Annotated in this window: 103 protein-coding genes and 4 tRNA genes (2 of these 107 running past the window's edge); 49 read left to right on the top strand and 58 right to left on the bottom strand. The window is 44.4% G+C overall.

What is annotated here, in order from left to right; genetic code table 11:
• Positions 1–980, bottom strand: partial view of a cation:proton antiporter gene (locus ACTXGL_RS04415; RefSeq protein WP_443525153.1) — the 5' end (the start) only. The gene continues 1,354 nt to the left of window position 1, outside the view; only the first 980 of its 2,334 coding nucleotides appear in the window; its start codon is at positions 978–980; its stop codon lies off the left edge, out of view.
• 879 nt (positions 981–1,859) lie between these two features.
• Here ACTXGL_RS04415 and ACTXGL_RS04420 point away from each other — a divergent pair.
• The 4 genes from ACTXGL_RS04420 (at position 1,860) to purC (ending at position 5,973) form a co-directional block, all read left to right on the top strand.
• Positions 1,860–3,224 (top strand): Do family serine endopeptidase, encoded by a 1,365-nt coding sequence (locus tag ACTXGL_RS04420; RefSeq protein ID WP_443525541.1) that lies wholly within the window; start codon positions 1,860–1,862, stop codon positions 3,222–3,224.
• A gap of 532 nt (positions 3,225–3,756) precedes the next feature.
• Positions 3,757–4,662 carry a 4-hydroxy-tetrahydrodipicolinate synthase gene (gene dapA, locus ACTXGL_RS04425; RefSeq protein ID WP_443525155.1) on the top strand — a complete coding sequence of 302 codons (906 nt, stop codon included), beginning with the start codon at positions 3,757–3,759 and terminating at the stop codon, positions 4,660–4,662.
• Positions 4,663–4,806: 144 nt separating this feature from the next.
• On the top strand, positions 4,807–5,130 hold the full coding sequence (locus ACTXGL_RS04430) for a hypothetical protein (protein WP_443525157.1): 324 nt from the start codon (positions 4,807–4,809) through the stop codon (positions 5,128–5,130).
• 129 nt (positions 5,131–5,259) lie between these two features.
• A complete protein-coding gene (gene purC, locus ACTXGL_RS04435; RefSeq protein WP_443525159.1) occupies positions 5,260–5,973 on the top strand; it encodes a phosphoribosylaminoimidazolesuccinocarboxamide synthase in 714 nt (237 codons plus the stop codon).
• A 190-nt stretch (positions 5,974–6,163) separates the two neighbouring features.
• On the opposite strand, the gene ACTXGL_RS04440 is transcribed toward purC, so the two are convergent.
• Entirely contained in the window at positions 6,164–6,697 is a 534-nt protein-coding gene (locus ACTXGL_RS04440; protein ID WP_443525160.1) for an SMI1/KNR4 family protein, read from the bottom strand.
• Positions 6,698–7,084: 387 nt separating this feature from the next.
• A complete protein-coding gene (locus ACTXGL_RS04445; RefSeq protein ID WP_443525162.1) occupies positions 7,085–7,402 on the bottom strand; it encodes a barstar family protein in 318 nt (105 codons plus the stop codon).
• A 292-nt stretch (positions 7,403–7,694) separates the two neighbouring features.
• Between ACTXGL_RS04445 and ACTXGL_RS04450 the strand changes: the two genes are divergently transcribed.
• Together ACTXGL_RS04450 and ACTXGL_RS04455 are read left to right on the top strand one after the other, a co-directional pair.
• The gene (locus tag ACTXGL_RS04450; RefSeq protein WP_443525164.1) at positions 7,695–8,327 is read left to right on the top strand and encodes a DNA-3-methyladenine glycosylase; all 633 of its coding nucleotides are present in this window, start codon (positions 7,695–7,697) and stop codon (positions 8,325–8,327) included.
• Positions 8,328–8,368: 41 nt separating this feature from the next.
• Positions 8,369–8,680, top strand: a complete 312-nt coding sequence (locus tag ACTXGL_RS04455) for a YqfO family protein (RefSeq protein WP_443525166.1) — start codon at positions 8,369–8,371, stop codon at positions 8,678–8,680.
• A 142-nt stretch (positions 8,681–8,822) separates the two neighbouring features.
• Here ACTXGL_RS04455 and ACTXGL_RS04460 read toward each other — a convergent pair whose 3' ends face one another.
• The 4 genes from ACTXGL_RS04460 to ACTXGL_RS04475 all read right to left on the bottom strand — a co-directional run bounded on the left by ACTXGL_RS04460 (position 8,823) and on the right by ACTXGL_RS04475 (position 12,765).
• Positions 8,823–9,197 (bottom strand): hypothetical protein, encoded by a 375-nt coding sequence (locus ACTXGL_RS04460; protein WP_443525168.1) that lies wholly within the window; start codon positions 9,195–9,197, stop codon positions 8,823–8,825.
• Positions 9,198–9,351: 154 nt separating this feature from the next.
• Positions 9,352–10,020: a hypothetical protein gene (locus ACTXGL_RS04465; RefSeq protein ID WP_443525170.1), complete on the bottom strand. Its 669-nt coding sequence runs from the start codon at positions 10,018–10,020 to the stop codon at positions 9,352–9,354.
• Between the two features lie 801 nt (positions 10,021–10,821).
• Positions 10,822–11,025: a CsbD family protein gene (locus tag ACTXGL_RS04470; protein WP_319052385.1), complete on the bottom strand. Its 204-nt coding sequence runs from the start codon at positions 11,023–11,025 to the stop codon at positions 10,822–10,824.
• Positions 11,026–11,532: 507 nt separating this feature from the next.
• On the bottom strand, positions 11,533–12,765 hold the full coding sequence (locus tag ACTXGL_RS04475) for an NADH:flavin oxidoreductase/NADH oxidase family protein (RefSeq protein ID WP_443525172.1): 1,233 nt from the start codon (positions 12,763–12,765) through the stop codon (positions 11,533–11,535).
• A gap of 333 nt (positions 12,766–13,098) precedes the next feature.
• Here ACTXGL_RS04475 and ACTXGL_RS04480 point away from each other — a divergent pair, with 333 nt between their 5' ends.
• Together ACTXGL_RS04480 and ACTXGL_RS04485 are read left to right on the top strand one after the other, a co-directional pair.
• Entirely contained in the window at positions 13,099–13,791 is a 693-nt protein-coding gene (locus ACTXGL_RS04480) for a TetR/AcrR family transcriptional regulator (protein WP_443525173.1), read from the top strand.
• Positions 13,792–13,840: 49 nt separating this feature from the next.
• The gene (locus ACTXGL_RS04485; RefSeq protein WP_443525175.1) at positions 13,841–16,039 is read left to right on the top strand and encodes a molybdopterin oxidoreductase family protein; all 2,199 of its coding nucleotides are present in this window, start codon (positions 13,841–13,843) and stop codon (positions 16,037–16,039) included.
• 105 nt (positions 16,040–16,144) lie between these two features.
• Here ACTXGL_RS04485 and ACTXGL_RS04490 read toward each other — a convergent pair whose 3' ends face one another.
• Together ACTXGL_RS04490 and ygfZ are read right to left on the bottom strand one after the other, a co-directional pair.
• Positions 16,145–17,470 carry a D-amino acid dehydrogenase gene (locus ACTXGL_RS04490; protein WP_443525177.1) on the bottom strand — a complete coding sequence of 442 codons (1,326 nt, stop codon included), beginning with the start codon at positions 17,468–17,470 and terminating at the stop codon, positions 16,145–16,147.
• Between the two features lie 84 nt (positions 17,471–17,554).
• Entirely contained in the window at positions 17,555–18,307 is a 753-nt protein-coding gene (gene ygfZ / locus ACTXGL_RS04495; protein ID WP_443525178.1) for a CAF17-like 4Fe-4S cluster assembly/insertion protein YgfZ, read from the bottom strand.
• Positions 18,308–18,678: 371 nt separating this feature from the next.
• Here ygfZ and ACTXGL_RS04500 point away from each other — a divergent pair, with 371 nt between their 5' ends.
• The 3 genes from ACTXGL_RS04500 (at position 18,679) to ACTXGL_RS04510 (ending at position 22,482) form a co-directional block, all read left to right on the top strand.
• Complete coding sequence (locus tag ACTXGL_RS04500; protein ID WP_319052121.1) at positions 18,679–19,032, top strand: zinc ribbon domain-containing protein YjdM; 354 nt, start codon at positions 18,679–18,681, stop codon at positions 19,030–19,032.
• 122 nt (positions 19,033–19,154) lie between these two features.
• The gene (gene hemL, locus ACTXGL_RS04505) at positions 19,155–20,456 is read left to right on the top strand and encodes a glutamate-1-semialdehyde 2,1-aminomutase (RefSeq protein WP_443525180.1); all 1,302 of its coding nucleotides are present in this window, start codon (positions 19,155–19,157) and stop codon (positions 20,454–20,456) included.
• 280 nt (positions 20,457–20,736) lie between these two features.
• A complete protein-coding gene (locus ACTXGL_RS04510; RefSeq protein ID WP_443525182.1) occupies positions 20,737–22,482 on the top strand; it encodes an AMP-binding protein in 1,746 nt (581 codons plus the stop codon).
• 123 nt (positions 22,483–22,605) lie between these two features.
• Here the strand turns inward: ACTXGL_RS04510 and ACTXGL_RS04515 are convergent, their stop codons facing one another.
• Complete coding sequence (locus ACTXGL_RS04515) at positions 22,606–22,941, bottom strand: Mpo1-like protein (protein ID WP_443525543.1); 336 nt, start codon at positions 22,939–22,941, stop codon at positions 22,606–22,608.
• Between the two features lie 695 nt (positions 22,942–23,636).
• Between ACTXGL_RS04515 and ppx the strand changes: the two genes are divergently transcribed.
• The 5 genes from ppx to ACTXGL_RS04540 all read left to right on the top strand — a co-directional run bounded on the left by ppx (position 23,637) and on the right by ACTXGL_RS04540 (position 29,643).
• A complete protein-coding gene (gene ppx / locus ACTXGL_RS04520; RefSeq protein WP_443525184.1) occupies positions 23,637–25,199 on the top strand; it encodes an exopolyphosphatase in 1,563 nt (520 codons plus the stop codon).
• Between the two features lie 181 nt (positions 25,200–25,380).
• Positions 25,381–26,184: an acetyl-CoA carboxylase carboxyltransferase subunit alpha gene (locus ACTXGL_RS04525; protein ID WP_443525186.1), complete on the top strand. Its 804-nt coding sequence runs from the start codon at positions 25,381–25,383 to the stop codon at positions 26,182–26,184.
• A 219-nt stretch (positions 26,185–26,403) separates the two neighbouring features.
• Positions 26,404–27,963, top strand: coding sequence for a tRNA lysidine(34) synthetase TilS (gene tilS / locus ACTXGL_RS04530; RefSeq protein ID WP_443525188.1), 1,560 nt, complete (start codon positions 26,404–26,406; stop codon positions 27,961–27,963).
• A 167-nt stretch (positions 27,964–28,130) separates the two neighbouring features.
• Complete coding sequence (proC, locus tag ACTXGL_RS04535; protein ID WP_443525189.1) at positions 28,131–28,964, top strand: pyrroline-5-carboxylate reductase; 834 nt, start codon at positions 28,131–28,133, stop codon at positions 28,962–28,964.
• A 118-nt stretch (positions 28,965–29,082) separates the two neighbouring features.
• Entirely contained in the window at positions 29,083–29,643 is a 561-nt protein-coding gene (locus tag ACTXGL_RS04540; RefSeq protein WP_319052129.1) for a YggT family protein, read from the top strand.
• A 111-nt stretch (positions 29,644–29,754) separates the two neighbouring features.
• Here the strand turns inward: ACTXGL_RS04540 and ACTXGL_RS04545 are convergent, their stop codons facing one another.
• Positions 29,755–30,549, bottom strand: coding sequence for a hydroxymethylpyrimidine/phosphomethylpyrimidine kinase (locus tag ACTXGL_RS04545; protein WP_443525190.1), 795 nt, complete (start codon positions 30,547–30,549; stop codon positions 29,755–29,757).
• Between the two features lie 337 nt (positions 30,550–30,886).
• Between ACTXGL_RS04545 and ACTXGL_RS04550 the strand changes: the two genes are divergently transcribed.
• From ACTXGL_RS04550 to ACTXGL_RS04560, 3 genes are all read left to right on the top strand, one after another.
• A tRNA-Ser gene (locus ACTXGL_RS04550) sits at positions 30,887–30,976 on the top strand.
• A 183-nt stretch (positions 30,977–31,159) separates the two neighbouring features.
• A tRNA-Arg gene (locus ACTXGL_RS04555) sits at positions 31,160–31,236 on the top strand.
• A gap of 265 nt (positions 31,237–31,501) precedes the next feature.
• On the top strand, positions 31,502–32,164 hold the full coding sequence (locus tag ACTXGL_RS04560; protein WP_443525192.1) for an RDD family protein: 663 nt from the start codon (positions 31,502–31,504) through the stop codon (positions 32,162–32,164).
• A 99-nt stretch (positions 32,165–32,263) separates the two neighbouring features.
• Here the strand turns inward: ACTXGL_RS04560 and ACTXGL_RS04565 are convergent, their stop codons facing one another.
• The 11 genes from ACTXGL_RS04565 to ACTXGL_RS04615 form a co-directional block, all read right to left on the bottom strand.
• The gene (locus tag ACTXGL_RS04565) at positions 32,264–33,244 is read right to left on the bottom strand and encodes a calcium/sodium antiporter (protein WP_443525193.1); all 981 of its coding nucleotides are present in this window, start codon (positions 33,242–33,244) and stop codon (positions 32,264–32,266) included.
• Positions 33,245–33,432: 188 nt separating this feature from the next.
• Entirely contained in the window at positions 33,433–33,813 is a 381-nt protein-coding gene (gene panD / locus ACTXGL_RS04570; RefSeq protein ID WP_201548990.1) for an aspartate 1-decarboxylase, read from the bottom strand.
• 100 nt (positions 33,814–33,913) lie between these two features.
• A complete protein-coding gene (gene pth, locus ACTXGL_RS04575; protein WP_443525195.1) occupies positions 33,914–34,495 on the bottom strand; it encodes an aminoacyl-tRNA hydrolase in 582 nt (193 codons plus the stop codon).
• A gap of 177 nt (positions 34,496–34,672) precedes the next feature.
• Entirely contained in the window at positions 34,673–35,362 is a 690-nt protein-coding gene (locus ACTXGL_RS04580; protein ID WP_443525197.1) for a 50S ribosomal protein L25/general stress protein Ctc, read from the bottom strand.
• A gap of 436 nt (positions 35,363–35,798) precedes the next feature.
• Positions 35,799–36,746 (bottom strand): ribose-phosphate pyrophosphokinase, encoded by a 948-nt coding sequence (locus ACTXGL_RS04585; protein ID WP_057758042.1) that lies wholly within the window; start codon positions 36,744–36,746, stop codon positions 35,799–35,801.
• A gap of 108 nt (positions 36,747–36,854) precedes the next feature.
• Positions 36,855–36,930 (bottom strand) — tRNA-Gln (locus ACTXGL_RS04590).
• Positions 36,931–37,170: 240 nt separating this feature from the next.
• A tRNA-Gln gene (locus ACTXGL_RS04595) sits at positions 37,171–37,246 on the bottom strand.
• Between the two features lie 214 nt (positions 37,247–37,460).
• Positions 37,461–37,940, bottom strand: coding sequence for a hypothetical protein (locus ACTXGL_RS04600; protein ID WP_443525198.1), 480 nt, complete (start codon positions 37,938–37,940; stop codon positions 37,461–37,463).
• Positions 37,941–38,017: 77 nt separating this feature from the next.
• A complete protein-coding gene (ispE, locus tag ACTXGL_RS04605; protein WP_443525200.1) occupies positions 38,018–38,980 on the bottom strand; it encodes a 4-(cytidine 5'-diphospho)-2-C-methyl-D-erythritol kinase in 963 nt (320 codons plus the stop codon).
• Positions 38,981–39,055: 75 nt separating this feature from the next.
• Positions 39,056–39,685, bottom strand: a complete 630-nt coding sequence (gene lolB, locus ACTXGL_RS04610; RefSeq protein ID WP_443525201.1) for a lipoprotein insertase outer membrane protein LolB — start codon at positions 39,683–39,685, stop codon at positions 39,056–39,058.
• Between the two features lie 162 nt (positions 39,686–39,847).
• Positions 39,848–41,785 (bottom strand): tetratricopeptide repeat protein, encoded by a 1,938-nt coding sequence (locus tag ACTXGL_RS04615; protein WP_443525202.1) that lies wholly within the window; start codon positions 41,783–41,785, stop codon positions 39,848–39,850.
• Positions 41,786–42,335: 550 nt separating this feature from the next.
• Between ACTXGL_RS04615 and hemA the strand changes: the two genes are divergently transcribed.
• The 4 genes from hemA (at position 42,336) to ACTXGL_RS04635 (ending at position 46,512) form a co-directional block, all read left to right on the top strand.
• Positions 42,336–43,736 (top strand): glutamyl-tRNA reductase, encoded by a 1,401-nt coding sequence (gene hemA / locus ACTXGL_RS04620; protein ID WP_443525203.1) that lies wholly within the window; start codon positions 42,336–42,338, stop codon positions 43,734–43,736.
• A gap of 462 nt (positions 43,737–44,198) precedes the next feature.
• On the top strand, positions 44,199–45,335 hold the full coding sequence (locus ACTXGL_RS04625; RefSeq protein ID WP_443525205.1) for an aminotransferase class V-fold PLP-dependent enzyme: 1,137 nt from the start codon (positions 44,199–44,201) through the stop codon (positions 45,333–45,335).
• 221 nt (positions 45,336–45,556) lie between these two features.
• Entirely contained in the window at positions 45,557–45,994 is a 438-nt protein-coding gene (locus tag ACTXGL_RS04630) for a YeeE/YedE family protein (RefSeq protein ID WP_443525206.1), read from the top strand.
• A gap of 98 nt (positions 45,995–46,092) precedes the next feature.
• Complete coding sequence (locus ACTXGL_RS04635) at positions 46,093–46,512, top strand: DUF6691 family protein (RefSeq protein ID WP_443525208.1); 420 nt, start codon at positions 46,093–46,095, stop codon at positions 46,510–46,512.
• Positions 46,513–46,715: 203 nt separating this feature from the next.
• On the opposite strand, the gene ACTXGL_RS04640 is transcribed toward ACTXGL_RS04635, so the two are convergent.
• Complete coding sequence (locus ACTXGL_RS04640) at positions 46,716–48,380, bottom strand: AMP-binding protein (protein WP_443525210.1); 1,665 nt, start codon at positions 48,378–48,380, stop codon at positions 46,716–46,718.
• A 487-nt stretch (positions 48,381–48,867) separates the two neighbouring features.
• Here ACTXGL_RS04640 and ACTXGL_RS04645 point away from each other — a divergent pair, with 487 nt between their 5' ends.
• Positions 48,868–51,003 (top strand): 2,4-dienoyl-CoA reductase FMN-binding domain-containing protein, encoded by a 2,136-nt coding sequence (locus ACTXGL_RS04645; protein ID WP_443525212.1) that lies wholly within the window; start codon positions 48,868–48,870, stop codon positions 51,001–51,003.
• 172 nt (positions 51,004–51,175) lie between these two features.
• On the opposite strand, the gene ACTXGL_RS04650 is transcribed toward ACTXGL_RS04645, so the two are convergent.
• From ACTXGL_RS04650 to ACTXGL_RS04660, 3 genes are all read right to left on the bottom strand, one after another.
• A complete protein-coding gene (locus ACTXGL_RS04650; RefSeq protein WP_443525213.1) occupies positions 51,176–51,739 on the bottom strand; it encodes a hypothetical protein in 564 nt (187 codons plus the stop codon).
• A gap of 103 nt (positions 51,740–51,842) precedes the next feature.
• The gene (locus ACTXGL_RS04655; RefSeq protein WP_443525214.1) at positions 51,843–52,847 is read right to left on the bottom strand and encodes a lipoate--protein ligase; all 1,005 of its coding nucleotides are present in this window, start codon (positions 52,845–52,847) and stop codon (positions 51,843–51,845) included.
• A 253-nt stretch (positions 52,848–53,100) separates the two neighbouring features.
• Positions 53,101–53,514, bottom strand: a complete 414-nt coding sequence (locus ACTXGL_RS04660) for a hypothetical protein (protein WP_443525215.1) — start codon at positions 53,512–53,514, stop codon at positions 53,101–53,103.
• Positions 53,515–54,119: 605 nt separating this feature from the next.
• Between ACTXGL_RS04660 and ACTXGL_RS04665 the strand changes: the two genes are divergently transcribed.
• Both ACTXGL_RS04665 and ACTXGL_RS04670 read left to right on the top strand, forming a co-directional pair.
• The gene (locus ACTXGL_RS04665) at positions 54,120–55,049 is read left to right on the top strand and encodes a DMT family transporter (RefSeq protein ID WP_443525216.1); all 930 of its coding nucleotides are present in this window, start codon (positions 54,120–54,122) and stop codon (positions 55,047–55,049) included.
• Between the two features lie 223 nt (positions 55,050–55,272).
• Positions 55,273–56,376 (top strand): alkene reductase, encoded by a 1,104-nt coding sequence (locus tag ACTXGL_RS04670; protein WP_443525218.1) that lies wholly within the window; start codon positions 55,273–55,275, stop codon positions 56,374–56,376.
• A 101-nt stretch (positions 56,377–56,477) separates the two neighbouring features.
• On the opposite strand, the gene ACTXGL_RS04675 is transcribed toward ACTXGL_RS04670, so the two are convergent.
• Together ACTXGL_RS04675 and ACTXGL_RS04680 are read right to left on the bottom strand one after the other, a co-directional pair.
• The gene (locus ACTXGL_RS04675; RefSeq protein ID WP_443525219.1) at positions 56,478–57,473 is read right to left on the bottom strand and encodes a pirin family protein; all 996 of its coding nucleotides are present in this window, start codon (positions 57,471–57,473) and stop codon (positions 56,478–56,480) included.
• 115 nt (positions 57,474–57,588) lie between these two features.
• Positions 57,589–58,929, bottom strand: coding sequence for a BaiN/RdsA family NAD(P)/FAD-dependent oxidoreductase (locus ACTXGL_RS04680; RefSeq protein ID WP_443525220.1), 1,341 nt, complete (start codon positions 58,927–58,929; stop codon positions 57,589–57,591).
• Between the two features lie 347 nt (positions 58,930–59,276).
• Between ACTXGL_RS04680 and ACTXGL_RS04685 the strand changes: the two genes are divergently transcribed.
• The 9 genes from ACTXGL_RS04685 (at position 59,277) to pgsA (ending at position 71,496) form a co-directional block, all read left to right on the top strand.
• Positions 59,277–60,155 (top strand): branched-chain amino acid ABC transporter permease, encoded by an 879-nt coding sequence (locus tag ACTXGL_RS04685; RefSeq protein ID WP_319051226.1) that lies wholly within the window; start codon positions 59,277–59,279, stop codon positions 60,153–60,155.
• Positions 60,156–60,231: 76 nt separating this feature from the next.
• Positions 60,232–61,329 (top strand): branched-chain amino acid ABC transporter permease, encoded by a 1,098-nt coding sequence (locus tag ACTXGL_RS04690; protein ID WP_443525222.1) that lies wholly within the window; start codon positions 60,232–60,234, stop codon positions 61,327–61,329.
• Positions 61,326–62,093, top strand: coding sequence for an ABC transporter ATP-binding protein (locus tag ACTXGL_RS04695; protein ID WP_443525223.1), 768 nt, complete (start codon positions 61,326–61,328; stop codon positions 62,091–62,093). The genes ACTXGL_RS04690 and ACTXGL_RS04695 overlap by 4 nt, the downstream gene beginning before the upstream one ends.
• Positions 62,093–62,935: an ABC transporter ATP-binding protein gene (locus ACTXGL_RS04700; RefSeq protein ID WP_443525225.1), complete on the top strand. Its 843-nt coding sequence runs from the start codon at positions 62,093–62,095 to the stop codon at positions 62,933–62,935. Before ACTXGL_RS04695 ends, ACTXGL_RS04700 begins: the two co-directional genes overlap by 1 nt.
• 5 nt (positions 62,936–62,940) lie before the next feature.
• Entirely contained in the window at positions 62,941–64,926 is a 1,986-nt protein-coding gene (locus ACTXGL_RS04705; protein WP_443525227.1) for an AMP-dependent synthetase/ligase, read from the top strand.
• Positions 64,927–65,013: 87 nt separating this feature from the next.
• Positions 65,014–66,246: an ABC transporter substrate-binding protein gene (locus ACTXGL_RS04710; RefSeq protein ID WP_443525228.1), complete on the top strand. Its 1,233-nt coding sequence runs from the start codon at positions 65,014–65,016 to the stop codon at positions 66,244–66,246.
• 425 nt (positions 66,247–66,671) lie between these two features.
• A complete protein-coding gene (acs, locus tag ACTXGL_RS04715) occupies positions 66,672–68,633 on the top strand; it encodes an acetate--CoA ligase (protein WP_443525229.1) in 1,962 nt (653 codons plus the stop codon).
• Positions 68,634–68,899: 266 nt separating this feature from the next.
• A complete protein-coding gene (locus ACTXGL_RS04720; RefSeq protein WP_443525231.1) occupies positions 68,900–70,117 on the top strand; it encodes an NAD(P)/FAD-dependent oxidoreductase in 1,218 nt (405 codons plus the stop codon).
• 698 nt (positions 70,118–70,815) lie between these two features.
• A complete protein-coding gene (gene pgsA / locus ACTXGL_RS04725) occupies positions 70,816–71,496 on the top strand; it encodes a CDP-diacylglycerol--glycerol-3-phosphate 3-phosphatidyltransferase (RefSeq protein ID WP_443525233.1) in 681 nt (226 codons plus the stop codon).
• 84 nt (positions 71,497–71,580) lie between these two features.
• On the opposite strand, the gene ACTXGL_RS04730 is transcribed toward pgsA, so the two are convergent.
• Both ACTXGL_RS04730 and ACTXGL_RS04735 read right to left on the bottom strand, forming a co-directional pair.
• Positions 71,581–72,075, bottom strand: a complete 495-nt coding sequence (locus ACTXGL_RS04730; protein WP_443525235.1) for a pyridoxamine 5'-phosphate oxidase family protein — start codon at positions 72,073–72,075, stop codon at positions 71,581–71,583.
• A gap of 404 nt (positions 72,076–72,479) precedes the next feature.
• Positions 72,480–72,974 (bottom strand): pyridoxamine 5'-phosphate oxidase family protein, encoded by a 495-nt coding sequence (locus tag ACTXGL_RS04735; protein ID WP_319051217.1) that lies wholly within the window; start codon positions 72,972–72,974, stop codon positions 72,480–72,482.
• A 386-nt stretch (positions 72,975–73,360) separates the two neighbouring features.
• Between ACTXGL_RS04735 and purL the strand changes: the two genes are divergently transcribed.
• On the top strand, positions 73,361–77,359 hold the full coding sequence (gene purL, locus ACTXGL_RS04740; RefSeq protein WP_443525237.1) for a phosphoribosylformylglycinamidine synthase: 3,999 nt from the start codon (positions 73,361–73,363) through the stop codon (positions 77,357–77,359).
• Between the two features lie 204 nt (positions 77,360–77,563).
• On the opposite strand, the gene ACTXGL_RS04745 is transcribed toward purL, so the two are convergent.
• From ACTXGL_RS04745 to ACTXGL_RS04805, 13 genes are all read right to left on the bottom strand, one after another.
• Positions 77,564–78,475, bottom strand: a complete 912-nt coding sequence (locus ACTXGL_RS04745; protein WP_443525238.1) for a hypothetical protein — start codon at positions 78,473–78,475, stop codon at positions 77,564–77,566.
• The gene (locus ACTXGL_RS04750; protein WP_372887599.1) at positions 78,468–79,037 is read right to left on the bottom strand and encodes a DUF6932 family protein; all 570 of its coding nucleotides are present in this window, start codon (positions 79,035–79,037) and stop codon (positions 78,468–78,470) included. Before ACTXGL_RS04750 ends, ACTXGL_RS04745 begins: the two co-directional genes overlap by 8 nt.
• A 428-nt stretch (positions 79,038–79,465) precedes the next feature.
• Positions 79,466–80,491: an L-threonine 3-dehydrogenase gene (tdh, locus tag ACTXGL_RS04755; RefSeq protein ID WP_443525240.1), complete on the bottom strand. Its 1,026-nt coding sequence runs from the start codon at positions 80,489–80,491 to the stop codon at positions 79,466–79,468.
• 53 nt (positions 80,492–80,544) lie between these two features.
• Positions 80,545–81,735 carry a glycine C-acetyltransferase gene (gene kbl / locus ACTXGL_RS04760; protein WP_443525242.1) on the bottom strand — a complete coding sequence of 397 codons (1,191 nt, stop codon included), beginning with the start codon at positions 81,733–81,735 and terminating at the stop codon, positions 80,545–80,547.
• A 102-nt stretch (positions 81,736–81,837) separates the two neighbouring features.
• Complete coding sequence (locus ACTXGL_RS04765) at positions 81,838–82,584, bottom strand: pyridoxine 5'-phosphate synthase (protein WP_443525244.1); 747 nt, start codon at positions 82,582–82,584, stop codon at positions 81,838–81,840.
• A gap of 63 nt (positions 82,585–82,647) precedes the next feature.
• Positions 82,648–83,523, bottom strand: a complete 876-nt coding sequence (locus tag ACTXGL_RS04770; protein ID WP_443525246.1) for an N-acetylmuramoyl-L-alanine amidase — start codon at positions 83,521–83,523, stop codon at positions 82,648–82,650.
• A gap of 65 nt (positions 83,524–83,588) precedes the next feature.
• Positions 83,589–83,729: a hypothetical protein gene (locus ACTXGL_RS04775; protein WP_443525247.1), complete on the bottom strand. Its 141-nt coding sequence runs from the start codon at positions 83,727–83,729 to the stop codon at positions 83,589–83,591.
• Between the two features lie 42 nt (positions 83,730–83,771).
• Positions 83,772–84,848 (bottom strand): hypothetical protein, encoded by a 1,077-nt coding sequence (locus tag ACTXGL_RS04780; protein ID WP_443525248.1) that lies wholly within the window; start codon positions 84,846–84,848, stop codon positions 83,772–83,774.
• 60 nt (positions 84,849–84,908) lie between these two features.
• Positions 84,909–85,664, bottom strand: coding sequence for an MOSC domain-containing protein (locus ACTXGL_RS04785; RefSeq protein WP_443525249.1), 756 nt, complete (start codon positions 85,662–85,664; stop codon positions 84,909–84,911).
• A gap of 213 nt (positions 85,665–85,877) precedes the next feature.
• Positions 85,878–86,291 (bottom strand): ribosome silencing factor, encoded by a 414-nt coding sequence (gene rsfS / locus ACTXGL_RS04790; RefSeq protein ID WP_443525250.1) that lies wholly within the window; start codon positions 86,289–86,291, stop codon positions 85,878–85,880.
• A gap of 131 nt (positions 86,292–86,422) precedes the next feature.
• On the bottom strand, positions 86,423–87,367 hold the full coding sequence (locus ACTXGL_RS04795) for a nicotinate-nicotinamide nucleotide adenylyltransferase (protein WP_443525251.1): 945 nt from the start codon (positions 87,365–87,367) through the stop codon (positions 86,423–86,425).
• A gap of 225 nt (positions 87,368–87,592) precedes the next feature.
• Entirely contained in the window at positions 87,593–89,740 is a 2,148-nt protein-coding gene (pta, locus tag ACTXGL_RS04800; protein ID WP_443525252.1) for a phosphate acetyltransferase, read from the bottom strand.
• A gap of 80 nt (positions 89,741–89,820) precedes the next feature.
• Positions 89,821–91,053 (bottom strand): acetate/propionate family kinase, encoded by a 1,233-nt coding sequence (locus ACTXGL_RS04805; RefSeq protein WP_319051202.1) that lies wholly within the window; start codon positions 91,051–91,053, stop codon positions 89,821–89,823.
• Positions 91,054–91,733: 680 nt separating this feature from the next.
• On the opposite strand from ACTXGL_RS04805, the gene lptM reads away from it, so the two are divergent.
• From lptM to ACTXGL_RS04825, 4 genes are all read left to right on the top strand, one after another.
• Positions 91,734–92,045 (top strand): LPS translocon maturation chaperone LptM, encoded by a 312-nt coding sequence (gene lptM / locus ACTXGL_RS04810; protein ID WP_443525253.1) that lies wholly within the window; start codon positions 91,734–91,736, stop codon positions 92,043–92,045.
• Positions 92,046–92,300: 255 nt separating this feature from the next.
• On the top strand, positions 92,301–93,530 hold the full coding sequence (gene lysA / locus ACTXGL_RS04815; RefSeq protein WP_443525545.1) for a diaminopimelate decarboxylase: 1,230 nt from the start codon (positions 92,301–92,303) through the stop codon (positions 93,528–93,530).
• Between the two features lie 218 nt (positions 93,531–93,748).
• Positions 93,749–94,636, top strand: coding sequence for a diaminopimelate epimerase (dapF, locus tag ACTXGL_RS04820; protein ID WP_319051200.1), 888 nt, complete (start codon positions 93,749–93,751; stop codon positions 94,634–94,636).
• 83 nt (positions 94,637–94,719) lie between these two features.
• Positions 94,720–95,760, top strand: a complete 1,041-nt coding sequence (locus tag ACTXGL_RS04825; RefSeq protein ID WP_443525254.1) for a tyrosine recombinase XerC — start codon at positions 94,720–94,722, stop codon at positions 95,758–95,760.
• A 51-nt stretch (positions 95,761–95,811) separates the two neighbouring features.
• Here ACTXGL_RS04825 and ACTXGL_RS04830 read toward each other — a convergent pair whose 3' ends face one another.
• Positions 95,812–96,711 carry a nitrilase-related carbon-nitrogen hydrolase gene (locus ACTXGL_RS04830; RefSeq protein ID WP_443525256.1) on the bottom strand — a complete coding sequence of 300 codons (900 nt, stop codon included), beginning with the start codon at positions 96,709–96,711 and terminating at the stop codon, positions 95,812–95,814.
• Positions 96,712–96,998: 287 nt separating this feature from the next.
• On the opposite strand from ACTXGL_RS04830, the gene ACTXGL_RS04835 reads away from it, so the two are divergent.
• A complete protein-coding gene (locus ACTXGL_RS04835) occupies positions 96,999–98,612 on the top strand; it encodes an RNA polymerase factor sigma-54 (protein ID WP_443525258.1) in 1,614 nt (537 codons plus the stop codon).
• A gap of 71 nt (positions 98,613–98,683) precedes the next feature.
• Here ACTXGL_RS04835 and ACTXGL_RS04840 read toward each other — a convergent pair whose 3' ends face one another.
• Positions 98,684–99,370 carry a LemA family protein gene (locus ACTXGL_RS04840; protein ID WP_443525259.1) on the bottom strand — a complete coding sequence of 229 codons (687 nt, stop codon included), beginning with the start codon at positions 99,368–99,370 and terminating at the stop codon, positions 98,684–98,686.
• Positions 99,371–99,376: 6 nt separating this feature from the next.
• A complete protein-coding gene (locus tag ACTXGL_RS04845) occupies positions 99,377–99,559 on the bottom strand; it encodes a hypothetical protein (RefSeq protein ID WP_443525261.1) in 183 nt (60 codons plus the stop codon).
• Positions 99,560–99,959: 400 nt separating this feature from the next.
• On the opposite strand from ACTXGL_RS04845, the gene hpf reads away from it, so the two are divergent.
• A complete protein-coding gene (hpf, locus tag ACTXGL_RS04850) occupies positions 99,960–100,340 on the top strand; it encodes a ribosome hibernation-promoting factor, HPF/YfiA family (RefSeq protein ID WP_319051195.1) in 381 nt (126 codons plus the stop codon).
• A 287-nt stretch (positions 100,341–100,627) separates the two neighbouring features.
• Here hpf and thiS read toward each other — a convergent pair whose 3' ends face one another.
• The 4 genes from thiS to ACTXGL_RS04870 form a co-directional block, all read right to left on the bottom strand.
• Complete coding sequence (gene thiS / locus ACTXGL_RS04855; RefSeq protein ID WP_319051194.1) at positions 100,628–100,828, bottom strand: sulfur carrier protein ThiS; 201 nt, start codon at positions 100,826–100,828, stop codon at positions 100,628–100,630.
• 136 nt (positions 100,829–100,964) lie between these two features.
• Positions 100,965–101,339, bottom strand: coding sequence for a DUF423 domain-containing protein (locus ACTXGL_RS04860; protein ID WP_443525262.1), 375 nt, complete (start codon positions 101,337–101,339; stop codon positions 100,965–100,967).
• A 24-nt stretch (positions 101,340–101,363) separates the two neighbouring features.
• Positions 101,364–102,254: an RNA polymerase sigma factor RpoH gene (rpoH, locus tag ACTXGL_RS04865; RefSeq protein ID WP_319051242.1), complete on the bottom strand. Its 891-nt coding sequence runs from the start codon at positions 102,252–102,254 to the stop codon at positions 101,364–101,366.
• 214 nt (positions 102,255–102,468) lie between these two features.
• A complete protein-coding gene (locus tag ACTXGL_RS04870; RefSeq protein ID WP_443525263.1) occupies positions 102,469–102,933 on the bottom strand; it encodes a sulfurtransferase TusA family protein in 465 nt (154 codons plus the stop codon).
• 324 nt (positions 102,934–103,257) lie between these two features.
• Here ACTXGL_RS04870 and ACTXGL_RS04875 point away from each other — a divergent pair, with 324 nt between their 5' ends.
• Complete coding sequence (locus ACTXGL_RS04875) at positions 103,258–104,877, top strand: M48 family metalloprotease (protein WP_443525264.1); 1,620 nt, start codon at positions 103,258–103,260, stop codon at positions 104,875–104,877.
• A gap of 81 nt (positions 104,878–104,958) precedes the next feature.
• On the opposite strand, the gene ACTXGL_RS04880 is transcribed toward ACTXGL_RS04875, so the two are convergent.
• Positions 104,959–105,408: a GatB/YqeY domain-containing protein gene (locus ACTXGL_RS04880; protein ID WP_443525265.1), complete on the bottom strand. Its 450-nt coding sequence runs from the start codon at positions 105,406–105,408 to the stop codon at positions 104,959–104,961.
• Between the two features lie 202 nt (positions 105,409–105,610).
• Positions 105,611–105,826 carry a 30S ribosomal protein S21 gene (rpsU, locus tag ACTXGL_RS04885; protein WP_110921885.1) on the bottom strand — a complete coding sequence of 72 codons (216 nt, stop codon included), beginning with the start codon at positions 105,824–105,826 and terminating at the stop codon, positions 105,611–105,613.
• 392 nt (positions 105,827–106,218) lie between these two features.
• Here rpsU and ACTXGL_RS04890 point away from each other — a divergent pair, with 392 nt between their 5' ends.
• The 4 genes from ACTXGL_RS04890 to crcB all read left to right on the top strand — a co-directional run bounded on the left by ACTXGL_RS04890 (position 106,219) and on the right by crcB (position 108,792).
• The gene (locus ACTXGL_RS04890; protein ID WP_443525266.1) at positions 106,219–106,578 is read left to right on the top strand and encodes a hypothetical protein; all 360 of its coding nucleotides are present in this window, start codon (positions 106,219–106,221) and stop codon (positions 106,576–106,578) included.
• A 20-nt stretch (positions 106,579–106,598) separates the two neighbouring features.
• Positions 106,599–107,081 (top strand): c-type cytochrome, encoded by a 483-nt coding sequence (locus ACTXGL_RS04895; RefSeq protein ID WP_443525268.1) that lies wholly within the window; start codon positions 106,599–106,601, stop codon positions 107,079–107,081.
• 236 nt (positions 107,082–107,317) lie between these two features.
• The gene (gene tsaD, locus ACTXGL_RS04900; RefSeq protein ID WP_443525269.1) at positions 107,318–108,376 is read left to right on the top strand and encodes a tRNA (adenosine(37)-N6)-threonylcarbamoyltransferase complex transferase subunit TsaD; all 1,059 of its coding nucleotides are present in this window, start codon (positions 107,318–107,320) and stop codon (positions 108,374–108,376) included.
• A 44-nt stretch (positions 108,377–108,420) separates the two neighbouring features.
• Complete coding sequence (gene crcB / locus ACTXGL_RS04905) at positions 108,421–108,792, top strand: fluoride efflux transporter CrcB (RefSeq protein WP_443525270.1); 372 nt, start codon at positions 108,421–108,423, stop codon at positions 108,790–108,792.
• A 213-nt stretch (positions 108,793–109,005) separates the two neighbouring features.
• Here crcB and ACTXGL_RS04910 read toward each other — a convergent pair whose 3' ends face one another.
• From ACTXGL_RS04910 to potA, 6 genes are all read right to left on the bottom strand, one after another.
• Positions 109,006–109,455, bottom strand: coding sequence for a hypothetical protein (locus ACTXGL_RS04910; RefSeq protein WP_443525271.1), 450 nt, complete (start codon positions 109,453–109,455; stop codon positions 109,006–109,008).
• Positions 109,456–109,576: 121 nt separating this feature from the next.
• Positions 109,577–109,969 (bottom strand): CDI toxin immunity protein, encoded by a 393-nt coding sequence (locus ACTXGL_RS04915; protein ID WP_397476623.1) that lies wholly within the window; start codon positions 109,967–109,969, stop codon positions 109,577–109,579.
• A 242-nt stretch (positions 109,970–110,211) separates the two neighbouring features.
• Entirely contained in the window at positions 110,212–111,102 is an 891-nt protein-coding gene (locus tag ACTXGL_RS04920; protein WP_443525272.1) for a LysR family transcriptional regulator, read from the bottom strand.
• A 104-nt stretch (positions 111,103–111,206) separates the two neighbouring features.
• On the bottom strand, positions 111,207–112,013 hold the full coding sequence (gene potC, locus ACTXGL_RS04925; protein WP_443525274.1) for a spermidine/putrescine ABC transporter permease PotC: 807 nt from the start codon (positions 112,011–112,013) through the stop codon (positions 111,207–111,209).
• Positions 112,013–112,891, bottom strand: coding sequence for a spermidine/putrescine ABC transporter permease PotB (gene potB, locus ACTXGL_RS04930; protein ID WP_443525275.1), 879 nt, complete (start codon positions 112,889–112,891; stop codon positions 112,013–112,015). The genes potC and potB overlap by 1 nt, the downstream gene beginning before the upstream one ends.
• Positions 112,891–114,132: a spermidine/putrescine ABC transporter ATP-binding protein PotA gene (gene potA / locus ACTXGL_RS04935; RefSeq protein ID WP_443525276.1), complete on the bottom strand. Its 1,242-nt coding sequence runs from the start codon at positions 114,130–114,132 to the stop codon at positions 112,891–112,893. Before potA ends, potB begins: the two co-directional genes overlap by 1 nt.
• A gap of 413 nt (positions 114,133–114,545) precedes the next feature.
• Here potA and ACTXGL_RS04940 point away from each other — a divergent pair, with 413 nt between their 5' ends.
• Both ACTXGL_RS04940 and gloA read left to right on the top strand, forming a co-directional pair.
• A complete protein-coding gene (locus ACTXGL_RS04940) occupies positions 114,546–115,184 on the top strand; it encodes a carbonic anhydrase (RefSeq protein WP_319051178.1) in 639 nt (212 codons plus the stop codon).
• A gap of 154 nt (positions 115,185–115,338) precedes the next feature.
• Positions 115,339–115,343 carry the beginning of a lactoylglutathione lyase gene (gene gloA, locus ACTXGL_RS04945; RefSeq protein WP_443525277.1) on the top strand. It continues 559 nt past the right edge of the window, so only the first 5 of its 564 coding nucleotides appear in the window; it begins with the start codon at positions 115,339–115,341; its stop codon lies beyond the right edge, outside the window.

Below are 115,343 nucleotides of genomic sequence, written 5' to 3' on the forward strand. Positions count from 1 at the left end.
ATTAGCTTTTCGTTGGTTCTTAGGTTTGAGCCAATAGCCGATGCCCAGACCGATAGAGGACGTGCCACAAACATGACGATAGCAAGTAGTACCAGCCCTGCAAAACCCACGCTCAATAAGCTTGCCAACTCGACACGAGCCGCCAGAATAATGAACAGGACAGAGATAAGCAGAACGGTCAACGACTCGTTGAACTCCAAAATCGTCTCGCGAGGGAACTTTGGCCAGTTTGCCAATGCCACACCCAGTACGGTGACCGTCAAGAGACCGGACTCATGCTCTAGGTGGTTAGAAATCGAAAACAATACCAGCACAAACGCGAGGGTAAACACATTGCGTAGAAACTCAGGAACCATATGTCGACGCATGAGGAACGCTAGTAACCAAGCACCTGCCATGCCAAGTGCTGTAGCCAATACAACGATTTTGGCAAATAGCAAAATACTACTGGCTTCGCCGCCTGAGATAATATATTCATAGACCAATACAACGGCAATCGCGCCGATTGGGTCAATGATGATACCTTCCCATTTGAGGATATTAGATATCGTCTTGTTGGGACGTACACTACGCAGGAGTGGCATAATGACCGTCGGACCAGTCACACAGACTAGCGCCCCGAACAGCAGAGCTATCAATGGGTCGACATCGAATAGTAAGTAAGTCGATAGCGCTACGATGGCGATGGTGATAAGCACACCCACCGAGACTAGCATTTGTACGACAGTACCGTGCTGCTTGATCTCATCGAACTCTAGGGTCAGCGAACCTTCAAATAAGATAATCGCGACGCCCAGAGAGATAAAGGGGAACATCAGCTCACCCAATACCAAATCGGGGTCAAATATCCCTAATACGGGACCGACGATAATACCAATCAATAATAAAAATAAAATGGACGGTTGCTTTAAATACCAAGCCAACCATTGGGCGGCGATGCCGATCCCAACCACGCCGGATAGCAATAGGGCGGTATCCATAAATTAATCCTTTTATAATCTTGTCATATTTTATATCTATCCATAGCTACTATAAAATAGTGTCATCGTTCATTCTAATAATCGGTTGTCACCAGTACTTACCGTGTCTGGGTCACAACATTGACAGCCATCATGAATCACAACATGAGCCAGATATGATATATATACTATAAAGTAGTAAAGACAAAAGCATCTGTAGACAAATAATATTGTCCTAAAAATGCAAAAGATGGAAAACAAGGGTGATGATGGTCAGCCTGATAAAACTGCTCATCGATAATATTTTTCAAAGTAACTTTTGTTTATTAAGTAATATGTTTTGCTTGCTATCATAGCATGGTTTTATTTCATGCCCATGTAGATAGCGCCGGTCACAATATCATCATAGCGCCATAAAATTGTACAAAGTAAGTATGAAATAGCGATACCTTGGGTTATTCTGCACTATAGAGGCGATGACAACACAGCGTTTTACTCATCATACAGTAGCGACGGTGGTCTTGCACGCTGCGAATACGACAATAATATGAGGTCAACTAGGCACTATATAAGGGTGACGATCGGACGTATTTGCCACGTTCTGTAGTCCTATAATGTATAGAGCAGTAATGAGAGAGTAAGCAGATATAATGATGGATATAGTAGCTTGGTTGTAAGATAGTTATAAGCAACATGGATAAGATACTATTGAAAACAACCATCAACAGTAATCATCAAAAATAACCGTCGTACAATGATCAATGATAACGATCGATAACAATAATAATGACCACTCATATGGAGGACAATATGCCTATCAATATGTTTAGAGCACGAACCACTGTCGATATGCGACTTTGGTTACAGCGTAGCGCACTAGCATTTGCTGTGAGTACCGCTATGGTGGCTGGTATCAGCGTCACAACCATGAATAATGCCCAGGCTGCCGTGACGACGGCTGATTTTTCTGATCTGGTTCAACAAGTCACACCAGCGGTAGCACGTGTCAACGTCACCAAAACCATCAGTGAAGCTGAGCTTGCTAAAGCCCAAACGGCTGAAGTGTTAAGACAGTTCTTTGGTGACCGTGTGCGTATCCCTGATCGTGCAGCCACGCCAGCGATTGAGAATGCTTATGGTACGGGCTTTTTTATCTCGTCTAACGGCTATATGCTGACCAACCATCATGTCATCGAAGGCGCTGACAAGATTACTGTCACACTGAATGATAGAACAGAGCTGGATGCGACCTTAGTCGGTAGTGACGAGCGCTCAGATGTGGCTGTGTTAAAAGTAGAAGGCAGTCAGTTTCCTGCGCTGCCGATTGGCGATTCAAACAGCCTAAAAGTAGGGGAGCCGGTACTGGCCATTGGTTCACCATTTGGCTTTGATTATTCTGCTTCTGCTGGTATCGTCAGTGCAAAATCACGCAGCTTCTCACGTGAGACCAGTGTGCCATTTATCCAGACAGACGTAGCGTTGAACCCGGGTAACTCGGGTGGGCCGCTGTTCAATCAGCGCGGCGAAGTCATCGGTATTAACTCGCGTATTTTCAGTGGTACTGGTGGCTATATGGGACTGTCGTTCTCTATCCCAATTGATGCTGCGATGGATATCTATGAGCAATTAAAAACCAATGGTGAAGTAGCCCGTGCATATTTGGGTATCTATCCGCAAGATATCGACCGTAATCTAGCCGAAGCGTACAAACTGGATCGACCTCAAGGTGCCCTGCTAACTCGTGTGTCTCCAGATTCACCAGCACAAAAATCAGGTCTAAAACCTGGTGACATCATCTTGCAATATAACAATGTACAAATCATGCGCGCCTCTGACTTGTTAAATTTACTCAATCGAGCAAAGCCAAGCGATCCATTCCGCGCACAGATTCAGCGTAATGGTAAGCAAATGATTGTGAGCGGTAAGCTTGCCTATGCACCCGATGATGTGAGAGCTCAGGGCGGCGATCAGCAGAGTGATGATATACAGCTGGGCTTGCGCTTGCGTGATTTGACTGAGGATGAGCAAGCAGAAATCGCTAAGGATAGAAAAACGGGTATCTTAGTGACGACTGTTGACCCTACTGGGCTTGCGGCACGTTCGGGGATTTTGGCCGGTGATGTCATCACCAATTTCCACCAAAAGCCGATCAAAAAGGTAACGGATTTCTCTAATGCTATCTCATCCCTTCCTAAAAAAGGCGTGGTAACGATAGAAGTCATCCGCCAAGGCATTCCTGCTATTATTGGCTTGCGTATTGAGTAGATACTACTGAAGGTGAGTTTTCGGGAAATCAAGATAAGAGGTGTGGCTATATCGCCCGACTATTGACGTGTTGACGATTCGTTAAGATTATCTCAGTGGGTAATCATTACGCTAAACTGACTATTAAGTGATAGTCTTATCTATTGATGCGCTTTTGCGCTGATAGTTACGGTTTTTAGTAATAAAAAAGACTCTTTTTTAGTCTGTAATTTGTGTTTCAATCATCAATTGATTGATAGCGGTCAAAAAAAAATATGCTACACTAGCAGGCGTTTTTATTATTATATTTGATGACTGAGCAAGTATTTATCATCATTAGCGTAGCTGATGTCAATACTGGTCTAAATACCTGGTCTAAATACACAGTCATTTTCGATGTAAGTATTATTATAATAAACAAACATTCGGCATCAACATCAAGCAAGACATGGTCATTAGCGTTTATCGACGCATATAAATATTTGACCACTTGCAAACGACCTATCATGTGACAGCTTTGATAAAAGCTAGGATAATACAGTAAGGCACGGTTATGAGCACAGCATACGACGAGATTAAAACCCGACTACAAGGCTCAATGGTAGCTTTGGTAACGCCCATGCATCCTGACGGCACGGTCGATTATAAACGTCTGGCAGACCTCATAGACTGGCAGATTGAGCAGGGCACTCATTGCCTCGTCGCTGTCGGCACTACTGGCGAGTCGGCAACCTTATCTATGCAAGAGCATAGTGATGTTATTCGCTACTTTGTAAAGCATGTCAAAGGTCGCGTGCCTGTTATCGCGGGTACTGGTGCCAACAATACCATGGAAGCTATCAAGCTGACTCAAGATGCAGCAGATGCTGGTGCAGACTGTGCGTTATTGGTTGCCCCTTATTACAACAAGCCGCCGCAAGAAGGCTTGTATCAACATTACCAAGCCATCGCCAAAGCCGTAAACATACCGCAAATGCTGTATAACGTGCCAGGACGTACAGTGGTTGATATTGCGCAAGATACGGTCGAGCGTTTGTGTGATATTGATAATATCGTTGCTATTAAAGATGCGACAGGCTCTGTCGGTCGCGGCGAGCAACTGATAAAAGTAGTTGGCGATAGAATGGTTGTCCTATCAGGTGATGATGGCACGGCGCTTGATTTGCTGAGAGTAGGCGGTAAAGGCAATATCTCAGTGACTGCAAACGTAGCACCAAAAGCCATGAGCGAGACATTTACAGCAGGATTGCGCGGTGACTTTGAAGCGGCTGACAAAATTCACGACGTGGTCAAGCACTTACATCGTGATTTGTTTATCGAATCAAGCCCTATCCCAGCAAAATACGCACTACACAAAATGGGCATTATCGATAAAGGTATACGCTTACCGCTCGTTTGGTTGGCAGAGCAGCATCATGCGACTATCGATGAAGCATTGGTTCGAGCAAACATACGATAAATTGATAACCAGTACATTGATATTCGGCGATTTAAGACTTGCTGCACATTAGATGAGTGTTATTCGATCTAGCAGCAAGTCACCTTATCACGGTAAGTCAATTGCCCACATGAGCAACAACTGCTAACTCAGAGAGACAATACGATGACAGTAACATCAAAAACAGTATCATCAACGAAAAAATTATTTCCTGCGATGCTGACCTTAGTTTTGGGTAGCACGCTAGTATTGAGTGGCTGTCAGGCAACCAAGAACCTACTTGGTAAGCGTGACAACGGTAGCTTAGATTATCAACAAAGCAAAAAGCTTGCGCCAATCGAGCTACCTGCTGCCCAAGAAACAGCCCCTTTTGTACCTTTATACCCAACACCTAACGTTGGCGCAAACACGCTCAAACTGCAGAACGAATCAGGCAATCAGTATCAGCTGCCAAAACCTCAGCGTGCTGTTAGTAACGCTTCGAACTAATTTCATTTTCCTTATTTATACCGCTGGCTTTTATCGTTATTGATTACAATGACATCGATATTACACAATAAGAGTGAGCGGTCGCTGCGCGTTTTTACCACATAAGCTTGAACGAACAGGAACCCCATAATGCAAAAGCAACAACTGCTGTATAAAGGTAAAGCCAAGTCTGTCTATGAAACAGAAGACAATGATCTTCTGATTTTGCACTTCCGTGATGATACTTCAGCGCTTGATGGTAAGCGTATCGAACAATTGGCACGCAAAGGTGTGGTCAATAACCGCTTTAACGCTTTTATCATGCAAAAATTGTCTGATGCTGGCATCGAAACGCATTTCGAAAAGCAACTGTCTGATGATGAAGTCTTGGTCAAGCGCTTGGATATGATTCCTGTTGAGTGCGTGGTGCGTAACTTTGCCGCAGGTAGCCTAGTGCGCCGTTTAGGCTTAGAAGAAGGACAGGCATTGACGCCACCAACGTATGAGCTGTTTTATAAAGATGATGCGTTAGGTGACCCGATGGTCAACGAATCACTTTCTGTATCTCTTGGCTGGGCTACCAAAGAGCAATTGGCTAAGATGAAAGAGCTAACCTATCAAGTCAACGATGTATTGAAAGCATTGTTTGATGCGGGTGATTTAATCCTAGTTGATTTCAAACTAGAGTTTGGCGTATTCCATGACCGTATTGTTTTAGGTGATGAGTTCTCACCAGATGGCTGCCGTATCTGGGACAAGAACACCAAGAAGAAACTTGATAAAGACCGTTTCCGCCAGTCATTAGGCGATGTGATCGAAGCTTATGAAGAAGTGGCTGACCGTATTGGTGTGCCATTAAACTAAGCTATCAATAGTCACAATATAAAATAAAAAACTGAGCCATGTGCTCAGTTTTTTTATGGCATTATACAATGGTGGTACCCTAGTGAGGACTTGAACGCTAAGCTGTAGGCTAATGATAGTAATGGTATTAATTATTTAGGTGGCCACAGTGTACACGGTGGTGTACTTACTGAGAGGGAATGCACCTAAGCTAAATTGATTCCCAATATTTGTATCCTTCAGCTTTCACAAAATCTGATAAAAATTTTGAGAAACCATCCTCTATGTAGAACCAATCTTTACGTTCATCAAATGGATGAGAAATAATAATAGCGCCATAATCATCAGCTTTCTTATCGCATCTCAAAACTACAAAATCACTATCTCCAACAAATTCACCAATAATTAAATCGCCTTTAATTAGACTATTTGCCCTATAGCTCGATAACCAAAAGCCTATTTTGGCTTCAAAATCTTTTAAACTATAGAGATCTAATCCAGCCTGGTTATACTTTTTATCCAAAAATAAGAAAGCGCCATTACTGGCTAATAGAAACTGCTTATATTCGAAAGGTAATTCTTCAATACCTATTAAATTAAAAGTACTGACAATTTCAGACTCTAAAGAACCTTCGTTAAATATACAAATTAGCTCAAATGAGTAGCTTTCGTTGTCGTAGCTAGCCTTCTTCGGCTGACTCCAAGTCTCTTTGAGAAACTGTATTTTTTCTATAATATCTATCATTTTATTTCTGCCCAAATAAGCCTCTAGAAAACCAAAGATCTAGCTTTGAGAAACAGTATGTGATTGCATTATGGCTGGTATCAAAGAGTAATTAAGAAAAGGAGAGTGTCTTGTGATAACGTCCGTTAAAGTGGCTATAACAAAGGGATGTTGGAAACTGAATAGACACGGTATGTACGTCAAAGGGTACATTGTGATTATCTCAATGTACCAATTCAATAATTCTTATTAAACTGGTTCGGTTCCCTATACAGGCATCGAACTGCTAGTGCTAGACAGGAAATTAATTAATATAAAACTCATAGCACAGTATTATCGAGCTGTATGATTAAAATCTCCCAAGTTAATTCCTACGAGATTAACGGCAGGGGCCACTTATCAGTTGACCTAAACTAGTATCAAATGTATCGAAGGACTTTCTTCATTTCGAATAGACTTAGCGTTAACATATTTAATAGCAAGAAAAAAAATATTTATAATTATGTCGTTCTCGTAAGGAAAGTTTTTAATCGTTAGGTTTAACACTTCATTTTCTCCTATAGTAACCTCCGACATGCCGTATTCTGGATGGCGTATGTCACCTAAGCAATCAATTAAGGCATGAATATTAGCACCATAAAAATCTGGAAAGCCAAAAGCTTGCTTCAATTCTTTATGCATTTTATCAACTGTATCAACATCTTTAAAATCTATAACCATTTCCATATATTATCACCATTTTTTAAGTATACCCCAGCGGAACTAGTCATTTCACTCCAAAAATCTATTAACAGACCTCTTAAAATAGACCATCATAATGGAACCACTTATAGCAGACTGCAATTCCTATCTATTTATCAACCAGTATTACTCTTTAGACACAGGCTGGTAGTTTAGCTCGTATAAAAAATCAAACATAGCGCCAACACTGTCCTCGATACCTTATCTTATTTTTATGCTAATTTGATAGTACTTACTCATATCAATTAGACCATAAAAATAAGAAAAGGTTTTGCTAATGTCTACTGCTTCACCAACTGTTTTAGAGCCTGACTGGTTTACTCGTCCGACCTGTGTGGTCGCGGCCGACTTGGTGGGTAAAGTCTTATGTCGAGAGCTAACAGATAGTGATGGACAGCAAAAAACGCTACGTATGCGTATCTCAGAGACCGAAGCCTATATTGGTCAAGATGATCCCGCTTGCCACTCACATGCAGGCACTCGAACAGCGCGCACAGAGATTATGTATGAGCAAGGCGGTGTGTTCTATGTCTATTTGACTTACGGCGTGCATCATATGCTCAATCTGGTCAGTGGTGCAGCCGAATCCCCTGAGTCGGTACTGATTCGCGCTGGGTTTTTGACCGAGGATAGTGACCGCCTGATTAATGAGCAACAACTGAGTCCAGATAAGCAATTTACTCATCCTAAGCAATTCGCAGGGCCGGGTAAATTGACCAAACGCTTGCAGATCGACCGTGAGCTATATGGCAAACCAATCTCGCCAGACTCAAGCGTTTGGGTCGAGGATGATAGTTGCCAGCCACCCGTGTCAGTACGTCCACGTATTGGTATTGACTATGCAGGTGATGCCAAAGATTGGCTACTACGCTATATTTGGACCGACCATCCGTCTCTGTCCAAAAATTAGTTCGACTGACTGCCTGTTGACGACATCTATGAGGTAAACCTATGTATAAGTTAACCGTATTCATTCCTAATGATGCGTTAGACCAAGTAAAATCTGCGATGTTTGCTGCTGGTGCTGGGAGTATTGGTAACTACGAGCAGTGCTGTTGGCAGGTACGAGGAACCGGTCAGTTTATGCCATTATCAGGTAGTACGCCGCATATCGGTCGTCACGATAGTTTAGAAACGGTCGATGAGTGGCGAGTAGAGATGGTCGTCGATGACGCATTTATAACGGCTACTATCGCCGCGTTAAAAGAGACGCACCCGTACGAGACACCAGCGTATGATGTAATAAAAGTCTTGGATTTTTAGTGTTATGTAGAGAAATATCAGCTTATTGAGCGTAAGACTTGTCATAAAAAAACCAAATAAACCACTCAATGACTTATTTGGTTATAAAATTTTTGATGTTCCAACTAGGTATTAATAGTGAATGCCAGTATTTAACAACTGATCAATCTTTTTTAAGCTTAATCACATTGTAGCTCGGATAACCCAGCTCGATTTTATAATCATCGCGTCCACGTTCAGCCTTCACTTTAATTTTACGATCGCCCTTTTTATATTTAACGTCTTTGACACGGTAGCCCATACTGCTGACTTTACTAGCCGCTCGGCGCTCGACAGTAGATGATGAGACGTTTTTGTCAGCTTTTTTGTTCTTATACTTTTTGTGATCTTTACTGTCCTTATAGACATCTCCGTAGATGTCATCGTAGACATTGTAGCCATTAGGGGTAGTCACACAGCCAGTTGTTGCTGCTAGTAGTGTGGCAACAATACTACCGGATACTACATTTTTTATTGCCAAAGGTAATATGGTTCTCATAAAAATTTTCTCATAACAGGACATTGTTTAATACAGATTGCTTTGCAATGCTTCAAGATATCTAGCCAACACTCAGGTCAGTAAGATTGACGATTTACACTTGCTTTGATGGACAGACATATAGAGCTGCGCTAATAAAAGCGACTCAGCACAATCAATCTTTTTTGACTCTAATAACCTCTAGATTTGGGTAGCTCAGCAATATCTCATATTTCTGTGAACCGCGTTTTGCTTCAATTTCAAAGACACCGCGCTTGTTCTTTTCTTCAAGATCTATATCCTCGACACGGTAGCCCATCGCTCTTACTTTGTTGATCGCACGGCGCTTAAGAGCGGGGTAACGTGATTCTCTCTTGATACTGTCTTCGACGTTTCCTTTTTTGTAGCGCTTATTCCCTTTGTATTTGTCATCATCCTTGTACTTGTCTTTCTTATATCGGTCATTGTCTCGTTGGTACTTATTATCTTTCCCGTTATTTGACCATGCTATCTTATTTGAGTTGATGAGTCTTAGAGAAGGATAAGTATATTTGACTTCATAAGCTTGGTTGTTCTTTTTAACGAACGCTGTAATTGCACGCTCGCCGCGATAACTGTCGGGTCTAATATCCATCACCTGGTAGCCTTTGCGGCGCAAGTCTTGACGTAACTGCTGGCTGACACGGTTAAAACTATCATTTTGACGGTTGTTATCGACACGATATATACGCTGATTGTCATACCCTGAACCAGCTATCGTACAACCGACAGTTGTACCTAATAACGCGATGGCAAGACCAGTAGATACAGCAGTCTTAAATGAGAACGGCTTTATAGTTTTCATAATTTGATGTCCTATAAGGTTTCAGAAGGCTATAAGGTAAAGTGCGGGTATTGGCTAAAACAATAAGTTGCAGAGTAGGGTAACTTTTGCTGAAAAGTTCACAACTATTACTATTAGGAAGTACGTTTAGAAATATTTTCTTACATTATCTATAGTAAGATGCAAAACTTTATATTAAGTGTCATTTGCGTTAGTAAGTTGTAATCATTGCTATAATTTAATCGATGTAAGCATATGCTTACACACAATGACGTTTACGCGACTTAACATGAGAGTGAGAGTTAGGCATTATAGTCACACGGCATTAGGGAATGTGACTCAAGGATTGAGTTGACCGCATTAAGGATAATGATTCAGTTATCACCATCAGGATGATAATGATAGCTGAAGTAAGGACACATACCCTGTGCTGATAGCAGCAGTTAATATCAAACGCTGCATGTAGTAATAAGGGCAGGATGCCCAGTATCGCAATATACTAACTATTTGTGCAAGGATGCATGAAACTAGTCCGCGATAGGTAACATGGATGGTTAACAATAAAACCGCATAACAATTAATTGCTATGCGGTTTTATCGTGTCTGGATGACGCTCATTATTGTTACTGTTTAATTATCGCAATGCATATGTTCTTTTAGATAGTAATAGTTCATAACAAGTATTTATTTGATAACTAGCCTTTATTTGATGGCTAATATTTATTCAATTATTAATATTCATCCGACGCAAAAAAACCGCATATATCAATATACGGTTTTTTATTTGTGTTAAAAAATTATTATTTTTCTAAGTATAATTAATTAGTATTTGTTTTCGCGGCGCCAGTCATCTACTTCACGCTCTGCATCTTCTTTAGCATGACCATAGCGCTCTTGGACACGACCGACTAGCTTATCTCGGCTACCTTCGACATGGGTGAGATCATCATCAGTCAACTCTGCCCACTTTTGCTTAGCCGAACCTTTCATCTGGTTCCATTCGCCTTTTAGAGTATGTTCGTTCATTGTATTATTCCTTTTGTTGAACTTATTGTCTTTGGTTGGTTTTAACGCTTCTTTTCTGGTACTTCTTCTTTGTTATTAGATAATATTTATTATTATATTATTTTTATTTTAAAATCTTAATTTTATTTATTGTTATTCTAGATATTATTATTTTATTTATGATTCACAAGTATAGTTGGTTGTTTTCAAAAATCTTGTGAAATCAAATATAGGACTTTTCAATTGGACTGTCTGTATGTGCTATGTTTATAGTGTTACTTAATTATAGTGAACGTTCGCTAAGTGTTATCCATACGGATGCTGTGATAGTGCAGCGTAAATTGCGTCTATCGTGCGTAATAGTATTAAACTGAATATGGAAATATAAGCGTAATTAAATAGCGCGTCTACAAGGTAGAAGGAACGTCTAGGCAAAATAAATAGCGAAAAAAAAGCAGAGTTCTAAATTTAGAATTCTGCTTTTTACTGTTTTATACTCAATAGAGATTAATGAAGGGCGCCAGATTATTAGCGGTTAGCCAAGTAACGCTTATAACGCGTGGTCAGTTTCTTTATGCGAATACGGTCACTAACCAGTGAAAATAATGGCGATACATTAGACTTAGGCGGCTTGCCATTGCCCATGCGCTGTAGCTGACGTTTGACTACTGCCATGGTCGCAAGCGCACTTAAGGTTTTGTCTTTCCAGCGTACCATAGGATCGTGAGCACTCAATGTGGTATCTTTTTTCCAATCATTGGGAAGGGCTGGATTCAGCGCCAACGCTGTGCCCATGCCGACAATATCGATGCCCTGAGCCAGTACCTCTTCTGCAACAGCCAACCGTCTAACGCCACCTGTCGTCATAATAGGCATGGTAGCGGCTTGAGCAATCTCTTTTGCAAAATCCAAAAAGTAAGCCTCTCTCTGTAGAGTGCGTCCATCTGCTGTACTGCCTTGCATGGCTGGGCTTTCGTAACTACCACCAGAGAGCTCGACCAAATCTACTGCCAGCTCGTTCATGGCTAACACCACCACTTTAGCATCATCAGCATCAAAACCACCTCGCTGAAAGTCAGCTGAGTTTATTTTTACAGCCACTATAAAAGTGGCAGAAACCTGCTCACGAATGGCTTTGATCACTTCGATCAACAGCCGCATACGGCTTTCGATAGAACCACCGTACTCATCTTTTCGCTGATTGGTGAGCGGGGATAAAAACTGAGAGATAAGATAGCCGTGGGCGGCATGAATTTGTACCCCGTCAAAACCTGCCTGCTCTGCTTTGACAGCGCTATCAGCGAACCGCTGTATCAGCTGCTCTATATCCTGCTGTGTCATAGCACGAGGTTTACTAAATAAATGAGAGTGCTTGCCCAAATCAAGCGCCACATCAGAAGGAGAGAGAACATCACCGCCCATCGCAGCGTATACCTGACGACCAGGGTGGTTGAGCTGCATCACAACGCGGGTGTTGTTTTGTTTGGCAACACGTGCCCACGCCTCAAAAGGCGCTATATCACTATGCTTGTCTAGTACGACACCGCCAGGGCCAGTCATGGCGCGACCATCGACCATGACATTCCCTGTAATGAGTAAGCCTGTACCGCCTGCTGCCCAGCGCTTATACAGACGAAGGAGGACAGCGCCTGGAATCTGACCTGCATCAGCCATGTTTTCTTCCATAGCAGCTTTTGCTAAGCGATTGGGTAAGGTGATGCCACAAGGCAATACGAACGATGAAAAAACAGGTGATGTCATGATAGCGGCCTAAGATTATGTTTTTGTGAAGCACGAGTTCTACTATGCGTTTGGCTATAGACTTATAGTTTAAATGACTATAACCTTATAGTCGAAACATGATTGGTAGTAATTGTGGCGGGTTTAGGAGTAGTGACTCTAAAGACGACTGGTCGAAAGATAGCACACCCGAAAACCGTTATCTCTATCTATCATCACATTTTTCAGCACAATAGCACTTCAGGTAAATTACTGACGTGTTGACCACACTATTGACTGAGTTGTTGATCGAATTCTTAATCAAGTTATTAACCAAATCAGGATACCTTTGTATTGAATGTATTAGCACAAGATATGACAGTACCTATGGGTTCAAAACTAGAGTCAAAACGCGAGCAGGCAAAAGCTAAAACGCGGCGCGCATTGCTCAAAAGCGCCTTGCGGTTATATAGCTTGCAAGGTGCTCAAGGTATGAGCATGAATAAAATTGCTAAGGGTGCTGGTATAGCGCAGCCCAGTTTTTATAATCATTTTGAGAGCTTAGATGCGCTGCAAAACGAGCTAAGTGCTCAGTTAAAAGATAACTACCTATCTCCTATGCGACTGGCGTGGGTCAATATGCTCAAAGACTACGACGTATTGAGTGAGGAGCAGTTTAATGAGCAGTGTCAGCAATGTCTGACCATGATTTTTGATTCAGCGTTTCAGAATATCGAACTGTTTCAGCACCTGCTCGAAGACCGTCCGCGATTTAGTGCCACTATAGAAAACCAGTCTTCACTAAGTAATGGGCTAGGAAATCTGGTCAGCGAAATACAAGAAGAGTGGACAGAGATATTTATTCAGGGGTTACAGCTATCCAATCGTTCTGCTGAGAGGAGTGCTGTCAATCTTTGTGTCGATATGGCTGCTGCACAAGTACACGAGTTGATATTAGGCTGTCATCAGCAGCGCTATTCAAGGGCGCAGGCGATTAACACATTGAGCATTAGCTTTGATGCGCTGTTCGCTAATTTTTTGCACGGAAGCAACCATAGCAAGTCATGATGTATGTCGTGACAGCTAGGATTCACAACACATAAAAGGGAGCATGACTATGGCCACAACAGCGGCTACACCAACGGACAATGAACAGATACACTTTAGAACCTGTACCTTATGCGAGGCCATGTGCGGCGTCGAAATAAAGCACGACGGCGAAAAAGTCTTATCGATTAAAGGGGATAAAAATGATCCTTTTTCGCAAGGCTACATTTGCCCAAAAGCAACTGCTTTGCAGGACTTGTACGAAGACCCTGATCGTTTGAGAGGGCCTGTTGAGAGAACGGCGGATGGCTGGAAATCGATCAGTTGGCCAGAGGCTTTAGACAAAGTCGCTGCAGGTATTCAGTCCGTTCAGCAAAAACACGGACAAAATGCGTTTGGGGTCTATTTAGGTAACCCGAATGTCCATAATATGGGCGGTATGTTGACCATCAAACAGCTACTGACCAGCCTAAAGACACGCAGTCGTTTTTCTGCGACATCTATTGACCAGCTACCACACCATATTGTTAGTATGCACCTGTTCGGTCATATGCTGCGTATTCCGGTCCCGGATGTGAACCATACCCAGTATATGCTCATCATCGGCGGTAACCCGCTGGCGTCTAATGGCAGTATCATGACTGCGCCCAACATGCGCCAAAAACTAAAAGACATCAAAGCCCGCGACGGTAAAGTGGTGGTGATCGATCCAAGACGTACCGAAACCGCAGATATCGCTAGCGAGCATCACTTTATTCGCCCAGCGACAGACGTACTGCTGTTACTTGCCATGCTCAATGAAATCTATGCACAAGGCTATGCCAAAGTAGATAGCCGAGTGGCAGGCTTGGCACCAGAGATTGATCGTATTGAGTCATTTGCAGAAGGGTTCACACCTGAATCGGTAGCGGGCATCACGGGTATCACAGCTGATGAAATCAAACGTATAGTCAAAGAGTTCTGTGAGGCCGAAAGCTCAGTCTGCTATGGCCGTATGGGTATCTCAGTGCAAGAGTTTGGGCTGCTGAGCCAGTATCTCTCTATGGTCATCAATATCGTGACAGGACGCTTGGATGAAGTGGGCGGACTCATGTTCCCGAACCCAGCTGTCGATGTGGTCAATAGCTCGGGTCCTGGCTATTTGGGCAAACGCCACAGCCGCGTGAGTAACCTACCTGATTTTAATGGTGAGTATCCCGTCGTTGCGATGGCCGATGAGATGCTAGTAGAAGGAGAAGGACAGTTAAAAGGCTTTATGACAGTTGCGGGTAACCCCGTCCTCACGACACCAAACGGCGAAAAACTAGACGAGGCGCTATCAGGGCTGGAGTTTATGGTGTCGCTCGATTATTTTGTGACTGAGACCAGTCGCCATGCCAATATTATCCTGCCGCCTGTATCGCCATTAGAGCGTGACCATTACGACATCACGTTTAACGGTTTTGCGGTACATAATGTTGCCAAATACTCGCCTGCCTTGTTTAGTAAAACAGACAATGAAAAGCATGACTGGGAGATTTATTTGGGGCTTGCTGATCGTTTGGATAAAGATGCCCCTGAAGCGGTACAAAAAGAGCGTGCGGCGACAAAAGCATTTGGACCAAAGTTCTTACTTGAACAGGGTCTCAAATATGGACCTTATAAAGACGTGACATTGGATGCGCTGATAGATAACCCACATGGTATTGATTTGGGACCATTGCATCGTATGTTGCCAGAGGCTATCAAGCATGCGGATAAACAAATCAATCTCAATGTTGATTTTTATCAAGCAGATTTGGCACGGGTTAAAGAGATGATGCAGCAGTACGACAATCAAGAGATTTTACTCATTGGTCGTCGCCATGTACGTAGCAACAACTCATGGCTGCATAACAGTTATCGATTGGTCAAAGGCAAATCTCGTTGTACGCTGATGCTGCATCCACAAACGGCAGAGCAGTATGGTATTGAAGATGGTCAAGACGTAAAAGTAACGTCTCGAGTCGGTAGTGTAGTCATCGCAGCAGAAGTAACCGATGAGCTGATGCCAGGCGTGGTGAGTATTCCACATGGCTTTGGGCATGGACGTAAAGGCGTTAAGCAAAAGATTGCTCAAGAGCATGCTGGTGTGAGTGTCAATGACTTAACAGACGATACCCTAATCGATCAGTTGAGCGGTAATGCCGCTGTCAATGGTGTGCCAGTACAGTTGGAAGCGTTGGGTACTAGCATAGAAAGTATATCTACCGAGGCATCAGAGACGTTAGTAGACAGTGCAATCGCATAAGCTTAGGTTTCATTGCAAGTTTGTCACAAAGCAAAAAGAAGGCGCTTACACGATGTAAGCGCCGTTTTTTTGGGTACCATTCTCATATATTCTTTCGATACTAGGTCAGCTACTTACGCCTACAAAATCAAAATCAACATTGGGCGTATCCCCTTGGATTAACAAGCTGATCGCTTTTGCAGAACCGCAAGCATGTGTCCACCCTAGTGTGCCATGCCCTGTATTGAGCCATAAATTGTCAAAAGTCGCTGAAGCATTATGACTGCCATGTTTGACTTGACCACAGTGCGCACGACCAATCAATGGCACGTTCGATGGGGTCATCGGTCGTAGTCCTGTCCAATACTGAACAGAATTTGCGATGATGCCTTTGGGAAACAATTGCTGTACGCGGCGAGTAATCGCCTCACAGCGCGTGGCATTTAGGTCGAGATTATAGCCGTTAAATTCTGCTGTCCCCGCAACTCGCAGTTTGTCACCCAGCCGCGAGGTTACCAGCTTAAACTCATCATCTATTAGGCTAACAAAAGGTGCTAAATGCGGCGCTCGCGGATTCACCGTATATGTGGCTGAATAGCCCTTTGCAGGAAAGATGGGTACATGAATACCCAGTGGTTTTAAGAGAGGAACGCTATAACTGCCAAGTGCGACCACATGACTATCAGCCGTGAAAGTCTGCGCGTTTTCACCTTTCGGGCGAATAGTAATACTGTGCACATGGGGCCTAGTAGAGTGAGCGTCAGTATTGAGGGCTAATATCTCAGTATCATACAAAAACTGCACACCCGCACCGATGCAGCGCTGTGCTAAGCGCTGAGTAAACAGATGCGCGTTGCCAGACTCGTCGCGGCTGGTATAGGTAGCCCCTGTGAGATTGTGTGCAATAGGGTAGAGTGCTGGCTCTAAGCTGACGGCATTATTGATATCAATCACATGACGCTCACAGCCTAGCGCTTGCATGCGCTCTGTAGGTTCGATAGCGGCATCGAACTCCGCTTGGCTGGTATAAAAATGCATGATACCGCGTGTTTGCTGCTCATAGTTGATACTGATATCTGCGCGTAGCTGTTGTAGGGCGTCTCTTGAGTAAAGCCCCAAGCGTACCATTTGCACCAGATTGGCATCGGCACGATCGGCGCGGCACTCTTGCAAAAACTGCATGGCCCATTTGAGCTGATTCTTATCTGCACGTAGACGAAACAGCAGTGGCGCATCTTCTTTAAACAACCACTTGAGCGCTTTCATTGGCGTTGCAGGGTTGGCCCATGGCGTGGCATGCGAGACCGATATTTGACCGCCATTGGCAAAGGAGGTCTGCATGCCTGCTGCGGACTCACGCTCAATCACGGTCACATCATAGCCTGCCTGACGTAGATACCATGCGGTGGTCACGCCCACCACGCCTGCTCCGAGTATCGCAATATGTGTCATAGGATTCTCTATGCTCATGTTAATCATGATGGCAGTTCTGTATCAAACCACTATCACCTTTGCCAAGTAGCTATATTGCTTGAGTTACTTTGGGCGCGCTACGTCCACTTGTAGTGCTGCTGGCAAGTCCAGTATGCTCAGTGTGCTTTCTGCCAATTGTTCAGGACGCGCCACGACAAGAGCGATAAAGCCATCGTCGGTCTTCATGGTGTTGACCACTTGGATTTTGTCCAGTTTGTCGCCTGCTACTGGTGCTGCGCCAATGCCTTGTACATAATGCAAAAATGCTTTGGGTGCTGACTTAAAATAAATACGGGCGATAACTTCTTGACCCAAATAGCAGCCTTTATCATAGTCCATACCGCCGCGCTGATGTAGACGCAGTTCTTGCGGTTGAAACTCAGCTTGAGTCGCCGCAACGATCCAATAGTTGCCTGTGGCTATGCTGCACGTCATCCACGCCTCAGTATCGGCGGCTGTATTATGATCTTCTTTGTGACTAAAGGTGGGTGCATCTGCCAGCACGCAAGGATAGATGGTAGTCGGCGCACTGGTCTCAAATTTTGAAAACGCGCCATACTTGTTCAGATGCGCTTGCAAAGATGCCGCACAATCGCTGCTTATGACCACATCATAATGCTTTTCTGCTTGTTTCTTAATCCAAATGCCAAATTCAATACGACCTTTTAGGTTGCCGATAGCGGCTGCCTGATAGCTGAGCCCAAGTTTGGTCACATCACAAGTCAATTGACCTTGCAAGAATTTTTCGGCGTCCTCACCTTGAATGGTCAGCTGTGAAAACTGCGGTAATACTGAGGTATCTGAAGACTGAGTCATTGTTATTATCCTTCTGCTAAGCGCTTAATTATTAGGGCATGCCCCTAATTCAAATGTTTATAAATAAATGGGCTAAAAGACAACATCGAAGTGATAAAAAATTATACGCGCACTTTTTATATAGATGCCATTGTTACTGACCATGTTACTAACTAAAAGCGCGCGTATAAATCGTTATAAGGTTAAGAAGAGTACCACAAAAATACAGTCACAAAAACGTCATCGCTAAGGGGTGCATTAAAGTGAGGGGTTACGTATTAAATTGGGTACAGTGTCCAATTTTCAACCGTACAAATTGGTTAAAGATGGTGAGTTACGGTACAATGTTGACTCTATATTGAACCCAATATTTGATGACTACCGAGGATATAATGAGCTTACCAAATTGCCCGAAATGTGATGCTGAATATACGTACGAAGATGGTGCGTTACTGGTATGTCCTATGTGTGCTCATGAATGGACGGCGGCTGAGACTGATGAGGCACAAGCAGAAGAACAAGATGCATTGATTCGTGATGCGGTCGGCAACGAGTTGCAGGATGGTGATGCTGTTACGGTCATCAAAGACCTCAAGGTTAAAGGCTCGTCACTGGTCATCAAAGTCGGGACAAAAGCAAAAAGTATTCGCTTGTTGCCAGACGCAACCGATGGTCATGATATCGATTGCAAGCTCGACGGCTATGGTCCAATGAAGCTAAAATCTTCTGTCGTCAAAAAAGCGTAAATTGTAAAAACGTCTTGAAAGATTGGATAATAAACAAATATAAAACTAACGTTAATCAAAAAATACAGACCCTATAAAATATAAACCCTATAAAATACAACATCTACAAATAGAGACTAGCTATGAGTACTAAAAACGAACAGCTCTTTGCCCAAGCGCGCAAACATATCCCAGGTGGCGTCAATTCACCCGTACGTGCCTTTGCCGGAGTTGGTGGTACGCCGATATTTATGCACCGTGCCAACGGTAGCAAGATTTATGACACCGAAGACAATGCCTACATCGATTATGTGGGTTCTTGGGGTCCGATGATTTTGGGTCATGCGCATCCAAAAGTCATCGATGCAGTAAAAAAAGCGGCCGATGATGGTTTGAGCTTTGGTACACCAACGCCGTTTGAAACCACCGTTGCTGATAAGATTTGCGATATCGTACCAAGCGTTGAGATGGTTCGTATGACCAGCTCGGGTACCGAAGCGACCATGAGCGCAATCCGTCTGGCACGTGGCTATACCCAGCGTGACAAAATCGTTAAGTTTGAAGGCTGCTATCATGGCCATTCAGACAGTCTGCTCGTCAAAGCGGGCTCTGGTATGCTCGATATCGGCGAGCCAACCTCGAAAGGTGTGCCAGCGGATTTTGCGAAGCATACCATTACGATTCCTTATAATGATCCACAAGCGATCAAAGACTGTTTTGAAAAATGGGGTGAAGAGATTGCTTGCGTTATCTTAGAGCCTATCGCTGGCAACATGAATATGATCATTCCAGAGCAGGATTTTCACGATACGCTGCGTGCCCAGTGTACTGAGCATGGCGCAGTATTGATTTTTGATGAAGTCATGACAGGGTTCCGCGTGGGTCTTGGCGGTGCGCAGGCACATTTTGGTATCACGCCTGATTTAACTTGTTTTGGCAAAATCATCGGTGCAGGTCTACCTGTTGGCGCGTTCGGTGGTAAAGAAGACATCATGTCTTGCATCGCACCCCTCGGCGGCGTGTATCAAGCAGGCACGTTGTCTGGTAATCCGCTGGCCATGCGCGCTGGTATCGCGATGTTTGAAGACTTAACGGAAGCAGGTTTCTACGACGACTTATCTACCAGAGTCGATCATTTGGTCGATGGTTTTCAAGCGGCAGCGGACAAACACGGCATCAATCTGCGTACCAATAAATTAGGCGGTATGTTTGGTATGTTCTTTGTCAAAGATGCTGACACTCAGACGCCAATGAACTTCGATGATGTGACAGAGTGCGACATGACGGTATTCAATACCTTCTTTCACGGTATGCTAGATCGCGGTATCTATCTTGCACCTTCTGCGTATGAAGCAGGCTTTATGTCGATTAAGCACAGTAATGAAGATATCGATGCATCGATTGCTGCTGCTGATGAGATATTTGCAGAGATGGCGAAAGCTTAGTCTATCTTTAGCGTAGTTTAACCATATAGTTATCAAGCTTTATAAACATTCAAAAGTTCAAAAAACCAGCAAAATCAAACAGTGATTTTTGCTGGTTTTTTTCGTTTAGCGGTACTTGTCTTATAGCTATTGCAGAAATAAAGGTGTATTTCTAAGGCGCGTTTATATGGGTCATAGCGTGACTGATGCTTATACATTCAATCCCTGTGTGTCTAAAAAATAGACAATAAACTATGATACTCTGAGATAAATTCGGACAATAACGCAAGGATGCAAAAGAATGAGCAATAGTACTTCTAGTAGCGTAGCGCCTCTATGGCAGACCACGTATGAGCAGTATGGTTTGGACAACAACTTGGACGTATTGGCAGGTAAGCAAAACCTGATTGACTTATTGCAACCAAAGATAGATCAGCACAGTAATCGTCCCGCTTTTAGTATGGGCGCTGCGACCCTTACTTTTGGTCAATTAGACAGTGCCAGCCGCCGTTTTTCGGCGTTCTTACAGGCACAAGGTATAGAAAAAGGCGACCGTATTGCCGTACAGCTACCAAACATACTGCAATATGCCGTAGTACTGTTAGGTTGCTTACGAGCGGGTGTGGTACTGGTCAACGTCAACCCCATGTATACGCAGTATGAGTTGGCACATCAGTTGACGGATGCCCAAGCTTGCGGTCTCATTGTGCTAGATGGTATGAGCACGGCTTATGAGCAACTAGATGAAACGGTAAAAGCACAACTAAAATGGGTGGTCAGGTGCTCTATAGATCCTAGTATTTCTGATAACGATATTGCCTTGCTCAGTCAAATTGACTCAGCACAATCTGCAAGCACACATAAGCCAGCACATACCTCGACCCAGTCAACAACTGAGGCAGTAACCAAGTCATCAACTGACTCAGCAAAGCACAACATAACGTTTGCCCATGTTATGCAGGCGTATAGTGAGTCAGCGTTCAAAGACGTTACGATAGAACGTGAAGATTTGGCATTGTTGCAGTATACAGGTGGTACGACTGGCAAGCCAAAAGGCGCTATGCTGACCCATTACAATGTCATGGCCAATGTCTGTCAGTGCTACGCGATGTTTGGCAAGACAATTGAAGCCAATCGTAGTGAGCAAATCAAAATCCTCAATCCTTTACCGCTCTATCATATCTTTTCATTTACAGTTTGCGGATTACTGGGTCTTTATGGCGGCTGGGAAGATGTCTTAGTTACCAATCCTCGTGATATCGATGGTTTGGTCAAAACGATTGAACAGCATCGACCTCATGTCATTCCTTCGGTAAATACCTTGTTCATTGGTATGTTGCACCATCCAAAATTTGCTAGCCTTGATTTTAGCCGCTTGGCATTATCTATCGGTGGCGGCACAGCGATTATCAAAGCAGTCTCCGATCAGTGGCAGCAAGTGACGGGTATGATTATTAGCGAAGGCTATGGTATGTCTGAGACAGCGCCGGTTATTTCTTTCAATCCTTCTGGTGTTACAGCATTCAATGGTAGCGTTGGACTGCCGCTGGCTTTGACGGATATTAATATCATAGATGAGAATGGCAAAACATGTCCGATAGGTACGCGTGGAGAGGTTTGTATCAAAGGCCCACAGGTCATGCGCGGCTACTGGCAACGAGACAATGTAGATACCTTTACCGACAATGGCTACTTTAGATCAGGTGATATTGGTGTCATAAATGACGAGGGTTTTTTGACGCTCGTAGACCGCAAAAAAGACATGATATTGGTCTCAGGATTTAATGTGTATCCCAATGAAGTAGAGGCTGCCCTGACCGAGCACCCTAAAGTATTGGAGGTGGCTGTGGTAGGCGTTGCAGATGATCATAGCGGTGAAGTGCCAAAAGCATTTGTGGTGAAAAAAGACCCAGACCTCACAGTAGAGGAGCTACAGGATTTTGCAAGCAAACGACTCACTGGCTATAAGCGTCCGCAATCCTATGAGTTTATCGATGAGCTACCTAAGACTGCTGTTGGCAAGATATTACGTAAATCCTTAAGATAAAAAATGTGTCGTGTCGTTTATAAAAATGAGCTGACAGCAATAAAGCGATCAATAATAAAAAACTGGGCTACTAAAAATAGTACCCCAGTTTTTTTGTCATTTGTCTCGTACGATAGGTGGTTTTTATCGTGCTTTATCGTACTTACGATTTCTTAGGCTCAGATTGCCCCTTAGGACGTCGCTATACATACGGAAGTCGCTAGCAAAGCTTTTTAGTGGAAATTTAAAGGAAGCTGGCTTGTTTTTTTCAAAGAAAAAGTGCCCAACCCAAGCACAAGCATACCCAGCGGCGATACCTTTTACCAAAGGTTTTGCTGATCTGGTTTTGACAGACTTTGCCAGTCCCAACAAGCCAAAACTACTGCCTGCAAAATGCAGACGGCGACAAGCCATGTTTTGATGCTCGTCCAAATAAAAATCATAGAATGCTTGTTCAGATGGCATCTCAGTTTTTACCATATCTGTCTTGGTGCTATTGGCCTGAGTGCTTGCGATTTTGGTAGTATTTGTGGTGGTGGTTTGATTCATGCGACTAGCTTCCTTGCTGGCGGGTTTATCGGTGGTCAATCGAAGACGATTTATAAGAGAAATTTGAGCAAATAATTCATAATTTTGATGTCAGTTATAAGGGTATATAACCATTAAATAACGGTTTTCTATCATGTTATTGATAACTTTCAATGTAGCAAACCGCTATCACTAACACAAGCACTAGATGTCCAGTACTTAGAGGATAAGTGTCAAGATAATAAGTGCCTAGACGATAAATGCCAATATGTTCTCTTAGTCTAAAGAGTAGGTTTTAGAGGGAGTGAGCCTGTAACAAACTGTGCCAAATGTTGTTCATGTCCCAATATTATCTATACTGGATTTTTGATGATACTGCTTATTTGGCTGCCATTTATCTTATGCATATCGTCATTTATACCCTCAGTAGATACACCAATGATAACGCTGCTGCTTTATAGAATGGTTGGTTGTGTGCTCGCCATGATTTTACGTTGCTTGCGAGTGTTTGAGATAAATGCTTTAATGACAAAATTGCCCTGATTTTTGTAGATGCTGCTCTTTTCTACACATGTGGTTTCTATATCTATGTAGCACATGATTTTGATAAACTACACATTCTCTCTAACACGGTGACGACTTGTCTTATGCCTATTGACTATCTTGCAAATCCGCCTCTCAGCGATGATCAAATGATGGCCGCTATTGATATTGGTTCCAATAGTTTTCACTTAGCCATCGCTCGTCTGGATCACGGGGAAGTGCGTAAAGTAGTCTCCATGTCTGAAAAAGTGCAGCTCGCTGCAGGATTGGATGAGAATAATATATTGAGCGACGCCGCTGAGCAACGCGGTCTGGACTGCTTGAGCCGATTTGTCGCGCGTTTGGATTCTGTACCGCCAGAGCGTATTCGTGTGGTTGCTACCAATGCCTTGCGCCAAGCCAAAAACGCTAATGACTTTATTTCCCGTGCCAACAAAATCTTGCCAAAGCCCATTGAGACTATCGCTGGACGTGAAGAGGCGAGACTGATCTATTTGGGTGTCTCGCATACCAATGAGAGTAGTGATAAACGCTTGGTTATTGATATCGGTGGCGGCTCAACAGAGTTTATCATCGGTCAAGAGTTCGATCCGCTACTGACCGAAAGCCTGCAAATGGGCTGCGTTGCCTTTACACAAAAATTCTTTGCTGATGGTCTTGTTACCAAAGAAGCGTTCAATGACGCGATTTCAGGTGCGCGCAAAGAAGTATTAGCGATAAATGGTCGTTACCAAAAGACAGGCTGGAGCAGTGTGGTTGGCTCAAGTGGTACGATCAAAGCCGTGCGCAACGTTCTGGTATCCAAAGGATGGGCTGATGAGCAAGAACGCATCACCTATAAAGGAGTCAAAAAGTTAGAGAGACTGCTGGTTAAGATTGGCAATATTGACGATATCGAACTAGAAGGCGTCAAAGATCACCGTAAAGCCGTGTTCCCTGCGGGCGTAGCAGTACTGCGTGCCGTTATGAAAGTATTGGGTGTTGAGACTATTACCTACTCAGATGGGGCATTACGTGAAGGGGTGATGTATGACATGCTGGGACGTTTTGCAAGCGAAGACGTGCGTGACCGTAGTGTGCTTGCATTGATAAAACGTTATTCAGGCGACAAAAAGCAAGCCAAGCAAGTGGTAAAAACCAGCCGTAATCTGTTCGAACAAGTAAAAGAGTCGCTTGATCTTACTAATGATGATTGTGACTTACTTAGACGCGCCGCGTTCTTGCATGAAATAGGTCTTGCGATCAGTCATAGCAGCTATCATAAGCACAGTGCCTATTTGCTTGAGCATTCTGATATTCCAGGGTTTTCGCAAGTGGATCAAAAGCGCATGGCGCAGCTGATGCTCAATCATCGTCGCAAGCTTAAAAGCGATATGCTAGATCAGACCTGCCAGGTTGGCGGCGATCAGTTGGTCTATCTGTGCTTGCTGTTACGTCTTGCTGTCTTGGCACACCATAGCCGTAGTGATCATAAGCTACCAGATCTAGCACTCAAGGTCACAAGCGATAGTGAGTGGCAGATTACGGTTTCTGATAGCAGTGAACATTATGCATTTTTGCTGGCTGATTTGCGTACGGAGATTGACCAGTTTGCCAAATGGGGCATACAGCTGAGTGTGATTGAGGCCGAGGAATCCGAGCCGTTACCATTGTCAGTATCGAGTTAAAGAGTAACGTAACAAAAGCGGTGTCGCCGATAATGTCATGCTATATAAGATGTGCTACTATAGCTTCTATTGAGTTTACAACTGTACTTTCATTATCAAAAGATCGATAACGATATTATTTTTTAAACATAATTATTTTAAACATATATACACTAAGTATAATGAGTAAAAGGAAGCGTTTATGAGCACTGTCTGGGATAGTGTGCAGCTTGCACGACATGCCAAGCGTCCATTGTTTATGGACTATGTTAATCAGCTTTTTACCGAATTTGATGAGTTGCACGGTGACCGTGCTTATGCCGATGACAAAGCCATCTTGGGTGGTTTGGCGCGTTTTGATGGTCAGCCTGTGATGGTAATCGGTCAACACCGTGGTCGCAGCACTCGTGAGCGTATCGCCCATAACTTTGGTATGGCCAATCCTGAAGGCTACCGCAAGGTGATACGTTTGGTCAAAATGGCTGAGCGCTTTAATATTCCTGTGATGACCTTTGTCGATACTCAAGGGGCTTATCCTGGTATTGGTGCAGAAGAACGCGGACAAGCGCAAGCGATTGCAGAGAGCATCGCTGTATTCTCCAGTCTTCAGGTACCTGTAATCGTAACCATTATCGGTGAAGGTGGTTCAGGCGGCGCGCTTGCTATTGGCGTTGGTGACAAAGTAAACATGCTACAGAACAGTATTTACTCAGTTATCTCTCCTGAGGGCTGTGCCTCTATCCTATGGAAAACCGCTGAAAAAGCACAAGACGCCAGTGAGGCACTGAAGCTAAACGCCATTAACCTTTATCAAATGGGTTTGATTGATGCTGTTATTGATGAAGGCGAGGGCGCACATGTACAGCCGCAACCTGTAATGGCTGCATTAAAAACCCTGATCACTGAACAACTTGATGAGATTAAAGACTTAGACCCTCAAGAACGTTGTGAGTTACGTTACGAAAAGCTCAAGTCTTTTAATTCAGAAGTGATGTTGCCTTGCTAGTTCATGACATGCGCTAAGCTTTTCATATTAGAGGCTGAGTCTTAATGCTAAAATAAAAACGTGTCATTGAATGGCGCGTTTTTTTGTGGCTATTGTTATACGAAGCTCTCGATACAAAGCCCTTAATACAACGCATTCAGTGTGATGTCGTCATTGACACAGATGCTCATTCATCGGCGCATTAATAAATATATAACTCCCTAATGACTAAGGCTGATTATGACCAGCAATGCCATCCTCCCATATCCTGTTAGATCCGTTGCCAATTTGCCGATTGATGACGTATTGGCAGACGCATTGTTGAGCAGTATGCAGACGTATAGCGAGCAGTTACATGGTCGCCGCCTTTGGTTGGCATGTAGTGGTGGACGTGACTCGTTGGCACTTGCGGCGTTATGTGCGCAGCTCTACCAGCAAGGCAAACTACCATGTCTACCGCAGCTCTTACATGTCGATCATGGTATGCAAGCGGACAGTCAGCACTGGTCCAAGCATGTTGCCAATTGGGCGCAAGCGCAGCAGATACCTTGTCGCATTTTACAGGCACAAGTGAATGGACATGATGAGCAAGCAGCGCGACAAGCACGTTATAACGTCATGCGCGCACATATGAACCAAGATGACGTACTGCTATTGGCACATCATGCTGATGATCAAGCGGAAACCGTACTGATGCGCTTGATTCAAGGCGCTGGAGTCAACGGTCTCTCAGGTATGCAGCCATGGCGAGTGCAAATGCAGGGCGTACAGCGTCATGTACTATGGCGACCTTGGCTCACGGTGAGACGCGCCGCGATTAGTGCTTATGCCCAGCGCCTAGAGTTGCCTTATATAGATGATCCAACCAACGAGAATGGCGATAATGTACGTAGTGGGCTACGCCGCGACATCATGCCCATACTGGCGACTTATAACCCCAACGTCATTGATAATATAGCCCGTAGTGCGCAGCTATTGAGTGAGGCACAAGCCACTGTCAATGCGCAAGCTGAGCAAGATATGCAGCAGACAGTCAATGAAAGCCTACAACTACCAACTGCACAGCGCGTGCTCAATATTGATGCGCTACGATCACTACCGATCTATCGCCAGCGCCAACTACTGCATCATTGGCTGGGTCAAGATGAGCCGTTGCCACCTGCTAAGCAGCTCGTCGATGACGTACTAAATGTAAGCCAACGTGATGACCAAGATCATCAAACAGAGTTGTTTTGGCAGGGTCGTAAGCAGTCCTATACTGTTCGCCGCTATCGTCAGCAGATCTACCGTCTGAGTAGCACATGGCTGTCTTGGCTAAATATACCAATCACAGAGCAAGTGCTGCCATTATCTGGTCTGCTCTCTATTGAGAGCGATTCAGCTGATGACGGTTCAATCATGTTGCGCCGCAGTATTGAATATGTGTGGCAGTTACAAGTATGTACAGATAAACTGGCAAAGCTGCTAAGCGATCACGCAGATAAGGGAGTATCGACAGCTACACTCAAAATAACCCCATTGAATAGCAAAACGCGCCTCAAGACTGCACTGGCGACGCGTCCACAAGCGGGCAAAAGACTGTATCAAACCCTCGGTATTCCGTCGTGGCTGCGAAAAAACCTACTGGTAATCAGTATCGCTTTTATCAATAAAGACGGTACCGAAAATGATGCGCCTATATTGCTCATATCACCATTTGAGAGTTGGGATTTGAGCTCTGAAAGCGTAATGAGTGATACTACACATCAGAAGTTAACTGAATATATCAAAAGCAACCTAAGCCTACGTACCATAAACTAAAGATCGAAGCGCTTTATGCCAGCGCATTGGTTGTCATTAGCCTGAGGTCGGCACTCACAGTTTGAATTTATCAAACGATACTAGTGGCAGTATGATAAACTGAGTGTCGTTTTATATATCAAGATGTTAAGTTGAATACCTTTGAATGTTGTGACTAGGAGACAAGTATGTCGGTATTAGATAATAAGAAAATCAGTTTTATTGGTGGCGGAAATATGGCGCAAGCGCTTATTAGCGGGCTTGTAGGCTGCGGCATCAAACCTGATCTCATCACGGTCGCCGATCCTAGCAGCGATGCACGTGAGCAACTGGCGGCTAAAGGCTTAAATACCGTTGACCCAATGGCTGATGCAACAGCCGCTGTAGTCGATGCTGATATCGTAGTACTCGCTGTAAAACCACAGATGATGAAAGTGGTTGTTAGTAGCTTTGCTGATGTATTAGACACGCAATTGGTCATTTCAGTCGCAGCAGGTCTGTCGACCGACCTGTTATCTAGTATGCTGGGCGACTATAGCAATATTGTGCGCGCCATGCCAAACACGCCCTCTATGATTCAGATGGGTGCGACGGGTCTCTACGGTACAGATAATATCTCAGCAGAACAAAAACAGCTGGCAACTGCGGTAATGGAAGCATCAGGACTGGTCATGTGGGTTGATGACGAAGAGCATATGCATGCGGTCACAGCCGTGTCAGGTTCAGCGCCAGCATATATGTTTTACTTTATCGAATCGATGGTCGATGGGGCCGTGGCGTTAGGTCTAGACAAAGAACAAGCCTCAGCGCTTGCAATGCAAACCATGCTTGGTGCTGCAAAAATGGCGATGAACAGCGATGATGCACCAGCTGAACTGCGCCGCAAAGTGACGTCTCCGAACGGTACGACTCAGGCAGCGGTCGAGTCCATGCAAGCCAACGAAATTGGTCGTCAGATCAGCGAAGCCATGCAGGCTTGCTACGATCGTAGCCAAGCGTTAAGTGAAGAGATGAGTAAGTAATTACTGACACGCGGTATTGTAAGTTACGATAGCGCTTATGCAACCACCAGCTGATAATGACCTTTGTCATCCTAGCATCTGTTAATAATGTCCCATTGAGTAGCACTTCATGAACAACATGTTATTTCAAATTTTTGATTTGGTCACCACATTCGCTATGATGCTGGTGTTTATTCGTTTTATGTTGCAGTTTGCAGGGATGGATGCGAGCAATCCGATGATTGCGCCTGCCTACAAAGCGACTCATGTCGTCGACGTATTTGGGCGTATTTTTCCAACGGTAGCACAGGGTCGTATCAGCATTGCTGCTATTGTCCTTATGTTTTTGATTCGTCTGATCGACATCTCTGGAAAAGCAGCATTGACGCATCAAGGTATAGCCCCTGTACCGTTATTCTTTACGGGTACGACCAGCTTAATATTAGATTTTTTGCGCATGTGTCGCTACTTAGTGATTGGTTCTATCATCGTTAGCTGGATCGTGGTGTTTACCCAGTCTCAGCATCCTATCATCGGCATTATTATGAACTTAGCAGAGCCGATACTCGCGCCGTTTCGTCGTATTACGCCAAATCTAGGTATGCTTGACTTGTCACCAATGGTTGCTTTTTTTGCTTTTTACTTACTTGAGATATTTATTGGCGGGTTAACTGCCAGTGTGATGCCAATGTTAGGGTAGGGTAAACGTCCTATCGTTCAATCCAAAAATATATAGTACAAAAAAGCGCTCTATGGCATATAGAGCGCTTTTTTATTTGCTGCATGTGTGAGACAGGCTTCTATAATAGTATTAAAAACTAACAAAGCGGTTGGGTATTAATTGAGCCTGAGCATCATTAGGGTGCGGTGCGTCAGCTGCACGTAATGTCTGAATAATCCAGCTGTCTGCAGCTTTTATAGCATCAATCAACGCACCGCCCATCGCCAAACGCCCAGCGATAAAGCTAGCAAGAGAGCATCCTGAGCCATGGAACTCACCATCTAGGCGCGGCAACGTGCTTTTGTGTACCATCTCGCCCTCTATGTATAGATACTGCTCGATATCACCATCTTCAAAATCGTGTGAAGTTTTTACCAGTACGGCATGAGCGCCTTGCGCGCACAGCTGCTTTGCCCCACTGTGCAAGTCCTGTTCGCCGCTTAATGCTCGAAGCTCGTGCGTATTTGGGGTGATTAAGGTGGCATAGGGTAGGAGCTGTCTAAAGGCACTCACCAATGTCTTTTCGTCACCCAAGCTACCACCGCTATTGGCAACCAATACAGGGTCCAACACAAAAGGTATGTCTTTGGAGATCTTTTCTTCTGCAAATAAGCGTGTGAGCATTGCAATATTGTCAGTGGTGCCAAGCATGCCTGACTTGATAGCGCTCACTGGCAGATCATCGAGCACGGCAATGGCTTGAGCCTGTACCAAATCTGCGGCGCAAGCGTCAAAACCAAATACCTGCTGTGAGCTCTGAATCGTGACTGCTGTGCAAGCGATGGCAGCATGTGCTCCTGTCTGTCCGATGGCCTCAATATCTGCTTGTAACCCAGCACCACCTGAAGGATCCAATCCTGAAAAACACAGTACGACAGGTCGCATAACCGCTCCTTTTAGATATTTTGAAATAAGTAATAAATACTATAGCCACCTACTGCCAAAAAATCTATCGTAGTCTAGCGTTTATAGAGCAAGTAGCAAAAATATCATCAACGATGATCAAGTAAGTGGTGATGCTTCGCTACGAGATGGTACAATTTTTAGCAATAGTACGTGAGATAGGTGCTTATATCCTTAATTATGATAAAAGCTGCATTAAATTAGCAGACAAGGCTTGCAATTCATTTTGGCTTTGTTATAATACTCGCCCACGACATGAGACGTATTGTTAGCATCAATACTATGTTTATAGCGGTTTTATAAATGTCTTGATTCGTTAGGTGAAGTGGGTGAGTGGCTGAAACCAGTTCCCTGCTAAGGAACCATACGTGTAAGCGTATCGAGGGTTCGAATCCCTCCTTCACCGCCATTTATTCAGTTGTTATTAGAGTAGTAGCGCAGTATACTGGCGTTAAACATTTTAATCGTTAAATCAAAAAGTATTTTGTTTTTAATTAAAAAAGATGTTGACACAAGCTATATTATCTATATAATAGCCAACCTAATTTACTGAGATTGTTTTTAACAAGTCAGTAAATGATTTGCAAAATACGCGCCTGTAGCTCAGTTGGATAGAGCACTTGGCTACGAACTAAGGGGTCGGGAGTTCGAATCTCTCCAGGCGCACCATTTGCATAATCAAATAAATCAATCGCCTGTCTTATGACAATTGGCGGTTTTTTTATGTCCAAATTTTGTGTGGTTTAAAACCTTAAGTCGTTGTCTAGAGTTATCAGTGACTCCTTTATAATTTGTCATCATTATCTTATGACTAATGTAGATGCATGGTGTCGGTCGCTAGCGTGATTGGACAGTCATTTAGGATAATGTACGACAGTCCAATAATTTACGGTACAATAGCGCTATTATTCACTGCTTGCTATGAGCTTGTACCATGTCAAAACGTCCATCTAAACGCCCATCAAAATCTACTCGCAACGCGAAGCCTCAGTCGAGCGCTTCTGTGCAGCAAGATCCCAATGAAGAGCCTACCATCGCTAAACCCACGACTCGAGTTGTGGCGATTCTTTATGATGGCATGCTGATTTTGGCATTGTTGTTTTTGGTGGGTACGATACTGACGGTAGTGGGAACGATTCTAACGATGGAGACGGGGACTGAGTCATCGCAGGCCCAGTCGCTGCCGCTATGGTACCAAAACGCTATTATGACGCCGTCGTTTGTGCTGACGTTGGTCGCATTCTATGGCATATTTTGGCGCCGCGGCGGGCAGACATTGGGAATGCAGACATGGCGATTGAAGACTATCAATGATGCTGGTCAATGGCTAACATGGGGGCAGTCGTTCAAACGTATCTTGTCAGCTTGTTTGATGCCATTACTTTTTGGCATTATCGGTAGTTTAGTCGATGGGTCACGCGCCGCCTTACTTGCCAGCGCGTTCCTTGGATTGGTATTTAATTATGTATTCTGTCTGTTCAACCCTCGCGGTTTGGCAGTACAAGACATGCTATCGAATACCATTACGCTAAAAATGCCAAAAGTGGCACATGAAGGGTTATGGCGCGGTTTTAGAAACCGTAACAAAAAACCGTAACATCATCCAATAGATAGCTTTTTGCTGAACCCTAAACAGACCGTTTGAAACGATACCATCCAAATTATTGAAAATTGAATGGTATAAGAAAAATGCTGGTTACATACTGACGCTTTGGATCAGCCATGCGGTATAACCCACAAAGAAAAGTACCAAGGTCGCGCCTGACGTACGACCAAATTGACGATTTTTCATAAAAGCAAACACGCATAGGACAACAAGCAACACGGTCAGTAATCCCATCGCCATCACGTCGCGTGAAAAAATAATTGGATCAGCGGTAATAGGGGCAATCACGGTCGCCAAACCGACAACGGCCAACGTGTTAAAGATGTTTGAGCCAATGATATTACCTAGCGCCATATCATGCTCGCCTTTACGCGCCGCTGACAAGCTCGATACCAGCTCGGGCAATGAGGTGCCAACAGCGACAATCGTCAATCCAATGATAAGCTCACTGAGCCCCCACAGCGTTGCCAGCTCGACCGCACCCCAGACGATGGCACGTGAACTGATGACCAGCATCAGCATACCGATAAGTAAGCTGACAAGACCACGCGCCATACTTGGCTCTATGTGATCTGGATCAGTGCTCTCAACAATTACATCATCCTCATGCTCATGATACCCTTCACGGATACTCAGTACGATCTGTATCGCCAAGACGACAACCAAGAGTATCAGTAGCACAATACCATCAGCTTGGCTCAACACGCCATCACGCAGCTGCCACGCCGCTGTAGCAGTGATTAGGAGTAATAGAGGTAGATCGCGCTTTACGATGCCCTTACGAATGATAATAGGGCTAATCAGTACGGTTGCACCGAGTACCAAGGCAATATTGATGATGTTTGAGCCGTAAGCATTACCCAAAGCCAGCTCAGGGCTGCCTTCAATTGCGGCCAATACTGACACCACCATTTCAGGGGCTGATGTGCCGATACCCAGTATCAATACGCCGATCAAGAAGCTTGGCACGCTAAACTTCTTTGCTAGTGCTGTCGCCCCATCAATAAAGACATCGGCACTCCAAACCAAAATTGCTAACCCAATCAGTATTGCAATCACTGCCAACCACATCAGTATGTTTCCTTATAGATAATAAAAGTGATGAACTTGATAAATAAAACTGGCACAAAAAAAGCTGAATCGACACAAAGATTCAGCTTTCATTTTAGCATCGAGGTTTTTGGCAATAACCAGAGTTAAACCAACGCTCTAGTTTGATATTTATCTTGATCTAACCAAAACCTCGTCATCCTGTCATATTAAGCAACTTGTACAGGGATGATATTTGCTGTGTCTTTAACCGTGTTGTCTTCATTACAGTAGACAAGTTTTGGTTGGTAGGTAGATGCTTCAACTTCATCAAACTGGGCATAAGCACAGATAATGACGATGTCACCTAAATCTGCCATATGAGCTGCAGCACCATTTAATGAGATAATACCAGAGCCTGCTTCAGCACGGATAGCATAGGTGCGAAAGCGCTTGCCATTGGTCACATTATAGATATCGATAGATTCGTTTTCACGTAGACCAGCAAGGTCAAGTAGATCACCATCGATACCGCATGAGCCTTCATAATGAAGCTCAGCATGGGTAACGCGAGCACGATGTAATTTGCATTTAAGCATATTAAGTAGCATAGGTTGCTTCCTTAGCGTAACTGATATTAAATAACTAAATCAAAAGGTTAATGGGGACAAAACTACCAAAATAAAAGGTCGTTGTTATAATGAAGCTATATTATTCAGGTAATTTAAAGCCATTAATTTGTGAGCGGGCTTTTTCAGTATCGCCACTCATCAACAGGGGTAGTGCTTCAAAAGCTGCTGTCAGTGCGCTATCGATAGCGATTTGCTCATCGGGTGACGCTTTTGAGAGGACATGCCCACTAACTTTGGACTTGTGTCCTGGGTGGCCAATACCTACGCGTAGACGATGAAAGTCATTGCCGATGTGCGGTGTAATATCACGCAGACCATTATGACCGCCATGACCGCCATCGGTTTTGAGCTTGATGCTGCCAGCTGGGATGTCGAGCTCATCATGAGCAATCAATAGCTCGTCGTTTTTGATGCTATAAAAATTTACCATAGGCACGACTGACTGACCAGATTTATTCATAAACGTCAGCGGCATCAGTAGACGCACATCAGACCCATGAATTTGCCCGCGTCCTGTCACCCCGTGAAACTTCTTGTCAGGGGCGAGCGTGATATTGAACTGCTGTGCCAAATGATGAACGAACCAAAACCCAGCATTATGACGCGTGAACATATACTGCTGACCAGGATTACCAAGACCGACAATAAGCTTTATGGCCATAAAAACACCCTGCTTGAATACGATAAATAGAGATAAGGCTTTAAATTTGAGAAAACCATGTATTTTCAAACCTTACTTACAAAAACAGCAGGAGATTTTAAATCACCTGCTGTTTTCTTAACTAAACGAGTCTGTTACTAAGTAGCACAAAATAAAGTGCTACCTAGACATAGTATATTACTCGTCGTCTTTGCTTTCTTCAGCATCAGCGTCGTCGTTTTGCTCAGTTGCTGGTACTTCATCAGCATCAACGTCTTCAGCATCTTCGTCAACTTCTTCAACAGTAGGTGGCTGCATGTTAACGATAGTACGGTCATGGCCGTCTTCTAGCTCAAGCTCATGAATCACAACACCTTCAGGAAGTTCGATGTCTGATAGACGGAACAAATCACCGATTTCCATACCAGAAACGTCTACATCTAGGTATTCAGGAAGTTTAGATGGTAGGCAGATGATTTCGATGTCAGATACTAGAGTAGACAATACGCCACCAGCAGCAGTACCAGGAGCATCTTCACGGCCAGAGAAATGCACAGGAACGTTCATGTGGATTTTTTGACCTTTCACAATGCGCTGAAAATCAGCATGCATTGGGAAACCTTTAGCAGGATGACGCTGCAAGTCTTTGATGACTGCTTGATGCTCTTCACCATCAACATTGATAGTCAAGATGTGTGAGAAGAACGCTTCGAATTCTAGTGATTTTACTAGTTCGTTAAGCTTGATAGAGATAGCTGTTGGTTCTTCATTACCACCATAGATGATAGCAGGAACTAGGTTCTGCTTACGTAGGCGGCGGCTCGCACCTTTACCTTGTAGTTCAGCAGAACGATCAACGGCTTTTAGTTCAAAATGATTAATGCTCATGGATATAATCCTATAAAAAGAATGATGAAGTGTCTGGTCATAAAAAAGTGGATTTGCGACCAATCCACTAATACGTGATGAGAGCTAAGGTTTATCATCGTATGTAAATAACACGATTAACAACATTAGCCATTTGCCTATAACAATGATTTTTATAGTAATAATTACTACAATAGCCATTATTATTCAGCTTGATCAGCACTTTTAATAATGCCACCCTTGCGTAATAAAACAAAAGGCTAGCACAGGCGCGCATTATACGTGATTTTGTAGCAATAATAAAGACCTACGAAAATCACGGACATAAAAATAGCGCCAAGTACTCATACTTGGCGCTATTTCTTTGGCTTATTCAATATCTATTAACACAGGCGTTGCTGTTTTGATTATAACAACTACTATCTAGCGTTCAGTATTAAACACTGATCACTAAACATTAGGCATCAAACATTGCACTAATAGATTCTTCGTTGTTGATACGGCGTAAGCTCTCAGCAAGCATCGGCGCGATACTGACCTGACGGATTTTGCTGCAGGCTTTTGCTTCAGCTGATAATGGAATCGTATCGGTCACAACGACTTCGTCTAGCGCCGATTCGCTGATGTTTTTGAGTGCGTTACCTGACAGGACAGGATGCGTGATATAAGCCAATACGCGACGTGCACCATTTTCTTTCAATGCTTCGGCAGCTTTACACAATGTACCTGCAGTATCGACCATATCATCAACGATAACGCAATCACGGTCACGGACATCACCAATGATGTGCATCACTTGTGACTCATTCGCACGCGCACGGCGCTTATCGATAATCGCCATGTCAGTATCGCCTAACTGCTTGGCCATCGCACGGGCACGAACCACACCGCCAACATCAGGAGAAACCACCATGATATTGTCATAATCTTGTTTTTGTAGGTCGTTTAGGAGTACTGGCGTACCATAGATGTTGTCTACAGGGATATCGAAGAAACCCTGAATCTGATCTGAGTGCAAATCAACCGTCATGACGCGATCGATACTAACGATATTTAGCATATCAGCGACGACTTTGGCTGAGATAGGTACACGAGCTGAACGCGGGCGACGATCCTGACGAGCATAACCAAAATATGGCATGACAGCTGTGATACGGCCAGCACTAGAGCGACGCAAGGCGTCTGCCATCATCATGATTTCCATCAAGTTGTCGTTGGTCGGTGCACAAGTAGGCTGCATGATAAACACATCTTTACCACGTACGTGTTCTTTGATTTCCACGGCAATTTCGCCATCAGAAAAACGCGTGATGTCAGCTTTACCAAGAGGTATATGAAGATGATCGGCTACGGTTTTTGCTAATTCTGGGTGGGCATTACCCGTAAAAATCGCCAAATAAGGCATGACAGAAGTCCTATTGATTGACTCAAGCAGCGACCGCTAAGCAGTGACAAACTGCTCAAATTAAGAAAAGAGTGGTGAAGGTGTTGATGACTACTATTACAGTAAAAATGGCAGGGGTAGCTGGACTCGAACCAACGGATGTCAGGATCAAAACCTGATGCCTTACCAACTTGGCTATACCCCTGTAATGTCTAGGCTATATACGTCCGATAGCTAATATTGATTGTTTAATCATTATTAGAATGGCGTCATGACCTATCAGTTATATTATAAACGATTGAGCCGTCTAAAGTATAACTTTTCCCTAGCGGTGTCCATTGCGAACTATACCGAAACTGGGATAACGTTGTCAATGACAATAAGATAAGAGGTTGTCTATAAACCTCTTATACTCACTATATCTCTAACGCTTCGTACTAAAAAATGGCAGGGGTAGCTGGACTCGAACCAACGGATGTCAGGATCAAAACCTGATGCCTTACCAACTTGGCTATACCCCTATTGTGGCGACCTATTATAAGTAAATTTTCAGATTTTGCAAGTCATTTGCGACTTTTTCTGGGATTTATTCTTAATTTATCAAGGACGGTATGATTTCGATAGGTATATGGTGAAAGTTGGTGATAAGGATTGATATCTTACTTATATTCTCTTTTAGGGCTATATGAGTAAGCTTGAGACTAGTGTGTCTGGCACGAGGTTTCCAAAATAGTCTTATATGTTTCGAGGAGCAGCGTAAGGCTCAACTGTATGCAACAGCTTGAGCAATGTAGCTAAGAACTCACTTTTTCTTATTTTTGAGGTGATAATATTATTACCATCAAAAAATTTCCCAAAAAATATCAGACATCCATCTTCTTGGTAAACGTAAAATAGAGATTTGTTAGTAGATAAGTCGTAGAACAAAAAGTTACCTCTCTCATTACTGCTATCGTAAACTCCAGTTTCAGTTTCATAAAAAATATCATGTAGCTTGCTTAGTGGTGTATTGATCAAACTTTTATTTAGGTGAAATTCGCCATTAGTAATCAGTTCTATTTCTTTCTTAATATTGTTAACAAGTGGAAACGCATAATAATTATTATCTTGATAACTGATGTTTACTGAGTTCACAATAATATCCATCACTATGAATGGCTTTTCCATTTCATGTATTTTAAAAGCAATAGTTTTTATATTTCCGAGAGTGATCATATTTTGCTCTTAAATGCTTTAGGCTTGGTAGTATTTGCGGCGCTTACCTTTTCACCTATCTATAAAAATTTGCGCAGTTACAAACTCCCCACCACATATCCTGAAAAAGGCGCACCTTCAACCCACTTCGCCAACAGTTTTTTATCGGTGGCAATACTCGTATCTAAAGGCAAAAACACCGCGCTACCAGAGCCAGTCATGCGTGCTATGCCAAGCGCTTGCGTCTCTAACCCTTGCAAATAATTTAAAGCCTCTGCAACAGCAGGAGCGAGGCTCGTCACTACTGGCGTAAAGACATTATGATAGGGCGCGGTGAGCGTTTGCACGTAGTCAGTATATTGGCTTTGAATAGTATCAACCGAAAGAGGAGTGATATCTCGCTGCAATTTGGAGTGAGCGAATAGGGTGGCAGTATTGACATGCGCATCAGGCGTTAGGATTACATACTGCTGGTCAGGTAAATCAATGGCAGTCAATTCTTCACCAATACCCATCGCAATGGCGTCTTGCCCAAAGATAAATATGGGCACATCTGCGCCTACCTTTGCACCGATTTTTATAAGTTCGTCGCAAGTAATGTTAAGTTGCCAAATTTCATTAAGCGCCAGCATAGTAGTTGCGGCATTGGACGAGCCACCGCCCAATCCTGCACCCATTGGCAAATGCTTGTCTAAAGTGATAGTAACTTGTACCAATTGCTCAGGTAAAGTGTCTGACTCTATGGCAAACGCTAGCAATGCGCGCGCCGCTTTAAATATTAAGTTGTCTTCTATATTGGCCGTGATCGTCTCTGCACCGGCTAATACCAACAGCTGATGACAGAGGGTAGTAGCGTCTAATTCACTATTTTTAGTAGAAGTCATAGCATCATCGCCGACCGAGAAGTGCAAGTAATCGCCCCAGTCGAGCAGGCGAAATACTGTTTGCAAATTATGATAGCCGTCAGCTCGTTTGCCCGTAATGTGCAAGAAAAGATTGATTTTTGCAGGGGACAAACGAGTGAAGGTAGAAGTCGGCGCTATAGCAGTATCTTTAGTCATAGTCTCGGTCAAAAACAGCTATCTTAATAAGCAGTGATAGCTTGTGGAGTGGTTTTATTAGCGAGTCGTGATGCGTTAGTGGTTGATCGTCATCACAACTTTATTTCCTTGTGACCGTACGGCACTGATCTTACTAGGTAGCTTATCATTACCCTTGTAAGTGAAGCTCGCATTCCATTCGCCATTGACTGAGCTTACTAAGCGGTTTTGAGCATCAAGCTGCGGCGCGCTGTCTGAAGGTGCCGGACGTCCAGATATCCAATAAGGCATCTGTGAGATAGGCGCTTGCCAGCCAGTGGCTTTTTTGAGCAAGGTTTCAGGATCATTAGCGGTCAATGTGCCTGTTTTTTCACTAACTAGCGTGGCCGTTTGACCATTGTACTCAATGTTGGTTTTGCCGATACCGAGTGCGCCGATGAGCTCAATCGCAAAACGATCGTCTTGTTGACCCCATGCATAAAACGCACTACCGCCTTGGGTACCTGAGGTATCATTGGCAGGCATTGTCACCCCAATTTTACCAGTGATGTCAAAGCTTTCTAGCTTTTTGGGTTGTTCGACATTTTGGCCTTGCATGGTGGTTGGTTGATTGGTTGCGCTGGCTGTTTTTAGCGACTGACAGCCAGAGGTGATGACCATTGCGGTCGCCATGGCAGTCAATAGCGTCAATTTATTTGGTTTATAAGACGAGAGTGATACAGACATAATAGGTTCTCAGAATAGGAAGTTAAACAAAGATATTAGCTTAAGCGTTATTTGTTGCTCGGTTATGCACGGCTGTTAGCTTCTTATAACTGCCTTGTAATGTATAAGTGCTGTGTCATATATAGAGCTAAAAGACCAAACAGGAAGCTTGAACCGTCAATATCAATACAACTGTATGCGGTCATTGATATTGTGTTGTCCAAATGAGAAGCGCTGTTGTAAGTCTGCGAGTAGGGCTTCAACCTTTTCGTTATTGCCTAGCCCTTGGTAAGCGCGCAATAGCAAAGTACCTGAGCGCAGGGTTGGCAGAACATCATAAGGTGTCTGTAGATAGTTAATCACTTGTTTATAGTTTTCTTTTGCAAGTGCATTGCCCGCCAGTACATTTAGGGCTTGCAGATGGAGCTCGTTGTCATAGCGGGGATCATCGTAGCGAATCTGAATAATAGCGGTGGCTAATGCTAGGCCCTGCTCTGAACTGCGCTCGTTGGCCAGCAGTAACTGCGCATAACTGAGCTGGTAAGATAGGTTACTAGGATCTAACGCCTGCAAATGATTGAGCAAAGTGCGTTTGACGACATAATCATCTTTGTCATCTAAGAGCTGAGCCCGAGCAAACAGTAGCATTTCATTATCAGGATATTTGCGGGCGGCACGTGTTAGTAGCAGCAATGCTTCTGCTGACTGGTTCTGTTGCCACAAAATATCGGCCTGCATGACAAACGTGTCAGGCGCAAATACTGTAAAGTCTTTGCGTAGCTTTTCTAACGTAGCGATTGCGGCGTCAACATCATTATCAAGTAATTCAAACGCCACTACCTTTCTACGAGCTTCTAATACCAAGTCCTCTTGCATCACGTCATTGAGATAATATTTGGCTTGCTCAAAGAGCTGCTGACGCTCAGCACTGATACCGAGATAGTAATACGCTTGGTCGAGATAGGTGGGGCTTTTGGCAAGTATGTTGAGTAGATCATCTGCGCTCGCATACTCTTCGATATCCAGACTCACCAATGCCGCTAGCAAAGTAATTTCGGCATCATCGCTAAAGCGATTATGGGCTTCGAGCAGTAATCTCCAAGCTTGCTCGCTTTGTTTGAGATCCAATAAATAGCGAATTTCGTATAAGTACAAGCTCTTACTATCAGGGTTACGAAGGCGCGCTTGGCTGACATAATTGACCACGGTCTCGGCAGTAACGATTTTGCGCAGTATGTCAGCTTTTAAGGTAATAAAAGGCACATAGTCAGGCTGACGTTCTAACGCGCGGTTGATGTGTACAATAGCGACTTCAGGCTCGTTAAACTGGTAGAGTAGACCTGCTTTTAGTACAGATAATGAAGCATTTTGCTCGCTATCTAGAGGCTGCAAAGCAGCAAGTAGCTCGCGTTTATCCTCATCGTTATTTGGATAAATACCAATGAGGATTTCGCTTAGATCTGCACGCGGATCATAACGTAAGATACGGTTTAGTGTCTCACCAGCTAGGATATAATCGTGCGCGCGCAGGGCTAAATGCGCCACATAAAACCAAGCAGGTACATGGTCAGGGTTTTGGTCTTGCCATGATTTGGCAAATGCTAACGAGTCTTCGACCCGTTCATTACGTAAGGATAAAGTCAGCGCTCTCTCAAAAACTGCGGTGGCGTCTTCTTTAAAAGACTGCTGCTTATAGATTGCAATCGCTCGCTGTCGATTGTCGCGATCCGCGGCAAACTCTGCATCTAGTAGAGCATATAAACTTGGTTCATTAAGCTCAGGTTTCCACAAGCCAGTAGGTGCTAGACCATCAATATTTGCAATGTTATCTGCCGGCTGGCTGACTCTACGAACGGTCGTGTTAATAGTAGTGTTGGTGCTAGTACTGGTATTATTCGCATTATTATTGATAATAGCTGGTGCTTGCGGAAAGGTTACCTGTGATGAAGTATCAGGTTGGCTGGCATGAACTGGTGTGGTCAAGCACAAACAAACGGCCAATGATAAGGCAAGCTTATACCGTTGGCACAGACGCTCCATAACGACCTGCAACAGAGCACGAAGGCTAGATTGCTCATTAAGTGGAGGATGCGCGTGAAATAATGATCCAAAAAACATCATAGATAGCCGTATTCGTCCATGGTTTACCTACATCACTGAGGTATTTTATTTTAATCATTGTAAGTTAAATAGTGGTAACGAGTACCTATGACAGACATTATAAGAGCAGAGGTACAGTATAAACAATAGGAGCCGTGTTACTCCGATGAGAGTCATAGTTCTTATATGAATACGCGACATGTGAGGCCTGTTTTAAGCGCAAACACGGTCGACTATGTTTTTATTTTTAAGTGCGTATCGATCAGAATACTGTGGAAATATAACAAGTTAAGTCATACTAAGCGAGCGATTTATGTTTGTTTTATTGAGCACTTGCCAAAATCTGGCTATTGATTTTATAAATCGTATGGGTAGTTGATTTGTTACCGCCGTGACCAGATACAGAGATATAGCTATCATAGATAGGTGAGTGTTAATTAACGCCAGCAATAATGATATAATAAGCGGTTTTTAGGGTCTTCCTTTCAGCGCTGTCATCAAAAACTGTCTTTTGAAAATAATAAGATAGCGTAAGTAGGCAACTGAGCGTCATGTTTATGGTCTATCAATAATGAGATTAGTGGTCATTGGGGTCAATCACAAAACCGCACCAGTCGCTCTACGAGAGCGCTTGGCACTTGTGGGTGACGATGTGAATGTCGCGCTCGACCAGATAGAGAGTTTCACTGATGGTAGTGTGATTGTCTCAACGTGCAACCGTACTGAGATCTATGCCCTCGTGCCGCACAACTCAGCATCGCAACCTTCAGTGCCGCAAAGCACAGTCTCACAGCCATCTAGCTTGCAAACGACCGTTACTACCGAGCAAAACAACTTTAGTGGTAGCAGCAATGTTTCGGCTACCGCCATTAGCGCTCACATTATCAAAATCAAGACGTGGCTTGCTGAATTCAAACAGCTCCCACTCTCAGACATCGACCCTTATCTTTATGTACATCGGGATACTCATGCATTGACCCATTGGTTAAGAGTAGCTGCAGGGCTCGACTCTATGATACTGGGCGAGCCACAAATCCTTGGTCAAATAAAGCGCTCTGTGCACTTAGCGCAAGAGCAAAAAGTACTCAGTAATCAGCTTGGCTGGATTGTAGATCAAGTATTTGCCGCGGCCAAACGAGTGCGTAATGAGACGCAAGTCGGCGCGCAAGCGGTATCGCTTAGCTTTGCTGCAGCGAAACTGGTCACGCAAATATTTGATGATCTGCCCAGTCGTACACTATTGGTCGTTGCTGCAGGCGAGATGAACCGCTTGGTCGCGACCCATATCGCAGGGCTTGGGGTAGGACGAGTCATTATCTGTAATCGCAATCCTGAGCGTGCCGAAGCATTGGCCGCGGAACTGCGTAGTCCCAATCGCCGTGTCGATGTCAAACCATTGCAGGAGTTGCCACAAGTACTGGCAGAAGCAGATATTGTCAGTAGCTGTAGCGGCAGTATGGACTTGTTGATTGATAAGACAATGACGATGCAAGCACTCAAGCGTCGTCGTTATCAGCCAATGCTGATGATAGACTTGGCAGTACCGCGCGATATCGACTCCAATATCAGCCGCATTGATGATGTGTATCTATACTCTGTCGATGATTTACAGCATGTGATTGCTGGCAATATCGAGCAGCGTCGGCAAGCAGCGGTTGACGCTGAGTTACTGGTGAGTCAATTGGTTGTTGAGATAGACCGCCGCTTTCAAGTTCGTCAAGTCGGCAAAGACATTCAACAGTACCGCGCCTGTACCCAAGGTCAAGTGGATAAACTGCTACACGAGTCTATCGCTAAGCTGCAACAGGACGATGTCAGTCCAGAAGATATCCTCACCGAACTGTCACGACGCTTGACCCAAACATTGACGCATGCACCATCAAAACTCATGCGCAAAGCGGCGCGCGAAGGCGATAGTGATCTGCTCGACTTTGTGGTTTCAGGGCTACAGGATGCTCATCGCGGGCATTGATAGTTACACACGACTTATCAACAAATCATCGACAGTGCAAGTCATAACACTGCCCCAGCATGTCGTTGTCAACCTCTAGTATCAGTGCTAATATCAATCTCTTATGAATGGTTTGGTTCAAAATAATGTGCCGATGTCTACTCGTGATATGACTACAGATATATTGATGCAACGTTAGTAGACCTCATCAGTGTTCCTTGTTTTTTTATGCGTTCAAAAGCGAGGAACCTCTAAACAGCTCAAGACATTATTATTCAAGACAATATCGCTATATTAAAGTGCTATCTGGTCAATACTCCGTTCTATCCTTTGTTTTTGTTCTAGCTCAGTACTTAATTACTACTTATTAGCTAGTTATTAATTCTGCTACTTGATCAGTATCTATATTATTTCATACCCAGATATTACGGAAAAAAGAGCCAAAAAATAGTCAACCATCTAATCACACACTAGGAGTGTTCAATGCCTGCATTACGTCAAGATATCGATCCAAATGGTTTGTTAGAGTATTCAGTGGTATATACCGATCGCGCGCTGAACCACATGTCAAAAGCTTTTCAACAAGTAATGAACGATCTATCTAGTGACCTAAAATCTGTTTATAACGCTGATGCCGTGGTGATTGTACCTGGCTCTGGTACCTATGGCATGGAAGCCGTCGCTCGCCAACTGGCAAACGACGAAGATTGCCTGATCATCCGTAATGGTTGGTTCAGTTATCGTTGGACGCAAATTTTAGAGAAAGGCAAAATTGCCAAATCTTCTACTGTACTTACGGCCAATCGTGCGGATGATAGCGAGTCACCTAAACCATTTGCACCAGTCGATATCGACACCGCCGTAGCCAAGATCAAAGAAGAAAAACCAGCCGTTGTATTTGCACCGCACGTTGAGACATCGTCTGGTATGATTTTGTCAGATGACTATATAAAAGCACTGGGCGACGCTGTGCATAGCGTTGGTGGTTTATTGGTCATTGACTGTATCGCATCAGGCTGCGTATGGTTAGATATGAAAGCATTAGGTATCGATGTGCTGATTAGCGCGCCGCAAAAAGGCTGGAGCAGTACGCCTAGCGCTGGTCTGGTCATGCTAAGCGACGCTGCTGTCAAAAAAGTAGACAGCACTGAGTCTGACAGTTTCAGTGTCGATCTTAAGCAATGGTTAAACATCATGCGTGCTTATGAAAACGGTGGTCATGCCTATCACGCGACGATGCCGACAGACAGCTTACGCCAGTTCCGTGATGCTGTGAATGAAGCCAAAGCAATCGGTTTTGATACGCTATGTGATGCACAGTGGACACTTGGCAAACGTATCCGTGAAGTATTAGAAGCCAAAGGTGTTGAGAGTGTAGCGGCTGAAGGTTTCAAAGCGCCTGGCGTTGTCGTCTCTTATACCGATCGTGATGACATGCATAAAGGTAGCGCTTTCGCTGAAATCGGAGTGCAAATCGCCGCGGGCGTACCACTAAAAGTAGGTGAGCCTGATAATTTCAAAACTTTCCGTCTAGGTCTGTTTGGTTTGGATAAACTAACCGATATCGATGGAACTGTGGCACGTTTTGAAGCGGCACTGGATAAAGTGTTGAGCAAGTAAAACTATTTAGGGAACGTTTATAAACTGATGCTGTCGTGTTTATAGACGTTTTTTAGATGCTGCTATCGTCATCGAAATACTGAGCCGTAAATATTCTTATACGTGCTCAGTATTTTTTTACTCTTTTATTATATTTTATAATATAATGTATTTTTATAATATAACGTATTTTTATAAATAATGGTCAGAAATATCTAACACATCTATATAGGCAGCTCATTATGAGTATACAAATAGACTGGCAAGCATTTACACCGATCTCTTTGGTAGGTGGTTTGATGCTCGGCGTGGCAACGGTTATCTTGCTACTTGGCATCGGGCGTATTGCGGGTATCAGTGGCATTTTTTCAAACTTGCTAAGACCTAAGCGTGTAGAGATGTGGCAGGTGCTATTTATAGTAGGTTTGGTCATATCACCAGTGCTATACGGCCTAGCAAGACCATTACCTGATGTAGACATTAGCAGCTCGTTGCCACTGTTGATTATTGCAGGGTTATTGGTTGGTTTTGGTACTCGTCTTGGTTCAGGATGTACGAGTGGTCATGGCATTTGCGGTAATGCACGTCTGTCTCCGCGCTCGCTGGCCGCGACCGTGACCTTTATGCTGTTTGGGATTGTGACTGTCTATATCGGTCGGCATGTCCTAGGGCTACTATAGATGCTGGATGGTAGATTACCAGACAGTAGCGATCAGTCGTGTTAGAGCGTAAATGATAGAAGATGATTAATAGAAAACAATAATAGCGAGAGACAATAATGCTAAAGAATATAATCGGATTGCTAGCCGGATTGCTATTTGGATTTGGTCTGCTGGTATCAGGTATGACTGATCCTGTGAAGGTACAAGGATTCTTGGACGTGTTTGGCGCCTGGGATATCTCCCTTGCACTGGTGATGGGTGGCGGTTTGGTTGTAGCGTTCTTTGGTGTGCTGCTGGCCAAGCGTCAACAAAGCAGCTGGATTGGCACGCCGATCGATATGCCAAGCAAAACGGTGATTAATAAAAAACTGCTTATCGGTGCGATGTTGTTCGGTATTGGTTGGGGTTTAGTTGGTATTTGTCCAGGGCCTGGTATTGTGTTGCTTGGTACAGGACAATGGCAAGCGTATGTGTTCATCCCAGCGATGATCATAGGAATGCTGATTTATCAGTGGCTTGAGCCCAAACTTGGCTGATATAGTTAGTTCTCTATAAATTGGATATGGTGTCAGCCTCGCTTAATCTACTATTTGTAGTACTTTTGCTTGGCTTCCTTGTCTCCAAACTATATTGAACCAGCTATAGTATAAATAGTCTAGCACTCAAAAAAAGGTCAGCTATGTGTAGGTGACCTTTTTTATGAAGTTTAATCAATGATACGATCTAATATATTATCAGTTTATTTAGCACTGGCAGTGACTTTTGGCGTCTCATGCGCCAATGATTTGGCCGCTTGGCGTAGCTCAAACTTTTGTACTTTACCCGTACTGGTCTTAGGTATTTCGGCAAACACAATATATTTTGGCACTTTAAAACCTGCCAAGTGCTGACTACAGTGCGCCATCACAGTATCGCGTTGTAGCGTGCTACCAGTATGAATCTCGATAAAGGCGACGGGTACTTCTCCCCATTTATCATGGGGCGCGGCGACGACCGCACAGCTCTCGATTGCTGGGAGTTTGTACAAGACGTTTTCTACCTCGATACTAGAGATGTTCTCACCGCCTGAGATGATGATATCTTTGAGTCTATCCATGATTTTAATATAGCCATCAGGATATTTGACACCCAAATCACCTGTGCGGAACCAGCCATCGGCGAATGCTGCTTCGGTGGTTTTGCAGCTTTTGAGATAGCCTTTCATCACCATATTGCCACGTAATGCCAGCTCGCCCATCTCTTCGCCATCAGCGGCAACGGGCTCAGTGGTACCTTGTCTAAATACCTCAAACCCTGCCATAAGATGGGAAGTCATACCTTGACGAGATTTCTTTTGGGCGCGTGTGGCGACATCAAGCTCATCCCATTCTTCTTGCTCAGCGCAAACTGTCACTGGTCCATATACTTCAGTAAGTCCATAAACGTGTGAGATATGAAAGCCCATTGCTTCCATCGCTGCTAGCATGGTCTCGGATGGCGGTGCACCAGCGACCCAACCTTTGACTGTATGCGTGATGGCATCCTTATACTCTGGTTTACCGCCAGCAATCATATTGTGGACGACGGGCGCGGAGCAATAATGGGTGACCTGATGCTTGGCAATCAGCTGTAATATCAAATCTGCATCAATGTGACGCAAACAAACATTGACTCCAGCACGCTCAGCGATACTCCAAGGAAAACACCAACCATTGCAATGAAAAAGCGGCAATGTCCATAAGTAAATTGGGTGTTTTGGCATGTCCCAATCTAATATATTGGAGATGGCATTGAGCGTAGCCCCGCGGTGGTGATAGACCACACCTTTTGGTTTGCCTGTCGTGCCAGAGGTGTAGTTTAGAGCGATAGCATCCCACTCGTCTGCTGGCATCTCCCAATTGTCCAGACTGTCTGAACTGGCAACCAGCGCCTCATAACTCATGTGTCCAAACGGCTCAACATCGATAGCCGCATCCGCTGCGTGAATGACGATCAAGTTGGGGAAAGTCTCAGTGATGATCTCGGCGTGCTCAGCAAACTCGCTATCTAAAATTAAAACCTTTGCTTCTGAATGCTGTAAACAAAAGGTAAGGGCATTGATATCGAGGCGCGTGTTCAGTGTGCAGAGTACGCCACCTGACATCGGCACACCAAACGCGCATTCGACCATCGCGGGTGTGTTTGGCAACATGACGGCGACCGTATCATTTTTATCTATACCCAGTTTACGTAATCCATCTGCCAGTTGACGACAGCGGGTATAGGTCTGTTGCCACGTCTGAATCAGGTTGTTGTGCTCTAGATCATCATAGATTATGGCGGTTTTATCAGGATAAACTTGCGCGCTACGGATGATAAAGTCAATAGGGGTGAGCGGTTGATGGTTGGCGGCGTTTTTGCCAAGGCCAGTATGAAAGTCTGTCATGGTGATAGTCCTTTATCGTATTGCTATAATGCGGTAACTCAGCATATTACCTTTCTATAATGCAGTAACCTAGCACAGTAATTTAACACAAAAAGGTTTTATATTAGTCGATTTTTATCGATTATCCTATTATGCTACGCGAGATACTGTAACTATGAGAGACACTGTAACTATGAGAGATACTGGCAAAAGCATCTGCCCCACTGTAGGCAAGCTGCCTGGCAATTTGGGTTGGTTTTTATAACAGCTAGTGCAATTACTCGTTGCATACTTGGTGTCCTATTATTATTTAGCCATCCTCTAACTGTCGCCCAATTGCCATCTAGCCGTTATCTTGCTGTCGTCATGTATATAGTGCTCACTCATCAGTCGTTTGTCTGCATAGCTGACAATAATAGCGGTGTGTTACGATACTGATAACGCTACATCTTATCGCATGTCTGTTCTGCAAAAATAGTCCAAAAAAACCATTCATAAGGAAAATGATATGACCGCCAGCCGTTCTGCTAATACGATCGATACTGCCAGCACCAATGAATACTATCCACATTTATTTGAGCCATTGGATTTAGGGTTTACTACCCTAAAAAACCGTATGGTCATGGGCTCTATGCATACGGGGCTTGAAGACCGTTTTTATAACTACGGTAAGCTCGCAGCTTATTTTGAAGAGCGTGCCAAAGGCGGCGTGGCCATGATGATCACAGGCGGTATCTCGCCCAACCGCGAAGGTTGGCTACTGCCTGCTGGCGGCACCATGAATAACAAAGCAGATGTCATCAATCACCAGCGCGTCACTCGTGCTGTCCATAAGCACGACAGCAAAATCATTATGCAGATATTGCACAGTGGTCGTTACGGTTATCATCCTTTTGCGGTGTCATCTAGCCCAATCAAATCCCCAATTTCACCGTTCAAACCACGCAAGATGAGCATCAAAAACATCGAGCAGACGGTAAAAGACTATGCACGCAGTGCCAAACTTGCCAAACAAGCAGGCTATGACGGCGTCGAAATCATGGGTTCTGAAGGCTACTTGCTCAATCAGTTTTTATCCAGTCATGTCAACAAACGTAAAGACATCTATGGCGGTGATATTCAAGGTCGTATGAAATTCGCGGTCGACGTGGTCACAGCCGTTCGCGAGGCCGTGGGTGAAGATTTTATTATCTTGTTCCGTCTGTCGGTGATTGACTTGGTCAAAGACGGTAATGTCATGGATGAAGTCATCACCGTAGCAAAAGCGCTAGAAGAGGCGGGCGTGACGATCATGAACACGGGTATCGGCTGGCATGAAGCGCGTGTCCCGACTATTGTGACGAGTGTTCCACGTGCCGCTTTCGTTGACTTCACTGCTGAGATCAAAAAACACATCAATATTCCAATGATGGCGGCCAACCGCATCAACATGCCAGATACGGCAGAAGAAATTATCGCTGACGGTCAGGCAGATATGATTCAAATGGCACGTCCATTCTTGGCGGATGCGCATTGGGTCAACAAAGCCAAAAACGGTCAGACAGATCGAATTAACACCTGTATCGCCTGTAACCAAGCGTGCCTCGATCATACGTTTGAAAACAAACGCTCGACTTGTCTGGTCAATCCGCAAGCGTGCTATGAGACAGAGCTGGTCTACAAAAAAGCGAAAAAAGCGAAAAAAGTCGCCGTCATCGGTGGCGGTGTCGCTGGTATGTCAGCTGCTCACGTCGCTGCCTTACGTGGTCACGATGTGACGTTGTTTGAAGCAAAAGACGTATTAGGCGGGCAGTTCAACTATGCCAAAGTCATCCCTGGTAAAGAAGAGTTCTTTGAGACCGTTCGCTACTATATTAATGAGCTTGAGCACTTGGGCGTCGAGGTCAAACTCAACACCTTTGTAGATAAAGACATGCTAGAAAAAGCCAAGTTCCACCATGTCATCGTGGCCACGGGCGTTGTACCCAGAAGCCTAGCAGGTAAGCTGGAAGGAGCGGATCTGCCACAAGTCATCAGCTACGCAGAATTGCTCTCTGGTGAAAAAGCCGTGGGTGACACGGTAGCGGTCATCGGTGCTGGCGGTATTGGTTTCGATGTCAGTGAGTATCTGACCGCCAACCATGGTCAGTCGCTGGATGAGATCGGTCCTGAGGGTCTCAAAGACCCAAGCTATCGTCCTGAGCCGCAGTCCATCAGCGAGTGGCGCGAAGAGTGGGGCGTGACCAATGATACTGACTATCAAAGTGATGGCGGTCTGGTCAGACCTAAAGCGATTAAGCCCATTCGCCAAGTCTATCTGATGCAGCGTAGCAAAGGTCGTCTGGGTAGTGGTCTGAACAAAACCTCAGGCTGGGTGCATCGCGCTCATATCAAATCGCATGGCGTCATTCAAGTGGCTGGCGTGCAGTATGATAAGATCACTAACGAGGGTATCTGGGTTACTGACCCACAAGGTCAAAGCCAGCTACTCCGTGTCGATAGCGTCGTCGTCTGCGCAGGTCAAGAGTCGGTCGTTGAGCTGATGCCAAACGTTGGCGATGCGCCAGACGCGCAATACCATCTCATCGGTGGTGCTAAGCTCGCAGCTGAGCTAGATGCAAAACGTGCAATCCGTGATGGTGCTGAGGTTGCAGCAGAAATCTAAAAGTTAGATAGTTTGAGTTAAATGTAAAAGCAGCAAGATAGATTATCTTGCTGCTTTTTTTGCTTTGGAAAAAGTGGTAGTTAGTACCTTATTTATCTGGCTTTATTTTGGTCCGATATCGTAATTATTTTAATGGCAAAGACTTCAACTATAGAGAGGCGTTAGTGAGAGGCTATTGTATTAAAGCATCGTCTTCAGCCAGTATTTGCGTTAATGGTTGTTTAAGGTTCTGGTATACCTGAGGTAGCGCTTTGAACGGCTCAAGGGTAAAGCTAAAAGGCTTGTCTGCATTAAATACCCAATAATTTCCTATTAATTTACCATCTGTCGTTTGCAGATCATCTCGTGGTACATGGTTGATAGAAAAATGATTTTTATCAGCCTCATACCAGATACCCATCGCACGCAAATCTTTCTCATCGTTATAACTTAGTGTTAGCTGTGGCTGAATTTGGTTATTTACCGTTGCTAGCGTTATTGTCTTACTAGGAAAAGGCGCTAATGCTTTTGCCCAACCAGTACCCTGTTGTGAGTTAGCTAATATGTGAGACCATTGTTTTCTGACGTGGGTTGCATCTGCATTCGAGTGGACAATAGCAAATAGATCTTGTTGAGTGATTTCTACTATTTGGCGTCGAGGGTATACCGTCACAATCGTTTTATCGGCTGCAATAGTATTGTCTTCCATCCCCAAAAAAGAAGTCAGCACAAAGAAAATAATAGCTATTTGTTCCATAAGTCATTCTACCTTTTTTAACGGATTCAACTTTAAATAGCCACCTCTAAAATGCCAAAGCTGAAATGTAAATATCAGCACAAGATATCAGCAGACTAAAAGTTTAAGCATTCATCTCCGCAACCAGCCATTTCTCAAAATCACCCACCTGAGCCGCCAACTCAGGTTGCGAGTTTGCCAGTTCAGCAAGCGTATCTTTAATCTCGCTCTTATTATATTTCACACCAGTCAATGTCTCCTTGAGCAAGTCAATAAGCTCAACATTTAACGCATCAGAAAAGATAACAACTTCTGCAATCACCGCTTGCCTCACATCCATATGTACATCCATGATACCCCAATCAAAGCGCGTCTCGATATGATGGCTAAACTCAGGCGTCTTGCCAAAGCGCCAATCCCAATCTGCCATTTGCTGGTAGTAAGCGTTTAGCGTTGGCTGTTTGGCAAGGCTGGCTTCATCCAACTGCTCAACTGGCGCAGTATCTTCGTAATACTCACAAAACGCCTCGATAATCGCATTAGACAAGATTTCATGATTGATAGCGTCATTGAGCTCTACCAAGTTTGCTACGCGCGCACGTACCGATTTGATGCCTTTTGCTTTGAGCTTTAAGGGATGCGGATTGAGATAGTCGCCAAGCTTTTGCATATTGGCATTGACCAGTAGTGTCCCATGATGAAAGCTGCGATCGGCGGCATGTTTAAAGGCGCTGCCTGATATTTTTCTATCGCCCACTTGCATGTCATTACGACCAGATAGCGTGGCGTCTATGCCCAGCTTTTTTAGCGCATTGATGATAATGGTAAAGTTAGCCGTTTGGTCATACGCGTGCTTGGGGGACAAAAAAGTAAAATTGGTGTTGCCCAAGTCATGGAAAACTGCACCGCCACCACTCTGACGCCGCGCCAAAAACACATCATCTGCCGCCATCTTATCCATCTTGCACTCGACCCATGGGTTTTGCGAGCGACCAATGACTACGGTTTCAGAGTTGCGCCACAAAAATAGCGTGTGCGAGTCGGCATTGAGTGTGTTAAATATCCAATCCTCGGTGGCAAGATTGAACCAAGGATTGGTCACCGCAGACTTTAAGATGCGCAGTTTCATGATGGATCCTTTTTTTAATCGCTTTTATAGGGTGAGGGTTATAAATAGATACTGATATTCTTACTGATAAGAAATTTAGGTTCAATGGGAGAGTGGTAGGAAAGGTAGTTCAGATTTTAGTATCGTAGAGTGTTCAGGTGGAATATATGAGTAATGCTGTGACATAAAAAATATTAAGTCTCGCTGTTAGTAGTGAAAAAGCCGAGCAATAGGCTCAGCTTTATGATGTATTAAGTCTCATTAATATCTCACCCTATTTAGCACAAATCTCCCACTGCGATTTGGTACTGAGATAACACTGCATCACCGTTTTGCCAGACTGCGCATAGGCATCACTGACGATACGCTGATTGGTTGGCAGACGATATCTGATGATCGCGGGCTCGTCATTGACGGTCGTCGTCCATCCAGTCACCTCATTACGGTCATTATAGTTTGCACTGGTAGAGGTTGCCATTTTGCCAAATCCCGGCAGATTATAAGCGACCTGCCTAAAACTATAACTCATCGCTGCACCCTCAGCGCCCTCATACTGACAGTTTAGCTTTTTTTGTAATTTGTCTTGTTTATAAACGTAGCAAGTGGTCTCATCTGAGAACTGACCAACCCCGCAAAACCCTGCCGTTGCAACTGACATCATACCGATGCATAACGCTATCCGTTTCATAATCATTCCTCAATAATTTATAAATCCTACTAATCATATTTGTCATCTATTTTTGTATCGCTAGATACGAGCCAATACCTTTTAGATAGTAAAAAATTAGTAAACAAATATCAACTATTATATTTTTAAGGAAAACTCCTACTGATTAGATAGTATTGGTTATACTTTGATATTATTAAGATTATCTATCGCGCAGTCTTATTGTTAAAAAGCTTCGATATCCAGATAGGTTCTACTCTTATAGGTACTGATGAGAGTAATGTCTCAAGAGTGACTTCGGAGTTTGCCAGTATATGAATAGTGAGGTGCTGAAATAGGCTAAAGTACATAAGTTATAGGTCAGCAGCAACTACTGGTCTATCACTAAATAATGTGTTTTACCCGGCTATTTAAGATAAAAAAAGACGAATATATGGATATGGCTTTAAATGAAATGGGTCAACCAATTAGAATGGCGCTATAAAATTTATAAAAAATGACATATCAAACGACTAAAGTTCTACCATCATAGTGCTTTATTAGCACGATAATTTTCACCACATAGCAGACAGTTATGACCGACACGAGTTGGCAAATGCAGTCTAAGCACTTAATAGGATTACCCAATGACCAACCGTGACCTCATCATCTTCGTGACGCTCTCTTTTATGTGGTCGCTCTCCTTTGTGTTTTATCGGGTTGGCGTGCCTGAGTTTGGCTCATTGGCTTTTGCCAGCCTGCGTGTGATATTTGCCGGACTGGTCATGCTTGTCTTTGTACTACTAAAGAAAAAAAACAGAGTAGGTATCAAAGAGCATTGGAAAATGCTATCGCTCGTCGGCATATTTTCGGCAGCGCTTCCTTTTGTACTGTTTTCTTTCTCTGCTCAGTCAGTGAACGCTGGTGTATTGGCAGTATTGAATGCCTCTGTACCGATGATGAGTGGTTTTATCGCTCGCGTATTCTTTAAAGATAGGCTATCAAAAAAACAAGCACTCGGTCTGGTCATTGGCGTGGTGGGGGTCATTATATTGATGAGCGAAAGCCTGTTTGGCGGCGGGGAGCAGGGCAAAGGCTTGGTCGAAGGACTACTACCGATGGGCTACGCGTTACTGGCCTGTGTCGGCTATGCTGTCGGCGCTAACATCACCAAAAACTATCTGTTCAATGTCTCCCCTGTTGCGATCACGGCAGGCTCACTGATTATTGGTAGCATCATTATGCTGCCTGTTGCCTTTAATGAGTTCCCTTATGGTCAGGCAATCAGTCTAAAAGCATGGGTATCTGTGATATGTATCGGCGTATTTTCGACCGCCATTGCTCTGATATTCATGAACCAGTTAATCAAAAATATTGGTCCAACGCGTGCCACGAGCATCACATTGGTTATTCCTATTTTCGCGATTATTTTGGGATATGTATTGCTTGGTGAAGCGCTAAATATACAAGCTATTATTGGCTCAATCGTAATCTTGATCGGTACCTATCTGTCATTAGAGCTATCTGTTAAGAGTATGCTGCAGTCAAAGAATACCACTCAGACAAATAAAGCTTAAGACTTGGTAAACAGTCTTAGTAGCAATGGCTTACAAAGATTCAAATAAGTGAATATTGGTGTATCTGTTTGTAAATATTGCTTGGAATAATTGCAGCTGCCCCCTATAAAGAACTCGGCTAACGAATAAAGCGCTTGGCAAATCAAATCAATAAAACCGAGCGCTATATACCAACAAATACAAAACCTATGATTTAGGTTTAATACAACGAACAAGGCTTTTTATGGCACACGATAACTTATTTGAAACCGTCGAAATGGGCACTCAGACCCTAAAGAACCGCATCATTATGGCACCGCTTACGCGTTTGCGTTCAGTTGAGCCAAGCGACGTACCGACAGCGCTTGCTGGCGAGTATTATTCTCAGCGTGCAAGCTCTGGTCTGGTCATCACTGAGGCGACGCAAGTCTCATTCCAAGCAAAAGGCTATGCAGGCGCACCAGGCGTCCACACCAAAGACCAGATCACGGCATGGAAAGCCATCGTAGATAATGTCCATGCAAAAGGCGGCAAGATCGTCGTGCAGCTATGGCATACAGGTCTGGTCTCTCATGAGAGCGTACAGCCAGATGGCAAAGCGCCAATCTCTGCCTCTAATGTTGATGTTGGTGTGCGCACCTCGCTACGTGATAGCGATAACCAAGCCATTCGCGTCGATGCAACGCCGCCGCGTCCAGCCACGCTAGACGAAATCAAACAAGTCATTGCTGATTTTGCTCAAGCAACCAAAAACGCTCAAGAAGCTGGCTTTGATGGCGTAGAGGTTCATGGTGCCCATGGTTATTTGCTACATCAGTTCTGGGTTGAGCAAACCAACCAGCGTGATGACGAATATGGCGGTAGCCGCGAAAACCGTGCGCGTCTGACGCTAGATGTCGTCGACGCATGCGTAGATGCTTGGGATGCTGACCATGTGGGTATTCGTATCTCGCCACTAGGTACGTTTAACAATGTAGAAGCGGGCTACGATGAAGACGAAAACGTCTGGATGGTTGAGCAAATCAACAAGCGTGGTCTGATGTATTTACATCTATCAGAGCCTGACTGGGCAGGTGGTACGCCTTATAATGACGGATTCCGTCAGCGCGTCCGTGATGCTTTTGACAATATGATTATTGCTGCGGGCGGCTATACAGCCGAAAAAGCAGAGAGAAACGTAAAAGCAGGTTATATTGACGCGGTTGCTTTCGGCCGTGACTATATTGCAAACCCTGATCTGCCTGAACGTATCCAAAAAGGCGCTGCGCTCAACGAGCAGCATCCAGAGTCTTTCTATGGCGGCGGTGCAGAAGGTTACACCGACTATCCATCTTTAGATCAAGCGTAATAGCCATTGGGTCAATATTTTTGACTCAGTAGCTGGATTGCGTATCAAAAAGCCCTCTGACTACCGTTAGTCAGAGGGCTTTTTTTGTGCGTCAATTTTGTTTATTTACCAAAATTACCAGTTTGATAGTCGCGAAAGGTCTGCCTTAGCTCTTCTTGTGTATTCATGACAAAGGGGCCATAACCTGCAACTGGCTCACCGATTGGTTGTCCACTCAGCAGGAGTAACTTGATAGGGGCGTTCTCATCGGTAGTTGCAAGGCAGGTCAACTCAATGGTATCGGTAGCATCGTCAGATAGTGGCATAGGCTGATTATATACAGAGGTTGGCGCTGCAAACTGAATCAGTCTACCTGCACTGACGGATACGCCGTTAACCAACAGAGTACCTTCTTGTACGAGCAGCAACGTGTTGTGTGTACTTGGTATTTGTAGGGTCGTTGTGCCCATTGTGTGCAGCTCGATATCCCATAGATTAATAGGGGTAAAGGTCGTTGCCGCACCAGTGACACCATGCCAGTCACCTGCGATAATAGCGACTTGTCCTATGGCAGTTTGCTTGTCAGCACCTTTAGCAACAGTATCTTGAGAGCCAGCGCCACTATCGTCCATCAGCTCGATGATAGGCATATCAACACGCTTGATAGACTGATACTTGGGATCGGTCAACTTATTGGCACTTGGTAAGTTTACCCATAGCTGCACCATACTAAACACACCACCGCGCTGCCCAAAGGCTTCAGAATGAAACTCTTCATGCAAGATACCGCGACCAGCAGTCATCCACTGTACCCCACCTTCTAAAATATCGCCGCGCCCTCCTGTCGAGTCAGCATGACTGATCTCACCTGAGTAAGCGATAGTAACGGTTTCAAAACCCTTATGGGGGTGTTGACCGACACCATGAGGCTGTGTCTGGTAGTCAGGATTAGGTGAAAAGGTCGTGGGCTCACCATAGTCAAACAATAAAAACGGATCGGTGTGACTGTAGTTAAAGTCTGGATGGTCATCAAGATGATTGATTAATGTCTTTACAAAAAATCCATCACCGACCCAATGTGGTGCTTTATCACCATGAATCTGCTTAATTGGGCGCATTGATTACCTCGCAATTCCATTAACATAAATAATGGTAAGTAAATATTATATATGAATGATGCAATAAAATGAACTTATGTTGTGTTTAACTTAATAATGCTGATGCTAAGTAGCGCTAAACGACTTCGCCACTGACAAACCCACTGGCCCATGCCCATTGGAAGTTATAGCCACCAAGCCAGCCTGTCACATCGAGCACTTCACCGATGAAGTACAAGCCCTCTTGCAAGTTGCTTTGCATAGTCTTCGAAGAGACTTCATCCGTTTTTACTCCGCCACGTGTGACCTCAGCGGTACGATAGCCCTCGGTACCAGAGGGTTTGAGTTGCCAACCATTAAGAGTAGCGCCAAGATCATCAAGCCGCTCATCTTTGATATTAGCAAGCTCCGTGTCTTTGATGTCATCCCACAGATGAGTTTGCAGTGCTGCCAGTAGTTTTTTGGGTAGGGCGTTGTTTGTGGTCTCTGCCAGCACAGTACGGATCAGCTGGCGTGGATGCGACTGCTTGCGGGCAAGCAAAATATCAGTAACATTCACATCAGGTAATAGGTTGATACTGATGGTCTCTCCAGTCTGCCAATAGTTCGACAGCTGTAGCATCGCCGGGCCAGAGAGTCCGCGATGGGTGAACAGTACAGGCAATTTAAAGGAGATACGCTCATTACTAGCAATGACAGGTAGGCTGATACCTGCCAATGCACGGATCAGCTCGCCAGTCTTGTCCGTAAAGGTAAACGGTACAAGGCTAGCATCGGTGGCTATCAGTGTATGACCGAACTGCTGCGCCAACTCATAACCAAGGCCAGTTGCGCCCATCGTTGGGATAGATAGACCACCAGTTGCCACGACTAGGGACTCACAGCTATAGCGCGTCTGCACAGGCTGACCCTCAGTTGGTGTGTCTTTTTTGCCTAGCTTTTTGCTAGTGGTCAGTGTAAAACGTTTACCTTTATCATGGTCGGTCTTTTGCACGTGGTCAATCTGAGTATTGAGCTTGACTTGGACGCCGACCGCCGTGCATTCGTCCAAGAGCATGGTCAGAATATCTTGGGCAGAGTCATCACAGAACAGCTGACCATGCTCACGCTCATGATAAGGAATCTGATGCGCCTCTACCATACCGATAAACTCCCAACTTGGATAACGACTCAGCGCTGATTTACAAAAATGCGGGTTGGTACCGATGAAGTGCTCAGGCTCAACGAAATAGTTGGTAAAGTTGCAGCGACCACCACCTGACATCAAGATTTTTTTGCCCGCTTTGTTGGCGTGATCTATGACTAACACGCGGCGACCACGGCGACCAGCTGTCAGTGCACAATACAATCCTGAAGCGCCAGCACCAACGATGATGACGTCGTAATGTTTGTCATTAGACTTTTTAGATACTGACGGATTGTCTATTGACTGGTTATGTGACTTGGCTGACCTGGCTTGTTTTTGCATTTGACTCATGATGATGACTTATAAAATAGATTTAGATAAACGATATAAAGTATCCAAATTATATCATGGCAATAATAGAAGTGTTTTAAGTGATTGATGCATATCACTTCAGCCTATTTGCTATAAATCATTGAATGACCTTATTTTTTTATAGACAACAAACAGTAGTTGGTATAATGTAAAAGCACAAATATTGTTCGTTAGTACTGCTATTACGTTTATTATTTGTTGAGAATGTAGGCATTTTTATTGGAAGGGCATGATGTTCTCCAAAAGTAGTTGAGTTAAAACCCAGCCGATTGACCGGCTTATTTAAACATTGTCATGGATGATAATGTTAAGACAAAAGGGACTTTATGGATATCCTACAACTGCTCATTAGCGGGATTGCTAATGGCTGTATATATGGGCTGTTAGCGCTGGGTTTTGTACTGATTTACAAAGCCTCTGAGGCCGTAAACTTTGCTCAGGGCGATATGCTCATGCTCGGCGCTTTTTTAGGCATCGCTTTCATCAATGCTGATGAAGCAAACCTTCCTTTTCTATTGGGTATCACGCTTGCCTCCATTATTATGGGGGTGTTTGGTTATCTGCTTGATCGATTCGTATTGCGCGGAATCTTTGGTCAACCGCAATTCGCCATGGTTATTCTTACCATCTCGCTAGGCTTTTTGATACGCTTTGTCGCGGGTGTCATCTGGGGACATAGCCCAGTCTCATTACAGACACCGTTCTCAGGTCAGATGCTAGCGTTAGGGTCACTGAGTATTGCTTATGTTGATCTGATAATTATCGTATCTACCATCGCACTCACTTCTATTCTGTACTTCTTCTTTGCCCATACGCGGCTCGGTATCGCGATGCAAGCGAGTAGCCAAAACCAAATGGCAGCTTACTATATGGGCATCCCCGTCAAACGAGTCAACGGTATTGTGTGGGCGCTGTCCGGTGTTGTCGCTGCGCTTGCGGGCATATTGTTTGCAGCCAAAGGCGCGATCGAACCCTCCATCGGGCTGTTATTCGGCATCAAAGCATTTGCTGCTGCGGTAATCGGCGGTCTAGGCTCTCTCCCAGGTGCTCTTGTCGGCGGGCTGTTAGTTGGCGTAATAGAACCATTCGCCAGTCGTTATCTGCCGTTAGGTCTCAGTCAGATTGCGCCTTATGTGGTGATGTTGATTGTGCTGATCGTACGTCCAGGTGGTATCTTTTCGCAGGTCAAACAGAAAAAAGTATAGAAGCTTTGATTCATAGACGCTTTGATTCAAGGATGACAAAGCTTTCTCTAAACAATTTCAAGGAAGAGTACTGTCAATGAAAGCCCAGTTTAAACACAGCTACGATCAAGACATCAATGTCTTCGATGATAAACGCCAGCTTATAAAATACGGCGTGCTTCTCTTACTACTCCTAATGGCACCTTGGTTGCTCAGCAACTATTATATTAGTGAGCTTAGTGCCATATTAATTTGGTCCATATCAGGACTCGGTCTCATGCTTTTGACGGGTCATACCGGTCAAGTCAGCCTGGGTCATGCCGCCTTTATGGCGATAGGCGCCTTTAGCCATCTGGCACTGATGAGTCGAGGCTGGAACTTTTTCCCAGCTTTGATCGCCTGTGCAGTTATCACAGGTGTTATTGGCGCAATGATTGCTCGGCCGATCTTGAGAACCAGTGGTATTTACTTAGCCATTGCCACCTTGGCGCTTAGTATTATCATCGAAGATATTGCTATCGTTGCTGAGCCCATCACTGGCGGTATCTCTGGTACCTTCGCTTCTCCTATCAATATTTTTGGCTACACAATCGATCGCTACATCACGCCAAAAGCCTTTTATTACTTATGCTTGGCACTAGTGGTACTGATTACCTTTGGTTATATCAATCTACTTAGAAGTAATACTGGACGCTCGTTTTTGGCTATTAGAGACAGTGAGGTCTCTGCCCGTGCGCTTGGTGTCAATGTGCCACAAGCCAAAACGTTAGCTTTCAGCTTATCTTGTGCGATTACAGCGGTCGGCGGCGCGATGTACGGGCATTTCGTGCAAGCGGTTAACTATGAGAGTTTTACTGTTGTTATCTCTATCACCATATTGCTGCAGATTGTCATCGGTGGTTTAGGGTCTATACACGGTGCATTTTTTGGTGCAGTGGTTGTCGTCTTATTACCGCAAGTTATTGCAATTTTAGGTGACGTCATCGGTCAAAGTACAGGCGCTAGTATCACCAATATTCCTGGTATTGATACCGCATTATTTGCTTTGGTTATCGTCATTATGATCATTTATGAGCCGCGCGGTATATACGGTATGTGGATTAAGATACGCACTTGGTTCAATATGTTTCCGCTGTATCGAAAAGGTCTATTCCGCCGTTCCAAAACCTATCTAAAAACGGAGCGTATGCGATGAGCCTATTACAAGTAGAGTCGTTATCTATCGCGTTTGGTGGTGTGAAAGCCGTTGATAACATTAGTTTTGAGGTGAACGAAGGTGAAGTGTTTACGATCGTAGGACCCAACGGTGCGGGTAAGTCGACTATTTTTAACTTAATCAGTCGCTTGTATGAGCCGCTCAGTGGTCGTATTACTTTTGATGGTACGGACATCACCGATCTGCCAGCTCATGACATTGCCAAACTAGGTATTGCGCGCACGTTTCAGAATATCGAGCTGTTTGATCACTCTAGTGTGCTACAGAATCTACTCATCGGTCGTCACTCTCAGCGTAGCACCTCATGGATACAGGACTTGCTGTTTTCACCAAAGGTGCGCCGCAGTGAGCGCGAGCATCGTATGCACGTTGAGAAGATCATAGACTTCTTGGAGCTAGCGCCTTATCGAGATCAACTGATTGCAGGCTTACCTTATGGTATTAGAAAAGTCGTCGAAATCGCGCGCGCGCTTGCGGCCAACCCCAAGCTTATTTTGCTCGATGAGCCCGCATCAGGTCTTAGTGTAGAGGAGACGTCCGAGATGGCATGGTGGATTGAAGATATGCAAAAAGACTTGGGTTTGACGATATTGATGGTCGAGCATGACATGAGCCTAGTCAACCGCGTATCAGATCGTGTCTTGGCTGTAGCTGAAGGTAAGTTTTTGGCTCAGGGCACGGCAGCTGAAGTTCAAGCCAATCCACAAGTCATCGAGGCCTATCTTGGGCAGGAGAGCGTGTGATGAAACCAATTAAAAAATCACTGTCATCTGCAGCGCCAGCAACTGAGATGAATTTAGTGGATTCTGAAGTAAAGAACAACATGTTAGAGGTACGTAACCTAGAATCTGCCTATGGCCCTGTCATGGCATTAAGGGGCGTAAGCCTTGAGGTGCCAGAAGGCAAAGTGGTCACGATTTTAGGCGCTAATGGTGCGGGTAAAACCACGCTCATGAAAACTATCTCTGGGGTCATTAATCCACGTAAAGGCGCGGTATGGTTCCACGGTGAGCGTATCGATGGCACTGAACCTGATCGGTTAGTAAAGAAAGGTCTATCACATGTCCCAGAAGGCCGAGAAGTTTTCCCGTTTTTGAATGTTGCCGAAAACCTCGCAATGGGCGCTTATACTCGCCGTGATAAGTCTGAGATAGAGCGTGATGTTGAGATGATATACGAGTATTTTCCAATACTCAAAGACCGCCGCACTCAGGCTGCTGGTACGATGTCTGGAGGTCAGCAGCAGATGCTGGCGATCGGTCGCGGACTGATGTCACGCCCTTCATTGATGCTACTTGACGAGCCGTCGCTTGGTCTGTCACCACTTCTGGTACAAGAGATATTTGCCATCATTCGCAGATTGAACAAAGAGCAGGGCGTGACAATCTTACTGGTTGAGCAAAACGCAAGAGTCGCGCTCGCTGCAGCGGATTATGGTTATGTGTTAGAAACGGGACGTATCGTCATGGCAGGCTCAGCAGACAAGCTGATGCACTCTGATGATATTAAAGAGTTCTACCTTGGACAAACCAAAGACAATACAGCGGAAGCCACTCGGTGGAAACGCAAAAAGACTTGGCGATAATACTCATGACTAATTCTACTGATAATTCGACTGATGTGACCCATCCCGCTACTGCTGATATGGCAGTCACTGAGAGCGTCTCTGTGGCACAAGCATCGGCTCATATGGAGTCTTCTACTCGCAATAACAGCCATAGTAACGACCACAATAACAGCCGCAAGATACGTAATGCGCCTTATGACCATGAGCTGCAGGTCCTAGAAGGCTGCGATACCTTAAGTAAGCTCTGGCGACAGATGTGCCTGAGCCGAGGAGAAAAAATCGCCCATCGTGAAAAAGCTTTTGGTATTTGGCAAAGTTATAGCTGGCTTGATTATTATCATCGCGGCTGTGATATCGGCATGGCACTTATTGAGCTGGGTCTGACCAAAGGGGACACGGTTTCTATCTTGAGTGAAGACAATAAAGAATGGCTCTATTGCGATATGGGTATCTGCGCTGTAGGCGGTATACCCAATGGCGTCTATACCACAGACAGTCCAGATCAGCTCGCCTATATACTCAATGACAGTCAGTCTAAATTTTTGATCGTTGAAAACGATGAGCAGCTCCATAAGTTTTTAGAGATACGTGAGCAGACACCGATGCTCAAAAAAGTCATCGTCTTTGAGCGTAAAGGTCTACGTAGCCTAGAAGATGAGCAGGTTATCTTTTTGGATGAGCTGTACGCGCTTGGTCAAAGTGTTGACAATGCGCTAGAGCGTTTTGGCAGTTATATTGATCAAAGCACCGCGAATGACATACGCACACTGATCTACACGTCAGGCACGACTGGCGACCCAAAAGGCGCTATTTTAACGCATGCCAATGTCATGTTTGGTCTAAAGACAACCACCGAAGTCATCGAGGTTTTACCTACTGATGAGCAGTTATGTTTCCTGCCTTTATGCCATGTACTAGAGCGTGTGGTGTCGGTAGATGTCCCCATTCATAGAGGCTGTATCGTCAACTTTGCGGAGAGTACCGAGACCGTATTTGAAAACATGAAAGAAGTATCGCCCAATACCTTTACGGCTGTTCCAAGGCTATGGGAAAAAATGTATGCCTCTATCAGTAATATGCGTAGCGATGCCAGTGCGTTTAATGGCTGGGCATTTGATCAAGCCATAAAAGCGGGTCATGACCATGCTGACACGATTATGGCAGGGAAGACGCCTACGGCTGGTCAACGGCTTCGTTACGAGTTTTGGGACAAGCTGGTATTGCGTAAGATTCGCGATCTTATCGGAATGACCAATGTTCGCCGTGCTACTACTGGTGCTGCCCCAATATCATTGGATATTATTCGTTGGTTTCATGCGATAGGTGTGCCTATCTATGAAGGCTACGGCATGACTGAAAGTACAGGCGTGATATCCATGAATACCCAAGACGCCCAAATGGTCGGTAGCGTCGGTAAACCCTTACCGCATTCTCAAGTTCGCATCGCTGATAATGGCGAGATATTACTAAAAGGCGGCAATGTGTTTGCAGGGTACTGGAACAAGCCCGACAAAACCGCTGATGACCTACGTGACGGCTGGCTACATACAGGTGATGTGGGCGAGATAAGAGATGGTTATATATTTATCACAGGCCGTATCAAAGACATCATCATCACAGCAGGTGGTAAGAACGTTACCCCAGCTGCCATAGAAAGTAAGCTCAAATTTTCACCTTATATCTCAGACGCGGTCGTCATTGGCGATAAGCGTAAGTACCTCACTTGTCTTATCATGATAGATCAGGAAAACGTAGAAAAATATGCCCAAGACAATCAAGTGATGTTCTCCGACTTTCGCTCATTGTGTCACGCGCCTGAAGTGATCGCCTTGATAGATGATGTGGTCCAGTCTGCCAATGCGACCCTAGCACAGGTCGAAACCATAAAAAGGTTCCGACTAATAGACGTGTTACTCAGTCCTGAAGATGATGAGCTGACAGCAACTATGAAATTAAAAAGGAATCTGGTTGAGAAAAAACATCATGCGTTAATCGAGTCTATGTACTGATTACACACGGACAGTTGGTATAGATCAGTGCTATCAAATTTACCGTAACATCAAACTGACAGCGACTCAGTCGCAAGGAGATAGGCAATGAGATGGACATTCAAAACGACGCTACTGGCATTGACAGTTGGGACGATAGGTTTGGTTGGGTGTAATAATCCAGAAACCACGTCAGCAACTGGCACTGATGCTGAAGCGACAGCTTCTACGAGTGATATACCAGTACAAGGCGTCACCGATACCGAAATTGTCTTGGGCGGTGCAAATGATTTATCAGGTCCGTTTGCAGGTTTTGGTAATCCTGCGGTCACTGCGGCCAATATGTATTTTGACGAAGTAAATGCTGCAGGCGGTGTCAATGGTCGAAAGATTCGCTACATTGTCGAAGACCATTCTTATCAAGTGCCAAAAGCAGTACAGGCCGCCAACAAATTAGTGAGCCGCGATAAAGTCTTTGCGATGTTGATGTCGTTAGGTACACCGCATAACTTAGCCAGCTTCCCTATCATGGATCGTGCCAATGTCCCTAGCGTTATGCCGATCACGTTTGCAACCCCTATGCAAGAAGAGGGCGCGCTAAATCGTCGTTATACGATCGGCAGTACTTATTACGATTCAATGAAACTTGGGATGGAGTATCTGATCGCTGAAAACGATGTGAAAAACCTATGTGTCATGTATATTCCATCAGATTATGGAGAGGAGACCAATGCAGCGGCAAAGGACATCAGTGATAATAATCCTAATGTTACTTTGGTTGCTTCTAGCTCACATCGCCCAGATGAGACAGACTTCTCAGGGGCGATTGCCAAACTAAAAGAATCCAATTGTGATTTGATTGCGTTATCTCTCACTATCCGAGGCGCTATCACGGCTGTCGGTACGGCAAACGCCATGGGCTGGAGCGATGTGAAGTTTATCGCACCTGCAACAGGATTCCATCCGGCAGTTGCTGCAGCGCCAGGCGGTGCAAGTGAAGGGCTGTATGCGGTCTCTTACTATAATGACTTGGCATTAAGAGCCAATGAGCCTGAAACCAAAGCGTTCGTTGATAAGTTCAAAAAAGCCACTGGTGAAGACGTATCAGCAGGCGCGATTATTGGTCATGTTGCTGCAAGAATCACCGTTGACGGACTAAAAGCTGCAGGTCCTGACTTGAATGCCGATACATTCAATGCCGGTCTAGAGACGGTTAGTTTTGTTGATGGCGTGACAGGATCTACGGTCGCCATCACACCTGAGAGCCATGTTGCGATTAATGATGTTTACCTATCACAAGTGAACAGTGGCGCATGGAAAACCGTTACTCAGCTCAAATAAGTACGTACGCTACATAGTTGAATATCGATAACAGCAAGCCATACTTATGTATGGCTTGTGTCGTTTACAACTTTAGATTTTACCCTTTGTCTTAATGGTTTCTTATAGTCTTATAAGTCCAAAGGTTTTGCTCAATATCAGCTCAATATCAAAATAGATCATCACTTATAGGCAATCAAAAGCAATTAAAGGAACAAGAGGAGGGAACAAGGTAAGCATTTACAAAGACGAGACTATCGGTCTGAAAGTACACAGTTGTACAGCGAAATTGTTATGATTGGCGGTTGAAGCCTTGCAACCGTCACGCTTATTTGTCAAACTATCGCTGAGTGTCACACATTATGGAAGATGGCTCTTATCACCTGTATAGACAGTCGTCATAGACGATTATCTGTGTAGGTCATAACAATTAAAAGGACAAAACTATGACCCAGAAATCATTCCCTATCACAGCCGAGTTCATGGCTGCAGCCAATACCACACCTGAGCAGTACAACAAAGATTATGCACAATCCATCGAATCAACCGAAACCAGTGATGCTTTTTGGGCACAGCGTGCTGAGCTGATTGACTGGATAAAGAAACCAACAAAAATCAGCAACGTCAACTATGACCTAGACGATTTCAATATCAAATGGTTCGAAGATGGTGAGCTGAATATCTCAGTAAACTGCCTCGATCGCCATCTTGAAAACAATCCCTATAAGCCTGCTATTATTTGGGAAGGGGATCACCCTTCATTGCACAAGATTATTTCTTTTAAAGAATTACATGAGGCAGTCTGTCGTCTAGGAAACTCGCTACGTAAGCTTGGCGTTGGGAAAGGTGATCGTGTCACGTTATATATGCCAATGATACCAGAAGCTATGGTTTCGATGCTGGCATGTGCACGTATTGGTGCGGTACATTCAGTGGTGTTTGGTGGTTTTTCTGCCGAGAGTCTAGGCAATCGTTTGATAGACAGCCGCTCAAAAGTCGTTATCACCGCTGATGAAGGCTTGCGCGGTGGCAAACATACACTGCTCAAAGCCAATGTCGATCAGGCGTTAGAAATGGATGGGACTGACAGTGTCGAAAAAGTCATCGTCGTCCACCGTACAGGTAATTCTATCCCAATGAGTGGTCGCCGCGATGTCTGGTATCACAATCTCGTTGATGGGCAGTCAGAGATCTGTGAGCCTGAAGTGATGAATGCCGAAGATCCATTATTCTTATTGTATACCTCTGGCTCAACGGGTAAACCCAAAGGTGTGGTGCATACAACAGGGGGTTATATTACTTATGCGTTGTCTACCTTCCGTGATGTCTTCGATGTCAAAGAAGATGACGTGTATTGGTGTACCGCAGATGTCGGCTGGATTACTGGTCACACGTACTCCACGTATGCACCGCTCGCTAATGGCACAACCACGGTTATGTTTGAAGGGGTACCAGAGCATCCAACCTGGGCACGTATCGGACACATCATCGACAAGCATGACATTACTATTTTATATACTGCGCCAACTGCTATCCGAGCGATGATGAAAGAAGGCGACGCCTTTGTACGTGAGTCAGATCGTTCAAGCTTACGCCTGCTAGGTTCGGTCGGTGAGCCGATTAACCCAGAAGCATGGGACTGGTACTATAATGTTGTTGGTGATAGTAAATGTCCAATCGTCGATACATGGTGGCAGACCGAGACAGGCGGTATCCTAATGGCGCCAATACCAGGCACAGTTGATTTAAAGCCAGGTGCTGCAATGACGCCGCTATATGGTGTTAAGCCACAAGTCGTCAATGCTGACGGCGCAATAATGGAAGGCGCGGCAGAAGGCAATTTGGTTATCAGCAGTGGTTGGCCAGGACAGATGCGTACGATCTACAATGACCATCCGCGCTTCTTAAAGACATACTTTAGTGATTATCCGGGTCATTACTTTACAGGTGATGGTGCCCAGCGTGATGAAGATGGGCATTATTGGATTACGGGCCGTGTCGATGACGTCCTCAACGTTGCTGGGCATCGCTTGGGTACAGCAGAGATTGAGAGCGCGTTGGTTGCTCATCCGGCTACTGCCGAAGCCGCAATTGTCGGTATGCCGCATGAGATACGCGGAACAGGTATCTGTGCCTTCATTATTTTAAAATCAGGTGAAGAAGCAACAGATGATCTAAAAGCGGAGCTCAAACGTCATGTACGTGCTGAGATCGGGCCTATTGCGACTTTAGATGCCATCTATATGGTTGAGGCACTACCAAAAACCCGCTCAGGAAAGATCATGCGCCGTATCTTGCGTAAACTGGCAGAAGGGCAGTATGTTGGACTGGGTGACTTATCTACGCTGGCAGACAGCTCAGTGATCAATGATCTGGTCGAACAGGTCAAAGCTGGTCGCGGAGAGTAGAGTCGTTGATGGGTTAGTTTTTGCCAGAGAAAGACGTGCAAAACTAACCTGTAGTGCTCGCTTATACATCTTAAAAAAAATCCAAAAAAGCCATGCTATCGCAAATAGCGTGGCTTTTTTACGTAGACGATATTGATATTGAGGTGTTTTGAAGGTTCAATACGTCTAAGCGACAATATCATGACTACACATATGCATACGACAATGTGATTCACAGAGTGGCTATGATGGCGACTCATAAAGACTCTATAAGGTTTACGGCCATTATGACGGAATATGCTTCGATCTCAACGGATACCCTATCATCAAAAATAGCGATCATTGGCGGTGGTCTGACAGGGCTGCTCACCGCGACACTACTAGAACGCGCATCAAGCCAGAACGATAATCAAGCAATCACACCTCACATCACTATCTTTGAAAAGTCACGTAGTGTGGGACGCCTAGCAACGCGTTATCGTACTGACAGTGATACAGGCAAAAACTGGCAGTGGGCATTTGGTGCGCAGTTCTTTACAGCAAAGACCAAGAGCTTCCAAGCGTTTGTCGCTCCTTGGTTAGATACGCGGCTGTTACAGCCATGGTGTGCCAAAGTGGCTGAGCTAACGCCAGCATCTGAATCACAGCACAACAACGCTCAATCGCCTGATATCAAAAGCAAAGAACAATGGGATACCGTCCATGCACGCTATATCAGCACACCAAAGATGACCAGCTGGGGACGTGAATTAGCGGCTGCGCTCAAACACACAGACATAGTATTCAAAACTCGTGTGGCACCACTTGTTCAGTTTACCCAAAGCCCGACTCAGCATCAAAACGAAAAGCATCAAAACGAAAAGCATCAAAACGAAAAGCAAACTGAGCTCTTTGATGAGACTGGGGCTAGTCTTGGCTGGTTTGATTGGGTGATCTGTACTGCACCGAATGGTCAGGCAGTAGAGCTTATGGCGGAGAGTGGGTTTAGTCAGCAAGACAACATCACTCAGCCACAGATGCAGGCGTGCTACACGCTGATGCTCGGTTGGGATGACTCCCAGCCGTTGCCTGGAACACTAAACAACCAGATGGCACCACAATGGGATGTTGCTTATGTAAATAGCACTGTACTCGATAGAATATTTATCGAACATCATAAGCCTGGACATGATGGACTGCTACCAAGTATCACGATTCATGCACGCAATGACTGGTCGCAGATACATGTCGATGATGATATCGAGGCGGTCAAAGAGCAATTATTACAGGCAGCCAAGCAGGCATTGGGCTGGGATGAGAATAGCGCCCCTAGCCAGACAGATTGTCATCGCTGGCGCTATGCAGCAACTATAGTAGATACGGATACGAAAGCATTAGGCATCCTAGTAGATGAGTCCAAACAATGGATAGTCAGCGGTGACTGGTGTACAAAAGGGAACATCGAGAGCTGCTACCAAGCAGCACTACAAACCGCTCAGACCATTGGGCAAGCGCAACAAGCGTAGTAGATATTAATTTTTTTGAATTATAGACATATCAAACCAAGCAGTAACCAGATCAGTCACTCATTCAATCTGAGTTAGATAAAGACAGTGCAAGCGAGAAGTTCAGAGACAAAAAAAGGCCCACAGAGGAGATACTGCGGGCTGAGGAAAACGGGCTGTGTAGGTAGGTAAGCTACATATTCCGTGGTCGTGATTTATTGTAGTTATTAGTTCTCTATATTGTCATTTATCACAGTCATAATGACCCATATAAAAAGTCAAGATAGACTCATTTTTGAGTGTACAAGTGTTTTATTGCAGTTGCTATCATAACCTAATTGATTATGGTTGGGCGGTTTTGGTTACAGTATATTACGTTTTAAAAACCTCAAACCATATATCTGAAGATAACCTCTGACTGCTAGAACAGTCGCACACGTTTTAAGTAGTTAGCATTTGAGCCATTGTCGTTTAAAGGGTTTCTAAACGGTAAGTGATTAAATAAATGATAAGGTCTCTACGGTTGGGGTTAAGAGTCAGTGATCAAAGCGTTCAATGCTTTTAACGTTCAATACTTTCAATAGGTTAGGTAACTAGGGTCCCAAATATCTGATCTAGATAGCTGTGATCACTCAATCGCTGAAGAGATGGCATGACGTCTTGTCCGAAAAATGCTAAGCTATCTGCCATTATTATGTCTATATTGAACTGGGTTTGCCATGACTGAGAGCACGCATTTGCACACGCAGGAGCCGTCAAGTTCGCAAAATACTAAGAGTATTTTTAACTTGCCCAACAATCTGACGATTGCTCGTATCTTGATGATTCCGCTGTTTGTTGCAATTGCCTACTGGCCACCTGCTATGGGTATCGGCATGCCGGCAATCTCAGACAATGTTATTGCTCGAGTAGGGATGAGCGAGTTTAGCGATAGTTTGCTGCGCCACTTACTTTTGACCGGTGTCTTTATTATTGCGGCGATTACTGATTGGCTCGATGGCTATTTTGCTCGTAAACTAAACGTCATGTCAGCATTTGGGCGTTTTTTGGACCCTGTGGCTGATAAGCTCATGGTAGCGGTCGCATTGATTGTGCTTGTACAGTGGCACCCTAATATCATCATGGCTATCGCCGCTATCGTCATTATCTCACGTGAGATCGCGGTATCTGCGCTACGTGAGTGGATGGCAGAGCTCGGCAAAAGCACCAGCGTTGCGGTGTCTTACGTTGGCAAGCTAAAGACGACCTTTCAGATGGTTGCCATTACGGTGCTGTTGTTAAATTGGGAGTCGCTTGAGACGATTGGTTATGTTTTGATGGTGGCCGCTGTGATATTGACATTATGGTCAATGATGATTTATCTAAAAGCAGCGTGGCCTTATTTAAAACAAAGCGGCTAGTATTGAGAGCCGTCACTGATAAAAAACGCCAGTCGCTACTGCCACTGGCGTTTTTTTGTGTTCACGTTTTTGATGTCCAGCATACTATAGTTCTATTGAGAAGTTCTCACCCAAGCTTTTCTCAATAGCGGTATCTGTCACCGCTGCAGCTGTCATCTTCACAGCACTAGCGATGGCATTACCATTTGCCCAGTATTCAGCGCCGTGAGGGATGACTTTGATCAGCTGTACTGTTGGGTCCTCTTTACCTTTCTCAAAGTAAGCATTATAAGTCACTGACCACAGCTCATCTAACTTGTCTTTGTCATCTACCAGTTCAGCTTTACCCGTGATAGACAGGTATTTTTTATTGTCTTGACTGACATAGGCCAGATTAACTTGTGCATCATTGTTGATGTTATCAACGGTCTCAGACGGGTTATGAGCGATGAACCAAATCTCTTTGGCACCAATACTGGTTTCAGTAGTATTCATCGGGCAAGAGTGGAGATGGTTTTCACTAGTGCGAGTAGTCATCATCGTGTATTTAATGTCTTTTACCATGGCTTGTAGGGTGTCTAGCTGTTCTTGCTTATTCATAATAATTATCCTTTACTATTTGATTTTTATAATGAAATGAGGGCGCGGGATAAAAGCTATCTGATAAAAAATGATCTTTACATCGCTGGATAGGTACTGTCATTACAATTTGATCAATACCTGTTAGTACTTGTAGATAGTGTAGTAGATCAGCGACTGCGACAACTATCATCAATGCAACCACAGTTAATATAACGATATCGTCCAGTTCAGCGATACAGGCAATCTGTAATACTCTGTGATGGTTTGTAAGGGCTGACAATCGTGCAGCGATTGATCTGACTACTGCTACAGTACCTACTAAAAAACGCCAATAAGCAGATGCTTACTGACGTTTTAGATTATTAAATATCCGATTATCAAATAATCGTCTTATCTAATACTTATGATTCAATACTTATAGATTATAGCGATACTTCGAACTGTTCGCCGATGTCTTCAGCTGTTTTGCCATCTTGTAATGCTGCTGCTGCCATCTTGAACATATTAATAGTAGAACTACCGCCTAACCAGCACTCAACACCATGTGGTACGACTTTGATTAGCTGTACGTTTGGATCTTCTTTACCATGTTCAAAAAATGCATTGTAAACTGGTGACCACAATTCTTCTAACTTATTTTTGTCCGTTGGCAGTTCTGCATTGGCACTCACAGAGACATAGTCTTTCTCATCTTGAGAAGCATAAGACAGACCGACTTTTTCGTTATTCTGGATGTCTTTTACTATGTCTGACGTTTTATCACCGATGAACCAAATCTCTTTGCCACCGATGCTCGCTTCGCTAGTCGTCATTGGCCACGCGTGTACATCGCCTTTGCTATTAACAGTGCTCAGCATCGCAAACTTTACATCTTTAATGACGTTTTGGATTTTATCAATTTGGTCTTGCTTGCTCATAGGATATCCCTTTTACATTAAAATTATAGTGAAACGTTTTGGTTACACGTTTTAGTTTTTATCTGGGTGTAGAATACCGAGTTGTACCCATACATTTATATAGGTCCCCAGTAATGCGATGTGAGTGTTTGTAAGGAGTATGAGGGTTAAGTAAAAAGTGTGACGCTGTGTATTTTTCACTTTTGTTTGTCTCGTACAGCACTAGCAGGGTAATGGATAAACCGTGGCACAAGCTTATTATTCTGCAACTATTCGATAGCAGTAGCGCGCAACTTATCAGCAATTTATCTTGGTTTAGACCTGCTTATTATAGGTCTTCTTGTTATAATACCCAGACCATTTACTTAGCATGGCAGAGATGCCTTGATCTTACGGATTATGCCTTTATGATGACCATCGCCGGACAACCGTTTCTTACCGATTTTCAGACGCAGCAACTCATCAGTCAGTTCCAGCAAAAAACCGAGCTAAATGTCAGTCAAATAAATACTCAGCAAGTTTATGTGTTATCACGAGAGCTATCTGGTGAGGAGCACAAAAAAGCGCTAGATCTCCTGGCGGTTGACCCATCAAAAACGTTAGCGGCGCCGCAAGACAATCAATACCAAGTCATTGTTGGGCCACGTTTCGGCACCATCTCACCATGGGCAAGTAAAGCGACAGATATCTTTAATAACTGTGAAATCGAGATCAACCGCGTTGAGCGTGTCGTTGTTTATACACTAACAATCGATGGTGAAGTGGGCGAAAAACTACCAGTAGATGCCGAGCAGTTATTGTTTGATCGTATGACTCAGAGCCTAGTCTATGACTTGAGCGATGTGAGCAAATTGTTCGACGATCAAGCGCCCGCATCACTGAATCATATCGACGTGATCGGGCAAGGTCAGGCAGCGCTAGAGTCGGCCAATACCGAGTTTGGTTTTGCATTATCCAGTGAAGATATCGACTATCTGATGAATGCGTACGTCAATGAGTTGAAACGCAACCCAACTGACGTTGAGCTGATGATGTTTGCACAGGCGAACTCAGAGCATTGCCGTCATAAGATTTTCAATGCCCAGTGGACCGTCGATGGCGAGGTACAACCCAAATCACTGTTCCAAATGATTAAAAACACCTACCAGTCTAATCCGCAAGGCATCTTGTCTGCTTATAAAGACAACGCTGCGGTGATGGCAGGCGCTAATGGTATGCGTTTTTATCCGATTCCGACCGACGCTATGGATGTAAATTCTGCTCATCCTTATGATTTCCATCAAGAAGAAATCGATATCCTGATGAAAGTTGAGACGCACAACCACCCAACAGCGATTGCGCCATACTCTGGTGCAGCGACGGGTGCTGGCGGTGAGATTCGTGATGAAGGCGCAACAGGTCGTGGTGGCAAGCCAAAAGGTGGTCTAACTGGTTTTCACGTATCACATTTGCATATCCCAGAGCTCGCTGAGAAATGGGAGCAGTCAGGTCAACTGAGCACGCAAGCGTATGGCACGCCAGATCGTATGGCAACCAGCCTTGAGATTATGACCGAAGCGCCATTAGGTAGTGCCAACTTCTCGAATGAGTTTGGTCGTCCTAATCTGTGTGGTTATTTCCGTAGCTTTCAGCTAGATACGTCAGCGGCAAAAGACGGCAGCGAGATGCGTGGCTATCATAAGCCAATCATGCTGGCAGGTGGTTACGGCAATATCAAACGCAACCTCATTGAAAAAAACGCCATTCAACAAGGTGACTTACTCATCGTCCTTGGTGGTCCTGCGATGCAAATCGGTTTGGGCGGCGGTGCCGCATCGTCGGTCGATAGCGGTGACCTTGATGAAGGTTTGGATTTTGCTTCAGTCCAGCGTGACAACGCTGAGATGGAGCGTCGTTGCCAAGAAGTGATGGATCGCTGCTGGGCACTAGCGGGTAGTGATGTCGATGCGAGCAATAATGGCAAAGACGGTAACCCTATCGTGTCATTGCATGATGTGGGCGCGGGCGGTATCTCTAATGCGATGCCAGAGCTGGTCAATGACCATGAGATGGGCGCGGTACTTAACCTGCGTAACGTTCCATCGCTAGAAGCTGGCATGTCACCAATGGCCATCTGGTCAAACGAAGCGCAAGAGCGTTATGTCCTCGCGATTCGCCCAGATAGCGAAGCCCAGTTTGATGCGATCTGCGCGCGTGAGCGTTGCCCGTATGCTATTTTGGGTACAGCTACGGATGTGCGTCAATTGGTTGTTAATGATACATTGCTCGCTGAGCAGCCTGTCGATATGCCGATGCAAGTATTGCTCGGTGGCACGCCAAAGATGAAGCGTAGCTTTGAGCGTCAAGAGAATACACTACCAGCATTAGCGCTTGATGACGTTAATCTAGCCGAGTCAATTACCGATGTATTGCGTCACCCAACGGTCGCTAGTAAATCATTCTTGATTAGTATCGGTGACCGCTCTATCACGGGTATGGTCGTGCGTGATCAGTATGTGGGTCGCTATCAAGTGCCCGTGGCAGATTGCGCAGTGACGGCGTCAGGATTGATCGCGCTAGACGGTCAGGTGATGACTGGTGAAGCGATGAGTATCGGTGAGCGTACGCCTGTTGCACTTATCAGTCCAAAAGCCTCTGCGCGTCTGGCAGTGGGTGAAGCAATCACCAACATCGCTGGTGCGCGTATCGCTCAGTTGTCTGACATCACCATGTCAGCGAACTGGATGGCAGCGTGCGGTGATGATGCCGAAGACGCTGCATTGTTTGATGCGGTACATACCGTCGGTGAAGAGCTATGCCCAGCATTAGGTATCGCTATCCCCGTCGGTAAAGACTCGCTATCCATGCGTGCTAACTGGACTGATAACGAGAATGGTGACAATCAAGATAAATCAGTGGTCTCACCAATGAGCCTTGTGATTACCGCCTTTGCTCCTGTCGTTGATGTGGCAAAAACACTAACGCCTGAGCTGATCAATGGCGATAGCGCGTTCTACCGTATTGACTTGTCTAAAGGTAAACTGCGCCTCGGCGGTTCAATCCTTGCGCAAACGCTGAGCCAATTGGGTAACGACTGCCCAGATCTAGCGCAGCCAAGCGACTTGGTCGACTTCTTTAACTTTGTGCAAGCAGGTAACGCACAAGGCGTTATCAGCGCCTATCACGATATCGGTGATGGTGGTCTACTAGCAACTATCGCTGAGATGCAGTTTACCAGCCGTCAGGGTATCAAGCTGTCATTAGATGATGATAACTTACTCGGTCAGCTGTTCAGTGAAGAGCTGGGCGCGGTCATCCAAGTACTACCAGAAAACGTCGCGGCTCTAATGCAATTGGCAGAAGAGTTTAACGTTAGCGATATGCTCAGCCTTGTGGGTCAAAGCTCTGAAGAAGACAGCTTACTTATCCAAACACCAACGCTCATGGGTGATGACACGCTACGCTTTAGCCGTACTGAGTTACAGCAAGCGTGGACGCAGGTCAGCTATCAGATCGCGCGTCGCCGTGATAATCCAGCGTGCGTACAGCAAGAGTATGACTTGATTAGCGACGCGAGCCATAAAGGTCTAATCGCTGCGCCAAACTTTGATCTGAATCAAAAAGTTGAAGAGCCGTACTTGGCTAGCCGCGAAGAGAAGCCAAGAGTCGCCATCCTGCGCGAGCAAGGCGTCAACGGTCAGACAGAAATGGCAGCAGGCTTTACCCAAGCGGGCTTTGAAGCGGTCGATGTGCACATGAGTGATCTACTCAGTGGCCGTATCAATCTACGTGACTTCGACGGTCTGGTCGCCTGTGGTGGCTTTAGTTATGGTGACGTACTCGGCGCAGGCTCTGGCTGGGCGAACTCTATCTTGTTCCATGACGAGCTACGCATGCAGTTTGTACGCTTCTTTGCCCGTCCTGATACCTTTAGCTTAGGTGTCTGTAACGGTTGTCAGATGATGGCTCAGTTAAAAGACCTCATCCCAGGTGCAGAAAACTTCCCACGTTTCGTCGCAAATAAATCCGCTCGATTTGAAGCGCGTACCGTCAACGTAAAAGTTGAGCGTACCAAGTCGATCCTGTTCAAAGGTATGCAAGATAGCATCTTGCCAATCGCGGTGGCGCATGGTGAAGGTTATGCCACGCTAGACAACAACGAAATCGACGGTATGGCAAACCATGGTCAGCTCGCCATGCGTTATGTCGATAGCCAAGGTCATCCGACTGAGACGTATCCGCTCAATCCAAACGGTTCGCTCGGCGGTGTCACGGGTCTATGTAGCACCGACGGTCGCGTCACTATCATGATGCCGCATCCTGAGCGTAACCTAAAAGCGTATAACCACAGCTGGAAACCAGAAGCATGGGATGAGGACGGCGCGTGGATGCGTATGTTCCGTAACGCTCGCGCTTGGTTTAGATAGACTAAGTTGGTTTAGAGTATTATTGTAGATATAAAAAAGGTGGGCGTAATGCTCACCTTTTTTGTGTTTTGTGTTTGGCTTTTTAAAGTAGGAAAGCTATTTCCCGCCTTTCGCTTGTACCTGTTAATTTGGACCAAAACGCGCCTTTAGATAATTATTGATGACTAATGAAAGTTCTTTCTATTAGAATCTTGCAATAATCAGTCAATTAATTTTCTTTATATCTTGCAAAGTATATTTAGGTTTGGCTTGTCCATATTGTACAACCTTGAACTTAACTGTGACAGGTTTGTGCAAATACTCACGATTTATCACGTCTGGGTCTTCAAATGTGTGGTCAATCTTACCTTTGATCAAAGTTCTATCAGAATATTCTGTAAACTCGAAAGTTCTAGAATTAGGTAAAACTCCTTGAAATTCACCTTTGTACTCTTCGAAAATTTCACTAATATTTTCTTCTGAAAGTCGTAAAATGAGTTTTTCTAAAACATTTTGGGAATCAATGCGAGTTAATTTTTTATTGAATTCCATTGCAAACAAAGCTTCACTACGAAACATTAGTTCAAGAAAATCATGTACTTTACGAACAGCTCTTGGGTGTATCTCATTAATTACATCACTAATTTGCTCGTCTGTACCATCAATTCCATACTGTAGTAGCTTTTGTATATCATCTATGGCTGTTTCAGTTCCATTTCTTTCTGCTAGCAAGTCGTGATCAGGTTCTGGTAACTCTAATTCAAAACCAAATGAACCAGTTGCAGTACCTGTTATTAACAGTTGATGCTGATTTCTATTTGGTATGGGTCCTGAAAAACGTAAATTATTACTCAAACTAGCAACTACACTTGCAATCATATCGTTTAGACTATCGATAGCTTTACCAGAAAATTCAGCTGTAATACCGTGACTTTTATGAACTGGTTTACCCCTGAATGTAAAAATGGTCTTTTTCACTAACCTACGAGTATCGACTTTATTAATTGCGGTTTGAACACTTTTTAAACGTGACTCTAGGCTCATCCTATCGACAATAGCATAAGGTGGTGTTTCGTCTATTAGGCCTTCAAGTGTACTTCTTTCAGCAAGTAACTTGTTATAGTCATTTTCACGCATTGTTAGACTCTATATTTAATTCAGAAAGATACTTGAGAGCCTCAATATCCTCGCTAGGAGATAAAGGAATAACAAAAAAACCTTTCCAAATATTAGTATCTCTTTGATGAGACCACATACTGTACCAATAAGTACATCGTTTGATACTGGCTTCATTAAAGCCTAAGTCCATGTCAACCCAGTAAGAATCGACTTTGTATTGACTCTTAGCGATTGGATTGTCAACTAAATTATTATTCCTTTCAGCCCAATCGATATAATCGGGTATAGTTTTATATAAGTTGCTAAATGTCACAACATCAATATCGTTCGGAGCACGTTCAGCAATTGACTCTATGTTTTCAACAAAACTTCCATTTACCCATTGAAAACCTGCTTCAATACCAGATAAGTATATAGCTCTTCTATATGCTAAGAATCCAATAAGTATTTCAATTCGTTCAGTTGAGAATGCGAAATTCTGTACGAATTCATTGATGCTAATTGGATATGGAGAGCGTTTAGGGCTATGACCTTCTTCGCCGATAGCAATAGGTGGTATTACTCCTTGTATATTCCACATTCTATATCTCTTAAAAAGTTTTATGTGAGTAGCAAAGATCTTAAAAAAATTCAAAACAAACTGACTGTGAGTCTTAAGTACAAGCTAATTTAATATTTCAAGCTAAGCTTATCATATACAAATTCAGTCTAAAGCCAAGGTGCAGTACTTATCTAAATAATTATTTATAAGAGGCTTTGATGTCGTATAGGTTCTTAAAGCTGAGTCTTACCAGCTGAAACAGGTTTCGCTTCCTGTTCCTTTCCCTATGCTTACTTGGCTTTTTTGCCAAGTACTTTTGAAGCTTATCTTGGTTAGAATTACTCATGATTTACCTATCTGATCACTTTTCAATACCTGAAAAAAAACGGCACTGAAATCAGTGCCGTTTTATAAGTTGCCATGATATAAAAGCTAACCACGACTCCTCAAATACTAAATCGCCAAAATCAATCCCAGCTTAAAATTACCTTACCGCATTGTCCACTTTCCATGATATCAAAGCCTTCTTGAAAGTTGTCAATGTGCATGCGATGGGTAATGATAGGCGAGAGATCAATACCGCTAATCAGCATTTGCTCCATCTGATACCACGTCTCCCACATCTCACGACCATAAATACCTTTTAGGGTTAACGCTTTAAAAATAATCTTGCTCCAATCCACCGTGGTAGTGTTGGGCAAAATGCCCAAGAGCGCAATTTTAGAGCCGTTATACATATTACTAATCATCGAATCAAAGGCCTGAGGCGAGCCTGACATCTCAAGCCCAATATCGAAGCCGTGCATTTTTAACGTATCGATAGCGCCTTCGATGGTTTCACCTTTGGCTGGGTTGATGGTCATCGTCGCACCCATTTTTTTGGCAAGCTCTAGGCGATAATCACTAATATCACTGACCACGATATTACGTGCTCCGGCAAATCGGCAAATAGCTGTTGCCATTGATCCAATCAGCCCTGCACCCGTGACTAGCACATCTTCACCCAGTACAGGGAATGAAAGGGCAGTATGAGTAGCATTACCAAAGGGGTCCATAATGGCGGCCATCTCATCGCTGATACGCTCATCGAGTCTGATGACATTATCGGCAGGGATCACCAAATATTCGGCAAACGCGCCATCGCGATCGACGCCCACACCGATGGTGTTTTCGCATACATGTAGCTTACCACGGCGGCAGTTACGGCAATGCCCACAAGCGATATGCCCTTCGCCTGTAACGCGGTCGCCCACTGCAAAATGCTTGACACCATCGCCCATTTCACTAATGATACCGACGTATTCGTGCCCGATAATCATTGGCGTCTTTATGGTGTTTTGTGACCACTCATCCCACTTGTAAATGTGCAAATCTGTCCCACAGATAGCGGTTTTTTTAATTTTTATTTTGACGTCATTGATGCCGACCGTTGGTTCTGGCACGTCTTGCATCCAGATGCCTTTTTTGGCATGAGTTTTAACCAGTGCTTTCATAATTTCCTCTTATTTTAGCTATAAGTAGTGCCTACCTATGAATTATCAAACACCTAAGCAATCACTTCCATTTGCTTGGCGACTTTGATAAAGGCGGCGATACACTGGTCGAGCTGCGCGCGAGTATGGGCAGCAGAGAGCTGGACGCGAATGCGAGCCTCGTCTTTGGGGACAACAGGGTAGAAGAAGCCAATCACATAAATGCATTCCTCAAGCAGCGCCTCTGCCATTTGCTGCGAGACAGTGGCGTCATACAGCATCACTGCACAGATTGCCGATTCGGTGGGCTTGATGTCGAAGCCTGCATCTTGCATTTGCTTCACAAAATAGGCGGTATTTTCATGCAGTTTGTCTTGTAGGGTATTGTCTTCTGCTAGCATCTCAAACGCTTTTAACCCAGCGGCTGCGATCATGGGCGGAATAGAGTTTGAAAACAGATACGGGCGTGAGCGTTGACGCAGCATCTCAATCATTTCTTTTTTACCCGTCGTAAAGCCGCCAATCGCACCGCCAAATGCCTTGCCCAATGTACCTGTGATCAGCTCAATATCACCGCGTAGGTCAAACAATTCAGTCACGCCGCCACCCGTACGACCGACGACGCCAGCTGAATGACACTCGTCAATCATGACCATGGCATCGTACTTTTGTGCCAACGCATAAATCTCATCCATCGGCGCCACATTACCATCCATTGAAAACACGGCATCGGTGACAATCAAACGAAAACGTTGTGCTTGCGCTGCTTGCAGCTGAGTCTCTAAGTCTTGCATATCCGCATTGGCATAGCGATAACGTGCGGCTTTACACAGGCGCACACCATCGATGATTGAGGCATGGTTTAACGAATCAGAAATGATGGCGTCATCTGCGGTTAGCAGTGGCTCAAAGACACCACCATTGGCATCGAAACAGGCCGCATAAAGAATCGTGTCTTCGGTATTAAAAAACTTAGAAATCGCCGCCTCTAGTTGTTTATGCAAATCCTGCGTACCACAAATAAAACGTACCGATGACATGCCATAACCTGAGTCTTCAATAGCCTCGGTAGCCGCTTTTTTAATCTCAGGGTGGTCAGACAGTCCAAGGTAATTATTGGCACAGAAGTTAAGCATCTCACGACCATCGGCGATGGTGATGAGTGCATCTTGCGGAGAGGTGATCACGCGCTCGTTTTTATACAGACCTGCGTCGCGTATGCCGCTGATTTCTTGTTGTAGGTGTTGTTGAAAGGCTTGATACATAAAAATTCCTTTTTTTATATTATTAGTGTTTGCTTAGGATCTGTTGAGCATGAAAATATTGAAACTACTAATAGAACCAAACTATTTGCTTATTGATGCAGTTTAAGCACAAATCGTCAAATACTGACGCACCACGTTGTCCATGCCTTGCTCTAGAGACTCGATGGTAAACGCATGACCGATAGACACCTCAGCGATATCACTAAGCGCGAGCAGATCAGCCAAATTATCCAAATTCAAATCATGACCCGCATTGACTCGGATACCGTTTTGATTGGCTAGGGTGATACAGTCGCTAAAGCGTTGCTTGACCTCATCGAAATCAATATTTGCATCACTCTTACCATTACTGTAGGCGCGTGCCCATTCTTCGGTATACATCTCGATCGTTTGCACGTCGCTGTCGATGACGGCTTTGATTTGTTCGATATCAGGATCGATAAATACCGCGCAGCGTGTACCAAATGCTTGCAGCTCATGACTCAGTGCTGACAGCATGTCTTTGTGTTTAATGATGTCAAAACCATGATCGGAGGTCAGTTGGTCTTCGCTATCGGGCACGAGCGTACACTGATGCGGTTTGACTTCGCGGATAATCTTTAAGAACTGCTCATTTGGATTACCTTCGATATTGAACTCAATCTCTGGATAGTCCTTTAAGAATGCACTGATATCATAGACATCCTGGTATCTGATATGACGCTCATCAGGTCGCGGATGCACGGTAAAGCCTTTGACACCCAAATCTATGAGCTTCTTCACAAAGTACAACAGATTGGGATAATCTGTGCCGCGAGAGTTTCTGATTAAGGCGAGTTTATTTAAATTGACACTAAATAGGGTGCTCATCATATTTCCTTTTTCATTGTTGTTATGGGTAGATAAATAGTTATTAATCGCTAATACCTAATTTCAATAGAAGTCATCCCGACCAGCATACTTCATATTGAGCGCCTGTAGTATCGCATAGGTCTCGCTATCCATATTACCGGTTGGTTGCTGCGGTCTGAAATGCAGCTGAAACGCATAGATCACATCACGGCTAGGTTTGTCCCACTCGTCGGTATCGTTGATTTGGTAGCCGTATGTGCGAAAGGCTTGCTTGATCTCCTGCACGCTTGGCGCGACCAGGGTACGCCGATTCATAATGTCTTGCTTGTCCGCTTCATTATACCAAGCGCCGATACCGTAATCGAAATACAGTCGCTCCCACGGGAATTTTGCTCCGGGGTCGATCTTGCGCGAGGGTGCCATATCCGAGTGACCGATGATGTTCTTCGGTGAGATATCATAGCGTCTGGCGATATCTTGTACTAGCTCTGCGACTTTCTTAATCTGCAATTCATCAAATGCCACATAATGCTCATAAGGATGGTAATCCATATCGCCATTCTTTAGCGCGTCTCGATATTCAGGTTTGATCCCTGCGTTGACGATTTCGATACCGATAGAGGTATCATTGAGGATGGTTCGTCCTGAAAAGCCACCGTCGCCTGCATGCCACGCGCGCTCAGATTCGGGTACGAGGTTATAAATTTTATCATCGTCACTGTCCAAGACCAGATAGTGCGCGCTCACATTGCCCTTGGTTAATGTTTTGATTGAGCGTTCATTATCTGAGACGGTGTAATGTAGGACGATGGTTTTGATGCGTTGGCTTTTGCCACTGGCTTGGTAAGTATCACTATCAACGCTGTAATTTTTGGTAGTGGCGACTGGTGCAGTGGTCGTGACGCAGCCAATCAAAGGCAGAGTTAAGCCAAGTGCTAAAAAGATGTTTTTCACCATGAAATGCTCTGTAAGGAGAGGGTAGATAAGATGTTTGAGGTAATAGTTTTTTATATTTCGCCTACTTATAATTTGCTTTGCTCAATAGCATTAATAACCTCATTACCTAGATTACGAGTATTCTTTTGGTTACTACTACTACTACCACTATCAAGCTCAATATTGAGCTGATCACAAAGCTTTCTTAGTACAGATTTAGCGTTCACTGTTGTACCATTTCTATTTACAAGGATTGTTAAATCTTCGAGTTAAATGATTTTATAATCTTCAATTGATACCTTTCTTTTTTCTGGACTGTTTGGAGTTAAAAGTTTTTCGATTTCATAACCAAGTGCGTCAGTAGCAAATTCAATAAACTCTTCAATATTCGCTTTACCCCATTGGCTTGATACGACATATAGAGAACCATCATCCATTCTCAAAATATCATTGTCATTCAAGAAATATCTAACCCTACCTTTAGCTCTAGCATGATCTTGAGCTACCTTTAAACTTTCTACAATCGGCTGAGAGTGAGCAATACTACCAAAATCATTGACTAGTGCATCAATAGATCTATTTCTATGTTTGTTAAAGTAATATTTGATAATTTCTAGCGCAAGTCTACCTTTACCTAACTCCATATCATTAAATCGGTACTTTGAATAATCTCGTGAGCTGTCTTTACGAATATCTCTTTTTTCCTCTAGTTTACGTTTTACCTTGATTTGATAATCTTCTGCTTCAGGTAAAGGAATGATTTGTTGAATATCAATCAGTATTTTTCCATTATCGTTATAGGGTTGTATTTTCATACAAGTAATGTCTAAATTACGTTCATTCAGCCAAATGACTGAGGTTGTTAACTCGGCAGAAAAATCTTGTGAGACTAAGACTGTTTTAACATCTTCTGCAAAACCTGTTTCAACAATACCGTCCTCAACAAAATCTTTAATTTCAGACTGTGCATCGTCTAAGGAGTAGCTGAGATAACCATTTCGTTGTTTGTATTTTTGTAATACTTCTATAGCATCATCAAATGTCATAGTTGAGATCATAGATGCATACCGTAGAGCTTGTAGCTCCATATGGTCGCCTGTTTCAGTCCTCTTTAGTTCAATAACGACTAAATTAGCTTGTTTATCAATAGCTAGTAAATCAATTCTTTTTTTTGAGCCTTGCCAGTCAGAGAACTCTTCTGCTATCACCATACAATCAGGAGCGATAATATCAATATTATTTTTAAAAGCTTCTTGTAAATCATCTCGTTCAAAAATAGACTCAATCACAAAGCTAGTAGGCTTGATTGCTAATAGCTGCTTGCCCTCCAACGCATAAATACTCATATTAATATTCTCATTATTTAACCAACAGTGATAACATAGCGTCATTAAAGCTTATAACACTCAATCTTTCCGAATCTTCTTCGCCAACACTTTCTTCCAACTCTCCTCCAAACACTCAATCGCCAGCCATGGCTCAATGACCTCAGTGTCAAACTTCTCTTCTGAGTTTGCCAGTTGCCAAAGTGTCTCTAGCGTGGCAAACGGATAGGGACGTTCGATTAAATATACAGGCAAATCAGGGTTAATCATGCCATCACGCACCACTTGAAAATACCACCCTGAGATACCTTGCTTGCTGACCCATGCCGCGATATTGGGCACTTTGGTAAATTGGCCGATTTGGTCATTGATTTTGTAGCACGGGCGGCGCGGTTGCACGATACGCAGTTGCACGCTATCTTCACCGTTTATATTGTCTTGTCCGTTTTCAAAATGTCCACCGTACTGATAAATGTCGCCAATACAGACGTTAGACTCATCCATCTCAGGCAAGCCATCAAGGGCTTCAGTGGTAAGGTTTTCACCGAGCGTACCGACGCGTACTTGTAGGTCAAACTCTGCATTGATTTTTTCATAAGTTGCCGTTGGCAATTGATGCACGGCTTTGAGTGGGCCACCATGATGTTTGCGATCGGCTTGCTCGTCAGTGGTCAACCCCATAAAGTTGACGGCGACAGGGGCTGCAACGGGTGCCTTGTCAATGGCGCTCATCTCTTCACGAGTGAACGGCATGGCTTTTCCCGCGCGGACACATACTAAGTTTGCCACATGCAAGGGTAGGTTAATCTTAGGGTTTGAGCTGTGGTCAGCAGACATGAGCAGTCCTTAATAAAAGCGTCATAGACAAGACAAAAATTGGGCAAAAAAGGAAAAGATTATCATAGCAAGCTATCGCATTATTAGCCATTTTAATGGGTATTTATCATGACATATATGCTCAAATATAAGCACAAAAAAAGACCAGAATAATGATTCTGGTCTTTTTGGTCTCATGCTTTTAGGATGATGCGATCATTGTACTCAATGACTTTATTTGTTCTTGTTGCGACGACCAGCAGTTTTCTTTTCACGCGGCGTAGCAACCAGCTCAGCCAACTGGTCAGGTGATGACCATAGACCTTCTAAGTCATAGAACTCACGCGCTTGCGGGGTCATGATATGAACGACAACTGCGCCCAAATCGATCAGTGTCCAGTCAGAGTCGATACCGCCTTCACGACCCAGCGGCATAAAGCCTGATTGCTTGGCTTCAGCACCAACGCTATCCGCCATCGCACGGACATGACGTTTTGAGGTACCATCAGCGATGACGATGCGTTCGGTGACGTCGGTCAAGTCTTCTACATTCATTACAGTAATGTTCTTTGCTTTCATATCATCTAGAGCGCTTTGTACTATGGTCAAACATTCTTTTAGGCGTTCTTCAGTCATGGTTTTGGTCATAAACTTTAATCTCTTGAATCGTAAATATTAAAAATAAAGGGGTAAAACGTCAATTTGTCTTATCCGACTGATCACATATTGTCAGTCATGCATAAAAACAGGATAGGAAAAATGACATAGATAAGGCGATTTTAACGGAATTGAGCAGCAGAATATAGCTGATGGGCGATAATATAGTGATAAACAGCAGGATTTAGCCATTTAGCTAATGGATTGAATTCAGTATTGCTAATGATAGCATTTATTGATGCTATAGATGCGATTTGCCTGTCAGCGACGGGTATTTTATTTATTTTTTGTGCCAGCTCTTGTAGCTGTTCACGTATTTGGGTGCTGGATACGGCAGTGATGGACCGCGTATCTATATAAATGCGTCCTTGATTGGCGTTTTTCAAGTCAAAGCTATTTGGATCAGAGCTATTTAAATGAGTGCTGTCTTTCAAGCATTTGGAACTTGAGGTTAATAGGGTAATAGGTGAGTCTGTGATATGGGGCTGCAATGGTAATGGCAGTTGCGATTTTAGAGTAGAGATATCTTGAGCAGGTGCTGTATCTGCAAGTGACGACACATTGTCAAAAATTTCATCATTAATACTATCGTGGCTTACACGATTGAACACCCATAGATTGACATAGTCAGTGAGTCGTAAACCATCTTTCCATTTGTCCAAGCTATGCGCGCTATCCATACCCATAATAAATATCAAGCTGTCATGAGGATATTGCTGTCTGAATGCGCGCACACTATCAATCGTATAGACAGGTGGCGTTTGCCATAGCTCCAGCTCATTGATCTGTATCGGCGTGTCTTGCGTTGCGAGTTGCAACATAGCTAATCGGTGATTGGGATCTGTGCTTTGTGACTTGAATGGCGAGCGGGCATTGGGTAGTAAAGATACGTGCAAGGCGCGCTGTTGTTGTATAGCGATGGGTAGTAGATGCTGATAGACAGACATAGCCACTTGTAGATGTCCATTATGTACCGGATCAAATGAGCCACCAAGATACGCGCGGATAGCAGGTAGGGGTGAGGTGAGTGTGCTTTGCTGGTTGCTTGTGGTATTAGACATAGTCATAACGGGTCAGGCGCTTATTGTAGTGACGGTACATGAGCTATTAGAGCATGGCAGTCATGAGTAAGTGATAGAACCATTGTAGAGGGCAGGTGAGCATCTGTCACCACTGTCTGTCCGCATAGCAACTGTCTGTCACCGCATCACCAGTAAAACGACAATAAAAAACCGACTATCATGGCGATAGTCGGCATTATATAAGAGGATAACTAGCAAGACCTATAGCAATTAAATCAAGTCGCTATGTGCTTGGATCGCCGTCAGTGCAATGGTATAGACGATATCATCAACGAGCGCACCGCGAGACAAGTCATTGACGGGTTTATTGAGCCCTTGGAGCATAGGACCGACACTGATGACATTGGCACTGCGCTGTACGGCCTTATAGGTGGTGTTACCTGTATTAAGATCAGGGAAGATAAAGACATTGGCTTGACCAGCGACAGGCGAGTCAGGTGCCTTTTGTTTACCCACGCTCATGACCGAGGCGGCATCATACTGTAGTGGACCATCGACTTTTAGGTCTGGTGCACGCTCGCGGACGATTTGGGTGGCACGGGCGACTTTTTCGACATCCGCGCCAGCGCCTGATGAGCCAGTAGAGTAGCTGATCATTGCCACTTTTGGATCGATACCAAATGCGGCAGCTGACTGTGCTGATTGGATAGCAATCTCTGCCAGCTCTTCAGCGTTGGGGTCAGGGTTAATGGCACAGTCACCATAGACCACCACTTGCTCAGGCAACAGCATAAAAAACACAGACGATACTAAAGAGTATTGCGGTGCGGTCTTGATCAACTGAAACGCTGGGCGTACCGTGTTGGCTGTGGTATGAATAGCGCCCGACACCAAACCATCAACTTCATCCAGTTGCAGCATCATGGTACCAAGATATACCGTGTCTTTTAGATATTCAGCAGCGACATCTTCATTGGTTTTGCCTTTGCGGCGTTCTACTACTGCGCTGATGTATTTGCTCATATCGACACTATCAGGATCGATGATTTCTAGCCCTTCTGGCAACGTCAAATCACGGTTTTTGGCGACTTGTTCGACATCGCTACGCTTGGCAAGTAGGACGCAGTTGGCGATACCGCGGCTTTGGCAGATACAGGCCGCCTCAACGGTACGTGGCTCAGACCCTTCGGGCAGTACGATGCGTTTTTTGGCCTGTTGTGATTTTTTGACCAGCTGATGACGGAACGCTGATGGCGAGAGGCGTGGTTCGTGATTCCGGCTAAAGTATTCTTTGATCCAGCTCAGATCTAAGTGCGCCGCCACGTAACGAGCCACTTCTTCTGCACGCTCGGTATCATCGCTTGGAATCTCAGAGCTCATATGCATCAGGCTCTGTACCGTTTCATAACTGTCGGTCTCGACACTCATAACAGGGATACCTGTTTTGAGCGCTGACTGCCATAGCTCAGCCACGGTTTTGCCTGGCGTGATACCACCAGTCAGCACCAGTCCTGCAAGTGGAATCCCATTGATACAAGCCAAGCCCGCCGCCAATAATAAGTCATCACGGTCACCAGGGACGACCATTAGTGTGCCACGTTTAAAGACTTCATTGACTCGGGCCACTGAGCGTGCGGTCAAGCTAATACGGTTGATACGACGAGTCTTTGCTTCACCGACATTCAGCCATGTAGCATCGAGCTCTGTCGCGATATCCCACGTACGCGGTACTGACAGTGAATCGCTAAACGGCACCACACCGATAAGACGGAACGCTTCGGTATTGAACGATGGCGACAAGCGCTGCACTTCTTGCAAAAAGGTTGGGTCTAAACTAACAACTGCTTCACCAGGGGCAACTGGTTGATTGTCAAAGGTATTGGGCACGTCTTGTACGCGCATCAATATCACACCCAGCGTGCGGGTATCGATGACACCGCCGAACTCGCGTGCATGGACGTCGAGTTTGTCCGCTAGATAAGCAGGTTTACTGATATCTGCTGTACCAACAAAGATGATTTTGGCATCTAAAGCATGAGCAAGCGCACGGTTGATTTGCGAGGCGTAAGACGTCTCCGTGGTAGGCACAAGTCCTTCGCAAATGACCACATCATGCCCACTATCCATGGTGTGGTAATTGGCAATTACCTCTTCCATCAAGTCATCTAAATTGTCATCACCTAGCATACGCTCAACGTGCTGACGGCTGATCGATTTTGGCGGTTTTAGACCAAACGCATGCATGGTTAGAGCGTTTGAGCTGTCTAGACTATGTTGCTTATCAAGCGTGTCATCTTGCAAGAATGGCTTCATAAAGCCGGCCTTGATGCCGTTATAATCAAAAGCACGAATCAAACCAAGAGCGGCTGATGTCACGCCAATACCGCGGCTAATGGGAACAAGTAAAATAGTTTGCATAATAAATCCTATGGTTTATTTTATATTTTTATAATGAATGCCAATTAATCATTGCTCAATACTGCTCAATATTGCCCAATCTAGCCAAGATTTAGTGCTTGACGGGTCTCTTGAGCGATACGGTACTCTTCATCGGTTGGTACAACCCATAGCTCGACGCTACTATCTTCGGCATGAAAACTGCCTTCTTTACCGCGTATCAATTTTGCATTCTTGTCAGCATCTATTTTTATACCGAAATGACGCATCACTGCCAAGATTTTGGTACGTGTAATGTCTGAGTTTTCACCGATACCACCAGTAAAGACAATACCGGTAAATTCAGGTAGCGCACAGCTGAGACTGGCGAGATACTTACCCGCGCGGTAACAGAACATCTCGATAGCAAGTTGTGCGTCTTCATGACCTTCACTAGCTGCTTGTTCGATAGTACGCAAATCATTGGACAGACCTGAGATACCGAGGAGACCACTGTCACTGTTCAACATTTTATCTGTTTCTTCTAGGCTCATACCCAGTTGGCGCTTTAGATGCATGTGCAGGCTTGGGTCGACGTCGCCGCTACGAGTACCCATCATTAGACCCTCAAGCGGTGTCAGCCCCATGCTGGTATCGAGGCTCTTGCCGTCGTATACAGCAGCAGCGGAACAACCATTACCTAAGTGCGCCGTTAGCCAGCCATGTGGCCCTGTAGACTCAGTAATTTGGCTGGTGCGTTCTGAGACATAAGCGTGCGACGTTCCATGAAAGCCATAGCGACGAATTCTATGCTCTTCATATAGATACTTTGGTAGTGCATAGCGGAACGCAACAGGCGGCATGGTCTGATGAAAGGCAGTATCGAATACGACCACTTGTGGAATATCAGGATAGATCGCCTGAACTGCTTCAATTCCTAAGGCGTTGGCAGGATTATGCAGGGGCGCTAACGCTTTGAGGCGCTTCACCTCTTCTAACGCATGAGTGTCAACGCGTACCGCTTCTGAGTACTCACGGCCGCCATGTACCACGCGGTGACCAACAGCGATAAAGTGATATTGCTCTAGTAGCTCAAGGATTTTCTGTAGTGCCAGTTTGTGTCGACCACCAGGAATAGATATCTCGAGCTTGTCACCATCTAGGGTAGTGTGTTTGATGCGAGCAGTATCAAGTCCTAAGTTTTCGGCCAGACCTGTGATACGAGTAGAGTTGTCGTCACTAATCAACGCGTATTTGATGGAAGACGAGCCGCAGTTCAAAACCAGTGTGGGGCTAGTCAGGGTTGATGTTTCAGTGTTCTTGTCATCAAAAGTGGTGGTTAGGTTGTCGCTCATGCTCTATCCTCAGGTTAGTGTTTGTTAGGTGGCGCATCATCATATCGTAAGCGTTAGATACCGCAATATAAATAGATGCTTATGCCAATACAGCATTAATACTACTAAATAGTTAGGTTGATATCGTATCGTTTTTATAATAAATACATTAAACAAACATGCTGTCGATTTGCATGATACTTAGACCAGTTTGGACCAGTGAATTTATTATTTTATAAAATAGTCCTAGGCTGCAGGTTGTTGTAGCTGCTCATCATAGTGCCAAGGTCGCGCTACAATGTAACATATTTTTGTACCTATACCTCGATGATGGTGTGGCTTAAGAGTGCTGCATATTAGGCTATCAAAGCGTTGACATACCTATCGTTATGAGTCGTACTTGGGTGCGATAGCCATAAGCGTTCGATTATCTTAGGACAGCATTGTTGGTAGTAAGAAGGGTAAGGAAGCATCCAACACTGTCAGAAGTACTTTATTTATTTCTAGCAACAGCTTCAAAATAACGCTTAATATTTAGCAAATTTATTAGCCATTCATGTTCAGTATACGTACAGCTTTGTGTAATAATGCTATGATTGAAATGATCGCATTGGCAGTTTTTTAGCTGCCTATTTGACTGTCTGTCCATTATGATTTTTTATCGCACTTACACCACTGCACGCTCATAGGTTATACGCTTTATGTCTATTACATCTCGCCCCTCAAACACTGAGCACACCTCATATCTGCTTACCAGTCGCCGTGCCATTGCTACTCTCATTATCGGCAGCGCCGTCATGGTAGGTGTATCAGGCTGCGGACAAAAAGGCGACTTGTATTTAGCTGAGTCCAGTAGCCAAACAGTCGAAGGCAGCTCATCTGTACTCAATAGTACAAGTAATCCGCAAGATGCTGCCTTTGCAGGCATCGATGACGATACCTATCAAAAAAACGACTATCTAGATGAGCAGCAATTACTACCTGAACCGAGTACGGACCCCAATGACTATTAGCGTCTGGCTATCAAAGCTTAACGACTGCTGATACCTAATCATTAGGTCGTGCTCGCTACCCAAAATTTATGTTAACCCTGTTACCCTGATTATATTAGAGATGTTTATATGAGTCATTCTGAACTACCTGCTGACTTGACCGACTCTGCAACTGGCGAATCGGTCACTATCCAAACTGAGCAAGGGTTATACATCGACCCCAAGGCATTGAGTGCTCATTTGCCTGCACTGAGCTATCGCGCTGATGCGCTATATATGGAGCAGGTCAGTGTCGATGAGCTAGCAAAACAATATGGTACGCCATGCTATGTCTACTCAAAGCAGGCGATACTCGACGTCTATCAGGCGTATACGGACAGTTTTGCCAGACTTGATCATCAGGTATGCTATGCCGTAAAAGCAAACTCTAACCTTGCTGTACTTGGTGTGTTGGCACAGGCAGGTGCTGGGTTTGATATCGTCTCTCGTGGCGAGCTGATGCGTGTACTGGCAGCAGGTGGCGCCGCATCACGCGTTGTGTTTTCGGGTGTTGGCAAAACGTATAGCGATATTGAGTATGCACTGACCCAAGGTATTGGCTGCTTTAACGTCGAGTCTATCAGTGAGTTGACTCTAATCAACGAGGTCGCACAGTCACTTGATAAGCGGGCGCCAATCTCATTACGTGTTAACCCAAATGTCGATGCCAAAACACACCCCTATATTTCAACCGGCCTCAAAGACAATAAGTTCGGCATCACTCATGAAGACGCACTAGCCGTCTATCAGCAAGCGGCAAATCTATCGCATATCGATATCGTTGGTATCGACTGTCATATTGGCTCGCAGCTGACTGAAGTGGCGCCATTTGTTGCGGCGTTAGATAAAGTTATTGAGCTGATACATAGCCTGCGCGATAGTGGTATTGCGCTACGCCATGTTGATCTAGGTGGCGGACTGGGCGTGCGTTATATTGATGAGACACCAGTATCGATTAATGAGTTTGCCGAGGCCTTATTGCCGAAACTTAGCGAGCTTGGGTTGACTGTGTTCTTTGAGCCGGGTCGTAGTATTGTGGCCAATGCTGGTGTGCTATTGACGCAAGTTGATGTGCTTAAGCCAACGGAGCACAAGAACTTTGCGATCGTTGATGCTGCCATGAATGATTTGATTCGTCCTGCTTTATATCAAGCTGAGATGGCCGTGATCCCAAGCACACTCCCAAGCAACGGTATCGATACGGAAGGTACGCAGCCGTGGGATATCGTTGGGGCGATTTGTGAGACAGGTGATTTCTTGGCAAAAGACCGTTTGTTGTCATTAAGCACCAATGATGTCTTGGCCGTGACAGGTGCGGGTGCCTATGGCTTTACAATGAGCAGCAATTATAATTCGCGTCCGCGTGCTAGCGAAGTCATGGTGTCAGGTGATAGCCATCAACTGATCCGTAAGCGCGAAACGGTCGAAGCGTTATATGCTGATGAAATGTTATGGCAGGATAAATAAAACCGCAAAACTGAAACTGTAAAACTGAAACTGTTTTTGAGTAATAAAGAAAACCCACCATTATGATAATGGTGGGTTTTTTATGGCAAACCCTAAGTAACCAAAACAATTTTTAGTCATAACGATAAGTTAGTATTTGAGCGCGGTGATAATTATGATTGTATCTGGCAGCGTGCTAATATAAGCCATACATAAAAATAGGATAGGACATCAAGGATATGCTAATAGAGTTTACTAAAATGCATGGGCTGGGCAATGATTTCATGGTTATCGATTTGGTGACCCAGCGTCTGGAGTTGACTAAGGATTTGGTAGCGTTATTGGGAGATCGCCATTTGGGTATCGGTTTCGATCAATTGCTGGTGGTCGAGCCACCGATGCGTCCTGATGTTGATTTTAGCTACCGTATTTTTAATACTGATGGCACCGAGGTTGAGCAATGCGGCAATGGCGCGCGCTGTTTTGCCCGTTTTGTGCAGGCCCGTAAGCTATCTTTTAAGCAGCGTCTGCGTGTGGAGACTGCCAGTGGTATTATCTCTTTGACCACGGATCGGTTTGGCTGGGTAGAGGTAGACATGGGTAAACCTCGGTTTGAACCAAACGAGATTCCTTTTAGCCCGAGAGCCACGACCAAAATTCAAAACACCTATCACCTTGATGTAAATGGTACGCCTGTGCAGCTATACGTTGCCAACATGGGTAACCCTCATGCCGTCATCAAGGTTGACGACGTACTCGATGCTGAAGTTGAAACGTTAGGTAAGGCAATCGAATCTCATCCTGCTTTCCCAGACCGCGTCAATGTAGGCTTTATGCAGGTGATGAATCAGCGTCATATTCGTCTGCGTGTATATGAGCGCGGCGTGGGTGAGACTCAAGCTTGCGGTACTGGTGCCTGTGCAGCAGTAGCAGTTGGTATACGCGAAGGCTGGCTCGATGAAGGTGAAGAAGTCCGTGCACAGCTCTATGGTGGTAGCATGATTATCAAATGGCAGCCCGGCTACTCAGTCATGATGACGGGTCCGACTGCCTTTGTTTATGAAGGGGTATTTAGTCCAGATGGATTGATGGCGCAAGCAGGTATCAAGCCAAATTCCGAAGGCTGATAACGTCTAAAGACTGCTGCCTATCATCAGGAAAATGATATAAATGTCAGGCAAATGATATAAACGGCACAGGTGCTTTTGATATGGTTATGTCCAATAAAGTCAGTCAAGCGATGCAGGCTATTCCTTCTACGCCTTCTATGCCTTGGCTGTCAGATGAGCTGGCGACCAGTATAGAGTCAGATGCGATATTACGAGAGCTTCTAGCCCCTGTGCACCGCTGGCTCAACACCCTATCTATACGTAATCACTCACCGCATACGCTCACGGCTTATTTTGCAGGCTTAAACCAGTTGGCACTGTTCTTACGTGGCAAGCGTTTGACATGGACACGCTGTGATAAGCGCCAATTGGCTCAGCATATCAGTCAGCGCCTAGATGAAGACAAGCTTGCGCTTGCTAGCGTACAGCAAGAGCTGTCAGCGATTCGGCATTTTTATGGTTGGTTGATAGAAGAGGGCTTAGCACGTATTAATCCAGCCACAGGCTATCAGCTTAAACGTAGCCCTAGACCACTGCCATCTATTGCTGATGTCGATTTATTAACCCAGCTGCTTGATCAAGAAGTTCCCGATATACCAGAGCAGGCGCGCTTATGGCTACGAGATAAAGCGATGTTCGAATTGCTCTATAGTAGTGGTCTGCGTGTCGGCGAGTTGGTTGCACTGGATATCGCGGATGTTGACTTGTCTGATTTGCGCGTTCGTGTCACGGGTAAAGGTAATAAGACACGTCTAGTGCCGCTGGGTGCAAAGGCAGCAGAAGCGATTGGACGCTATCTACCACATCGTAATCTATGGGTCGAGCAAATGGATAATGCTTTGTTTATCAGCGAAAAGCTCGGGACTCGGCTATCTACACGTGCTGTACAACAGCGCTTAAAAGTTGCGGCGGCACGCGCAGGCATCGCCCAAAACATGTATCCGCATCTATTACGTCATTGTTTTGCTTCGCACATGTTGTCAGGCAGTGGCGACTTGCGCGCTGTGCAAGAAATGCTGGGGCACAGTGATATTAGTACCACTCAGATCTATACTCATGTTGATTTTGCCAAGCTGACCCAAGTTTATGACCGTGCCCACCCGCGCGCAACCCATGCTCAGAATGAGAGCAATCCTACCTAATAGCAGTCCTATCCACTATCCAATAGCGAACCTCGCGATAGGCAGTATTGTTTATGCTAAGCGATGGCAATCAAAGATTGGTAGCTTTTGTCGACCTTGTATTTGAGCTTGCCTGTCGAACGATGCCATGACGATAGCATAGCCTTTATTTGTTTCAGATGTGGTAGAGGAAGTCAGCTCACTACTGTCATGACTGTTAATGATCCTACCATCAAACGTAGTAATGGCGGTATGTCCCCATGTCTGGCGAGTATTACCATCTTTGTACCTATGATCACCGCCTTGTGCGGCGCCAATCACCATACATTGACTGTCTAGAGCACGTGCCTGTAACAGCAGTGACCAATGCGCTTGCCCAGTCAAATAGGTAAAAGCAGACGGGGCACTCAGTATGTCGGCACCTGCTTGGCGCAAACGCTGCGCCAATGCAGGAAAGCGCAAATCAAAGCACACCATCATGCCCAGCTGATAGACAGAACTGCCTGACTCCAAAGGAGCGACTATCGTCTGAGTACCTGGCTCAAACGTTGCTGCTTCGTTATAGCTGCCTTGCTTATCAGCGATAGTTGCAGTAAATAGATGGATTTTGTCGTAGCGTGCTACCCGCGTACCGTCTGGTGCAAACAACTGACTGACTTGACGCAATCTACCGTCAGGGACTACAGCACCATCAGGACGATAAGGACAAGGCAATGAACCTGCAAGTAGGTAAATACCATGAGTGCGAGCATAATCAGCCATCGTCGCTGAAAGCGCGTCAAAACGCTCGGCAGTCGCAAATTGTTGCCCCATACTACAGCAGTTCTCAGGTATCACAACGAGCTCAGCGCCTTGGGACTTAGCATCTATGATGGCAGATTGAATATCTGCTAAATTGCTCTCGATACTTTGCTGACTGTTCATTTGGATAGCAGCTATGCTAAATTGAGGGTTGTCTATTGTGTCATTCATGACGGTGTTCTCCGTAACTGCTGAGTTTTAATGGTCGCTCATTGCCTTTTATTTATTATAAATGTTGGATGCTGTTGAACAGACCATTCATAATTATTGATTGGCTATTGATGCCAAAATGATAAGTTTATATAAAAAATATTTCAGACGTATCTGAGTAGAATATAAATTATCATAGCAAAATTGTGGCAAAAAATGCTATCGTCATGTCCTAATAAGGTTATGACACAGCCTCGATTGGCACAATAAATATAAAATCACCAAGACTGGAGTTTAATAAGCCGCCCATGAGTATGTCGTTCGGATTGGCGACCACGCTGAGTAACTCACAAAAACTAACGCCGCAAATGCAGCAGGCTATTAAACTGTTGCAGCTCTCTAGTCTTGAACTCGCACAAGAGGTTCAGGCCAAGCTGGATAGTAATCCGCTGCTTGAACGTATTGAAGATGATGAAGAGTACGAAAATAGCCACGACGATAGGGTGGATGAGTTAAGCGAGCCCCTAACACTCGATAGTTGGAATCAAGGTAGTGACTCATCAAAGACAGGGTCTGAGAGCAATACAGAGTATAATAATGACGATGCCACTGATAGCTTAGACAAGTTGCAGCAACCGAGTATCGATGATGGTGCGATGGATAGCGACAGCAGCTTTGATAGAGATAACTATGCCTCTGCCCAAACAGGCTCAGGCAGCAGTAGAAGCGATGAAGACTTTGACAGCTATCAAGGCGGTACATCCTCTACTATTCAGGATCATGTACGTTGGCAGCTTAACTTCAAGCGCTTGTCAGAAGTGGATACGCTGATTGCAGAGTATCTGATGGATTCTATGGATGACATGGGGTTTATTCGGATAGATGTCGATGAGTTATTACAAAGCTTCGATACTATGGCAAACTTCTATCAGTGGGATGAGCGGGTCGAACACGATGAAGTCATGGCAGTATTACATATTATCCAGTCTTGCGATCCTATTGGCGTTGGGGCGCGTCACTTAAGTGAATGCTTAGCCATTCAGCTGTCCAAGCTAGATGCGCGCACCGAACATCTTATAGAAGCAAAAGCACTACTCACCGCAGGCGAGCACTTGGTGAGTAATAATATCAAAGCACTTACTGAACTGACAGGACTTGCACCTGAAAAAATCACACCTGCTATTACCTTGCTACGTACCTTAAACCCTTCACCAGGATTACTGTTTCAAATTAGTCAGCCGGACTATACCCAGCAATCTGATAGTTATGACATTCCAGATGTACTGGTCACACCTATAAGAAGCCGTAAAGCGACTACTAACTCTGAAGCGCTAGAAGATGGCTGGCACGTACGCCTAAACCCTGACACACTACCCAAGCTACGAGTCAACCAAGAGTACGCCAATCTAGTCAAACGCGGTGATGACAGTCCTGACAATCAATATCTACGTGAAAACCTGACCGATGCGCGATTATTTATACGCAGTATCGAGGAGCGTAACCAAAACCTGCTAAAAGTAGCGACCAGCATCGTCCGCTATCAACAAGAGTTCTTGCAGCACGGTGCAACTGCCATGCAGCCTCTTATTCTAAAGGTAATTGCAGAAGAGGTGGACCTACATGAGTCTACCGTTTCACGCCTCACAACAAGCAAGACCATCTTGACACCGCAAGGGCTGTTTTCGTTGAAGCATTTCTTTTCATCACATGTGAGTAGTACCGATGGAGACATTTCATCAACGGCTATTAGCGCTATGATCAAAAAACTTATCGCCAACGAGGATCCCAAAAAACCACTATCAGACAGTCGAATCAAAGATGAGCTGCTAGCCGACGGTATTGATATAGCCAGAAGAACCGTCGCCAAATATCGCGAGGCGATGAATATAGGTTCGTCTACTCAGCGTAAGCAAAAATATTAAAAAAATCCCGAAAGACTCAGCTAAGTCTGTTTAGTTTTCTAAGTCTTACAAGCTAGCCAAGTCATCAAGTCCTATAGCTTCTTGGCTTCTTCCTCGTAAATATTGCGTGCCGCTATCATTCGATCATCGATTTCTTCCAATGTTGATTGTAGCCTCACAAACTCTGCATTGGCTTGTAGTTCGGTGTAATGCTGTGAGAGCTCCATCAGTCTAGACAAAGCAATACCCATCTCTGTTTGAGCGTTTAGATAAGGTGCTGCTTTTTCCAAGCTTGTAGGTGGTTCTAAGTTAATATCGAAGCGATCTAAAGCTGATTTTTTAGCGGTGACTTGAGTGAAGGTCGACTCATCATTATGAGTATGGTTCCGTATGATTTTGGGAATATTACCTGCTACATCTTGTAAGCGTTGATAATGTACAAATAAAGACCTATATTCGACTTTTCGTTGTTCGTAGAGTGTACGCGCTAAGGTTATCTTCTGTTCTTGAGCGTCTATAGTTGCCAACAAATCTTGAAACACAGCATCAGAACTAAGAGCAGGATATCGATTTGAGATTTCTATAACAGTTGCTAACGAACTACTCAGGTTGGTTTGTGCCTGTTGATATTTTACCAATTCTTGAGTGTCATTAAATGTCTCTACACTCAATTGCAATTTACCTACTTCTGCTCGTGCCTCTTGCAGTTGTTTAAATGCGCTTTGCTCCTCATCATAAGGCTTTTTGACAACAGCTAGTAACCCAGGGACTAACGCCATTCTATTTTAATTTTCGCTTACCATTTCAGACCAAGCAATATTGAGTTTTTCATTTACTTGCTCGATTTCTTTCATAGCAGGTTTCTCATCACTAGTAGACGATTGGTTATCACTGCAGCCAGTCATGGTGAACGAGATTATTAGAGCAGCAAAAATGAGAGCAGGTCGGATAGACGTCATTATCATCATGAATTTAGCTCTTATTTGAATATAAAGTTTTAGGGCAGTAGAAGACGAGATAAGTGGTACGCAACCTTTAATAGTAGCGTTAGATTATTTAATTGACCATAGTTTAAAAATAAAATTTTTTGATTATATAGAAACATGATAGAAACAACAGGTGTTGTTACACTTAATTACAATTTAATGTCTTGCTACTATCTGATTTTCATGACAAATTAGAGTCATACCAACAACAAAATCTAAGTGTCGAAGCATAGTATTTACTTATAACTAATAAAGGAGACGATAAAAGGATACGTCGATATTTTACTAGAGACACTAGTATAGTAATTGGTAAGGCAAGGTGAAAAGAGCAGGAATGCGACCTCATCTGTTGAATGTAAGTTACAACTAAAAGGACAATAATATGAATGTTTCTATCAGTGGTCACCATATCAGTGTTACCGAAGCTATGGACACAGCAGTTCGCGAAAAGCTTGAAAAAGTAGAGCGACACTTTGATCAGATACAGAGTATTAAAGTGATATTATCGCTAGACAATAGCGGCGCAAGTGATGGTGGTAAAAAGAGCCATAAAGCTGAAGCAATTATGCGCGTCTCAGGTCAAGAAATGTTCGTCCAAGCATTAGAAGATGATATGTATAAAGCCATTAACGAGATGGCAGACAAACTTGATAGACAAGTACGCAAGTATAAAACCCGTCAAGAGCGCAAAAAGACTCAGGGTGCCGGACGAGATGGACGTTATCAAGACATCAGTCCAGCTGAAGCAGTACCAGCTGCCTAGTCTACTAATAAGTAGGGTTAGTTGAGTAGCGAATAGTTCTACTACAGCTTCGTAAGACTAAAATATAATAAATTAGGAAAATAAAATAAGAAGTACGATAAACAGCTGTTCCATTAAGTAGCGAGCCAGTTAAGTAGCAACTTAATGAAAAATCAACAACCAATGATTTAACAAAGAAAAAAGACCTCAAACGTTTGATACGTTGGGGTCTTTTTTAGTACTGGTGTTAAGGTGTTAAGTTTTTAGAGTTGTCGAAGGATGACAGTAAACCATAGTACAAAAACTTTCTAACCACCGCCAACAGCTTGCACTACTTCGATATTCATTCCTTCTACGATGTGTAGTTGGGCAAGCTCGCTTTTTGGTATCAAATCGCCATCAACTTCGACGGCGTAACGCCCTTGACTAAGCCCAAGTTCATTGACGACCAGTTGTACAGTCTGATGAGTGGTTTGTAGACTTCTACCATTAACAGTAATGGTGCTCATATTAAATGCTCCCTAATGATTTAAGATTCCTTTTGTATCGTTCTGTCTCTGCGATTGACGAGCGACTGTCTGGATAGTTGCTCATAGTATCGGCAAAATCTATTGTATAGACGACGAACTGAAGACGAACCGTAGATTAGCGCGCCACATCATTTGATCGAAACGCAGAGACTGCAAGCCATAACCAGCCAGCTATCATAAGTATTCCGCCAATAGGCGTGATCGCGCCAAACCAAAGTGGCGCACCAAGGGACATAGCATATAGGCTACCAGCAAAGATGATAACACCACCCTGTAGTAACCAAGCCGTTGCCTGAGTGATATACCTCAAGCGTATCAGCAGGCCAACAAACAGTAGGCCAAGCGCATGTACAAACAAATATAGCGTAGCCGTATGCCACCATTCAAGCTGTTGCGAGCTGGCTATGTCTTTTAAGCCATGAGCACCGAACGCACCCAAAGCAACAGCAACGGCCATATTAATCGCTGCAATACCAATCCAATTCAACATGATACAACTCTTAGGATCATAAGACTATTGAATATCATCTGGTAAGATAACACTATCGATAGTCATGGCATCGCGGATTTTGTCCATCGCATTCTTTTCAATCTGACGCACACGCTCAGCTGAGATAGAGTAGACCGCTGCCAGTTCATGGAGTGTGGATTTTTGCTCAGAGAGCCAGCGCTGCTCAACGATATCACGTGAACGGTCATCCAATGTACCCATAGCAGCGATTAGCGCTGACGAGTTGTTTTCTTCCCAGTCTTCTTCTTCTAGCTGTTCGGCAGGATCGATACCATCTTCCAAAAACAGCTGCGGTGCGTAACGACCATCATCATCGTCACTTGACTGCGCTTCAAATGAAGCATCGTAAGAGGTAAGACGTGACTCCATCTCTAGCACTTGCTTACGTGTGACATTTAAGTCATTAGCGATTGCGTCTGCTTCTTCTAGTGTCAGCTGGTTGTTGGTCTTTTTTAGGCTACGTAAATTAAAGAACAATTTACGATGGGCTTTGGTCGTCGCGACTTTTACAATACGCCAGTTGCGGATCACAAATTCATGAATCTCAGCTTTGATCCAATGTACCGCAAAAGATACCAAGCGCACGCCTTTATTAGGATCAAAACGTTTGACCGCTTTCATCAGTCCTAAGTTGCCTTCTTGGATCAAATCAGCTTGTGGTAAGCCATAACCTGAATAGCTGCGCGCAATATGAATCACAAAACGCAGATGCGACATCACCAGTAGACGCGCTGCCTCGACATCACCTTCATCATAATAGCGATGGGCGAGTTCTTGTTCTTGGACAGGGGTCAAGATAGGAATTTGATGCACAGTATTGATATAAGCACCCAAATTCACACCTGGCGCTGACAAGTGAGTTGGCATCGCAGGCACCAAATCACGTGTATTCATATCACCTAGCGTACTGGCATCATAAGGAGGACGCTGTGCAGCTGCCTTTAGTGCAGCGTCGCGCGCATCGTTTTTTATAGGAGCTGAGCCGTCTCTTTTATTCGCATTTGCAGCATCAGAAGTAGTAGTAGCCATATTCTTGACCTTGGTTAAATAGTTAAGCAAACAGTCAGATAAAAATCTCTATAGTTGTAATTGTAAAGGACAGCAGCGTTTAGTTGCTATCAGTTTTGGTAATGATGAAGTGATATATTGTAGCGAAACGCTGTAATGATGTGCTATCACCTGTCAAATCTGTAACGTCATTGACCATCAGTTTCAGGTCATCAGATGATTGTACTTGCTGGCTTTGTCGGCAAAACGCTGTGATATCAGCTTGTGAGTTGGGATCCGTTGCGACGATATATAGTGACTCACCGATTGCCACATTACGTAGTGCGACTTTAGTTTTCAATAAAGGCATCGGGCATGCAAGACCGCGACCATCAACAAAGCCTCTGATATCTAACAAAGGTAGCGCACTATCCACATCGCTTTTAGAGTGATCTGCGATACTATGACTGGCTGGCAATAAATCTAATAGATGAGTCATTTCTCGTTGTACGGCATCGGACAAGTCCGTTGATAAGCAAATAGCGTATGATTCTTGCGTGATGAGTGATTGGCTATCAGCGGACATAGAACAAACCTTGTGAATAACAGTATTTTTTCATTAATAGATGAGCTGACAGTGCGCTCTCAAAAATGACTATTTTGAGCATATTAGTTATAAATGCGAGCTTACTGTCACAACACATTATACCAAATCGCTGATGTATAGTTGTATTTGAATATAGTCAACGTCACATTCGGTTCTCTAGAATCACACAATCATGTTGCACAATAGTGACGGGTCGCTAAGTTATTGGTAGTCAAATGAATAGTAGAATTGACCTGATAGGAACAAGCTCGTATAGTCGAAAATACGCCATAAAAAATACGATAGGATATACGCTTGCACCACATGAATAGCAAATCGTCGCGACTCGATAAAGAATACAAACGCTCAAAGACCAAGTTGACTACCAGACATGGCCTGAGATGGTGCCTGTCAGCGACCTTACTAGCGATGTCGACAGGTGCTCATAGTAATGACAGCCAAACGCTGTCATTTGGTGAGTATGCGGGGCAAACAGTAGACTCACAAGCATTAGATCTACCCAATTTACGCGGGCAAGGACTGAGCTTTTCTGAGCAGTATCAAAACAAAATGCTTGGTGAGTGGTCGCTACAGAATATTAACGGCCGTGTCAAAATGGAGCACGATCCATGGGTACAAGAAACGGTAAAGGATATGACGTGGCGACTGAACGCCCAAGCGCGTCAGCAGGCACCGCTTGGTTTGGTGATTCTTGATAATCCTAGTATCAATGCTTTTGCGGCGCCTGGTGGCGTCATAGGTATCAACACAGGGACGATACTGGCAGCTAATAGTATGGATGAGCTGGCAAGTGTCATAGCCCACGAAGTGGCGCACATCAGCCAACGTCACTATGAGCATGGCGCAGACGAGCGCAAAAAAGCGTTGCTGATGCAAATAGGGGGCATGCTGGCTGCGATTGCTGCATCTGCCGTCGATGGTGATGCCGCCGCGGCTGTCATGGCGGGTAGCCAGACGGTATCTATGAATAGCAGTATGGCGTTTAGTCGAAACAACGAGCGCGAGGCCGATCGAGTAGGGATGCAGATCATGACTCAAGCGGGCTATGACCCTCGGGCGATGCCGCGGTTTTTTGCCACGATGAATCAGCAAAGCCAGCTCAATCAGGTTGAAAATCGGTTCTTGCCGAGCTTTGTGCGCTCGCATCCGCTCAGCGGTGAACGCTTAAGTGAGTCGCAGAGCCGTGCTGGGCAGTATCCTACGTTATCACTGAGTCAGCAGCAGCGCCATCAGGCATTGTTTGATCTACTCTATTGGCGTGTACAAAGTACCGGCAAGCATGCCTCTGAAGTGACGCTCACAACCGCTGCCAAAAACAGTCCGGGTGCCAAGCTTGCATTAATGAGGTGGTATGGCGAGCAGCAGCGCTTTCAAGAAGCTAATAAGATGTTGGCTGAGATAGATAAGCTCCCTGTACTTCAGCGCCAACAACTCGAGCCTTTACTATCGATTGCCCATAGTGAGCTACTCAGTGAGCAAGGTAGATGGCAACAAGCTGTAGATGTTTTGGAGAGCCAGCAGCGGCTTTATCCTGAGCGTCGTGACCTGCGTCTTTATTTGGCAGAAGCACTCACCAACAGTAATCAACCGACACAAGCACAAGCATTGTTAAAACCACTCACAGCGCAGCAACCAAGCGATCGTTATGCGTGGCAAAGCCTACAACTCGCCAATGAAAAGCTTGCTAAAACCACAACGTCACCAACACTGGCAAACATTGCGACAATCAACGCATTGCGCTATCGCAGTTATGATCAGTTGTGGAATGGACGTTATGAGAGTGCGCTCACCTCACTGACGCAAGCCAAGCAATTGACTGAGAATTTGCAAACCACAGCGCAAGCCAATAGTGCGCGTCCGTTACTGGCCAATATCAACGCAGAAATCAAAGCAATAAAAACCGCCAAAGACTTTGAGCCTTAGGCGGTTTTGGTTGTGTCAGATCATGTTTGCATGAACCTACATTTCATACTTATTAGCAACGCTCATAGTTCAAGCAAAGTTCTAGCCTTGTAATGTCTCTTTAACCATCTTAGAGATTAGGGCAGGATCAGCACGACCAGCGGTTTTATTCTTTAATACACCCATTACGCTACCCATATCGCGCATAGAGGTGGCACCTTGCTCTTTGATTTCAGCATTGACCAACACCATGATCTCATCATGACTCATTTGCTGGGGCATAAACTCATTGATAAGATCAATCTCAAACTGCTCTTTTGCCGCTAAATCATCGCGGCCATTTTCTGTAAAAATAGTGAGCGACTCTTGACGTTGTTTTAGCTGCTTTTGTAGTACTTCTAGTACTTGTGCATCATCAAGCTCTGTCTGACGATCGATCTCAATCTGTTTAACCACTGATTGTACGTTGCGTAGTACTTTGACGCGCTCAAGCTCACGCGCTTTCATAGAAGTTTTGATGCTGTCTGACAGAGTCTGTTTAAGTTGGCTCACTGCTATTATCCTTATTAATTTGTTAACTGCTGTTTGTTAGATAGTGTTTAATTAGGTTTGGGGTAAAACCTGCTGAGAGCGGGCTTTGATAAAAAGTGGCGTCAGCAGTAATAACAAAAATTGTAGCATAAAAAACGCCACTGATATCGATGGATAACAGTGGCGTTAGTGTAGCGCTGGTACTAACTAATCAGATTGTTGATTAGTACATACGAGTGGTACGAATAGTTTCGCGTTGTAACTTCTTCTTATAACGCTTTACGGCAGCAGCTTTTTTGCGCTTACGTACTTGCGTTGGCTTTTCATAAAACTCACGCTTACGTACGTCTGATAATACACCAGCTTTTTCACAAGAACGTTTGAAACGACGGATAGCGATATCAACTGGTTCGTTTTCTTTAACCTTAACTGCAGGCATGAAGACTCCTCGATTAGGATGAGATATAAGGGCATTAGTTTGGCTGTGTGTTAGTATTTAGCCGTAATATCTCAAGATTACTGGCATCAGCTCAAACTAGGACAATTCCCACACATAAGTGTGAGGGCAAGTATTTTAATAAAAAATACCAACAAAGTCAATGATTTTAACGATTTATTGCTTATAAGCTATTTATAATTTCATATATGTTCTTTATATAAGCCAGTCTATAAGGTTCGCTGCTTTAATTTATTATGCTCATACATGAGAACTCTCTAGAAATAAAAAGTCCTTACGGTCTATAACGGTTTAGTAGGAGTTTATGCTATGATAATTTCCATATTATAGTCAGCATATAAACCGTTTTATGTGTATTTTATTGAGGATTTGGCATGAAAAAGACAGCATTGAGCATGGCGTTTATTCTAGCGTTAGGTGCAGGCGTAAGCGCTTGTAGTGGCGGCGAAGAGCACGAAGAAGTACTAGCAATCGATCGCGTTGATGAAGCTGCTGAGCTTGCAATCAAAAATGGACCACCTGCTCAAGAGATGGAGTTCCCAGAGACTGCACCAATGCCAGCGACTGATGCAGCCACGACAGACGCTGATGGGACAGCGACTGCCGAAGCGGGAATGGCTGACGCTGATATGGCAGAAGCGGCGACTACAGATGGCACTGATACCGAAGCGGCACCCACTGATGAAAGTGCTGATATGGCAACGGAAGACGCAGCAGCCACGCCTGCTGAATAAGCCAATTAAAAGGTCAGGTCATGATTGAGATACAGCAGCATATAAATAAGCTGAGCTTGTCTGCAATTAGTATAAGCATGTTATTGGCATTAAGTGCTTGTAGTAGTGACAACGAGGCGGCGACAGCACCAGTAGAGTCTGACGCTACTGAAGCAACAGTGGCAGCCGATGCACCAGTCATTGATACCACTAGCGAGATTGACGCTACAGAACAGACGATAACGGCAGAAACTGATGTTGCTGCTGAGCCAGAAGTGTTAACTGCAAATGCTGGTAGCGCGCTGTACGAATCAAATTGCAAGGTTTGTCATACTGCTGGGTTACTTAATGCGCCAAAATATGGCGATAAAGCAGCTTGGACGGCTCGTTTGACCAAAGACAAAGAGGTGCTATATATGCACTCGGTCAAAGGCTTCAACAAAATGCCGGCTCAAGCGGTAGACGGTGTGACTGAGGCGCAAGTCAAAGTAGCTGTTGATTATATGCTCGCGTCAGTAAGCTGATACGGTATATATAGAGTATATCAGCTATTGAAATTTGTTAAAATGACCGTCATTGTGACTGACAATGGCGGTTTTTTTATGCCCATTTTTATTCATATCACTCTCAGACGTTCGACTGGCTGTGTGTCACTTATCTTATTTACTATTGACAGTTTTAGAGTGATATAAAACCAAAGCGGTATAAGACAAAGATACGACGAAAAGTAGTCCGAAAATAAAAGCATAAAGGCAAAAGTATGAAGGTATTGGGTTTAGAGACCTCTTGTGATGAGACGGGGCTAGCGATTTTTGATAGCGAGCAGATCAATAGTGACAATCAAGGCTTGGTCGGGCAAGTGCTGTACTCACAGATTGAGCTGCATGCGCTCTATGGCGGCGTTGTACCTGAGCTTGCCAGTCGCGATCATATTCGTAAACTGGTGCCATTGCTCAACGAGCTGCTTGAGCAGTGCAATATGAGCAAAAGCGATATTGATGCGATTGCCTATACCAAAGGGCCAGGGTTGATCGGTGCTCTAATGACGGGTGCGTTGTTTGGGCGTAGCTTGGCATATGGTTTGGATATTCCCGCTATTGGTATTCATCATATGGAAGGGCATTTACTTGCGCCGCTGATGGGTGCCAATCCACCCGCTTTTCCGTTTGTCTCCCTACTGGTATCTGGTGGTCACACGTTACTTATTGCCGCTCATGGTGTGGGGCAGTATGAGATCTTGGGTGAGTCGATCGATGATGCAGCAGGTGAGTGCTTTGACAAAGCCGCCAAAATGCTAGGTCTACCTTATCCGGGTGGTCCTAATATTGCCAAGCTGGCAGAAACAGGTAACCCTGATGCTTATGCACTGCCAAGACCGATGCTCCATCGTGGTCTAGACTTTTCATTTAGCGGTATGAAAACAGCGGTACATAATCTGATTAAAGACACACCACTGTCTGGTGGTTCAGGCAATAGTACTGATAGTGATCCACAAGTTCGTGCGGATATCGCCGCTAGTTTTCAGCATGCGGTAGTCGATACACTGGTAAAAAAATGCGTTAAGGCACTTAAGCAAGCAGATATGAGCCGTCTGGTTATTGCAGGCGGCGTCAGTGCCAACACCCATTTGCGTGAGATGCTAGAAGCTGAGCTGGCTAAGATAAATGCGACGGTCCACTATGCACCGCCTGCGCTATGTACTGACAATGGTGCGATGATTGCTTATGCAGGGTTTGAGCGTCTGCAAGCTGGTCAAGCAGATGATCTAGCGGTGAGCTGTATTCCGCGCTGGCCGATGACAGAGTTGCCAGCTGTATAGTTGAGTATTTAGCCCAACAAATTTATACGAACTAAGGACAGTCTATGCAGTGGCTTGCTATTGGTCTGGGAGCAGCATTCGGTGCTTGCCTGCGCGCGTGGCTATCGCGCTTCAACGCTTTGCATGGTTGGGTGCCACTAGGTACCTTGAGCGCGAACATCCTTGGCGGACTATTAATTGGGCTTGCGCTGATATGGTTTGAGCGTATGGGAAGCAATTTATCTGATCATGTGCGTGTCTTTGTGATTACGGGATTCTTAGGTGGTTTGACGACTTTTAGTACGTTCAGTGCAGAAGTATTTGGCTTTATTCATGACGGGCGGTTGCTAGCAGGCTTAGCGCTCATCGGTTTGCATGTTGGATTGACATTATTGGCAACCGCGCTTGGCTTTTATTTCTTTAAGCTAGTTTTGTAGTCATTAGTAGATATTAATCGTTTAATGGTCTGTTATAAGTGGTTCCATTATATCAGTCTGTTTTAAGGGGTCTGTTAATAGGTTTGAGGAGTGAGATAGTTGGTTCCGTTGGGGGATAGTCAAAGTTTCTTGCTATATATTCTGATGAGTTGAACCCAAAATACATGCTTTGATTTAGACGTAATCAATTAGACAGTGCAGTTAATTTCGAGCTTAACTTGTGACTTTTTCAAGAGGCATAGTCTTCAATTCTATTGTTTTGCATTCAAAAACTATTTCTGTATCACCTAATAAAAATAGTGAATGTATAATATTATTATCAGGCGTTACGTCTACTTCATGTGCCATTATGGTGATTGGTAATATCCAACAACTGATATTAACATTTACAATATCAGAATAGATAATTTCTATTAAATCTCTGCCATATCTTTGCTCGATCTTCAACGATATTTTATCGTGTTCTAAATCATAATAAATCGCCTTAATTATACCTTTATTAAGCGTCTTCTCTATATCGTCTATTCCGTTTAAATCACTTGATAAAATCGGGCTCAAATCTTCTCTACGTTTAAGTATCTCAGGTACTACTTCATCATAGTAGTACCTAAAATCCAAATTATGGTCTCCACGAGAGTTTACAGAGTGTTTGATATATTTCATTATAACTGTCCTTAAATCTGACCCTACCGTTAATCTCGTAGGAATGAACTTGGAAAATTTTCATCATATAGTTCGATGCCTGTATAGCGCACCGATCACGTATAGAATACGCAGATAAACCCTAAAAAAACGTACTCATTCTTAAGCCGGAGGGAGTACTTTCAATTACATTATTGTTTTTTGGGATGAATATCCATGTATCAAAACTTACAGCTGTAACGTCGTCAAAAGCATTTACTATCCTTTCAACAGTAGTCTCTAGAATCGGGTGTGCTGCATCATTCCAGATAATAAAACAGTTATCTGCTAGTGTGAGATTTATTTGATTTTTAATTTCTTCTATACAGTTTAGCAGCACTTTTTTATCAACCTTGTTCCAGTCAATTCCTCCGTTACCACTAGTTCGTATTGGAAATGAGCTAACAAACTGACTCATTACTTTCCTAGATTCTTCATCTGCTAACACTCTAACTTCTTTAAGAGCAACTGAAGCTTCATCGAATAAAACGTTCATACAAATGGCCTGTTAAATTGTCTAAGATAATTAAGAACAATTCGATTGAATCTTGAAAAACTCACTTCGTGTACATTACCAAGTACATCGTGACTACCTAAATAGCTCAAGATACTAATACCATTAGCCTACAGCCAAATATTCGAGTCCTCACTAGGGAACCATTATTTAATATAAAGTCTGTTGAGATATAAGCAAGTAGTCGATATTTTATCAATGAAAAATGTAATAGATAATAAAATCTACAACGGTTTTACGATCCCTTCCAATAAATTGGCAAATCCCTGCATATAAGCAATATTTTGACTAGAAGTACGTGTCGCTGCGTATAGCTGACAATGCACACCATCACCTAATGGTCGTGAGACGACCCACCCTTTTTTCTCATACTCAGCAACGACCCAGTCGGGCAGTGCTGCCACACCGCGTTCGCTCGCGACTAATTGGATGAGCATCGCGGTCAGCTCTGTGGTACGCACATTCTCAAAGCTAACTTGCGCTGGTGTCATAAAGTTAGCAATGATATCGAGGCGTTTGGCCTCTACTGGATAGGCAATTAGTGTCTCATTAATCAAATCATCTGGCTCTATAAAATCTTGTGCTGCTAAATCATGTGTTGGTGACAGTACCAAACGGCTCTCATACTCAAACAATGGCTGATAGCTGATACCATCGATCGGTAAGTCGCTGGTGGTAATGAGCAGATCAATATCACCTTCCATCAGCAGATGATGCGGCTCAGGCTCAAACCCTGTGGCAAAGTCGAGCTCGACATCCGACCATTCACGGCGATAGTGATTGAGTATCGGCATGAGCCAATCAAAACAACTATGACACTCTGATGCCAGTCGTAACCTGCCTGCTTGACCGTGTGCTAAGCGTTTGAGGTTGGATTTGGTACGGGTAACTTGCGGTAAGATATTGTCTGCTAATGATAGAACCGCCTTACCCGCTGGCGTAAAGCTAAGCGGACGAGTTCGGCGATTGACCAAGCTGATATCGTAGTAGTTCTCAAGCTCTTTTAATTGATGTGACACAGCAGAGGCGGTGACGTGCAGCTCGTCTGCTGCTGCCGCAAGTGAACCATGCGCACGCAGCGCGGTTAATGTATTAAGATGACGCAACTCAAGCATGATATTACCCAACCGCTACCGTGAGAAAAATTCATTATAGTCAATATAGCGCTGACTTTCACTCATAGTCCATCAATAATGAGTAGTTAATGAGCAATCAACATTTAGCGCTTACGTAATAACAGCTGTGAGATAACCACCAATACTAGTGAAGCAACCAATAATAATGTACCTATCGCGTTGACCTCTGGCTTGAGACCGACCCGTACCATAGAGTAAATACGTAGCGGTAAAATCTCATAACTCGGTCCGGTGACAAAGGTCGATACCACCACATCATCTAGCGACAAGGTAAAAGCAAGCAACCAACCTGCCATAACCGCAGGCAGAATAACGGGAATGAGCACTGTACGTACCATCGTCGATTCGCTAGCGCCCAAATCACGTGCCGCTTCCATCAAGCGCTCATCTAGACTACTCAGTCGTGCAAAGACGGTAATGACCACAAAAGGCAAGCAAAAGGTAATGTGCGCCAATAACAAAGACACAAAACCTAACTGTAGACCGATCAACAAAAACAGTGCTAATAACGAGATAGCCAGTACAATCTCAGGTGACATCATAAGTACAAACAGCAGCCCGTTTAGTAAGCCTTTACCGCGAAAATTATAACGGTGTAGCGCTAGTGCTGTGAGTGTTCCTATTAAGGTTGAGACGGTAGCCGCGACTAACCCCAAGACAATAGAGTGCCAAAACGCATCGAGCATCGCTTGGTTATTAAATAGCGACTCATACCATTTTAAACTGAAGCCGCCCCAATTGTAGCCGATTTTTGACTTATTAAATGACATCACTACCAAGACAATGATAGGTAGATATAACAAGGTATAAATAAGTCCGAGATAGCTTTTGGCTGCGATACTGCCAATCTTCAGCTTACGAGTTGTTTTGTTGGGTGAGCTATAAGACATTAGGCCACCTCGTTGAAGTCAGTTTTGCCAATACGGCGGCTACTAGCACGGTAAGCCAGCAGTAGTACTGCCATTGCAAGCGTCAATAGCACGCTCGCCGCAGCACCAAAGGGCCAGTCACGCGCGTCCAAAAACTGGTTTTTGATGATATTACCGACCAGTAAGTTCCGAGAACCGCCCAAAATATCCGCCACATAAAACATACCCATCGCCGGTAAAAGCACGAGCAGTACGCCAGAGATGATACCCGGTGTCGTTAAAGGCAGTACCACATGCCAAAAAGTCTGTGTTCTTGATGCACCCAAATCTTGTGAGGCGAGCAGCATATCATTGCGTAAGTCGGTAAACACGGCATATAGCGGCAATACCATAAAGGGGAATAACAAGTACGTGAGGCCTGCAATCACCGCGCCTTGTGTATATAAAATATCGATAGGGGTATCGATCACACCGATGGCGAGTAGCGACTTGTTAATCAATCCATTGTTAGCAAACAATAGCTTAAGTGCATACGTTCGTACCAAAGAGTTGGTCCAAAATGGCAGTATCAATAGCAGCATAAGTAGCGGTTGCCATCGTACTTTTACCCTAGATACTAGCCACGCAAAAGGGTAGCCGAGTAGCAAGCAGATCACCGTTGTGATACCTGCCATCCACAATGAATGAACAAAGACCTCAAAGTATAACGGATCAACCATGCGCACATAGCTGTCGATGCTGAAAGGCAAACTAATAAAATCACTACTGTCTCGGGTCAAAAAGCTGACCGCGATTACCAATATATTTGGTAGTAGTGCAAAAATAAGTAACCAACCCCAAATTAGCCAGAGCGTGACCGTACGAAATGGACTTTTGCTGCTTAGGTGATTGCGTGCCATTAGCTCCCATCCTTTTGTGCAGTCGAATTATGTACATGGTCAGTATCATCTGGCAATACCCACTCCCAGCCATCGACCCATGAGACTTTTACCCCTTCGTTTAATTTATAATCAAAGCTTGGGTCGTCTTCATCAAAGAATTCAGAGGCCTTAATAATATGACCATTGGCCAATTCAATAATAGAATCTAAGGTACTGCCCTTATAGTTACTTTCGATGACGCGACCTATTAGTCCATTATGCTCATTGTCTTTTGGATCATATATACGCAGATCTTCAGGGCGTAGTAATAAATTGACAATGTCGCCCACTTGTACATCATTGGCAAAATTGGGTCGACGCAGATTACGACGCGTGGTTGGTCCCTCTTGCGCCTGTGCTTCACAGACTTCAACTTCAATGCGTCCATTGGTCACGTTACCGTCACGATCTGGCTGGTCTGGATAGACGCCCTTAACTTCGGCTCTAAATAGGTTAGTCTCACCAATGAACTTGGCGGTAAACAAATTGGCGGGGGTCTCGTAAATCTCGATAGGGGTACCGATTTGCTGGAACGTGCCATCTTTCATCACCGCGATACGGTCTGACATCGATAGCGCTTCCTCTTGGTCATGGGTCACAAACACAAAGGTAATGCCCAGCTCGCGCTGCAAGCGCTTTAGCTCAGACTGCATTTGCAAACGCAGTTTGTGATCGAGCGCAGATAGTGGCTCATCGAGCAAGAGTAGTTTGGGTCGATTAATTACGGCGCGGGCAATTGCCACGCGCTGCTGCTGTCCACCAGATAAGTCTTGTGGTTTGCGATTGGCTAAATGCTCTAGCTGCACCATAGCTAACATCTCACTGACCCGCGTTTGAATCTCATCTTTCGGTACTTTTTTTAGTGTCAGTCCATACGCGACATTTTGCGCGACGCTCATGTGTGGAAACAACGCATACTGCTGAAAAACCGTATTAACCGGGCGTTTATCAGCAGGCAAACCTGCCATTTGTACGCCATCCAAGTGTATGGCGCCTGCATTTGGTTGCTCAAAACCAGCAATCAAGCGTAGCAATGTGGTTTTGCCACATCCTGATGGGCCTAGCAATGTCAGAAACTCACCATGCTTAATATCAAGGTTGATGTCTTTTAGCACTTCGGTTTGATCGTAGGTTTTTTTGAGACCCGTTATTTTCAGTAGTGTCTTGTCATCATGAAGAGACGCAGAAGTGGTGTGCGTGTTTTGAGATGGGTCGGTCATAATATCTGTTCCTAAGCATCCGATATAGTAGCTGGCGTGGCCATCGAGGTCGCTCGCTGCCATCAAAAAACTGGCAGGAGCGTAAGCACGATTTGATTACTGTTTGATTGTTGCCTGACTCCTGCACATTATAGCAAACCCTTGATGCAAATCAGTGCAAGTTCGTTATCAGTGATGCGAGCCTTACCGCTATGACAGCGATAAACACGGCGATGTTTCCAGTGATATGTGCTTTACATAATGACATTTAAACAAAGTTTTTTATCATTTTTTGGCTGTTATTCCTATACAATCACAATATGGCTGACAAACATCATGCGCGTGATAAGCTGGTAGTTGTGCGTATACCCATGTTTGAATATATATGTAAAGCCACTCATAACTCTCATATTATTGATAATAAAGGATCTCTCATGCCTAACGATACACGTCCAACAACCGGTCAAGAAGCGCTTGAGCTGTTAAAAGAAGGTAACGCCCGCTACGTGGATAGCCTTACCAGTACCGATGAATATATGCAGCGCCGCCCAGAACTGGTCAAAGACCAGAATCCATTGGCCATTATTTTGGGCTGCTCTGATGCACGAGTACCTGTTGAGATTGTCTTTGATCAAGGATTGGGAGACTTGTTTGTCATACGTGTTGCGGGCAATGTGGTAGCACCTTCACAGATAGGCTCAATCGAGTTTGCAGCAGAGGCCTTTGGTACGCAGTTGGTGGTTGTCCTTGGACACTCCCAGTGCGGTGCGGTTACCGCTTGTGTTGAGACTTTGATTAATCCTGAACAGAATTACTCGCCTAACTTACAGTCTATCGTTGATCGTATTCGTCCAAGTGTCTATAACTTACATGAATTGGCGACTGCCAATGGTCAATCTGTCGATGCAGACGAGCTGGTCGATCGCTCTATCCGTGCCAACGTACGTATGTCCGTCAGTCAGCTAAAGCATGGATCACGTGCACTAGAGGATTTGACCAATAGTGGTAAGCTGCTCGTCGTTGGGGCTGAGTATGACTTGGCAACAGGGAAGGTCAAATTCTTAGACAGCTAATATTTGCTTAAGTATGAACATACTTTGTTCATACTCTTACAAAACCCTATCACTTATTTTGCTATTTTTTATTATGATGAGAGGGATGCGCGAATCGTGACAGCCGAGTCTCGCGCAACCGTAAATCTATTTATTGAATTATATTAGGATAATTATGTC

The sequence above is a fragment of the Psychrobacter sp. T6-6 genome (genome assembly GCF_052258185.1).
Lineage (GTDB): Bacteria > Pseudomonadota > Gammaproteobacteria > Pseudomonadales > Moraxellaceae > Psychrobacter.

What these genes read in the sequence shown, in the direction of transcription:
- lolB (WP_443525201.1), bottom strand. Translation starts at nt 39,685, where the DNA reads ATGTCTGTATCACTCTCGTCTTATAAACCAAATAAATTGACGCTATTG.
- ACTXGL_RS04890 (WP_443525266.1), top strand. Translation starts at nt 106,219, where the DNA reads ATGAAAAAGACAGCATTGAGCATGGCGTTTATTCTAGCGTTAGGTGCA.
- ACTXGL_RS04695 (WP_443525223.1), top strand. Translation starts at nt 61,326, where the DNA reads ATGAGCCTATTACAAGTAGAGTCGTTATCTATCGCGTTTGGTGGTGTG.
- dapF (WP_319051200.1), top strand. Translation starts at nt 93,749, where the DNA reads ATGCTAATAGAGTTTACTAAAATGCATGGGCTGGGCAATGATTTCATG.
- ACTXGL_RS04465 (WP_443525170.1), bottom strand. Translation starts at nt 10,020, where the DNA reads ATGAAAACTATAAAGCCGTTCTCATTTAAGACTGCTGTATCTACTGGT.
- ACTXGL_RS04510 (WP_443525182.1), top strand. Translation starts at nt 20,737, where the DNA reads ATGAGCAATAGTACTTCTAGTAGCGTAGCGCCTCTATGGCAGACCACG.
- kbl (WP_443525242.1), bottom strand. Translation starts at nt 81,735, where the DNA reads ATGTATCAAGCCTTTCAACAACACCTACAACAAGAAATCAGCGGCATA.
- potA (WP_443525276.1), bottom strand. Translation starts at nt 114,132, where the DNA reads ATGACCGACCCATCTCAAAACACGCACACCACTTCTGCGTCTCTTCAT.
- rsfS (WP_443525250.1), bottom strand. Translation starts at nt 86,291, where the DNA reads ATGACCAAAACCATGACTGAAGAACGCCTAAAAGAATGTTTGACCATA.
- ACTXGL_RS04625 (WP_443525205.1), top strand. Translation starts at nt 44,199, where the DNA reads ATGCCTGCATTACGTCAAGATATCGATCCAAATGGTTTGTTAGAGTAT.
- ACTXGL_RS04895 (WP_443525268.1), top strand. Translation starts at nt 106,599, where the DNA reads ATGATTGAGATACAGCAGCATATAAATAAGCTGAGCTTGTCTGCAATT.
- ACTXGL_RS04490 (WP_443525177.1), bottom strand. Translation starts at nt 17,470, where the DNA reads ATGACACATATTGCGATACTCGGAGCAGGCGTGGTGGGCGTGACCACC.
- purL (WP_443525237.1), top strand. Translation starts at nt 73,361, where the DNA reads ATGATGACCATCGCCGGACAACCGTTTCTTACCGATTTTCAGACGCAG.
- ACTXGL_RS04685 (WP_319051226.1), top strand. Translation starts at nt 59,277, where the DNA reads ATGGATATCCTACAACTGCTCATTAGCGGGATTGCTAATGGCTGTATA.
- crcB (WP_443525270.1), top strand. Translation starts at nt 108,421, where the DNA reads ATGCAGTGGCTTGCTATTGGTCTGGGAGCAGCATTCGGTGCTTGCCTG.
- ppx (WP_443525184.1), top strand. Translation starts at nt 23,637, where the DNA reads ATGCCTATTGACTATCTTGCAAATCCGCCTCTCAGCGATGATCAAATG.
- ACTXGL_RS04565 (WP_443525193.1), bottom strand. Translation starts at nt 33,244, where the DNA reads ATGTGGTTGGCAGTGATTGCAATACTGATTGGGTTAGCAATTTTGGTT.
- hemL (WP_443525180.1), top strand. Translation starts at nt 19,155, where the DNA reads ATGAGTACTAAAAACGAACAGCTCTTTGCCCAAGCGCGCAAACATATC.
- ACTXGL_RS04735 (WP_319051217.1), bottom strand. Translation starts at nt 72,974, where the DNA reads ATGAGCAAGCAAGACCAAATTGATAAAATCCAAAACGTCATTAAAGAT.
- ACTXGL_RS04580 (WP_443525197.1), bottom strand. Translation starts at nt 35,362, where the DNA reads ATGAGCATTAATCATTTTGAACTAAAAGCCGTTGATCGTTCTGCTGAA.
- ACTXGL_RS04700 (WP_443525225.1), top strand. Translation starts at nt 62,093, where the DNA reads ATGAAACCAATTAAAAAATCACTGTCATCTGCAGCGCCAGCAACTGAG.
- ACTXGL_RS04910 (WP_443525271.1), bottom strand. Translation starts at nt 109,455, where the DNA reads ATGAAATATATCAAACACTCTGTAAACTCTCGTGGAGACCATAATTTG.
- ACTXGL_RS04450 (WP_443525164.1), top strand. Translation starts at nt 7,695, where the DNA reads ATGTCTACTGCTTCACCAACTGTTTTAGAGCCTGACTGGTTTACTCGT.
- lptM (WP_443525253.1), top strand. Translation starts at nt 91,734, where the DNA reads ATGTCTATTACATCTCGCCCCTCAAACACTGAGCACACCTCATATCTG.
- ACTXGL_RS04635 (WP_443525208.1), top strand. Translation starts at nt 46,093, where the DNA reads ATGCTAAAGAATATAATCGGATTGCTAGCCGGATTGCTATTTGGATTT.
- hpf (WP_319051195.1), top strand. Translation starts at nt 99,960, where the DNA reads ATGAATGTTTCTATCAGTGGTCACCATATCAGTGTTACCGAAGCTATG.
- ACTXGL_RS04665 (WP_443525216.1), top strand. Translation starts at nt 54,120, where the DNA reads ATGACCAACCGTGACCTCATCATCTTCGTGACGCTCTCTTTTATGTGG.
- ACTXGL_RS04515 (WP_443525543.1), bottom strand. Translation starts at nt 22,941, where the DNA reads ATGGTAAAAACTGAGATGCCATCTGAACAAGCATTCTATGATTTTTAT.
- ACTXGL_RS04705 (WP_443525227.1), top strand. Translation starts at nt 62,941, where the DNA reads ATGACTAATTCTACTGATAATTCGACTGATGTGACCCATCCCGCTACT.
- ACTXGL_RS04730 (WP_443525235.1), bottom strand. Translation starts at nt 72,075, where the DNA reads ATGAATAAGCAAGAACAGCTAGACACCCTACAAGCCATGGTAAAAGAC.
- ACTXGL_RS04860 (WP_443525262.1), bottom strand. Translation starts at nt 101,339, where the DNA reads ATGTTGAATTGGATTGGTATTGCAGCGATTAATATGGCCGTTGCTGTT.
- ACTXGL_RS04540 (WP_319052129.1), top strand. Translation starts at nt 29,083, where the DNA reads ATGTTATTTCAAATTTTTGATTTGGTCACCACATTCGCTATGATGCTG.
- ACTXGL_RS04440 (WP_443525160.1), bottom strand. Translation starts at nt 6,697, where the DNA reads ATGATAGATATTATAGAAAAAATACAGTTTCTCAAAGAGACTTGGAGT.
- ACTXGL_RS04475 (WP_443525172.1), bottom strand. Translation starts at nt 12,765, where the DNA reads ATGACATCACCTGTTTTTTCATCGTTCGTATTGCCTTGTGGCATCACC.
- ACTXGL_RS04480 (WP_443525173.1), top strand. Translation starts at nt 13,099, where the DNA reads ATGACAGTACCTATGGGTTCAAAACTAGAGTCAAAACGCGAGCAGGCA.
- ACTXGL_RS04870 (WP_443525263.1), bottom strand. Translation starts at nt 102,933, where the DNA reads ATGTCCGCTGATAGCCAATCACTCATCACGCAAGAATCATACGCTATT.
- ACTXGL_RS04720 (WP_443525231.1), top strand. Translation starts at nt 68,900, where the DNA reads ATGACGGAATATGCTTCGATCTCAACGGATACCCTATCATCAAAAATA.
- ACTXGL_RS04445 (WP_443525162.1), bottom strand. Translation starts at nt 7,402, where the DNA reads ATGGAAATGGTTATAGATTTTAAAGATGTTGATACAGTTGATAAAATG.
- dapA (WP_443525155.1), top strand. Translation starts at nt 3,757, where the DNA reads ATGAGCACAGCATACGACGAGATTAAAACCCGACTACAAGGCTCAATG.
- purC (WP_443525159.1), top strand. Translation starts at nt 5,260, where the DNA reads ATGCAAAAGCAACAACTGCTGTATAAAGGTAAAGCCAAGTCTGTCTAT.
- ACTXGL_RS04745 (WP_443525238.1), bottom strand. Translation starts at nt 78,475, where the DNA reads ATGCGTGAAAATGACTATAACAAGTTACTTGCTGAAAGAAGTACACTT.
- potC (WP_443525274.1), bottom strand. Translation starts at nt 112,013, where the DNA reads ATGTCTTATAGCTCACCCAACAAAACAACTCGTAAGCTGAAGATTGGC.
- thiS (WP_319051194.1), bottom strand. Translation starts at nt 100,828, where the DNA reads ATGAGCACCATTACTGTTAATGGTAGAAGTCTACAAACCACTCATCAG.
- ACTXGL_RS04500 (WP_319052121.1), top strand. Translation starts at nt 18,679, where the DNA reads ATGAGCTTACCAAATTGCCCGAAATGTGATGCTGAATATACGTACGAA.
- ACTXGL_RS04670 (WP_443525218.1), top strand. Translation starts at nt 55,273, where the DNA reads ATGGCACACGATAACTTATTTGAAACCGTCGAAATGGGCACTCAGACC.
- potB (WP_443525275.1), bottom strand. Translation starts at nt 112,891, where the DNA reads ATGGCACGCAATCACCTAAGCAGCAAAAGTCCATTTCGTACGGTCACG.
- ACTXGL_RS04805 (WP_319051202.1), bottom strand. Translation starts at nt 91,053, where the DNA reads ATGAGCGACAACCTAACCACCACTTTTGATGACAAGAACACTGAAACA.
- ACTXGL_RS04830 (WP_443525256.1), bottom strand. Translation starts at nt 96,711, where the DNA reads ATGAATGACACAATAGACAACCCTCAATTTAGCATAGCTGCTATCCAA.
- pth (WP_443525195.1), bottom strand. Translation starts at nt 34,495, where the DNA reads ATGGCCATAAAGCTTATTGTCGGTCTTGGTAATCCTGGTCAGCAGTAT.
- ygfZ (WP_443525178.1), bottom strand. Translation starts at nt 18,307, where the DNA reads ATGACTCAGTCTTCAGATACCTCAGTATTACCGCAGTTTTCACAGCTG.
- tilS (WP_443525188.1), top strand. Translation starts at nt 26,404, where the DNA reads ATGACCAGCAATGCCATCCTCCCATATCCTGTTAGATCCGTTGCCAAT.
- ACTXGL_RS04920 (WP_443525272.1), bottom strand. Translation starts at nt 111,102, where the DNA reads ATGCTTGAGTTGCGTCATCTTAATACATTAACCGCGCTGCGTGCGCAT.
- ACTXGL_RS04545 (WP_443525190.1), bottom strand. Translation starts at nt 30,549, where the DNA reads ATGCGACCTGTCGTACTGTGTTTTTCAGGATTGGATCCTTCAGGTGGT.
- proC (WP_443525189.1), top strand. Translation starts at nt 28,131, where the DNA reads ATGTCGGTATTAGATAATAAGAAAATCAGTTTTATTGGTGGCGGAAAT.
- ispE (WP_443525200.1), bottom strand. Translation starts at nt 38,980, where the DNA reads ATGACTAAAGATACTGCTATAGCGCCGACTTCTACCTTCACTCGTTTG.
- pta (WP_443525252.1), bottom strand. Translation starts at nt 89,740, where the DNA reads ATGCAAACTATTTTACTTGTTCCCATTAGCCGCGGTATTGGCGTGACA.
- ACTXGL_RS04430 (WP_443525157.1), top strand. Translation starts at nt 4,807, where the DNA reads ATGACAGTAACATCAAAAACAGTATCATCAACGAAAAAATTATTTCCT.
- ACTXGL_RS04660 (WP_443525215.1), bottom strand. Translation starts at nt 53,514, where the DNA reads ATGAAACGGATAGCGTTATGCATCGGTATGATGTCAGTTGCAACGGCA.
- ACTXGL_RS04690 (WP_443525222.1), top strand. Translation starts at nt 60,232, where the DNA reads ATGAAAGCCCAGTTTAAACACAGCTACGATCAAGACATCAATGTCTTC.
- ACTXGL_RS04940 (WP_319051178.1), top strand. Translation starts at nt 114,546, where the DNA reads ATGCCTAACGATACACGTCCAACAACCGGTCAAGAAGCGCTTGAGCTG.
- hemA (WP_443525203.1), top strand. Translation starts at nt 42,336, where the DNA reads ATGAGATTAGTGGTCATTGGGGTCAATCACAAAACCGCACCAGTCGCT.
- pgsA (WP_443525233.1), top strand. Translation starts at nt 70,816, where the DNA reads ATGACTGAGAGCACGCATTTGCACACGCAGGAGCCGTCAAGTTCGCAA.
- ACTXGL_RS04600 (WP_443525198.1), bottom strand. Translation starts at nt 37,940, where the DNA reads ATGATCACTCTCGGAAATATAAAAACTATTGCTTTTAAAATACATGAA.
- ACTXGL_RS04710 (WP_443525228.1), top strand. Translation starts at nt 65,014, where the DNA reads ATGAGATGGACATTCAAAACGACGCTACTGGCATTGACAGTTGGGACG.
- ACTXGL_RS04470 (WP_319052385.1), bottom strand. Translation starts at nt 11,025, where the DNA reads ATGAACGAACATACTCTAAAAGGCGAATGGAACCAGATGAAAGGTTCG.
- tsaD (WP_443525269.1), top strand. Translation starts at nt 107,318, where the DNA reads ATGAAGGTATTGGGTTTAGAGACCTCTTGTGATGAGACGGGGCTAGCG.
- ACTXGL_RS04680 (WP_443525220.1), bottom strand. Translation starts at nt 58,929, where the DNA reads ATGAGTCAAATGCAAAAACAAGCCAGGTCAGCCAAGTCACATAACCAG.
- ACTXGL_RS04875 (WP_443525264.1), top strand. Translation starts at nt 103,258, where the DNA reads ATGAATAGCAAATCGTCGCGACTCGATAAAGAATACAAACGCTCAAAG.
- ACTXGL_RS04525 (WP_443525186.1), top strand. Translation starts at nt 25,381, where the DNA reads ATGAGCACTGTCTGGGATAGTGTGCAGCTTGCACGACATGCCAAGCGT.
- ACTXGL_RS04915 (WP_397476623.1), bottom strand. Translation starts at nt 109,969, where the DNA reads ATGAACGTTTTATTCGATGAAGCTTCAGTTGCTCTTAAAGAAGTTAGA.
- ACTXGL_RS04840 (WP_443525259.1), bottom strand. Translation starts at nt 99,370, where the DNA reads ATGGCGTTAGTCCCTGGGTTACTAGCTGTTGTCAAAAAGCCTTATGAT.
- ACTXGL_RS04795 (WP_443525251.1), bottom strand. Translation starts at nt 87,367, where the DNA reads ATGACTATGTCTAATACCACAAGCAACCAGCAAAGCACACTCACCTCA.
- tdh (WP_443525240.1), bottom strand. Translation starts at nt 80,491, where the DNA reads ATGAAAGCACTGGTTAAAACTCATGCCAAAAAAGGCATCTGGATGCAA.
- ACTXGL_RS04585 (WP_057758042.1), bottom strand. Translation starts at nt 36,746, where the DNA reads ATGCCTTATTTGGCGATTTTTACGGGTAATGCCCACCCAGAATTAGCA.
- ACTXGL_RS04645 (WP_443525212.1), top strand. Translation starts at nt 48,868, where the DNA reads ATGACCGCCAGCCGTTCTGCTAATACGATCGATACTGCCAGCACCAAT.
- ACTXGL_RS04835 (WP_443525258.1), top strand. Translation starts at nt 96,999, where the DNA reads ATGAGTATGTCGTTCGGATTGGCGACCACGCTGAGTAACTCACAAAAA.
- ACTXGL_RS04770 (WP_443525246.1), bottom strand. Translation starts at nt 83,523, where the DNA reads ATGGTGAAAAACATCTTTTTAGCACTTGGCTTAACTCTGCCTTTGATT.
- panD (WP_201548990.1), bottom strand. Translation starts at nt 33,813, where the DNA reads ATGCTACTTAATATGCTTAAATGCAAATTACATCGTGCTCGCGTTACC.
- rpoH (WP_319051242.1), bottom strand. Translation starts at nt 102,254, where the DNA reads ATGAATACACGTGATTTGGTGCCTGCGATGCCAACTCACTTGTCAGCG.
- rpsU (WP_110921885.1), bottom strand. Translation starts at nt 105,826, where the DNA reads ATGCCTGCAGTTAAGGTTAAAGAAAACGAACCAGTTGATATCGCTATC.
- ACTXGL_RS04675 (WP_443525219.1), bottom strand. Translation starts at nt 57,473, where the DNA reads ATGCGCCCAATTAAGCAGATTCATGGTGATAAAGCACCACATTGGGTC.
- ACTXGL_RS04765 (WP_443525244.1), bottom strand. Translation starts at nt 82,584, where the DNA reads ATGAGCACCCTATTTAGTGTCAATTTAAATAAACTCGCCTTAATCAGA.
- ACTXGL_RS04750 (WP_372887599.1), bottom strand. Translation starts at nt 79,037, where the DNA reads ATGTGGAATATACAAGGAGTAATACCACCTATTGCTATCGGCGAAGAA.
- ACTXGL_RS04630 (WP_443525206.1), top strand. Translation starts at nt 45,557, where the DNA reads ATGAGTATACAAATAGACTGGCAAGCATTTACACCGATCTCTTTGGTA.
- ACTXGL_RS04845 (WP_443525261.1), bottom strand. Translation starts at nt 99,559, where the DNA reads ATGATGATAATGACGTCTATCCGACCTGCTCTCATTTTTGCTGCTCTA.
- ACTXGL_RS04785 (WP_443525249.1), bottom strand. Translation starts at nt 85,664, where the DNA reads ATGTCTGCTGACCACAGCTCAAACCCTAAGATTAACCTACCCTTGCAT.
- acs (WP_443525229.1), top strand. Translation starts at nt 66,672, where the DNA reads ATGACCCAGAAATCATTCCCTATCACAGCCGAGTTCATGGCTGCAGCC.
- lysA (WP_443525545.1), top strand. Translation starts at nt 92,301, where the DNA reads ATGGAGCAGGTCAGTGTCGATGAGCTAGCAAAACAATATGGTACGCCA.
- ACTXGL_RS04650 (WP_443525213.1), bottom strand. Translation starts at nt 51,739, where the DNA reads ATGGAACAAATAGCTATTATTTTCTTTGTGCTGACTTCTTTTTTGGGG.
- ACTXGL_RS04560 (WP_443525192.1), top strand. Translation starts at nt 31,502, where the DNA reads ATGTCAAAACGTCCATCTAAACGCCCATCAAAATCTACTCGCAACGCG.
- ACTXGL_RS04485 (WP_443525175.1), top strand. Translation starts at nt 13,841, where the DNA reads ATGGCCACAACAGCGGCTACACCAACGGACAATGAACAGATACACTTT.
- ACTXGL_RS04780 (WP_443525248.1), bottom strand. Translation starts at nt 84,848, where the DNA reads ATGAGTATTTATGCGTTGGAGGGCAAGCAGCTATTAGCAATCAAGCCT.
- ACTXGL_RS04420 (WP_443525541.1), top strand. Translation starts at nt 1,860, where the DNA reads ATGGTGGCTGGTATCAGCGTCACAACCATGAATAATGCCCAGGCTGCC.
- ACTXGL_RS04825 (WP_443525254.1), top strand. Translation starts at nt 94,720, where the DNA reads ATGGTTATGTCCAATAAAGTCAGTCAAGCGATGCAGGCTATTCCTTCT.
- ACTXGL_RS04615 (WP_443525202.1), bottom strand. Translation starts at nt 41,785, where the DNA reads ATGATGTTTTTTGGATCATTATTTCACGCGCATCCTCCACTTAATGAG.
- ACTXGL_RS04455 (WP_443525166.1), top strand. Translation starts at nt 8,369, where the DNA reads ATGTATAAGTTAACCGTATTCATTCCTAATGATGCGTTAGACCAAGTA.
- ACTXGL_RS04640 (WP_443525210.1), bottom strand. Translation starts at nt 48,380, where the DNA reads ATGACAGACTTTCATACTGGCCTTGGCAAAAACGCCGCCAACCATCAA.
- ACTXGL_RS04655 (WP_443525214.1), bottom strand. Translation starts at nt 52,847, where the DNA reads ATGAAACTGCGCATCTTAAAGTCTGCGGTGACCAATCCTTGGTTCAAT.
- ACTXGL_RS04460 (WP_443525168.1), bottom strand. Translation starts at nt 9,197, where the DNA reads ATGAGAACCATATTACCTTTGGCAATAAAAAATGTAGTATCCGGTAGT.